At 67.4% G+C, this 115,343-nt stretch carries 93 protein-coding genes and 1 pseudogene (2 of these 94 running past the window's edge); 47 read left to right on the forward strand and 47 right to left on the reverse strand.

Going from position 1 to position 115,343, the window contains the following annotated elements; translation table 11 throughout:
* Positions 1–1,321, reverse strand: partial view of a M13 family metallopeptidase gene (locus tag EER27_RS02475; protein WP_123086669.1) — the 5' portion only. 722 nt of this gene lie to the left of the window's left edge; the window shows 1,321 of its 2,043 coding nt (coding positions 1–1,321); the start codon lies at positions 1,319–1,321; the stop codon falls past the left edge of the window.
* A gap of 276 nt (positions 1,322–1,597) precedes the next feature.
* Positions 1,598–3,685 carry a M13 family metallopeptidase gene (locus EER27_RS02480; protein WP_190285629.1) on the reverse strand — a complete coding sequence of 696 codons (2,088 nt, stop codon included), beginning with the start codon at positions 3,683–3,685 and terminating at the stop codon, positions 1,598–1,600.
* A gap of 396 nt (positions 3,686–4,081) precedes the next feature.
* Between EER27_RS02480 and EER27_RS16815 the strand changes: the two genes are divergently transcribed.
* Both EER27_RS16815 and EER27_RS02485 read left to right on the forward strand, forming a co-directional pair.
* Positions 4,082–4,324 carry a hypothetical protein gene (locus EER27_RS16815; protein WP_148040900.1) on the forward strand — a complete coding sequence of 81 codons (243 nt, stop codon included), beginning with the start codon at positions 4,082–4,084 and terminating at the stop codon, positions 4,322–4,324.
* 93 nt (positions 4,325–4,417) lie between these two features.
* Positions 4,418–4,774: a sel1 repeat family protein gene (locus EER27_RS02485; protein WP_123086425.1), complete on the forward strand. Its 357-nt coding sequence runs from the start codon at positions 4,418–4,420 to the stop codon at positions 4,772–4,774.
* Positions 4,775–5,796: 1,022 nt separating this feature from the next.
* Here EER27_RS02485 and EER27_RS02490 read toward each other — a convergent pair.
* Both EER27_RS02490 and EER27_RS02495 read right to left on the reverse strand, forming a co-directional pair.
* The gene (locus EER27_RS02490; RefSeq protein ID WP_223807128.1) at positions 5,797–7,281 is read right to left on the reverse strand and encodes a M16 family metallopeptidase; all 1,485 of its coding nucleotides are present in this window, start codon (positions 7,279–7,281) and stop codon (positions 5,797–5,799) included.
* Positions 7,278–8,705: a M16 family metallopeptidase gene (locus EER27_RS02495; protein WP_123086426.1), complete on the reverse strand. Its 1,428-nt coding sequence runs from the start codon at positions 8,703–8,705 to the stop codon at positions 7,278–7,280. The genes EER27_RS02490 and EER27_RS02495 overlap by 4 nt, the downstream gene beginning before the upstream one ends.
* A 940-nt stretch (positions 8,706–9,645) precedes the next feature.
* Here EER27_RS02495 and EER27_RS02500 point away from each other — a divergent pair.
* Positions 9,646–10,995: a DEAD/DEAH box helicase gene (locus EER27_RS02500; RefSeq protein WP_123086427.1), complete on the forward strand. Its 1,350-nt coding sequence runs from the start codon at positions 9,646–9,648 to the stop codon at positions 10,993–10,995.
* Between the two features lie 584 nt (positions 10,996–11,579).
* Here the strand turns inward: EER27_RS02500 and EER27_RS02505 are convergent.
* From EER27_RS02505 to EER27_RS02520, 5 genes are all read right to left on the reverse strand, one after another.
* Positions 11,580–13,112 (reverse strand): serine hydrolase domain-containing protein, encoded by a 1,533-nt coding sequence (locus EER27_RS02505; protein WP_190285607.1) that lies wholly within the window; start codon positions 13,110–13,112, stop codon positions 11,580–11,582.
* A 328-nt stretch (positions 13,113–13,440) separates the two neighbouring features.
* A complete protein-coding gene (locus EER27_RS02510; protein WP_123086429.1) occupies positions 13,441–14,214 on the reverse strand; it encodes a LytR/AlgR family response regulator transcription factor in 774 nt (257 codons plus the stop codon).
* Entirely contained in the window at positions 14,211–15,329 is a 1,119-nt protein-coding gene (locus tag EER27_RS02515; RefSeq protein ID WP_190285608.1) for a sensor histidine kinase, read from the reverse strand. Before EER27_RS02515 ends, EER27_RS02510 begins: the two co-directional genes overlap by 4 nt.
* Before the next feature lie 67 nt (positions 15,330–15,396).
* Entirely contained in the window at positions 15,397–15,918 is a 522-nt protein-coding gene (locus EER27_RS17035; RefSeq protein ID WP_190285609.1) for a Cif family virulence factor, read from the reverse strand.
* 372 nt (positions 15,919–16,290) lie between these two features.
* Complete coding sequence (locus EER27_RS02520) at positions 16,291–16,821, reverse strand: GFA family protein (RefSeq protein WP_223807129.1); 531 nt, start codon at positions 16,819–16,821, stop codon at positions 16,291–16,293.
* A gap of 253 nt (positions 16,822–17,074) precedes the next feature.
* Here EER27_RS02520 and EER27_RS02525 point away from each other — a divergent pair, with 253 nt between their 5' ends.
* Positions 17,075–18,049 carry an endo alpha-1,4 polygalactosaminidase gene (locus EER27_RS02525; RefSeq protein WP_123086432.1) on the forward strand — a complete coding sequence of 325 codons (975 nt, stop codon included), beginning with the start codon at positions 17,075–17,077 and terminating at the stop codon, positions 18,047–18,049.
* Between the two features lie 200 nt (positions 18,050–18,249).
* Here the strand turns inward: EER27_RS02525 and EER27_RS02530 are convergent, their stop codons facing one another.
* From EER27_RS02530 to EER27_RS02575, 10 genes are all read right to left on the reverse strand, one after another.
* On the reverse strand, positions 18,250–21,810 hold the full coding sequence (locus EER27_RS02530) for a bifunctional diguanylate cyclase/phosphodiesterase (RefSeq protein ID WP_123086433.1): 3,561 nt from the start codon (positions 21,808–21,810) through the stop codon (positions 18,250–18,252).
* A gap of 34 nt (positions 21,811–21,844) precedes the next feature.
* Positions 21,845–22,198: a hypothetical protein gene (locus EER27_RS02535; protein ID WP_148040901.1), complete on the reverse strand. Its 354-nt coding sequence runs from the start codon at positions 22,196–22,198 to the stop codon at positions 21,845–21,847.
* A gap of 216 nt (positions 22,199–22,414) precedes the next feature.
* Positions 22,415–22,888, reverse strand: coding sequence for a GNAT family N-acetyltransferase (locus tag EER27_RS02540; RefSeq protein ID WP_190285610.1), 474 nt, complete (start codon positions 22,886–22,888; stop codon positions 22,415–22,417).
* A gap of 20 nt (positions 22,889–22,908) precedes the next feature.
* Positions 22,909–23,343, reverse strand: a complete 435-nt coding sequence (locus tag EER27_RS02545) for a hypothetical protein (RefSeq protein WP_123086435.1) — start codon at positions 23,341–23,343, stop codon at positions 22,909–22,911.
* 94 nt (positions 23,344–23,437) lie between these two features.
* The gene (locus EER27_RS02550) at positions 23,438–23,884 is read right to left on the reverse strand and encodes a helix-turn-helix domain-containing protein (protein ID WP_123086436.1); all 447 of its coding nucleotides are present in this window, start codon (positions 23,882–23,884) and stop codon (positions 23,438–23,440) included.
* Positions 23,885–24,089: 205 nt separating this feature from the next.
* Positions 24,090–26,126: an elongation factor G gene (gene fusA / locus EER27_RS02555; RefSeq protein ID WP_123086437.1), complete on the reverse strand. Its 2,037-nt coding sequence runs from the start codon at positions 26,124–26,126 to the stop codon at positions 24,090–24,092.
* A gap of 541 nt (positions 26,127–26,667) precedes the next feature.
* Positions 26,668–27,711, reverse strand: a complete 1,044-nt coding sequence (locus tag EER27_RS02560) for a copper resistance protein B (protein ID WP_123086672.1) — start codon at positions 27,709–27,711, stop codon at positions 26,668–26,670.
* A gap of 5 nt (positions 27,712–27,716) precedes the next feature.
* Positions 27,717–29,573 carry a copper resistance system multicopper oxidase gene (locus EER27_RS02565; RefSeq protein WP_123086438.1) on the reverse strand — a complete coding sequence of 619 codons (1,857 nt, stop codon included), beginning with the start codon at positions 29,571–29,573 and terminating at the stop codon, positions 27,717–27,719.
* Between the two features lie 121 nt (positions 29,574–29,694).
* On the reverse strand, positions 29,695–30,225 hold the full coding sequence (locus EER27_RS02570; protein ID WP_148040902.1) for a CopL family metal-binding regulatory protein: 531 nt from the start codon (positions 30,223–30,225) through the stop codon (positions 29,695–29,697).
* 97 nt (positions 30,226–30,322) lie between these two features.
* Positions 30,323–31,228, reverse strand: coding sequence for a sigma-70 family RNA polymerase sigma factor (locus tag EER27_RS02575; RefSeq protein WP_123086440.1), 906 nt, complete (start codon positions 31,226–31,228; stop codon positions 30,323–30,325).
* Positions 31,229–31,343: 115 nt separating this feature from the next.
* Here EER27_RS02575 and EER27_RS02580 point away from each other — a divergent pair, with 115 nt between their 5' ends.
* Positions 31,344–31,916 (forward strand): carboxymuconolactone decarboxylase family protein, encoded by a 573-nt coding sequence (locus tag EER27_RS02580; RefSeq protein ID WP_223807130.1) that lies wholly within the window; start codon positions 31,344–31,346, stop codon positions 31,914–31,916.
* 54 nt (positions 31,917–31,970) lie between these two features.
* On the opposite strand, the gene EER27_RS02585 is transcribed toward EER27_RS02580, so the two are convergent.
* Positions 31,971–33,479, reverse strand: coding sequence for an FAD-dependent oxidoreductase (locus EER27_RS02585; RefSeq protein WP_123086442.1), 1,509 nt, complete (start codon positions 33,477–33,479; stop codon positions 31,971–31,973).
* Between the two features lie 407 nt (positions 33,480–33,886).
* On the opposite strand from EER27_RS02585, the gene EER27_RS02590 reads away from it, so the two are divergent.
* Positions 33,887–34,234: a hypothetical protein gene (locus EER27_RS02590; RefSeq protein ID WP_190285611.1), complete on the forward strand. Its 348-nt coding sequence runs from the start codon at positions 33,887–33,889 to the stop codon at positions 34,232–34,234.
* Positions 34,231–34,656, forward strand: a complete 426-nt coding sequence (locus EER27_RS02595; protein ID WP_123086444.1) for a DUF2231 domain-containing protein — start codon at positions 34,231–34,233, stop codon at positions 34,654–34,656. The genes EER27_RS02590 and EER27_RS02595 overlap by 4 nt, the downstream gene beginning before the upstream one ends.
* A gap of 27 nt (positions 34,657–34,683) precedes the next feature.
* Here EER27_RS02595 and EER27_RS02600 read toward each other — a convergent pair whose 3' ends face one another.
* From EER27_RS02600 to EER27_RS02640, 9 genes and pseudogenes are all read right to left on the reverse strand, one after another.
* Positions 34,684–36,774, reverse strand: a complete 2,091-nt coding sequence (locus tag EER27_RS02600) for a S9 family peptidase (RefSeq protein ID WP_148040903.1) — start codon at positions 36,772–36,774, stop codon at positions 34,684–34,686.
* 83 nt (positions 36,775–36,857) lie between these two features.
* Positions 36,858–38,732, reverse strand: a complete 1,875-nt coding sequence (locus EER27_RS02605; RefSeq protein ID WP_123086446.1) for a hypothetical protein — start codon at positions 38,730–38,732, stop codon at positions 36,858–36,860.
* A gap of 27 nt (positions 38,733–38,759) precedes the next feature.
* Positions 38,760–39,680 carry an ABC transporter ATP-binding protein gene (locus EER27_RS02610; protein ID WP_123086447.1) on the reverse strand — a complete coding sequence of 307 codons (921 nt, stop codon included), beginning with the start codon at positions 39,678–39,680 and terminating at the stop codon, positions 38,760–38,762.
* A gap of 45 nt (positions 39,681–39,725) precedes the next feature.
* A complete protein-coding gene (locus tag EER27_RS02615; protein ID WP_123086448.1) occupies positions 39,726–40,136 on the reverse strand; it encodes a GntR family transcriptional regulator in 411 nt (136 codons plus the stop codon).
* A gap of 264 nt (positions 40,137–40,400) precedes the next feature.
* Positions 40,401–42,167, reverse strand: a pseudogene (locus EER27_RS02620) (DUF885 domain-containing protein); the annotation flags it as partial.
* A gap of 168 nt (positions 42,168–42,335) precedes the next feature.
* On the reverse strand, positions 42,336–43,130 hold the full coding sequence (locus EER27_RS02625) for a queuosine precursor transporter (protein WP_123086450.1): 795 nt from the start codon (positions 43,128–43,130) through the stop codon (positions 42,336–42,338).
* Positions 43,127–44,494 (reverse strand): PQQ-dependent sugar dehydrogenase, encoded by a 1,368-nt coding sequence (locus EER27_RS02630; protein ID WP_223807131.1) that lies wholly within the window; start codon positions 44,492–44,494, stop codon positions 43,127–43,129. The genes EER27_RS02625 and EER27_RS02630 overlap by 4 nt, the downstream gene beginning before the upstream one ends.
* 10 nt (positions 44,495–44,504) lie before the next feature.
* Positions 44,505–45,203, reverse strand: coding sequence for a DUF502 domain-containing protein (locus EER27_RS02635; protein ID WP_123086452.1), 699 nt, complete (start codon positions 45,201–45,203; stop codon positions 44,505–44,507).
* Positions 45,204–45,315: 112 nt separating this feature from the next.
* On the reverse strand, positions 45,316–47,313 hold the full coding sequence (locus EER27_RS02640; RefSeq protein WP_123086453.1) for a bifunctional serine/threonine-protein kinase/formylglycine-generating enzyme family protein: 1,998 nt from the start codon (positions 47,311–47,313) through the stop codon (positions 45,316–45,318).
* 117 nt (positions 47,314–47,430) lie between these two features.
* On the opposite strand from EER27_RS02640, the gene EER27_RS17245 reads away from it, so the two are divergent.
* Positions 47,431–48,804, forward strand: coding sequence for a hypothetical protein (locus EER27_RS17245; RefSeq protein WP_123086454.1), 1,374 nt, complete (start codon positions 47,431–47,433; stop codon positions 48,802–48,804).
* Between the two features lie 96 nt (positions 48,805–48,900).
* Here the strand turns inward: EER27_RS17245 and EER27_RS02650 are convergent, their stop codons facing one another.
* Together EER27_RS02650 and trxA are read right to left on the reverse strand one after the other, a co-directional pair.
* The gene (locus EER27_RS02650; RefSeq protein WP_123086455.1) at positions 48,901–49,398 is read right to left on the reverse strand and encodes a DUF4442 domain-containing protein; all 498 of its coding nucleotides are present in this window, start codon (positions 49,396–49,398) and stop codon (positions 48,901–48,903) included.
* A gap of 163 nt (positions 49,399–49,561) precedes the next feature.
* Positions 49,562–50,428 (reverse strand): thioredoxin, encoded by an 867-nt coding sequence (trxA, locus tag EER27_RS02655; RefSeq protein ID WP_123086456.1) that lies wholly within the window; start codon positions 50,426–50,428, stop codon positions 49,562–49,564.
* A gap of 134 nt (positions 50,429–50,562) precedes the next feature.
* Here trxA and EER27_RS02660 point away from each other — a divergent pair, with 134 nt between their 5' ends.
* From EER27_RS02660 to EER27_RS02670, 3 genes are read left to right on the forward strand one after another with little or no spacing between them, the layout of a single operon-like run.
* The gene (locus tag EER27_RS02660; RefSeq protein ID WP_148040904.1) at positions 50,563–51,198 is read left to right on the forward strand and encodes a hypothetical protein; all 636 of its coding nucleotides are present in this window, start codon (positions 50,563–50,565) and stop codon (positions 51,196–51,198) included.
* Positions 51,195–51,410, forward strand: a complete 216-nt coding sequence (locus EER27_RS02665; protein WP_123086458.1) for a helix-turn-helix transcriptional regulator — start codon at positions 51,195–51,197, stop codon at positions 51,408–51,410. Before EER27_RS02660 ends, EER27_RS02665 begins: the two co-directional genes overlap by 4 nt.
* Positions 51,411–51,418: 8 nt before the next feature.
* Positions 51,419–52,021 carry a DUF998 domain-containing protein gene (locus tag EER27_RS02670; RefSeq protein ID WP_123086459.1) on the forward strand — a complete coding sequence of 201 codons (603 nt, stop codon included), beginning with the start codon at positions 51,419–51,421 and terminating at the stop codon, positions 52,019–52,021.
* Between the two features lie 37 nt (positions 52,022–52,058).
* On the opposite strand, the gene EER27_RS02675 is transcribed toward EER27_RS02670, so the two are convergent.
* Both EER27_RS02675 and EER27_RS02680 read right to left on the reverse strand, forming a co-directional pair.
* Complete coding sequence (locus EER27_RS02675; RefSeq protein ID WP_223807132.1) at positions 52,059–52,313, reverse strand: SemiSWEET transporter; 255 nt, start codon at positions 52,311–52,313, stop codon at positions 52,059–52,061.
* Positions 52,310–53,635 (reverse strand): metal-dependent hydrolase family protein, encoded by a 1,326-nt coding sequence (locus EER27_RS02680; RefSeq protein WP_223807133.1) that lies wholly within the window; start codon positions 53,633–53,635, stop codon positions 52,310–52,312. Before EER27_RS02680 ends, EER27_RS02675 begins: the two co-directional genes overlap by 4 nt.
* A 205-nt stretch (positions 53,636–53,840) precedes the next feature.
* Here EER27_RS02680 and leuS point away from each other — a divergent pair, with 205 nt between their 5' ends.
* From leuS to EER27_RS02730, 11 genes are all read left to right on the forward strand, one after another.
* Entirely contained in the window at positions 53,841–56,609 is a 2,769-nt protein-coding gene (leuS, locus tag EER27_RS02685; protein WP_123086460.1) for a leucine--tRNA ligase, read from the forward strand.
* 63 nt (positions 56,610–56,672) lie between these two features.
* Entirely contained in the window at positions 56,673–57,353 is a 681-nt protein-coding gene (locus EER27_RS02690; protein WP_123086461.1) for an LPS-assembly lipoprotein LptE, read from the forward strand.
* Between the two features lie 28 nt (positions 57,354–57,381).
* A complete protein-coding gene (gene holA / locus EER27_RS02695) occupies positions 57,382–58,416 on the forward strand; it encodes a DNA polymerase III subunit delta (RefSeq protein ID WP_123086462.1) in 1,035 nt (344 codons plus the stop codon).
* Positions 58,417–58,426: 10 nt separating this feature from the next.
* Entirely contained in the window at positions 58,427–59,107 is a 681-nt protein-coding gene (gene nadD / locus EER27_RS02700; RefSeq protein ID WP_123086675.1) for a nicotinate-nucleotide adenylyltransferase, read from the forward strand.
* 169 nt (positions 59,108–59,276) lie between these two features.
* Positions 59,277–59,735, forward strand: a complete 459-nt coding sequence (gene rsfS, locus EER27_RS02705; protein WP_123086463.1) for a ribosome silencing factor — start codon at positions 59,277–59,279, stop codon at positions 59,733–59,735.
* Between the two features lie 340 nt (positions 59,736–60,075).
* The gene (gene rlmH, locus EER27_RS02710) at positions 60,076–60,546 is read left to right on the forward strand and encodes a 23S rRNA (pseudouridine(1915)-N(3))-methyltransferase RlmH (RefSeq protein WP_123086464.1); all 471 of its coding nucleotides are present in this window, start codon (positions 60,076–60,078) and stop codon (positions 60,544–60,546) included.
* Positions 60,547–60,841: 295 nt separating this feature from the next.
* Positions 60,842–65,833: an RHS repeat domain-containing protein gene (locus EER27_RS02715; RefSeq protein WP_223807134.1), complete on the forward strand. Its 4,992-nt coding sequence runs from the start codon at positions 60,842–60,844 to the stop codon at positions 65,831–65,833.
* A 15-nt stretch (positions 65,834–65,848) separates the two neighbouring features.
* Positions 65,849–66,406 (forward strand): hypothetical protein, encoded by a 558-nt coding sequence (locus EER27_RS16820; protein WP_148040905.1) that lies wholly within the window; start codon positions 65,849–65,851, stop codon positions 66,404–66,406.
* A gap of 383 nt (positions 66,407–66,789) precedes the next feature.
* Positions 66,790–67,224, forward strand: coding sequence for a hypothetical protein (locus EER27_RS16825; protein WP_148040906.1), 435 nt, complete (start codon positions 66,790–66,792; stop codon positions 67,222–67,224).
* A gap of 883 nt (positions 67,225–68,107) precedes the next feature.
* On the forward strand, positions 68,108–68,581 hold the full coding sequence (locus EER27_RS16830; RefSeq protein ID WP_148040907.1) for a hypothetical protein: 474 nt from the start codon (positions 68,108–68,110) through the stop codon (positions 68,579–68,581).
* Between the two features lie 443 nt (positions 68,582–69,024).
* Positions 69,025–69,540: a hypothetical protein gene (locus EER27_RS02730; RefSeq protein ID WP_148040908.1), complete on the forward strand. Its 516-nt coding sequence runs from the start codon at positions 69,025–69,027 to the stop codon at positions 69,538–69,540.
* 1,033 nt (positions 69,541–70,573) lie between these two features.
* On the opposite strand, the gene EER27_RS02735 is transcribed toward EER27_RS02730, so the two are convergent.
* Positions 70,574–71,305, reverse strand: a complete 732-nt coding sequence (locus tag EER27_RS02735) for an energy transducer TonB (RefSeq protein ID WP_123086469.1) — start codon at positions 71,303–71,305, stop codon at positions 70,574–70,576.
* Between the two features lie 533 nt (positions 71,306–71,838).
* A complete protein-coding gene (locus tag EER27_RS02740) occupies positions 71,839–72,597 on the reverse strand; it encodes an SIMPL domain-containing protein (protein ID WP_123086676.1) in 759 nt (252 codons plus the stop codon).
* Positions 72,598–72,875: 278 nt separating this feature from the next.
* On the opposite strand from EER27_RS02740, the gene EER27_RS02745 reads away from it, so the two are divergent.
* The 4 genes from EER27_RS02745 (at position 72,876) to tldD (ending at position 80,489) form a co-directional block, all read left to right on the forward strand.
* The gene (locus EER27_RS02745) at positions 72,876–73,445 is read left to right on the forward strand and encodes a Maf family protein (protein ID WP_123086470.1); all 570 of its coding nucleotides are present in this window, start codon (positions 72,876–72,878) and stop codon (positions 73,443–73,445) included.
* Positions 73,446–73,506: 61 nt separating this feature from the next.
* A complete protein-coding gene (rng, locus tag EER27_RS02750) occupies positions 73,507–74,994 on the forward strand; it encodes a ribonuclease G (RefSeq protein ID WP_123086471.1) in 1,488 nt (495 codons plus the stop codon).
* 27 nt (positions 74,995–75,021) lie between these two features.
* Positions 75,022–78,891 carry a YhdP family protein gene (locus tag EER27_RS02755; RefSeq protein ID WP_123086472.1) on the forward strand — a complete coding sequence of 1,290 codons (3,870 nt, stop codon included), beginning with the start codon at positions 75,022–75,024 and terminating at the stop codon, positions 78,889–78,891.
* A 155-nt stretch (positions 78,892–79,046) separates the two neighbouring features.
* The gene (gene tldD, locus EER27_RS02760; protein WP_123086473.1) at positions 79,047–80,489 is read left to right on the forward strand and encodes a metalloprotease TldD; all 1,443 of its coding nucleotides are present in this window, start codon (positions 79,047–79,049) and stop codon (positions 80,487–80,489) included.
* A gap of 191 nt (positions 80,490–80,680) precedes the next feature.
* Here the strand turns inward: tldD and yjgA are convergent, their stop codons facing one another.
* Positions 80,681–81,259, reverse strand: a complete 579-nt coding sequence (yjgA, locus tag EER27_RS02765; protein WP_123086474.1) for a ribosome biogenesis factor YjgA — start codon at positions 81,257–81,259, stop codon at positions 80,681–80,683.
* A 127-nt stretch (positions 81,260–81,386) separates the two neighbouring features.
* On the opposite strand from yjgA, the gene pmbA reads away from it, so the two are divergent.
* Together pmbA and EER27_RS02775 are read left to right on the forward strand one after the other, a co-directional pair.
* Positions 81,387–82,790 (forward strand): metalloprotease PmbA, encoded by a 1,404-nt coding sequence (gene pmbA, locus EER27_RS02770; protein ID WP_123086475.1) that lies wholly within the window; start codon positions 81,387–81,389, stop codon positions 82,788–82,790.
* 225 nt (positions 82,791–83,015) lie between these two features.
* Positions 83,016–83,381 (forward strand): DUF4870 domain-containing protein, encoded by a 366-nt coding sequence (locus EER27_RS02775; protein WP_123086476.1) that lies wholly within the window; start codon positions 83,016–83,018, stop codon positions 83,379–83,381.
* A 197-nt stretch (positions 83,382–83,578) separates the two neighbouring features.
* On the opposite strand, the gene ispA is transcribed toward EER27_RS02775, so the two are convergent.
* From ispA to EER27_RS02805, 6 genes are all read right to left on the reverse strand, one after another.
* Complete coding sequence (ispA, locus tag EER27_RS02780) at positions 83,579–84,460, reverse strand: (2E,6E)-farnesyl diphosphate synthase (RefSeq protein ID WP_123086477.1); 882 nt, start codon at positions 84,458–84,460, stop codon at positions 83,579–83,581.
* The gene (locus EER27_RS02785) at positions 84,453–84,722 is read right to left on the reverse strand and encodes an exodeoxyribonuclease VII small subunit (RefSeq protein WP_123086478.1); all 270 of its coding nucleotides are present in this window, start codon (positions 84,720–84,722) and stop codon (positions 84,453–84,455) included. The genes ispA and EER27_RS02785 overlap by 8 nt, the downstream gene beginning before the upstream one ends.
* 107 nt (positions 84,723–84,829) lie before the next feature.
* A complete protein-coding gene (tilS, locus tag EER27_RS02790) occupies positions 84,830–86,194 on the reverse strand; it encodes a tRNA lysidine(34) synthetase TilS (protein ID WP_123086479.1) in 1,365 nt (454 codons plus the stop codon).
* A gap of 231 nt (positions 86,195–86,425) precedes the next feature.
* The gene (locus tag EER27_RS02795; protein ID WP_123086677.1) at positions 86,426–87,385 is read right to left on the reverse strand and encodes an acetyl-CoA carboxylase carboxyltransferase subunit alpha; all 960 of its coding nucleotides are present in this window, start codon (positions 87,383–87,385) and stop codon (positions 86,426–86,428) included.
* Between the two features lie 136 nt (positions 87,386–87,521).
* Positions 87,522–91,040, reverse strand: coding sequence for a DNA polymerase III subunit alpha (gene dnaE, locus EER27_RS02800; protein WP_123086480.1), 3,519 nt, complete (start codon positions 91,038–91,040; stop codon positions 87,522–87,524).
* A 145-nt stretch (positions 91,041–91,185) separates the two neighbouring features.
* Positions 91,186–91,812 (reverse strand): hypothetical protein, encoded by a 627-nt coding sequence (locus EER27_RS02805; RefSeq protein ID WP_123086481.1) that lies wholly within the window; start codon positions 91,810–91,812, stop codon positions 91,186–91,188.
* 479 nt (positions 91,813–92,291) lie between these two features.
* Between EER27_RS02805 and EER27_RS02810 the strand changes: the two genes are divergently transcribed.
* The 6 genes from EER27_RS02810 to EER27_RS02835 all read left to right on the forward strand — a co-directional run bounded on the left by EER27_RS02810 (position 92,292) and on the right by EER27_RS02835 (position 95,584).
* A complete protein-coding gene (locus tag EER27_RS02810) occupies positions 92,292–92,765 on the forward strand; it encodes a group II truncated hemoglobin (RefSeq protein WP_123086482.1) in 474 nt (157 codons plus the stop codon).
* An 83-nt stretch (positions 92,766–92,848) separates the two neighbouring features.
* Positions 92,849–93,247 carry a GFA family protein gene (locus EER27_RS02815; protein WP_123086483.1) on the forward strand — a complete coding sequence of 133 codons (399 nt, stop codon included), beginning with the start codon at positions 92,849–92,851 and terminating at the stop codon, positions 93,245–93,247.
* Positions 93,244–93,600, forward strand: a complete 357-nt coding sequence (locus EER27_RS02820; protein ID WP_123086484.1) for a hypothetical protein — start codon at positions 93,244–93,246, stop codon at positions 93,598–93,600. The genes EER27_RS02815 and EER27_RS02820 overlap by 4 nt, the downstream gene beginning before the upstream one ends.
* A gap of 222 nt (positions 93,601–93,822) precedes the next feature.
* Positions 93,823–94,419: a hypothetical protein gene (locus tag EER27_RS02825; protein WP_123086485.1), complete on the forward strand. Its 597-nt coding sequence runs from the start codon at positions 93,823–93,825 to the stop codon at positions 94,417–94,419.
* A gap of 270 nt (positions 94,420–94,689) precedes the next feature.
* On the forward strand, positions 94,690–95,136 hold the full coding sequence (locus EER27_RS02830) for a GFA family protein (RefSeq protein ID WP_123086486.1): 447 nt from the start codon (positions 94,690–94,692) through the stop codon (positions 95,134–95,136).
* Between the two features lie 31 nt (positions 95,137–95,167).
* Positions 95,168–95,584: a nucleotide triphosphate diphosphatase NUDT15 gene (locus EER27_RS02835; protein WP_123086487.1), complete on the forward strand. Its 417-nt coding sequence runs from the start codon at positions 95,168–95,170 to the stop codon at positions 95,582–95,584.
* Positions 95,585–95,646: 62 nt separating this feature from the next.
* Here EER27_RS02835 and mfd read toward each other — a convergent pair whose 3' ends face one another.
* On the reverse strand, positions 95,647–99,123 hold the full coding sequence (mfd, locus tag EER27_RS02840; protein ID WP_123086488.1) for a transcription-repair coupling factor: 3,477 nt from the start codon (positions 99,121–99,123) through the stop codon (positions 95,647–95,649).
* 351 nt (positions 99,124–99,474) lie between these two features.
* Here mfd and EER27_RS02845 point away from each other — a divergent pair, with 351 nt between their 5' ends.
* Entirely contained in the window at positions 99,475–100,002 is a 528-nt protein-coding gene (locus EER27_RS02845; protein ID WP_123086489.1) for a MarR family winged helix-turn-helix transcriptional regulator, read from the forward strand.
* 103 nt (positions 100,003–100,105) lie between these two features.
* Positions 100,106–100,531, forward strand: coding sequence for an organic hydroperoxide resistance protein (locus tag EER27_RS02850; protein WP_123086490.1), 426 nt, complete (start codon positions 100,106–100,108; stop codon positions 100,529–100,531).
* A gap of 123 nt (positions 100,532–100,654) precedes the next feature.
* Here the strand turns inward: EER27_RS02850 and EER27_RS02855 are convergent, their stop codons facing one another.
* Positions 100,655–101,233 (reverse strand): GNAT family N-acetyltransferase, encoded by a 579-nt coding sequence (locus EER27_RS02855; RefSeq protein ID WP_123086491.1) that lies wholly within the window; start codon positions 101,231–101,233, stop codon positions 100,655–100,657.
* A gap of 51 nt (positions 101,234–101,284) precedes the next feature.
* On the opposite strand from EER27_RS02855, the gene EER27_RS02860 reads away from it, so the two are divergent.
* From EER27_RS02860 to EER27_RS02870, 3 genes are all read left to right on the forward strand, one after another.
* Entirely contained in the window at positions 101,285–101,647 is a 363-nt protein-coding gene (locus tag EER27_RS02860) for an MmcQ/YjbR family DNA-binding protein (protein ID WP_123086492.1), read from the forward strand.
* Between the two features lie 82 nt (positions 101,648–101,729).
* Entirely contained in the window at positions 101,730–103,070 is a 1,341-nt protein-coding gene (chrA, locus tag EER27_RS02865; RefSeq protein WP_223807135.1) for a chromate efflux transporter, read from the forward strand.
* A 105-nt stretch (positions 103,071–103,175) separates the two neighbouring features.
* Positions 103,176–104,096, forward strand: coding sequence for a cation diffusion facilitator family transporter (locus EER27_RS02870; protein WP_123086493.1), 921 nt, complete (start codon positions 103,176–103,178; stop codon positions 104,094–104,096).
* Between the two features lie 114 nt (positions 104,097–104,210).
* Here EER27_RS02870 and EER27_RS02875 read toward each other — a convergent pair whose 3' ends face one another.
* On the reverse strand, positions 104,211–105,071 hold the full coding sequence (locus tag EER27_RS02875; protein WP_123086494.1) for a 23S rRNA (adenine(2030)-N(6))-methyltransferase RlmJ: 861 nt from the start codon (positions 105,069–105,071) through the stop codon (positions 104,211–104,213).
* A gap of 142 nt (positions 105,072–105,213) precedes the next feature.
* On the opposite strand from EER27_RS02875, the gene creB reads away from it, so the two are divergent.
* The 7 genes from creB to EER27_RS17040 all read left to right on the forward strand — a co-directional run bounded on the left by creB (position 105,214) and on the right by EER27_RS17040 (position 111,642).
* Entirely contained in the window at positions 105,214–105,894 is a 681-nt protein-coding gene (gene creB / locus EER27_RS02880; protein WP_123086495.1) for a two-component system response regulator CreB, read from the forward strand.
* Positions 105,895–105,957: 63 nt separating this feature from the next.
* Positions 105,958–107,514, forward strand: a complete 1,557-nt coding sequence (gene creC, locus EER27_RS02885) for a two-component system sensor histidine kinase CreC (RefSeq protein WP_123086496.1) — start codon at positions 105,958–105,960, stop codon at positions 107,512–107,514.
* Between the two features lie 147 nt (positions 107,515–107,661).
* Positions 107,662–109,056 (forward strand): cell envelope integrity protein CreD, encoded by a 1,395-nt coding sequence (creD, locus tag EER27_RS02890; RefSeq protein ID WP_123086497.1) that lies wholly within the window; start codon positions 107,662–107,664, stop codon positions 109,054–109,056.
* A 132-nt stretch (positions 109,057–109,188) separates the two neighbouring features.
* On the forward strand, positions 109,189–109,548 hold the full coding sequence (locus EER27_RS02895) for a hypothetical protein (RefSeq protein WP_123086498.1): 360 nt from the start codon (positions 109,189–109,191) through the stop codon (positions 109,546–109,548).
* Positions 109,539–110,141, forward strand: a complete 603-nt coding sequence (locus EER27_RS02900; protein ID WP_123086499.1) for a GNAT family N-acetyltransferase — start codon at positions 109,539–109,541, stop codon at positions 110,139–110,141. Before EER27_RS02895 ends, EER27_RS02900 begins: the two co-directional genes overlap by 10 nt.
* Positions 110,138–111,055 (forward strand): carbon-nitrogen hydrolase family protein, encoded by a 918-nt coding sequence (locus EER27_RS02905; RefSeq protein WP_123086500.1) that lies wholly within the window; start codon positions 110,138–110,140, stop codon positions 111,053–111,055. Before EER27_RS02900 ends, EER27_RS02905 begins: the two co-directional genes overlap by 4 nt.
* A complete protein-coding gene (locus EER27_RS17040; protein WP_190285614.1) occupies positions 111,052–111,642 on the forward strand; it encodes a hypothetical protein in 591 nt (196 codons plus the stop codon). The genes EER27_RS02905 and EER27_RS17040 overlap by 4 nt, the downstream gene beginning before the upstream one ends.
* Positions 111,643–111,683: 41 nt before the next feature.
* Here EER27_RS17040 and EER27_RS02910 read toward each other — a convergent pair whose 3' ends face one another.
* Complete coding sequence (locus EER27_RS02910) at positions 111,684–112,235, reverse strand: phosphatase PAP2 family protein (protein ID WP_123086501.1); 552 nt, start codon at positions 112,233–112,235, stop codon at positions 111,684–111,686.
* Positions 112,232–113,413 (reverse strand): glycosyltransferase family 4 protein, encoded by a 1,182-nt coding sequence (locus EER27_RS02915; RefSeq protein ID WP_123086502.1) that lies wholly within the window; start codon positions 113,411–113,413, stop codon positions 112,232–112,234. Before EER27_RS02915 ends, EER27_RS02910 begins: the two co-directional genes overlap by 4 nt.
* 168 nt (positions 113,414–113,581) lie before the next feature.
* On the opposite strand from EER27_RS02915, the gene EER27_RS02920 reads away from it, so the two are divergent.
* Positions 113,582–115,343 carry the start of an RHS repeat domain-containing protein gene (locus EER27_RS02920; protein WP_148040909.1) on the forward strand. Its footprint extends 3,194 nt past the window's final position, so 1,762 of the gene's 4,956 nt are visible here — the first part of the coding sequence; it begins with the start codon at positions 113,582–113,584; its stop codon lies off the right edge, out of view.

The following is a 115,343-nucleotide window of genomic DNA, read 5'->3' on the forward strand; positions in this document are numbered from 1 at the left end:
AGGCGATCAGCATGTTGCCGCCGAAGCTGCCCCGGCCCATCGGTTGCACGGTGTAGTCGAGGTCGCGACGCGGCGTGCCGATCTCGATCTTGAGCGCGGCGAGCTTGGCCCGCGCCTCGTCGCGCGCGGCCGGGCCGAGGCGGGTGTCGCGCTCGAGCGCGGCGGCGAGCGCATCGCGCACCTTGCCGGCGATCTCCTCGGCCTGCGACCGGGAGGTTGCCGGCAGGTAGCGGGCCGCGTACTCGCGGCCAATCATGGGGCCGGCGGCCAGCGTGATGGCGTCAAGCACCTGCTGGTTGCGTGGCGCCGCGGTGGCCTTGCCGGCCAGCACGCGACCACGGAAATCCTGGCTGGCATCGCGCCAGGCGCGCGCCAGGTATGGCGACATCGCGTCGCCGATGCGCCAGCGCAGGTAGACCTTCCACTGCGCGGGCTTGAGCTCGCCGATCATCGTGTCCAGTTGCGCGAACAGCGCCGGGTTTGCCAGCGACACGCTGTCGTCGGTAACGCCCTGCGCCGTGAGGAATTCGGCCAGCTGCAGCTTGCGGTACTGCTTGGCGAGGTCGGCGGTGGGGACCAGCGCGTAGTTGCTGCGTGGGTCGCGCAGCTCCGCGAGCGGACGCGACGCCTGGGCGAGGCGGGTTTCCAGGTCGATCACCTGCTGCGCTTCGGCGGCGAGCTTGTCCTGCGGCGTGCCGGTCAGTGCGAGGATCTTCTCGACGTAGGTCTTGTAGAGGCCGAGCAGCGCGCGCGTGTCGGCGTCGGTGCGCGTGTAGTAGGCCGGGTCGGGCAGGCCGAGCCCGCCCTGGGCGAAGTAGCCGACGTGGCGGTTGAGGTCGGCCAGGTCGATGTCGGCGCTGAAGTTGAATGCCACCGGGATGCCGACCTGGTGCAGGGCGGCGATCGACGCGGGCACGTCCTTGCTGCGGCGGATCGCATTGACCCGCTGCAGGAGCGGCGCGATCGGGTTGGCGCCGTCGCGCTCGACTGCCGCCTCGTCCAGGCCGCTGGCCCAGAAGTCGCCGAGCAACTGCTGCACGTTGCCCTGCGGCGCGCTCATCGCGGTGTTGAGCAGTTCGACCTGCTGGCTGCGTGCGCGGTCGCCGAGTTGCTCCATCGCCGATAGCGAGGGCACGCCCGGAAGCAGGATGTTGGCCTTCAGCCAGTCGGCATTGGCCACCGCGTGGAAATCGGTGCATGCGGTGGGTGCGGGCGGACCGCTGGGCTTGGCCGGGGCACGGCGCCTGGCGGCATCGGCGGGAGCGGCGATGCCGGCAACGAGGCAAAGGGCAAGGGCGCAGGCAAGCGGTCGAAGGGTCATCGCGCATTCCATCCAGGGGATGCCCGGAGTTTACCAACCGACCGCGGCCAGGGAGCGTCGGACGTTCAGGACTGGGAAATCGGTGATCCAAGCATCCGCGTGTCAGGAATCTGCAACGGGCCGTAGGGCACACCGGCTCACCGGCAGACCCGCAAGACGAAGCCCACACAAGACGAAGGCCCGGACATGCCGGGCCTTCGCAACTGGCCGACGAGGAAGCCAGGTCGCTGCGCGTGGGCGGCCGGTCAACGCAACCGGCCGCACGCGTTCATGCACTTACCAGATGACCACCTGCGAATCGCTCGCGCGGACCATCGGCTGGCCGGCCTTGCACGAGAACGCCGCGGCGAACGCCGGCAGGTTGGACGGCGCGCCGATCGCACGGAAGTTGGCCGGCGCGTGCGGGTCGGTCTTCAGGCGAAGGTCGAGCTCCTGTTCGGTGAAGTTGCGGCGCCACACGGTGCCCCAGTTCAGGAAGAAGCGCTGGTCGCGCGACAGACCGTCGGTCATCGGATCGGGCGTGGTGCCGGCGGCCTTCTTCATCGCGTCGTAGGCCGTCGCCAGGCCGCCGAGATCGGCGATGTTCTCGCCCAGCGTCAGCTTGCCGTTGACGTGCTTGCCCGCTGCCGCCTCGTAACCGTTGAACTGGTTGATGAGCTTGTCGGTGCGGCCCGTGAAACCCTTCGTGTCAGCTGGCGTCCACCAGTTCTCGAAGTTTCCGCTGGCTCCGAAGCGGCTGCCCTGGTCGTCGTAGCCGTGGGTCATCTCGTGGCCAATCACCGCGCCGATGCCGCCGTAATTCATCTCGTCGGTGGCGTTGGGATCGAAGAATGGCGGCTGCAGGATTGCGGCCGGGAACACGATCTCGTTCTGCAGCGGGTTGTAGTACGCGTTCACCATCTGCGGCGGCATGCCCCATTCGGTGCGGTCGACCGGCTTGCCGATCTTGCCCAGGTTCCACTTGTAGTTGAACTCCTGGGCGGCCATCACGTTGCCAATGAAGCTGCCGCGGTCGGTGGACAGGCCGGTCCACTCGCGCCACTTGTCCGGGTAGCCGATCTTGGGCGTGAACGCGGCCCACTTCTCGAGCGCCTTCTTCTTGGTCTCGTCGCTCATCCAGTCGAGGTTCTCGATGCGCGCCTTGAGGGCCTCGCTGAGGTTGGCCACCAGCGTCTGCATGCGGGCTTTCGATTCGGGCGAGAACGCCACCTTGACGTACATCTGGCCCAGCGCCTCGCCGACCTGGCCCTCGATGGTGTCGAGCACGCGCTTGCCGCGCTCCTTGAGCTTCTTCTGGCCACGCAGGGTCTCGCTGTAGAACGCGAAGTCCTCCTGCACGAACGCGTCGGACAGGTACGGCGCGGCGGCGTCGACGGTGTGGAAGCGCAGGTAGGCCTGCCACTGGTCGACCGGCACGTCGCCGAGCATCTTGCTCACTTCTGCATGGAACGCCGGGATGGCCAGCGAGAACTTCGCCGGTACGGCGACGCCCTGCGATTCGAAGAACTTGGTCCAGGGGAAGTTCGGCGCCAGCTTGTCGGCGTCGGCCGGGCTGACCGGGTTGTAGAACAGCTCCGCGTCACGCGACAGGTCTTCGCTGGACTTGGACACCTTGGCCAGACGGGTCTCGAACGCGATCACGTTCTGCGCCTGGGTGGCGGCGTCGGCAGCGGGCACGCCGGACAGCTCCAGCACCTTGGCGACGTGCTTCTGGTACGCGGCCAGCTTGTCCTTGTGTTCGGCCTTCTCGTAGTACTCCTTGTCGGGCAGGCCCAGGCCGCCCTGCATCGCGTAGGCGATGTTGTTGCGCGAATCCTTGAAGTCCGCTTCCGGACCGAAGCCGAACAGCGTGTTCTCGCCCTTGGCCGCGCTGGTGCGCAGGTATTCGGCGACGGCTTCCTTGCTGTCGAGCTTGGCGATTGCGTCCAGGTGGCCCTTCAGCGGGGTGATGCCCTGCTCATTGATCTTGGCCGCGTCCATGCCGGTGGCCCAGAAGTCGCCGACGATCTTGTCGACGCCGGCCGCGCCGGTCTTGGCGGCGGCCTGCTCGGCGAGCTGGCGCTGGATGGTCTGCGAGCGCTCGTCGAGCATCTCGAACGCGCCCCACGACGTGCGATCGCCAGGAATGGTGTTGGCGGCCAGCCACTTGCCGTTGACGTAACCGCCGAAGTCGGTGCACGCGTCCTTGCTCGGGTCCAGGTCGTCCTTGCTGAAACGATTGACGCCGGACAGCTTGCTTTCGTCGAGCTTGTAGCCCGAGTCGGCGGCCGCGGCTTCCTTGGTCTTGGCATCGTTGGCGGGGGCGGCGGCGTCCTTGCCGGTGCAGCCGACGAGGGCGGCGGCGATGGAAAGCGACAACAGCAGGACTTGCGGTTTCTTGAAGGTCACGACGGACTCCGGCCTGGTGGCAATACGGTGGGATCTGGACGGTCCGGACGCCCGGGCAGGCGTCGCGGAAGGGATTGAACCAAGAGGCACCATAGCCGCGCAGGTGGCGCGGGGCGGGTGTCAGAGGTCATGGGCGGGTACGCGGTCGGGACGCCCGATACACTGCGCGACCTGGTTCGTCGGGGGCACGGGGTCTGTCGCAGGGCGCAGCAAGAGTCCTGTTCCAGGGAGGGACTGCACCATGTTTACCTGCGGTTTGTCGACTTGGCCTGGTGCTGGCCGGGTATGCGAAACGCCAGCCGCGTGACACCGCTTCAACCAAGCTCGCGGCGATCTACAGCAGGTAAGCGAGTTTCCAGTTGTGGAGGAATCATGCAATACGTTGATGGAGAATCTGTTCTGCTCGGTGACAAGGTGTATCTCGACAGCGGGATGACAGGTGTCGTCGTGGCCGTAATTGATGCAGGAGAGTATTCCGCCGGGTATCGGGAGGAGGAATGGAGTTACCTGTCAGTAGGCGCTCTCGTCGAGTCGACGGAGGCCGGACTGATCCATTACCCCGATTCAAGTTCCGGCTTCACCCTGCTCAAGCGAGCGGCAGATCGGGTTTCGTAGCTCGGTGACTGTCTTCAATCCCGCTTGGTCCAGGTGCCTAAGCCCGTGCGCGCCGCTCAGTGAGGCATCGATGTGACTTGCCCAAAATTCGTGATGCACGAGCCGCAGAACTCATCCCCGGGCGACGTGGACGCAGCGATCGCGGTGGTCAGGCGCATGCTCGATGACGGCGGCGATCTTGCGTCAGCGCGTCGAATCCTCACGCCGCTGATCGAGGCCGGGAACGCCGAGGCCGTGTACCTGGGGGCCAGCTTCTCCTGGGCGGGCGAGAGTGTCCAGGAATTTGAACGCAGGCATCTGGAGATGATTCGCGAATCAGCACGGAGCGGGTATCCACCGGCGCTCTACACGCTAGGCGCGTATCTCGACATGGGTGACTTTCTCGAGACCGACAAGGCAGCCGCCGCTGAACTCTTCAAGCAGGCAGCGGAAGCGGGGCACGCTCATTAAAAATGGATTTATGGGATTGATCTGCTTTACGGTCTTGGTGTCTTCCAGAGGGATGAAGCAGTGGGAATCAAGCTCATCGTCGAAGCGGCAGAGGCTGGCTCCCAGGGAGCTCTGGAAACCCTGTCGAGGTTCCATGAGAAGGGTGAGTTCGGGTTCGCCATGGACCTTGAAGCGGCAGCATGCTTGCGAAAGCGTGCGGAGGTAGGGCGATGAAGTATCGGGTCTATCTGAAAGTCGAATCAGATGGAGTGGATATTCGAGAGTTGAACGAGCTGACTCGGGCGAAGTGCGAGGGAGCTGTTCGCTCGCGTCGTCACGATGGAAGCCCGTTGACGAAAGTGCCCCTCGAGTACTGGGCCAGCAAAGAGCGCGTTACCGACAGGAATCCGGAGGATCTGCTCTCCGAACAACTCGTGGACTTCCTCGCGGCAACCCGAGAGGCGCGGCTCGGAGTGCTCGACCTGACGGCTGTCATCGTCACGGAGTACGAAACCTCAGAAAGGGAAAAGGTTCGAGGTTCATTTTCTTTGCCGATGAGACGTGGCAGGAGTAAAGATCGGACCCCGCCTACCTCGCCATGCGGAGTGCGCTGACGGTTTTCGGCGCGAAAATGAACCTGGAACCATTTCTAGAAACGCTTACGGCTGGAGATGCCTTGCCCCGTGGGCGCGCAGGCCTCGTAGGGCGTCAGTAAGCGAAGCGCATTGCGCCGGATTGTTCGCGCCGAGGTTTCATCTTCATCGCGCGACTAATCCGGCGCATTACGCCTTCGGCTAATGCGCCCTACTGAAACCATCCGGTGGAATGGGCCGGGTAGTTGCTCACGGCGCGGCGCGGCGCCAAGCGTAGACCTCGTAGGGCGTCAATAAGCGAAGCGCATTGCGCCGAATTGTTCGCGCCGAGGTTTCATCTTCATCGCGCGCCGAGTTCGGCGCATTACGCCTGCGGCTAATGCGCCCTACGAGATGCCACAAGGTATCGGACGCAGGCGGCCGTTGCGGCCACCTGCATCCCGCCGATGACTACTCCGCGGGTGCGTAGTGCGGGTCGGTCAGCTTCATTTCGGTTACCGGGCCATATTCGGCGATGACGGTGCGGATCTTCGCTGCGTCGCCGATGGCCACGATCACCTGGTCGTCGCCGCTGGCATACACCGCGCGTGCCGTGCCGACGTCTTCGGCGCTGGCCGCGGCGATGCGGCCGAGGTAGCCGTCGACGTCGTCGCGACCCAGGCCGTAGGTGGTCAGGTCCACCAGGGTGTCGGCCAGTTGCGGGGCGGTTTCGAGGTCCGGGGCGAACTGCCCGGCGACGTAGTTCTTCGCCGATGTCAGGGTGGCCGCATCCAGGCCGTCCTTGTGCAGGCGGGCCAGCGTGGCCAGTGCCAGGTCGATGGCAGCACCGGTGGATTCGGTCTTGGTGAAGGTGGAGATGCCCGACATTCCGGCCACGCGCGCACGGCTGATTGGCGCGCCCGCGCCATAGGTCAGGCCGCTCTTGACCCGCAACTCGGTGTTGAGCATCGAGGTGAAGCGGCCGCCGAACGCGGTCTGCACCAGGTCCTGGGCGGCGCGGGCCGGATCGGTGCGGCTGGCACCGACATTGCCGAGCCAGAAGTAAGTCTGGGTGGCACCGGGCTTGTCGACCAGCAGCACGCGGCGTCCGCTCTCGCGCGGCTTGGCCACCACTTCGGGCAGCGTGCCGGTGGCCTTGGCCCAGCCGCCGAACGTCGCGGTGACCTGCTCGCGCACCGTGGCCGAGTCGAAGTCGCCGACCAGCGCGATGATCAGCCGGTCGCCGCCCATCTGGGCCTGGCGAAACGCCTGGAGATCGGTCAGGCCGATCGCTGCCAGGCTGGTTTCGTCGCCGTCGCCGTCGCCCGGGCGACCGTACGCGTGGCCGCGGAACAGCCACGCCGATGCGTAATCGCTCACCAGCGCGCGGGGGTCGGAGTCCTTGGCCGCCGCAATTGCCTCGATCGATCGCTTGCGCAGTTTGTCGAACTCGGTCGCGTCCAGGCGCGGGTTCAACAGCGCGTCGCCGAGCAACGACAGCATCAGGCCGGTGTCGCGTGAGAGGAACTGCGCCGCGGCGGTGATCCCTTCCTGGTCGCTGCCAAAACCGATCGAGCCGCCGACGCCATCGACGGTCTGCGCAAACGCCAGGGCGTCGCGCGTGCCGGCGCCCTTGCCCAGCAGCTCGGCAAGCAGCGCGGCAGTGCCTTCCTTGCCGACCGGATCGGCGAGCGAACCACCGCGCACGCTGATCGACGCAGCCACCAGCGGCACGTCGTGCTTTTCCATCAGCAGCACGGTGGCGCCGTTGGCGAGGGTGAGGGTCTCGAACTCGGGCAGGCGAACGGCGACGCTCGCGTTCGTGCTGGCTGCCGGTCTCGGGGCGCCAGCGTCGACGCCGGTTGCGGCGGCCATCGCGGGCAGCAGCGCGCAGGCGAGCAGGGCGGCACGCAGGGCGGCGCGCAGTCGGGGTTGGGTGCCGTGCGGGATGCTCATGGCTGGTTCTCCTTCGCGGCGACCGGCTTGAGCGTGCCGACGGTACGGTTCTGGTTGCGGAAGATGCGCTTGGCCAGCGCCTGGATGCGCTCGCCGGTAACGGCCTCGACCGCTGCGGGGGCGTCGAACAACTTGCCGTAGTCGCCGTGGAAAACCTCGTACGTTCCCAGCGCTTGCGCCTTGCCGGAGATCGTCGCCAGGCCACGCCAGAACGCGGACGAATCCAGGTTGCGGGCCTTGGCCAGTTCGTCGGCGGTCACGCCATCGCGGGCAATGCGCGCCAGTTCTTCGTCCAGCAGGCGTTCGACCTTGCCCAGGTCGCCGTCCGGCGCCAGCACGGCGTAGACGTACAACAGGCCGGGATCGAAATCGCCCACGTCGTAGGTGCCGACGTCGATTGCTGCCTGCTCGCGTTCGACCAGTCGCTGGTGCAGGCGCGAGGACTCGCCCTGGGCGAGGATGCGCGCCAGCAGGTCGAGGGCCGGCCGGTCTGCATCATTGGCACGCAGCCCGGTGTGGAACGCGTAGGCGAGCAGCGGCGATTGCGCGTCGGCTTTTTCCAGCACCAGGCGACGCTCGCCCTGCTGCTCGGGTTCGACGGTGGTGATCGGCGTGGGCGCGGGCTGGCGGGCAATGCCGGCCAGGTACTTCTCGGCCAGCGCGAACACCTGCTCGGGTTCCACCGCGCCCACCACGAACACCGTCGCGTTGTTGGGTGCGTAGTAGGTCCGGTAGAAGCGCTTGAGGTCGTCGGCCTTCCAGTTTTCGATGTCCGACGGCCAGCCGATCACCGGGAACTGGTACGGGTGCGCGGTGTAGGCGGTGGCCTGCATCTGCTCGGCGAGCGAGCCGAAGTTGTCGTTGTCGATGCTCGAACGGCGCTCGCTGAACACCACGCCGCGTTCGCTCTCCACCACCTTCGGATCGAACGCGAGGTTGGCCATGCGGTCGCCCTCCAGATCGAAGATCAACTCCAGCGCGCTCACCGGGAACCAGTCCTGGTACACCGTGAGGTCGTTGCTGGTGTAGGCGTTGTTGGAACCGCCAGCGGCTTCCATGGTGCGGTCGAACTCGCCTGGCGCGCGGCGGCTGGTGCCGTTGAACATCATGTGTTCGAAGTAGTGCGCCAGGCCCGTGATGCCCGGGTACTCGTTGCGGCCACCGACCCGATAGAACGTGTAGTAGGCGACGCTGGGGATGTCGTGGTCGGGCCACACCACCACCTTCAGGCCGTTGCCGAGCGTGCGGCTGACGATCGTGTCGCGACCAGGCACGCGGGTGGCGGTGCCGGCTGCCGCTGCGCTAATGGCCTGGGACGCGCCGACCGCGGGGGCAGGTGAGGAGGAGACGGAAGCGGTGGCGTGCGCGCAGGCGCCGGCCAGGATCAGGGCCGCCGCGAGTGCGACGGGTAGCAGGCGTTGCATGGACAGTCTCCGCTGTAGTCAGCGGACAAGCTTAAAGCCGTAGGGCGCACTCGTAGGGCGTCAATAAGCGAAGCGCATTGCGCCGGATGCATTCGCGTAGAGGTTAGACCTTCATCGCGCGCCCCATCCGGCGCATGACGCCTTCGGCTAATGCGCCCTACGGAAGGCCTTTGCAGGGGGCGGCGAACGCCGACCGCGGTGGCTCGAGAGGCGGGCAGGTCCCGTAGGGCGTCAATAAGCGAAGCGCATTGCGCCGTATGCGTTCACGTAGAGGTTGGATCTTCATCGCGCGCCCCATCCGGCGCATGACGCCTTCGGCGAATGCGCCCTACGGAAAGGCCTTTGCAGGGGGTGGAGAACGCCGACCGCGGTGGCCCGAGAGGCGGGCAGGTCCCGTAGGGCGTCAATAAGCGAAGCGCATTGCGCCGGATGCATTCGCGTAGAGGTTGGACCTTCATCGCGCGCCCCATCCGGCGCATGACGCCTTCGGCTAATGCGCCCTACGGAGAGCGCTTTTGGCCCTCCGGCGGGCGCGGACCTGAACGGAACACCCCTGTCAAACGCCCGCAAAGCGCGCAGCCACGGCGAAAGCCCCGATTCAGCACGGTTCGCGGCTGGCGCGGGCAAGGGCTTTCGCGTACAGTCCGCCCCGTTCAGCGCACGGCTGCCTCCCCGCAAGGGGTACGTTTCCCAGGTTGCCCGCCGCATCGCACTGAGTCCGCGATATCCATCCGCGACTCGCCGATCCGGCTCTTTCCCGCACGTCTTTCGTCGCGCCGACACGGTCCGGAGCATCCGGCATCGTCTAAAACCAGATACTCGCAGCGCGGTTCAAGGGAACGCTGGGGTTATCACACGACCGTCCTGCAGGGGATGCGGTTGCCCGTCAACGGGCATCGCCCCGCGGCCGGCGCGCGTCGTGAACCAGCGGAGTTCCACCATGACGTTTGAATCCCTCGGGCTTGCGCCCGCGTTGCTGCGCGCGCTCGTCGAGCAGAACTACAACACCCCCACGCCGATCCAGTCCGAAGCCATTCCGCTCGCGCTGGCCGGTCACGACCTGCTCGGCGGCGCCCAGACCGGTACCGGCAAGACCGCCGCGTTCGGCCTGCCGCTGCTCAACCGCCTCGCCAAGCTCACCCCGGTCAACGGCCCGCGCAAGCCGCGCGCGCTGGTGCTGGTGCCGACCCGTGAACTGGCGGTGCAGGTCAACGACAGCCTGCGTGGCTACGCCAAGCACCTTCGCCTGAGCATCTCCTCGATCTTCGGTGGCGCCGGCATGGGCCCGCAGGTCGACATGCTGCGTCGTGGCGTCGATGTGCTGGTCGCCACCCCGGGCCGCCTGATCGATCACATGGAGCGTGGCACGGCCAAGCTCGACGGTATCGAGGTGCTGGTGCTGGACGAAGCCGACCGCATGCTCGACATGGGCTTCCTGCCGGCCATGAAGCGCATCCTGGCCAAGCTGCCGCGCGATCGCCAGACCATGTTGTTCTCGGCCACCTTCGAGGCGCAGATCAAGCAGCTCGCGCTCGAGTTCATGGTCAACCCGCAGCAGGTGCAGGTCGCCGCCAACAACACCATCGCCGACACCATCGCCCACAAGGCGCACCCGGTGGATGGCGGTCGCAAGCGCGACCTGCTGATCCAGATCCTCAGCGAGCGCCACACCGACCAGGTGCTGGTGTTCGGTCGCACCAAGCACGGTTGCAACCGCCTCGCCGAACAGCTCGAAGACGCCGGTCTCAAGGCCGTGGCCATCCACGGCAACAAGAGCCAGGCGCAGCGCCAGAAAGCCCTGCGCGACTTCAAGACCAACAAGGCCCGCGTGCTGGTCGCCACCGACGTCGCCGCGCGCGGCCTCGACATCCCCAACCTGCCGCTGGTGATCAATTTCGATCTGCCGATGGTGGCCGAGGATTACGTGCACCGCATCGGCCGCACCGGCCGCAACGGCGCCACCGGTGAAGCCCTGTCGCTGGTCTCGCCGGACGAAGGCGGCCTGCTGCGCCAGATCCAGCGCATCCTCAAGGACGACATCCAGATGGTGACGGTCGACGGCTTCGTGCCGACCCGCCCGATCCGCATGGGTTCGGACGCGCCGGGCGCGCGCAATCCGGGCGGTCGTCCGGGTGGCAACAACGGTCCGCGCAAGCCGGGCAACCGTCCGCACGGCCAGCCGGCGCCGCGTCACGCGCACGCCGGTCCGCAGCGTCGCGGCGGCCCGGGCGGCCGCAGTGGCACCGGCACCGGCACCGGTGGCCAGCGCCGCGGTGGTGCGGGTGCGTGATCGGTTCCCTGTCGCCTGAGGCGGCAACGGAATAGACGAAAGGGCCGGCATTGCCGGCCCTTTCTGTTTCGTAGGGTGCATTGGCCGAAGGCGTAACGCGCCGGATGGAACGCGCGATGCGAGTCCAACCTCGACGTGAATCCGGCGCAATGCGCTTCGCTTATTGACGCCCTACGGGATCCGGACACCCCGGCCGTGTGCGCTTCCGTAGGGCGCATTGGCCGAAGGCGTAATGCGCCGGATGGAACGCGCGATGCGGGTCCACCCTCGACGTGAATCCGGCGCAATGCGCTTCGCTTATTGACGCCCTACGGGATCCGGACACCCCGGCCATGTGCGCTTCCGTAGGGTGCATTGGCCGAAGGCGTAATGCGCCGGATGGAACGCGCGATGCGGGTCCACCCTCGACGTGAATCCGGCGCAATGCGCTTCGCTTATTGACGCCCTACGGGATCGGGACAGCCCGGCCATGAGCGCTTCCGTAGGGCGCATTAGCCGAAGGCGTAATGCGCCATATCGAACGCGCGATGAAGATCCACCTCGACGTAAGCGAATCCGGCGCAATGCGCTTCGGTTGTTGCGCCCTACACGCCTTCGCGTCGGTAGTACGCACGCGAACCGCCCAGCTCGACACTCACCGCGATCACCCGGCCATGCGCGTCGCGGTGGAACTGGTATTGCGTGTTGAACACGCTCGGCGCGACGAAACGCGACGGTGTCAGCGCCAGCAGCGGCCCTTTCTCGTCCTCGGTGCTGATCGACAGCGCGTCGCCATTGACGTCGATGTCGAGCGTGTCGAAATCGAAGTCGTCGGCCAGCGCGCGACGTTGCGCCAGCGGGAAGTTCGCATCCAATCGGTACCGGCCCGCGTAGTCGGCCACTGCCACGACGTTGGGATCGAGCGCGATGGTATGAACCGGCGGGTTGACGCCCAGGCCGATCGCGTCCGACAGCGCATTGCGGATCTCACCGCGCAGTGCCCAGCCGTTTTCGCCGTTGGTCAGCACGACAAAACCGTCGCCGGTCTCCAGATAGCCTTCGAACAACGCGTGGTAGTAATCGTTGGACCCGCCGTGGTGGAAGATCCGGGTCGCGCCTGCGCCGTCCAGCCGTGGCCCCAGTCCGTGCCAGCTGGGCGACACCTCGGTCATCATCTGCACGGCGATCGCGCGCGGCAGAAAGGCGTCGCGTCCCTGGTAGCTACGGATCAACGTGCCCACGAAGGCGCCCAGATCGCCGGCCGTGGTCCACAGTCCTGCCGCGGCCTGCTGCGGGAACACCTGCCAGCCGCGGGGCAGGCCGGTCACCGCGCCCTTGCCGTCGTGGGCCTTGGCGATGTTGGTGACGCGGCCCGGCGACGGGTCGGCAAAGGTGCTGCGCGGCATGCCCACGAGAGAGAACACTTCGCTGCGCGCCACGTCGTCGAACGACGCACCGGTGACCTCTTCCACCAGCAACTGCTCGACCGTGACGCCGCCGCCGGAGTAGTCGCCCAGCAGGCCGGGTGCGTGCTTGAAGCGCAGCGCCTCGTTGGCGGCGGGCGAGGTTCCTTCCAGTGTCTCCACCAGACTCGGGACCGCCGCGCCGGCCGGAAGGTCCGGGAAGCCGTGCACGTTGAAGCCGGCGGTGTGCGACATCAGCATGCGCAGCGTCACCGCGTTCGCGGCATCGCCGGGCGCGGGCGGCACCTGCCAGGAGCGAAGGTAGTGGTTGACGTCGCGGTCGAGTTCGAGCTGGCCGCTCGCGACCAGCCGCAGCGACGTCGCCGCTGCGATGACCTTGCTGACCGATCCGACATTGAACAGCGTCTCGCCGTCCACGGCATCCTGCGTGCCCGCTTCGCGCACGCCGTAGCCCCTGGCCGCCACCACCTTGCCGTCGCGCAGCACCGCGATGGCGACGCCGGGTACGTGGTAGTGCGCCATGCGCTCCTGCAGCGACCAGCCGGGCAGGGATTGGCCGGGTTGGATGACGGTGGGACGCAGGCCGTGGTCGAGCGCGGCCAGCAGCTTGTCGCTGGTCGCGGTGCTGCCACCGCCACCGGATGCGTCGGCGAGCGGTGCGCCCTCGGCCGAGACGCCCGTGCATGCGGTGGCGGCCGCCAACAGGACAAACATCAGTGCCGCCGTCGCCACGCGCGAGCGCAGCGGGGCGTCGCGTCGCGTGCGTGGTTGGAGCGTGCTTGGTTGGATCGGGCGTGATTGGACCATCGTCGTCGCATCCTCTACCGGGGGGGAAGTCCCCGTTGCGGCGGACTGTATCGGCGCTTCGCCACGCCGCGATGCTTGCATCGCCCAGCCGTGCATCGCCTGCGCCGAATCGATTGCTTTTGCCGCGAGGCGGTCCGCCGCCAGCGCCAGAGCGGGTTCACGGGCAGGCGAGCGCGAGCAGGCGAGCAGGCAAACACGAGCAGGCGAACGCGAGTGGGAGATCACCCACGCGCGATCACTCGACCATCGATCGCCCGTGATCGCGCAGGCGGTCCAGCAGCGTGCCGATGTGCGTGCGACTGGCTCGCAATGGCGTGCCGTCGTGCAGGCGCAACATCGCATCGCGATTGGACAGCGGTTGCAGCTCCGACACGCAGTCGATGCGCACGATCGTCGAGCGGTGCACGCGCACGAAACGCGCGGGGTCCAGCCGCTCCGACAGGCGGTTCAGCGATTCCCGAAGCAGGTAGGTGCGATCGCCAACGTGCAGCGTCGCGTAGTCGCCGTCCGCCTCGATCCATTGCACGTCGCCGGCGTTGACGAAGGCGCGCCGCCGGCCGAGACGGATCGCGAAACGGGTAGCGTACTCCGCCACCGTCGGTGCATTGGGTTCCGCGGCGGCTGCGCCCATCGAATCGCGACCGCGGTACGGCCAGGCACGCCGTGCACGGTCCAGCGCTTCGGCGAAGCGTTCGTCGTCGATGGGCTTGAGCAGGTAGTCGATCGCCTGCAGCTCGAACGCCCGCACCGCGAACCCGTCGAAGGCGGTCAGCAGGATGGCCATCGGGCGCTGGTGCGCGGGCAACGCGGCCAGCACGTCCAACCCGCTGAGGCCGGGCATTTGCACGTCGATGAACACCAGGTCGGGCGCATCGGCAGTAATGCCCGCCAGCGCCGACGGGCCGTCGCCGTACTCGCCCGCCAACGCGATGTCGGCATGCGCTGCCAGCCGGCTGGTCACGCCGCTGCGCGCCAACGGCTCGTCGTCGATCACCGCCACCCGCATCATGCGTCGAGCGCCTGCGTGGCGGCCGCATCGCGCGTCGTGCGGAACGCAATGCTCATGCGCACCTCGAACCCTCCGTCGTCCAGCGCCCGCGCGTCGAGACTGTGGTCGCCGGGATACAGCCGCTCCAGCCGTTCGGACACATTGCGCAGGCCCACCGACGCGGCCGATGCCCGCGTCGCCGCCCCGTCATTGCCAGGCGACCCCACGCCGTCGTTGCGCACCCGCAATTGCAGTCGATCGCCCTGCCGTTGAAGGGCGATTTCGAGGCGTCCCGGTTCGCTGCGTCGCGCGATGCCGTGACGGATCGCGTTCTCCACCAGGGGTTGCAGCAGCAGGTAGGGCACGCGTGCGGTCATCACGTCGGGGCCGATGTTCCACTTCAGGCGAAGGCGGTCGCCCAGGCGCGCCTTCTCGATCTCGAGGTAGGTTTCGGTGAGCGCGATCTCGTCGGCCAGTCCGACCTCGTGGCCCTGTGTGCCATCGAGCGTCGCGCGCAGGAAGTCGGCCAGCCTGGCGATCATGTGGCGCGCTTCGCCACCGCGTCCGTCGGCCACCAGCGCCGAGATGGCATTGAGCGTGTTGAACAGGAAGTGCGGTTGCAACTGGTACCGCAGTGCACGCAGTTCGGCCTCGCGTGCCAGTGCAGTGGCCGCCACGCGGCGCGTCTGCTCGTGCTTGAGCTCGGCGTAATGTGCGATCACGGCATGGATGGCGCAGAACGCGATCAAGGCCAGCCAGCAACCTTCCAGGCCTTCGAACATTTCCGCCCAGCGGAAATCCGACCACTCGTCACGGCCGTCCAGCAGCGAGCGCGTAAAGCCCAGCACGTTGTTGATCAGCGACATCACGTAGCTGATCGCCAGCAAGGTCGGCGCCAGCACCCACCACGACGTGTGCCGCTCCCACAGCGCGCGCTGTATCGCCGTCAGCGGCGCGGTCCACGCCAGGAACGCCACCAGGTAGAACACGCGCGCCTCGAAGCCGTTGCCGTGGCCGATGGTCGGCAATGCCATCACCATCAGGCACAGGCCGATCGGCATGCCGGCCAGCAATGGCAACCAGAACGGCGGCGCGGCAGCGTGCCGCGCGGCGTCAACACGATGGGCCTGGGGCATGGCGGGGCGGTGGGCCTTGTGGATGGGGCGTCGCGATGATGCCACCGGCACCGGCACGCGCGTTGGGTCAGTGCTGCGCCAGCGTTGCCTGCTGGCTCGGCGGCGGATTGACCGACCAGACCACCGAGGCAATGCGCCAGCCATCGTCCCCGCGCAGCAGGTGCCAGGCTTCGGTTCCGCGGTTGGTCTCGCGGCCATCGGCGAGGAAGCGGTAGTCAAACACCACCGAGGCGATGTCGCCGTCGCTCTGGATGCGCAGGTTGTCGAACGTTTCCTCGCTGCGTGCCGTCTCGCCGACGATCTCGTCGATGAAGCTCAGATGGCTGCTGGCGGGGTTGATGCGTAGCCGCTGCGCACCCGGATCGCGCGCGCGTATCTCACGCATGCGACCGTCGCTGCGCACCGATTGCCAGGTCACCGTGCCCGGGATGAACAGTGCGACGAAGCGTTCGCGGTCCTTGTCGAGGATGGCGGTGCGGAACGACTCGACCACGGCAAGGATGGCGGCGTCCTGTCTGTCCGATGCGGGCTGGGCAAACGCGGGGCACGACAGCAGCAGGGCAAGCACGGCGGCAAGCATCGGTTTCATGGCGGAGGTTCCGGGTCCAGGCGCGGCAGCGCGATGAAGCGATTCAAGGCGACTGACGATGTGGACACCAGCCTCGCGGGGCGCGCGTGCGCCGGAACGGTGGATGGTTGCGCCGAACCGGGAGGGCCCGGGCCAGCGCAAGGGATTGCGGCGCCGCGCGGGCACCGATGCCGGCTCGGTCGCGTCGGCTAGTGTCGGTGTTGGGCGTTGCCTGGCGGTGCCGGCGTTTGCCCCCGACTGCCACGTCCGACAATCACTTCCTCACGGTGCCAGGGAAGGCGCGACGCGCAGTGCGTGACGCGGCGATTGCCTTGCGGACCCTCGCGGTCCGCATCCAGACGGCCACGCAGTCCGGATGCGGGGCCGCGGACCTCATTCCATCGGCGGAAACCCAGGGTGGCGGGGCAGGGTGTCGTCGAACTTCGCCCAGGTCAGGTGCTCGTCGTGCCAGTAGTGGAATTGCGGCGCGATCGCTTCGGGCTGATCCAGACTGCCGACGGTGATGTCGATCAGCCCCGGGATGAACCCGGCGGTGAACGAGATCTGCGTCCCGCACGTCCCACAGAAGCCGCGCTGCGCGTCTTCGGAAGACGCGTAGATCTTGGGCGTACCGTCAAACGCCACCTGCGACTGCTCGAACATGGCCCATGCCACGACAGGCGCGGCACTGGCGCGCCGGCACATCGTGCAGTGGCAGATTGCCGACATGAGGGGTTCTCCGCTGATCCGGTAGCGCACCGCGCCGCACTGACAGCCTCCATCGCGTCCTTGTTCCGACATTGTTGCATCGCTCCTTCGAAAGTGGGTGATCGGGTATTGCCCCACAGGGCAGTGCTGCAGGGCAGGCGTGGATTGTTGTGTGCCATCGATACCGGCGGCAAGTACGCGTGGGGTAATGGCCATCGCCGGCGTGCGATGGCAGGCGCGTGCATTCGATCCAAACAGGGCCCGCGTGAGCCGAGCGACGCGATGCGGAATTCGTGAAACGCCGTCGCATTCCTGAAGATTCGGCCATTCCATACTGCGCCGGCTCGCGCAAGCCCCGTCGTCCGTTTGGCGTCACGCACGCGACGACGGCGTACCGCATCGAGGCCTCGCCTCGTTGCGCTCAAGCGCGGCAACGGCCCATGAAACACCCCCACCCAAGGAGCACGACATGCGTAAGGAAACCGCAATTGGCAATGCCGTTCTAACCGCGCTGCTGGCCGTCGGACTCGGCCCATTGGATGCTTCGGCGGCTCCGCCGCAACCCGCGGCGGCCACGTGGTGGCAGCCAACCTCGGATCGACCGTTGGCCTTCCACTGGATGATCAACGGTGCACTGGATGTCAACAATCCGGTGCACATGGGCGTACGCGACCTCAGCGGTCGCACCCTGCCCGAACCCGATGTGTACGACATCGATGGCGAGAACAACCCCAAGTCCACCGTCGACTACCTGCATGCCCGGGGCAAGAAGGTGGTCTGCTACATCGACGCCGGTGTCTACGAGACCTACCGCAGCGATGCGTACAAGTTCCAGCAGCTGACCCCGCGGATCTGGGGCAAGGTAGACGCGGGCTGGGACAACTCGTACTGGCTCGACATCCGGCGCGTGGCCGAACTCGAGCCGATCATGAAAGCGCGCATGCAGATGTGCAAAGACAAGGGCTTCGACGCGATCGAGCCCGATGAGATCGATGGCTGGGAGAACAGCCTGGATCCGGTCACCAACCAGCCCAGCGCCACCAGGGGCGCCACCGGCTTCGCGCTCACCTACCAGGACCAGCTCATCTACAACCGTGCGCTGGCGCAGTGGGCCCACGAAATGGGCATGTCGATCGGCCAGAAGGGCGACATCATCCAGACCATCGATCTGGTCAACCACTTCGACTGGACGTTGAACGAAGAGTGCAACGCGTACAACGAATGCCTTGCCCCGTACGACCCGACCTCGGACATGGAAGTCCCCGGTTTGCAGCTGTACGCGCAGGCCAACAAGGCGGTGTTCATCGCCGAGTACAAGGCCTACACCGCCACGAAGTGGTCATCGATCTGCCAGAAGTCCAAGACGAGCCATTTCAACACCAGCCGTTTCAAGCTCGACTTGAGCGGCGGGCGCCAGCCGTGCACCACGGGCACGACCTGGTAACGGGTTGACGCGGTTGGGCCGATCGAAAGAACGGCCCAACCGTTCCCACGTATGCGCAGCGGCTCATGGGGCAGGGGCCATAGCGGAATGCGCATGGGCCGCGAGGGGCGGTCGGGTGAGGCGGTGCCAGCAGGCATCGATGCACGGCGCGAGATGCACGGCACGAGATGCGCCACGCGATTCGTCAGCCGTTCACGCGCCTACGTCCCCACTCCGACCCGCGTCAACTCCTGAACTGCCTGTGGCGCCAGGCCATTGGTCTGGCGCCAGAGCAGTTCGAGTTCGTGCACGGGCATGGCGTGGGCGACGTGGTGTCCCTGCACCTGGTCGCAACCGTGCGTGCGCAGGAATGCCAGCTGGTCGGCCGATTCGACGCACTCGGCCACCACCTGCAGGTTGAGGCGGTGGGCCATGTCGATGATGGCCAGCGTGATCGACGCGTCTTCGGCGTTGTTGGTCAGGCCGCGGATGAACGCACCGTCGATCTTGACCGTGTCCACGGGGAAGCGCCGCAGGTAGGCCAGGCTGGAGTAGCCGGTGCCGAAGTCGTCGACGGAGATCCGCACGCCCAGTGCCTTGAGGCGCTGCAGGATCTCCGCGCTGTGTTCGGCATCGCCCATGACCGCGCTTTCGGTCAACTCCATTTCGAGGTGTCCCGGCACCACGCCATGCCTTTCCAGGCAATCGGCAGTGGCCGACGCGAGCCCGAGCGGATCTGCTTCCCCAAGCAGACGCCCCAACGGATCGGGCGGCGGCGGCAGCAGGCTCTTGCGCGTGATCTGCTGTGCCGAGACATTGACTGCAATCGGTATTGGTCCGATGCCGACGCGCTGCCAATCGCGCAGCTGCCGGCAGGCTTGTGAAATCACCCAGGCACCGACGGTGACGATCAGGCCGGTGTCTTCGAGCACGGAAATGAAATGCAGCGGCGCGACCAGCCCATGGCCGGGCCGATGCCACCGCAGCAAGGCTTCCACGCCCGTCCACCGGCCGGTGCGCAGGCAGACCTTGGGCTGGTAGTACAACTCGAACTCCTCGCGCTCCACGGCCGCGCGCAGCGCCAGCTCCAGTTCCAGCTTCTTGCGCACGCGCAGGTTCATCGTCTCGGTGTAGAAGCGGTAGGAGTTTCGGCCGCCCTGCTTGGCCTCGTACATCGCAAGGTCGGCGTACCGCACCAGGCTGTGCATGTCGGTGGTGTCGACGGGATACACGGTGATGCCGATGCTGGCAGTGGTGCTGACAATGTGGCTTTCCACTTGGAACGGCATGTTCAAGGTGTTCTGGATCTTGTTGGCGACCTTGGCCGCGAACTGCGGGTCGCTGGGCGTCAGCAGCACCATGCCGAACTCGTCGCCACCCAACCGGGCAACCGTGTCGCGCAATCGCAGGCACGCCTGCAGGCGCTGTCCGACCTGTCGCAGCAGCTCGTCGCCGACCGCATGCCCGAGGCTGTCGTTGATGTCCTTGAAACAGTCCAGGTCGAGGAACAGCAGGAAGACCTGCCAACCGTGGTTGTCGGCCATCGTCATCGCACTTTGCAACGACTCGTGGAACAGGCGGCGGTTGGGCAGGCCAGTCAGCACGTCGTAATGGGCCAGTTGCTGGAGGCGCTGCTGCGCTTCCTTGCGTTCGGTGATGTCCTGCCCGGTGCCCACCATGCCGACGGTCCGATCGAGGGCGTCCAGCAGCATCCGCCCACGCGTCTGGATCACGCGGACTTCGCCGTCGGACCGGACCACGCGGTGTTCGAAGTCGAATGTCTGCTGCTCGCGGAACGCCTTGTCGATGGTGCGCAGCACCAGGATCTTGTCCGCCGGGTAAACCAGCTTGAGGTAGCCCTTGGGCGTGTGATCGAACTCGCCCGAGCTCGAGCGGAGGATGCGGTAGAGCTCGTCGCTCCAGGTGATCTGGTTGCTGGCCTGGTTCCACTCCCAACTGCCCACGTGCGCGATCCGCTGCGCTTCGGCCAGATGCTGTTCGTTGTCGGCCAGGGCGTTCTCGGCCTGCTTGCGCGCCATGAACTGGCCCAGCAGGCTGCCCAGGGTGTTCATCATTCCCAGCAGCTCCGGGTCGGGCTCCTGGATCGTGGGGGCGTAGAACTCGGCCACGCCGAACACCTGGGTACCGCTGACGATGGGGAAGCCGATTCCCGCGAGCAGCCCGTATTCCGCGGCAGCCAGGGCGCGCGGTGAATCGGCGTCCTGGGTGATGTCGGTGAGCCACAACGGCTTGCCGCTGACCCAGATGCGGCCAGGCAGTCCGTCGTCCGGGCCCAGCGTCGTCTCCGACGTCATCGCCATGAAGGCGGGTGCCGCGGCGCCATCGTCGGGCTGCCAGACTTCGATGCAGCGCATCGTCTGCGTGCCCGCATCGACGGCCCACAACGCACCCACCGCCCAGCCCATGGCGGTACCCACGGCTTCCAGCACCTTGGGCGCCGCGTCGGCCAGGGTCGCCGATTCGATCAGCGTGGCGGCCGCGGCGGTCTGTGCGACCAGCCTGCGGATCGCGCGCTGACGCTGGATGTCGTGCAGGAAGATACTGAACTTGTAGGTCGCGCCCACCTTGGTCGGCCAGATGCTCAACTCGGCCGGGAACTCGTTGCCGTCGCGGTGCCGTGCGGTGATCTCGATGGCCTTGTTCAACGCCGGATCGCCGGCGGTGGCCAGGGCGCGTTGTATCTCCTGGCGATGCGCCTGCCGGTACGGCTCGGGGATGACGATCTCCGCCAGGCTGCGCCCCACGGCTTCCTCGCGCGACCATCCCAGCATGGCTTCGGCCTGCTTGTTCCAGTCCAGGATCACGCTGTCCGGGTCGATGGCGATGTAGGCGTCGTACGCGGTGTCGATGATGGCCCGTGCTTCGTCCTTGCTGTCGCGCAGTTCCTGTTCGGTGATCTCGTGTTCGTCGATCTCCTCCTGCAATGCAGCATTGGCCTGGGCCAGCTCGACGGTGCGCTCATTGACGCGTTGCTCCAGCTCGTCGTGCATCTCGCGCAATGCCTTGGCGCGCGCCTGGTGGAAAGCGACTTCGTGCGCGTGACGTGCGTCCTCCATCGACACCATCAGCGTGGTGGCCAGCAGCATGAAGGTGAAGGCGGCGATGGTGACCGCCATCCAGAACGTCGGGATGGTCGGGGCGCCCACGGTCGTCGTGCAGAACGGCGAGAAGATCGCCGCGGCCATGCCCGTGTAGTGCATGCCGCATATCGCCGCGCCCATCAGCAACGCGCTGCCGCCCTTGCGCCAGAAGCCGGATCTCAGCGTCTCCCCACGCAACCGGAACGCGATCCACAGCGCGGCCCACGAAGCCACCATGGCGATGACGATCGACAGCACGAACAACAAGGGGTCGTAGGTGACCGGAGGCTTCATCTCCATCGCGGCCATGCCCGTGTAGTGCATGGCCGCGATGCCGATCCCCATCAGCACGCCACCGACCAGCAGGCGCCCGATGCCCAGGCTCTCGCGGCTGACGGTGTAGAGGGCGAACCCGGAAACGACCATCGCGATCAGCAGCGACAGCGCCGTGATCGGGCCGTTGTAGGACATGGGAATGGGCAGGCGGAACGCCAGCATGCCGATGAAGTGCATCGACCAGATGCCGATGCCCATCGACACCGCACCGCCAATCAACCAGAAGCGTGCAGCGCGCCCCGCGCTGGCGGTCACCCGTGACGCAAGGTCCAGCGCGACATAGGAGGCCATGATCGCGGCGACCATCGACAGCAGGACCAGCCAGGAGTCGTAGGTGCCATCCATGTCCCCCCCTTCCTAGGGAGTGTCCGCGTGGCTGTTACGGAGTACGCCTGTCCATCACCGAGCGGGGCTTGCCGGATTTACCGTACACCCTGGCACGGCCCCCCACAACCGGGGCCCCCAAGCGCCAGAGGCCGCGGACGAGCATCGCCAGGCCCAGGCCGACGCCGGCGAGGGACGACCAGAACGGCCAGAGCGCAAAGGGGGCGTATGGATGTTGTGCGTTGAAGTCACAGCGCAGCCGCGAAAAATCAAAGCTGCCGCCCGAGCCCAGGCACGCGTCCGACGCGAGGAACAGGGAGAGCTGCGGCCAGATAAGAAAGGCCGACACGGCGACCAGCGCGATCCCGACAACGATTCCGATCACGGCGTGGGGCACAGCGGATTTCATGATGGCGCACCTGGGTTTCGCCATCGTGATGTGGCGGGTTTCGCCAGCCTGAAGCGCGGTCAGACCACAGGGCAACCGTGGTGCGACGAAACCGCGAGGTGGTCGGCCGACTGCCGGCATGGCGCGATGAGCGACTCCCCTGCGACGCAGTGGAATGCCGGAGATCGGGCTTCCCATCGAGCGTCAATCGGGCGCGCCCATGCGTTGGAGCGCGGGTCATGACCGATAGTCCAGCGCCAGCCGAAGCATGTCCTTGTGCTGGATCCCGTCTTCGAACAGGGGCTCCGGGTAGTGGTCCAGGAAGAAGTCCCGGTCGATGGCGACGACCCGGAACCCCTGGCGCTGGTAGAACGACAGCTGGTAGCCGAAGGTTCCGGTACCCACCTCCAGGCGTCGCGCGCCGCTCTGCCGGACCCAGGCAACGGCATGCTCCAGCAGCAGCGTTCCGATGCCTTGGTGCTGGTGCGAAGGCGCAACCGCAATGCTCATCAGTTCGTACGTGCCGTGCGCGCGGTCCTGGACCACATAGGCGCCAACGGCAGTCCCCTCGTGGCTGGCGACGAAGCATCGCGACAAGCCGAGGTAGCCCTGCACCTTTTCCAGGGACGGATCAGCCAGCAGCAGCAATTCCAGCGGTGCTTCCGATGCAGATGCTTCTTCGATCCGCAAGGATTCGTCCTGCGGTTGCATGACGTCGGGATCAGGCCGGCTCACGAGGCGACGTCCGCTCGATCGAACTGGGCGAGGTGGCTGTCAAGGTTGGACAGGCGATGCTTTGCGATCCGATGGGTGGCGATGGCGACGCACGCGCCAAAAAACATCACGAACCAGGTCCACCCTGCCGCAAAGACCAACGCGAGCAATCCGGGCACCACGCCGATGGCCGCGGACGAGAGGTAGTTGGCCAGCCCCCTTCGGGACAGCAGCGCGTCAATCGACGCGCCGTACACGAGGGCGGGCAGGATGCCGATGATGGCTGCCACCATCGAAACCATGAGTCCAAGCAAGATGGCTTCCAGAACGGCCCAAGGCCGGATGACGATGGCGTACAGGCTGACAAGCAGGCCGCCTGCCAGGGAGCCTACCGGCACCCCCGCGACGGTGGCGAGAACCGAATACGTCATGTAGTGGCGCAGCTTTGCCATGGGGATGCGGTGATTCAGTCGGGTGCGGTGTGGATTGGATGACGTGCCGGCGCTCATCGGGCAGGCGCTGGACAGGCCGTGCGTGACGCGACGGTCAATCTCCGGGCGGCGGCGCGCGTCGCGGCGTTCTCTGCTTTCGTGCCCGCATCGTCCCGGACGCGGCGGCCCCAAGAATCCGGCGGAAGGTCGGGCATTCCATGTGACTGGGTTCGGGGCAGGCAGCGGCATGCCGCAGGCCGTCGCGCAGAACGGTCAGTTTGCGAATCGTCCTGTCCAGCTCTTCCGCTTTGGCAGCAAGCTTCTGGCGGTCGATGCGCGGCTGGCCGGCGGGCACGAACGTGAGCGCAATCTCGTCCAGCGAAAAACCGGCGGTCCGCCCCAGCGCGATCAGCGCCAGCCGTTCCAGCACGCTGTCGTCGAACACGCGGCGCAAGCCTCGCCTGCCGATCGAAGCGATCAGCCCCTTCTCTTCGTAGAAGCGCAACGCCGAGGCAGGCACGCCCGCGCGTTGCGCCACCTCGCCGATGTCCAATTCGCTCACCTGGCTGACCTCACGTCGACGCGAGCCCGCACAGTGCGATTTCCGCCACGCGATGGCAAGACAAGGCAATCGTCCCGGCAATCGCCTACCAGTTCGGCGACGAGCAACCCACACCTTGGCGTAGCGGCCAGGCAAGTTGCCGCGGGCAAAAAAGGAGCCGGCACAAGCCGGCTCCCGGTTCACATGACAACGGATGTCGCTGGGTTCAAGGCGGTGTGGCCGCCTCATAGCCATTGAACGTCACGCTGGCCGATGCGCGCCCCTGGGTCAGCGAGCGCAGCGTCGTGGTGTAGCCCTGCAGGCGGGACAGGGGGGCGAGGGCGATGACGTCCGCCCGTCCTCCCTTGTCGTCGATCCGCACCACCCGGCCGGCGCGTCGCTGCAGGTCGCCCACGACGTCGCCGACGTGGGCGGCCGGCGTGTCGACGGCGACGTCCATGACCGGCTCGAGTACCACCGTGCCCACTCGCTCCAGGGCCGATGTCACCGCTTCGCTGGCCGCGCGCTGGAACGCCATGTCCGACGAATCCACCGCGTGGGTTTCACCATCGACCAGTGCCACCGTGATGCCGACCACCGGATAGCCGTGCGGGCCATCGGTGAGCGCGGATCGAACGCCTTTCTCCGTCGCGGCGATGAACTGCCCTGGCACCACGCCGCCGGTGGTCCGGTTGACGAACTCGACGACACCATCGTCGCGCGGCGTGATGTCGATCACCACGCGTGCGAACTGGCCGTGGCCGCCGGTCTGCTTGGACACCTTGCCTTCCACCTTGTGTACTTCCCGACGCGGCGTTTCCTGGTAGGCCACGCGTGGCGAACCCGTGCGCACGTCGACGTTCCATTCGGTGCGCAGGCGCTCCACCATCACGTCCAGGTGCAGTTCGCCCATGCCCCAGACCAGGGTTTCCCCGGTCTCGGAATCGGTGTCGACCCGGAACGAGGGATCTTCCTGTACCAGGCTGGCCAAGCCCTGGCCGAGCCGGATCAGGTCGCTGGCCTTGTGCGCCGTCAAGCGCCACGACAGCACCGCCGGCTGGGCCTGGATCGACTCCAGCACCAGCGGGTGCGCGGCATCGCTCAGCGTTTCGCCACTGACGGCATCCTTCCAGCCCAGGATCGCCACGATCTCACCGGCATACGCCTGTTCGACATCGTGCGTGCGATTGGCCTGGACGACCGCCAGACGACTCACGCGTCGGGTTCGCTGACCCAGCGAGCACCACACCGCGTCGCCCGCCTTCAGCGTGCCGGAGTACAGGCGCACGAACGCCAGCGGCCCGTGATCGTGATGGGCGATCTTGAACACCAGGCCGGCCAGTGGCCCCGAGGGGTCCGGTGCCAGCTCCACGTCGCCACGGTCGCTTTCGGCAATCACCGGCGGACGGTCCAGCGGTGAGGGCAGGTAGTGGACGATGGCATCCAGCAAGGGCTCGATGCCCTTGGTCTTGAACGCCGCCCCCGCAAGCACGGGCACGCCCTTGCCAGCCAACGTCGCACGGCGCACGGCGGATCGCAGCAGCGCGTCGTCGATCTCGCGCTCTTCGATGTAGGCACTGGCCAGTGCGTCGTCGTGCTCGGCGACCGCGGCGATGAGCTGCTGGCGCTGTGCCGCGTACGCGGCATCGTCGTCGGCGTTCCACGGCCGCCGTACGGCTGCGCCGCCGTCTTCCCAGTGCTCCACCGTCCGGCCGATCAGGTCGACCCATCCGTCGAACGACGACTCGGAACCGATCGGCACGCCGATCGCCCACGGATTGGCGCCGAGCTTGTCGCGCATCTGCTCCAGCACGGTGTCGAACGTCGCGCCGATGCGATCCATCTTGTTGGCGAACGCGATCAGCGGAACGCCGTGGCGCCGTGCCTGGCGCCACACGGTTTCCGATTGCGGCTGCACGCCGTCGACCGCGGAGAACACGACGACCGCCCCATCGAGCACGCGCAGCGAGCGCTCGACCTCGATCGCGAAATCGATGTGGCCGGGCGTGTCGATGAGCGTCAGTCGGTGGTCGGGCTCGCCGTTGGGCGTCCAGTGGGTCTGGACGGCCGCGGCGCCGATGGTGATGCCGCGTGCGCGCTCGATGGCCTGGAAGTCGGTGGTCGTCGCGCCGTCATGGACTTCGCCCATGCGGTGGATCGCGCCGGTTTTCCACAACAGGCGTTCGGTGAGCGTGGTTTTGCCAGCGTCGACGTGGGCGATGACGCCAAGGTTGCGCCAGCGGAGGAGGGAACGAGTGTCCATGTGTGTTTTCACGTTTGTTGCCAACAATACGGGCCGCACGCCCCTGTTGGCATCAGGACGTGCGGCTAGATTTCGGGGTCGGCTGCGTAATTCATGGCACTTTCTCCTTCGGGAAGGTCGGTTGGTCAAACGACGGACAATAAAAAAGCACCCCTGCGGGTGCTTGCTCGGCTGCGGCTTCGATTCGGTCGAACTATCTCGACCCCTCGGAGACCACAAACGGCAGGCGCACCCGGCCCACGCTCGCGCGCTGGCGGTTGTGCAGTATCAGGAGCGGCGACGGCGACATGGGCGGGATCGGGATCGGGATCGGGGTGTGGGCGGATCGAGGCGCGGGATTGTGGGTAAAGCATCTGGCCCCGTCAACGATGGGGACGCTACCGGTCGAATGCAACGGCGTACTTCCGGCCGACAACGCCACACGCGGACGGCGTCGATCCGCCACGTGCGGATGAGGCTCTGCCAGCGGCAGAAGGGGATCCGTGGCCTGCACCGCTTCGCGCCGACACGGCGCGAAGCGTCGGCGCGAAGCCGGTGGCGGTCAGAACCAGATGCGGACGCCTGCGACCACGCGTGTATCGTCCGCGCCGTCGCCCGCGCCGCGACGCAGGTCCGCGGTGCGTCCGAAGGCGCGCTCGTGCACCACGCCGACGTAGGGCGCGAACCGGCGAGTGAACTCGTAGCGCAGCCGTAGTCCGACTTCGGCCGTACCCAGTCCCGAACCGATGCCGCGCTGGACATCGTCCTCGCCGAAGACGCTGGCCTCGACCGACGACTGCAGGATCAGCCGGTTGGTGATCAACGTGTCGTACTCGGCCTCAAGGCGCGCCTCGGTCCGGCCGGACCCGTCGATGTAGGCGGTGGCCTCGATCTCGAACTTGTACGGCGACAAGCCCATCACGCCGATGGCAGCGGCGTCCCGCGACGGCCCCCCACCGAAGTCGTGGCGCAGGCCGGCGACAACATCCCACCACGGCCCGATGCTGCGTCCGTAGAGTGCTTCGATGCTGGCGTGTTCGGTGGCACCGTCAACGCGCTCGCCTTCGCCGCGTACCCACAGCCGGTGGAGGTCGGTGCCAAACCAGCCCTGGCCATCCCAGGCCAGGCCGGTGCCGTGCGGCGCGTTCCAGGTCTCGAAGCGATCGAGCAGCACGAAGCTGCGCGGGCGGTTGTCGTGCATGCCATGGCCGCCGGTCGGTGGCACGGCGGCGGCACGATCGGCATCGGTGATCACAGGGATCGGCGTGCGCGGCTCGCTGGGCGGCGGCGTGCCGTGGCCCATCGCCGCATGGTCGACGGATGCCGGCGTGCCGTGGCCCATCGCCGCATGGTCGACGGGTGCCGGCGTGCCGTGGCCCATGGCCGCGTGGTCGACTGGCGGCACCCGCACGGCATCTTTCGCGCTTTCCGGCGCAGTGGCCTCCGGCTCGCTGCTGGCAGGCGATGCCGGGGGCTGCTGCGCCGGCATCCCCGCGTGGTGGGTGTGCGGCGCGTGTTGTGCCTTGCCCGGGTGGGGCAGGAGGGCGGCCAACGGCATGGCGGCGCACAGCATGGCGACGCGGAGCTGGATTGTGGATGCAACCATCGCGCTCATTCCTCCACCCGCACCTGCCGCATCATTCCGGCTTCCATGTGGTAGAGCAGGTGGCAATGGTAGGCCCAGTTGCCGAGCGCGTCGGCGCGCACGCGGTAGCTGCGCTTGCTGCCGGGCGGCATGTCGATGGTGTGCTTGCGCACCAGGAAATTGCCGTGCTCGTCCTCCAGGTCGCTCCACATGCCGTGCAGGTGGATCGGGTGGGTCATCATCGTGTCGTTGACCAGCACGATGCGCAGGCGTTCGCCGTAGTTGAAGCGCAACGGCGTCACGTCGGAAAACTTCTTGCCGTCGAAACCCCAGGCGAACTTTTCCATGTGGCCGGTCAGGTGCAGTTCGACGTCGCGGCCAGGCGTGCGGCCGTCGGGGTCGTCGAACGTGCTTTTCAGCATGGCGTAGCTCAGCACCTTGCGTCCGTTGTCGCGCAGGCCGATGCCGGGGTCGTCGAGCATCGGTACCGGCGCCATCGTCTGCATGTCGACCAGCGGATTGCCGGTCTCGCTGGCCGGATGCGCCTGCATGCCGCCGGTGCCGGGGGGCGTCATCGAGCCCATGTCGTGACCGGCGTGAACGCTTGCGGTGCGAGCGGGCATCGCGTGGCCCATGCTCGCGCCACAGCCGCCCTCCATGCCCTTCATCGGCATGCCGGACGTGCCCACGGTCTCGTGGTTCATGCTGCCGTGGTCCATGCCGCCGTGGCCCATGTCGGCCATGGTGAGGATCGGGCGGGGATCGACGTCCGGCACCGGCGCCCGAAGGCCCTCGCGCACGGCGAGCGTGCCGCTGACATAGCCGGTGCGACCGATGTCCTGGGCGAAGACGGTGAACGCGTCCTGCCCGCTGGGTGACACGATGACGTCGTAGGTTTCGGCCGGCGCGATGCGGAACTCGTCGATCGTCACCGGATGCACGTACTGCCCGTCGGCGGCCACCACGGTCAGCTTCAAACCCGGTATGCGCACATCGAAATGCGTCATCGAGGCGCCGTTGATGAAGCGCAGGCGCACCTTCTCGCCGGAACGGAACAGCCCGGTCCAGTTGCCCAGGGCGGTCGTGCCATTCATCAGGTAGGTGTAGGTGTTCGCGTTGACGTCCGACAGGTCGGTCGGCGTCATGCGCATCCGCCCCCACATGCCCCGGTCGCGCAACGTGGCGGCCAGGCCATCACGACGCGCGTCGTCGACGAAATCGCCGACCGTGCGCTTGGCGTGGTTGTCGTAGCCGGGCATCTTCTTCAGACGCGAGAACAACGCGGCCGGATCCAGGTCGGTCCAGTCGCTGAGCAGCACCACGTAGTCGCGCTCGAACGAGAACGGTTCGGGTTCGATCGGATCGATCACCAACGGACCGTACAGGCCGGCCTGTTCCTGGAACCCCGAGTGGCTGTGGTACCAGTAGGTGCCGCCCTGGTTGACCGTGAACCGGTAGTGGTAGGTCTGGCCGCGATGGATGCCGTCGAAGCTGAGGCCCGGCACGCCGTCCATGTTGGCCGGCAGCAGGATGCCGTGCCAATGGATGGAAGTGTCGTGGCCGTGGATCGAGCCTTCCGGCAAGGCGTTGGACACGCGCAGGTTGACCGTGGTGCCTTCACGCCAGCGCAGCAGCGGCGCGGGAATCGAGCCGTTGACCGTGATCGCGGTGCGCGCGCGGCCAGTGAAGTTCATTGGCGTTTCGCCAATGACGAGATCGAACTCCGTGCCCGAAAGCACGGTGCTGCCGGGCGATTTCAGCGCCCAGCCCGGTCGGGGGTACAGGCCGAAACCGGCGATGGCGCCGCCGGCAGCAAGGCCCTGGACGAAGCGGCGTCGCGAAGGCGCGCGCAGCCCGTCGGAACCGAAGGGGTCGGAAGACATGGAAACTCCGTGAAAACAGTGGCATCGGGTCGCGCCCGCGTCGAACACGGGGCGACGCCTGTCCGACCGGAAAGCGCAGGCAGGACAGGGAAAGCGGGCGCCGTGGGCGCCAGGATGGTGCTCAGCCGATCGGGGGTCGGATCAGGTGGGGCAGTGCCGGCGCGGCATGCGCCGTCGGCAACCAGTGGGCCGTCTGGCTATGGTCGATGACCGATGCGGCGACGGTGGTGATGGGGAGCGCGGCTTGCGCGGCGTGCATGCACGCGCAGGTACAGGTGTCCGATCCGCAGCAATCGGTGGTCGATGACGACGGTGTCGATCCGGTGGTCGTGGCGTCATCGGCTGCTGGGCCGTCCGAAGCGGCGCGGGCCGGCTCGTGCTGGTCCTGGTGGCAGGGCATGTCCTCGACCGACGCTTGCGCCGCGGCCACGATCGGCGCATCGACCGCATCGGCGGCGGTGGCTTGCGAACCGGAGTGCCCGATGTGGCCCAGTTGCATGTGCGTTGCTGCCACCGCCGATGTCGCCCCGTTCAGGGCGAGCACGAGGCAGAGCAGCACACGCAACAGGGTGGGCCAAATGGACATAGGCGTACTGTAACCGGCGATCCTGCGCGGTGGATATCCGGCAGGTGAACCCCGGATGAGGTCCACGGCATGAGCGTGCTGAATGCGCGTCCGTGGGGGCCCTGCAGCGCGCGCGGCGGCGGTTCACGTGCCCGCCGGCCGCACCCGCTGGGTTGCTCACGCCTCAGTCGCCGAGGATCTCCACGTCGATCTCGCTGATCTGCTCGGGGTCGGCGACGATCTCGATACCGACGATGCGTTCGTCGCGGATCGTGAAAGCGAACACGACGCGGGTCTGCCCACCCGGCGCCCAGACCGCGCCAACGGTGCCATCGACGAGGGCCGTCTGCGCCGCCTTGGCGCGACCCTTGAAGGTTTCGGCCACCGCCTCCGCGCCGCGGATCTCCGGCGCCAGTGGCAATGCACCGCGCGCCAGGTTGGCCGCGCTGGACAGCACCGCGGCGTGGTCGGCACGCAGCACGACATTCGGGTCGAGCAGGGTGATCAACGCGGTGAAGTCGCCGCTGCGTGAGGCGGTCAGGAAGGCGTCGACAACCGAGCGCCGACGGGGAAGATCGGCGCTGGCGGCAGCGGGAGCACCCTGCACGCGCCGGCGCGCGCGGCTGGCCAGCTGGCGCGTTGCCGTCGGCGTTCGGCCGACGATGGGGGCGATCTCGTCGAACGGCAGGTCGAACACGTCGTGCAGCACGAAGGCAACGCGCTCGGCCGGGGCCAGCGCTTCCAGCAGCACCAGCAACGCCGGTCCGACGGCGTCGGCCATCAGCACGTCGTGCTCGGGGCCGCTTGCGGGCGACGGGTCGGCAATCGCATCGACGGGATGCGACTCCATCGATTCCTCGCGTCGCGATTTGCGCGAGCGCAGCAGGTCAAGCGAGGCGCGTGCGACAACCGTGGTCAACCAGCCTCCAAGATTCTCCACCGTGCTGGTGTCGGCGCGCGCGAGTCGCAGCCAGGCGTCCTGGACCACGTCGTCGGCCTCGCTGTGCGAGCCGAGCATGCGGTAGGCCACCGCACGCAGGTGGGTGCGGTGGTCCTCGAATTGCTGCGTCAGCCAGTCGTGCGTTTGCATCGGTCACACATCCTTTTTCCGTTTCGTCAGTGCAATGACGGACGAAGCATCCACGATGTGACCGAGCCTGTCCCACTCCATCGGTCACACATCCCCGGGCTGGTTCGTCAATGCCATGAAGGACGAAGCGCAGACGTTGCAACGCGGCCGGGGTTCCATCGATCGGTCACGTTTTCCCGCCGCGCTTCGTCAATGCCGTAACACCCATCCATCGACGACACCAGGAGACAACACCATGCAAGCACGTATGAGCAATCCGGCCGTGATCCTTCCCGAGGCGATGAAGGCGCTGCACGCGCTGAAGTCCTCAACCACCAAGGCGGGCGTTCCCACCCGCACCCTCGATCTGATCGAGCTGCGCGCGAGCCAGATCAACGGCTGCGGCGCCTGCGTGGACATGCACTCGCGCCACGCGAAGAAGACCGGTGAAACCGACGAGCGCCTGTTCGCGGTGGCCGCCTGGCGGGAAACGCCCTACTTCAGCGATGCCGAGCGTGCTGCACTCGCGCTGGCAGAGGCCGTCACCCGCATCAGCGACCAGGCAGGTCCGGTTCCCGATGCCATCTGGGACGAAGCCGCGCAGCACTACGACGAGCCCGCGCTGGCGTCGCTGGTTATTGCCATCGCCAACATCAACGTCTGGAACCGGCTCAATGTCGCGGTGCGGCAACCGGCTGGCGTGTGGTGACAGCCCGCGCCGCCTGTTGACGTGGCCAAAGCCCATCGCACGATGGGCTTTGTGTCAGGGGCCCAATTCGGTTTCGATCGCGAGGTTCTGCAGGTCTCGCCCGAGCGATGCCGCAGCCACCAGTCGGCCCTCCCGATAGAACCGTGCGGTCGCATCGTTACCGGACGGTTGACCGTCGATGCGCACCTGGTCCCAGTGGGTGGCGTGGCCGACAACGCGCAGGTCGACACCGTAGTGGTGGGTCCAGAAAAACGGCACCTCGTCATAGGCCTGACCGATGCCGAGCATGCTGGCGGCCGCGGCCTGTCCCTGTCGCTGTGCGTGTACCCAGTGCTCGATGCGTGCCGTGCCCGCTCCGTGCGGGTATCGGGCCACGTCGCCGGCGGCAAAGATGCCGGGCAAGGACGTCTGCAGGTGGCTGTCGACCAGGATGCCATCGTCGACGGTCAACCCTGCCGCCGATGCCAGCGCCGTGCGCGGCGCAACGCCGGCGCCAACGATCACCATGTCCGCGGCGATGCGGGTGCCGTCGTCCAGCGTGAGGTGCTCGCCATCGAAGCCCGCCACGGTGGATCGCAGATGGAACACGACGCCGTTGCGCCTGTGCAGGTCGGTGAGCGCTTCGCCCAGCTCAGGGCCCAGGATGTGCGCCATCGGCAGTTCCTCGCGAGCAACCACGTGCACGTCGAGCCCGCGCGTCCGCAGCGCTCCGGCTGCTTCCAGGCCGATGAAGCCGGCACCCACCAGCACGACGGACGTGGCACCGGCGGTGGCGGCGATGATCGCGCGGGCATCGGCCAGCGAGCGCAGCGTGAACACGTTCGGTCCGTCCAGCCCCGGTACGGGCAGCCGCACGGGCTCGGCACCGGTGGCGATCAGCAGGGCGTCATAGTCGAAGCGTTCGCCCGATTGGGTTACCACCTGGCGCGATGCGGTGTCGATGGCAGCGACGTCGCAATCCAGGTGCAGGTCGATCCGCCGCTCGGTGTAGAACTCCTGCCCCTGCAACGGAATCCAATCTTCCGGCGCGGTGCCGGCCAGGTAGTCCTTGGAAAGGTTCGGTCGGTCGCAGGGCGGGGCGTCGTCAGCGCTCAGCATCGTCAGCGTGCCGGTGTAACCCAGGCTGCGCAGACGTTCGGCCGCCGCGAATGCGGCCGCGCCGCCGCCGATGATCACGATGCGTGCGGGATGGTCGAGCGAGGCGGTTGGCGTCGCGGTCGATGCGGACTCACCGCGCACGAACACGTTGTCCCCGACGACTTCCACGTCCCAACGCGACAGCGCGCCAAACGCCGGTGCCTTCAGCGCCGCTCCCGTGCGCAGGCTGAAACAGGCGTGGTGCCACGGGCAACGGATTTCGCCATCGACCACCAGGCCTTCGGCCAGCGGCGCGCCGTAGTGCGTGCAGGCGCCGCTCACGGCGAAGATGCCGTCGTCCAGACGCGCCAGCAGCACCGGTGCACCCGCAACGTGGCCGGCAAGCACGCCCGTGGCGGGAACGCTGGTCAGGGGGACACCCTGGGAGAGGTCCGGGCCGGGGGGCATCGCATCCGTGTGTGCCATGGCAAAGCTCCTGATCTCGTTTGGGGGCGTCGTCGGCGGGGCCGGCGGCGCGGATGGAAACGCAGTGGCGTGCAACGCATCTTCAGGATGCGAAGTGCGGGGCGTGGCCGGGTTGCCGGCACCTGCGTGCCCGTGCGGAAACCCTGGGCACTCGCTCTCCCCGCAGGCGAAACGTTGCCAGCGAGCGTACTCCGTACGCGACGCCCGTTTGCACCTCGGCAGCCGGCGGCACGCATCGCCTGGATCAGGCATCCCACTGGCGCACATGTTGAGGCGCGCCTGCATCGCGTTGTGCGACCGCACCATCGGGCGGTCCTGGCGCGCGTGGCACCGACGCGATCCCTGCCGACCTGATCGTCACGACCCCACGTCCACCATCCCCGCAGGCGCCCACGCAGGAGTCCGACATGCTGCTGACCTATGCCGTCATGATCTTTGCCATCGCCGCCCTGGGTGGACTGGTACTTGCCTCTTTCGTGCTGCGCGGACGCCTGGCGCCGTGGGTGATCTCGGTGGGGCACGCGCTGCTTGGCGCGAGTGGGCTGGCGTTGTTGATCGTCGCTGTCCTGCAGGGCGACACGCCCGCACGGGCCACCGCGGCACTGGCCTTGCTGGTGCTGGCGGCGCTGGGTGGGTTCTATCTCGCATCGATCCACCTGCGGGGCAAGGTGGCGCCCAAGGCGGTGGTGTTCGTCCACGCCGGGGTTGCAGTGGTGGGCTTCCTGACGCTACTCAGCGCCATGCTGGCGACATGACGCACCCGTTGCATCCGGCGCTGGTCCACTTCCCGATCGCGTGCTGGTCGCTGGCCACGGCCGCCGACATCGCCAGCCTGCGCTGGGCCGAACCGGCGTGGCGTTTCGCCGGAACGCTGATGGCGATCGGCGTGGTGATCGCGATCGCGGCGATGGCCGCGGGCCTGGTGGAACTGCGCAAGATCGGCGAGAACACCGCCGCAATGCGCGATGCGAATCGCCACCTGCTGCTGGCCATGGCCGCCTGGTTTCTTTACGCGACCAGCCTGTTCCTGCGCCTGAAAGGCATGTCGTTGACGCAGCCCGATGCGCTCTGCCTCGCCTTCAGCGTCGCCGGGTTCCTCGTCCTGTGCGCCACTGGCTGGCTGGGCGGAAAACTGGTGTACGTGCACGGTCTGGGTGGGCAACGCCGGCGGCAATGACGGCGCGCACCACCGCTTGCATCCACCTCAGCGCAGGTCGCGCCCGGCGATGCGCAGGTTGCGCTTCAGATGGTCGCGCAGTTCCCGGGTGGGTGGGCTCGGTGCGGCGCCGCCGAGGTGGCGATGCAGCATGTGCTCGAGCAGGTGGAGCCCGGCTTCGCGGGCGATTGGATCGTGGTTGGCGTGGCCGGCATCCGGGTCGACCAGCAGGCTGACATCCTTGCCCAGCAGCTTCAGCCGCGCGGCGTACTCGATCACGCCGCTGATGCCGACGCGACGGTCTTCGCCACTGGCGATCAGCACGACGGGGCGACGCAGCCGAGCGACGTTCGCCAGCGGCGACTGCGCATGCAGGCGCGCCATCACGTCGCGATCCTGGGTGTCCAGCGAGAGCAGGCGTGCCACATCGGCAAACGGGATGAAACCCGACAGGTTGAGGGCCTCGCGGCTGCGCGCGATCCAGCGAAGGTTCGAGGCGAAGTCCGGCGGCGGCACGAACGCGATGCCCACCTTGAACAGCTCCGGCTCGAACGTCACGCCCAGCAGCGTGGAGTAGCCGCCAAACGATCCTCCGACGATGCCGACACGCCGCGCGTCGCCGATGCCCATCGCGAGCACATGGCGCACGCCCTCGACGATGTCGCGCTGCACGCGTCCGTTACCGAAGTCGCCGCGCGCGCTGAACATGTACTGGCGCCCGTGTCCGGTGGAGCCACGGAAGTTCGGCTCGAACACCACATGGCCGCGATTCACGAGGAACTGCGCAATAGCGCCGTACTCGGGCCGCGAATGGTTCCACGGCCCACCGTGCGGATGCGCGACCAGAGGCGCTCGGGCCGGGTCGACACCCGGCGGTACCAGCACGAAGCCGTGCAGGCGCATGCCGTCGGAGGCGCGCCAGCGAATCGGGATCTTTCGCGCCAGTGCGGACTCGGGCAGCCACGGTGCCGGCATGCCGCTGCGTTGCTGCAACGCGGGTGCGTCGGCCAGCACGCGGCGGAATTGCCCGGAGCGCGGGTGGTAGAGGTGCAGGCGTTCGCTCTGCAACGTGCTGGCGCGTTCGCTTACCAGCCACTGCGCCGCTGCGCCGCGACCGATCTGCACGCGCAGGTTGCGCTGTGGGAATCGCCGCGCGATGGCATCGACGCCGCGCTTCGTGTCGGCGTCCAGCCCGTGGCTCGCCGCCACGGTGCTGCGGTAGCTGGCGATCAGCGGCTGCCCCGTCGTCGGGTCGAGCACCAACTGGTCGAGATCGGCCTCGCCACGCGGGTCGATGTGCACGGTCTGCAGCCGGCCTTGCCCATCCAGCCGTGCCACGCGGTGCAGATCGCTTCCCATGTCGCTGCGCAGCAGCGCCTCGCCAGCGGGATTGGTCGCCGGAAGCAGACTGCAACGGTGCATCCGCGGGCAGCGCAGGAGTTCGCGCAGACGGCCACCGGCCTGGACGCGATGGACCACCAGCGCCAGGTCCTCGACGCGTTCGAGAAATGCTAGACGGCCGTGCGCGTCGAAGGCAAAGCCCGCGATCTGCCGGGTGTCCTCGTGCAGCACGGTGCGTCGGCCTCGCATGTCCACGCGCAGCAGGCGCCAGCGTTGCGGTGCCACGCGATTGGCTCGCAGCCGTTCCAGCGCAATCACGGCTTCCGGATGTTGCGGGTCGACCGCTTCGATAGTGCGCGACTCGCGCCCACCCAGGGTCGTCACGATGCCGGAGCCCGATTGTCCGGCCACCGCAAGCGCGAACAGCTGCTTCGGTGATTCCAGCAACAGCCAGCGACCGTTCCGCGACCAGTACAACTGCCGCGCGTCGCTAGTCGACAGCAGGCGACGCGGCGGACCTCCGGCGGTGGCAAGCAGCCAGACTTCGTGATTGCGCCCGCGCGCCTGGAGGTACGCGACGCCGCGACCGTCCGGCGACAGCACCGGCGATCGGATCGACGCATCGACGAGGAAAGCGCTGCGCTCGATGCGCGGCGCCAGCGGACGGGCGCGTTCGACGACGAGCGCGGCGCGCAACGTGGCATCGTCAACGCGATCTGCCGACGCGGGGGGCGCGGCCAGCAAGCCGAACGCGAGGCAGCACAGCGCCGCCACAAACCGGTGTGGAAACGTGGACATGGTGGTCTCCGGCGGGGCCGTCGGTGGACGGGCCCGCGTGGTGGGGAGCGCCGGCGCGGTGGCGGGCGCTCTTGCGATTGCGTCTAGGCCGTTGCCGTCTGCGGGCCGGCGGTGTGTGCGTCCACGGGGTGTGTCGTACGAAGGTCGCCGACGCGTTCGCGTTCGGGGAACAGCAACCACAGGCTCAGCAGCGCCGGCACACCGATCAGTCCGCAGGCCGCTATCCAACCCACCCGGGCCGTCGGCGAAAGCGGCCGGTTGCGCGTGAGCCAGACCGCGGCCAGCAGCGACAGCAGCGACAACACCCCCGCAAGCCGCCACATGCCGCGTGGAATCGGCGGCGTGGCATGGGTCAGCAGCGGGTCCGGATCGGCGAACAGCGAGCCGGCGCCCATGCGCAGCGCGTACATCGCCGGTGACGGCCACCAACTCTCGTAGCGATAGAACGCGTTGTTGTCGTAAGCGATGGCACGCCGGGCGGCGGTCTCGATCCGGCCATCCTCGTGCACACGCAGCACGTGCTGGTACGGCGTTGCGCCCGTGGGGCGGTACGATTCGACGAAGAACGCGAACGAGATCAGGTAGCCGTCCAGCAGTTCGATCATCTCCACGCGTCCCAGGTCGCCGTACTGCCCGGGGATCGGCACGCGCAGGCGCGGTACCAGGAGGTGATCGTTCTCGATGACGTCGCGCCCGTCGAAGAAGTACACCGCGCGATCGCTCACCACGCCCAGACGATCTCCGACCTGACCGGCGCCCGCCACCACTTCGTTGGCGGGCAGTTCGATGCGCGGCAGCACCTGGCCCAGCTCACTGTCGTAGACGTACAGCGTGCGGCGGCCGATCAGCGCGCTGCTGCCCTTGGGAAGCGACGGGGCGTCGCCGACCGGCAGCACCGTCGTCGGGAACGCCGCCCCGGCGGCACCCACACCGAGTGAGCCGACGCCGCGGCCATTGACCAGGCTGTATCCCTCGAACCTCATGCTGTCGTGACTGAACACCCAGCGCACGCGCCGCTCGCTGTCGTCGAACTCCATCGGCGCAACGTTGGTCAACTCATCGTGCAGCGGCAGTCGGGGTACCTGGACGCCGATGCCGTACGTCTCGGACAGCGCGACCTGTTCGCGCAGCAATGCGGCGTCGGATCGCTTGCTGTTGGCCAGTCCGGCGAGCAGCAGCGCCTTGTCCTCGAAACGTTCGGTCTCGATGGCGCCGCCGATCGGCGGCGTCGGCCGGTTGCGCGGGTGCGAGCCCTGCATGATCCACAGCAACTCCACGCCAAAGCCGAGCAGCAGGATCAGCAGGTAGAGCGACATCTGCAGCGGCAGCGCGGCGACGATGGTCGCCGCTGGCGATCGCGGCGGGGCGCTGAGGTCGGGCTTGAACGCCGCCAGTACCATGCAGGCCAGCCACAGCATCACCAGCGCCTGCATCGCCAACGCAGCCGTGCCGGTGGCGGTGCTGACCAGCGGCAGCGCCAGCATCACCAGCGCGCAGGACGAGTAGCGCCGTCCGCCCAGCATGCAGTAGCCGCCTGCCAGATAGCCGCACGACGCCAACAGCATTGCCGCCAGGGGCAGCAGCCAGTGGCGGACATCGACCACGCGCGCTGTCATGGCTTCCTGGTAGCCGGCGATGGTCAGGATAGGCAGGGCCACGGCAAGCACCAGCAGCACCATGCCGGCGCCGAACAGCGCCGCCGCGATCTTCCCGCTCGACACGGGACGGTGCAGCAGATTCAACCAGGCATTCGGCCGCCGATAGCCGCCCATCTGGTACAGCCCCAGCAGCAGTCCGACCAGCACGTACACACCGCCGATGCTCCGGTGTACCAGCAAGGGCTGCTGGCCAAGGTCGACCACCCGGGTCATGAAGGCCAGCACCAGCAGGTGCACGCCGCCCAAGGCAATGGCCCAGCCACGAAAGCGCAGCAGCTCGGCCTTGAAGAGATTCCACATGGTGCTTCCCCTGATGGATTTCAGCGCTCAGGCGCGGGCCGGAGCGGCGTGGTTCTTGGTCAGGAAACCGTTGACGGCGCGGTCCAGACTCACCGGCATGCTCTGCATCGAGCGCGCACCGCTGGCACGCAGGAACTGCGCGAAGTCTTCGTCCTGGTCCAGCACCAGGTAGTGGTGCAGGCCGTCGATCCGTTGCAGCTGCAACAGGCCGGGAATGGTCGAAGGCTCCGGCCCCTTGAATGGCACGTCGGCGATCCAGTGGGTGACGCGCGCGCAGAAATCCTCCGGCGCCGACATGTTCTTCAGCTGACCGCGTTCGAGAATGATGAGGTTGTCGGCAACACGCTCGATCTCCTCCATCTGGTGCGAGCAATAGATCACCGTGCAGTCCTCGGCGGCGTTGGAGTACAGCAGCGATTCGAGGAAGGCGCGCTTTGCCACCACGTCCAGGCCCAGCGTCGGCTCGTCCAGCACCAGAAGCTCCGGGCCCTGTGCGAGAACCAGCGCGAGGTTGAGTCCGGCGCGTTCGCCGCGCGACAGCTGGCTGATCTTCTGCCGCGGCAGCACCTGGTAGTGCCCGATGACTTCGTCGAAGGCCTGCTGGTTCCAGCGCGGATACTGGTCACGTTGCATCGCGATCACCGCCGATACCGTCATCCAGCCGGGCAGGGTGTGCTCTTCGTTGACGAAACCGATGCGGCCGCGGTCGTCGGGTCGCAATTGCTGGCTGTCACGGCCCAGGATGCGCGCCTGTCCCGAGGTTGGCGGCAGGAAGCCCAGCAGTATCCGGAACAGTGTCGACTTGCCGGCGCCGTTGGCACCGACGATGGCGTGGATCCGGCCGCGCGGAATGCGCAGGTCGAGATGGTCGAGCGCGAGCTTGTCGCCGTAGCGCTTGGTCAGCGCGACGGTCTCGATGATGCAGTCGGAAGTGACGTTGTCAGTCATGGTCAACCCTGCGAGAAGGGGCGGGGGCGGCGTTGCTGTCGGCGATCAGGCGGTCTTTCTTGGCGCCAGCACGCGAAGCGCCTGTTCCACGCGGGCGAGTGCGCGGTCGGGCGGGTAGTCCAGCGCCGCGACTTCGTGCACGAAGCGCTGGGTGGCGTCGTCGAGACGACGTTCGCGTTCGCCGTCGCTGAGGCGCTGGCGAGGCGTGGCCACGTACAGCCCCAGACCCTGCCGCGCATCGAGCCAGCCTTCGGCGGTCAGTTCGGCGTAGGCCTTGGCGACGGTGTTGGGATTGATCGTGAGTTGTTGCGCAAGCCCGCGCACGCTGGGCAACTGCGCGCCGGGCACGAGTTCGCCGGTGGCGATCTTCATGCGCACGCCATCGACGATCTGCTTGCTGATCGGGCGGGGATCGCCGGTGGCGATCTGGATCATCAGGGCTTGGGTGCGGCTCATGGCGGCTTGGCGTCCACTGGGTTGCTGTACGGCGTGTAGTAGTACAGCGGGCCGAAGCGGGTCGTCAAGTGCCCGTCGACCAGGGATGCTGCGGCCGCGACGGAGGCGGGTGTCGCAAGCCGGCCGCACTGGTTGAGCGCACCCGCTCAGGCGCGCGATGGCGAGCCGGGTGGCGACGTGATGCGCGGATGGGCCTCACGCGGTGTGCCAAAAAAAAAACAGGCCGGCAATGCCGGCCTGCTTTCGTCAATCAACCGCGGTTGTTCAACCCTTCTTGGCGGCGATCCAGCGATCGACCTTGCCTTCCAGAACGTTCAGCGGCACCGCACCGTCCTTCAGCACTTCGGCATGGAACTCGCGTACGTCGAAGCGATTGCCAAGCGCCTGCTCGGCACGCTTGCGCAACTCCTGGATCTTCAGCTCGCCGATCTTGTAGGCCAAGGCCTGGCCCGGCCACGCGATGTAGCGCTCGGCCTCGGCGGTGGCCTGGGTCTCGCTTTCGGCGGAGTTGTCGAGCATGTACTTGATGACCTGCTCGCGGGTCCAGCCCTTGCTGTGCAGGCCGGTGTCGGTCACAAGTCGAATCGCGCGCCACAGCTCGTTCTGCAGGTAGCCGAAGTAGTCGTACGGGCTCTCGTAGATGCCCAGCGACTTGCCCAGCGACTCGGCGTACAGGCCCCAGCCTTCGATGAAGGCGGTTTCGCCGCCGAAGCGACGGAAGGCCGGCACGCCGTTGAGTTCCTGCTGCAGGGCCAGCTGGAAGTGGTGGCCCGGGATGGCCTCGTGCAGGTACAGGTCCTCGGCGTCCCAGGTCTTGCGGCTCGGCAGGTCGTAGGTGTTGACGTAGAAGATGCCGGGACGGCTGCCGTCCTCGCTCGGGGTCTGGTACTCGCCGCCGGCCGCGGACTTGGCACGAAACTCCTCGACCGGACGGATCTCGAACGGTGCGCGCGGGGTGAGCGAGAACTGCTCGGGCACCTTGAGGTTGACCTTGGCTTCGAGCGCGCGGTAGTGGGCGAGCAGGCCGGCCTCGTCCTTGAAGCCGAATTGCGGGTCGTTCTGCATGAACTTGAAGAAGTCCTGCAGCGAACCCTTGAACCCGGTTTCGGCCATCACCTTGCGGATCTCGCCGTGGATGCGCGCGACTTCGTCCAGGCCCAGCTGGTGGATCGCGGCCGGGCTCATGTCGGTGGTGGTGGTGCTGCGCGCGTTGAAGGCGTACCACTGCTGGCCGTCGGGCTGCTTGTCGAGGCCGACGCTCTCACGCGTGGCGGGCAGGTACTCGTCGTTGATGAAGGCGCGCAGCTCGCGGTACGCCGGCATCAGCTGGTCGGCGATCATGGTGCGGTAGGCGGCCGTGAGACGCTGCTTGTCGGCGGCGCTGAAGTCGGCAGGCAGGTTGGTGATCGGCCCCCAGAACAGGGTTTCTTCGGGCTTGTCCTTGATCAGCGCGTCGAGCTGCGGGATCACCTTGACCATCAAGGCGCGCGGCTGCACGACGCCGGCCTTCATGCCGGCGCGCATGTTGGCGATGTCGGTATCGAACAGCGTCGGCAGCTTGTTGCCGCGCGCCAGCCAGTTCTCGTAATCCTTGACGGTCTTGAACGGCTGCGCGCTGGTACCGGCGCCGAGCATGACCGCGTAGCTGGCGATGCTGCCCATCTGGTTGATCGGCATCATCCAGTCGGGGAAGCGCTCGCCCTCGAGGCGGTTCTTTGCGTCCCGCACGAAGATCTCGTAGCTCAGCAGGTCCTGGCCGGCCAGGCCGGCGCTGCCGATGCCTTCGACGGTCTTGAGCCAGCGGTCGGTGAACTCGCGTTCCTGCTGGCGGTACTGGGCCGAACCGAAGTCGGGCAGTTGGTCGTTGTAGCGGTTGTCGCCCTGGAAGGTCGCCTGGATCGGGTTGAGCTTGAGCATCTCCTCCCAGTACTGGCCGTACAGCGCGGTCAGCCGGGAGGCCTTGGCGGTGTCGGTGGTGACCGTGGGCGCTGGATCGGCGAAGGCGACGGGTGCGGCGAATGCGGCAACGGACAAGGCGAGGGCAAGAGCAAGCGGACGCAGGGTCATGGCAGGTTTACCGGGACGAAGAGGTCCGAGCATGGCCGAGCGGCGGACCGGCCGCCCCGGTCAAAGGTCACGGTTGCGCGTGACCGGGGTGGCGTGCTCGGGAGCGGGCGTGAACCCGGCCCGATCTGCCGCCTATCCCGCCGCGTGGTGGCGCAGCTGCCGCGCGCGCGCTTCGCCCAGGTAGCCGGTGATGCCGGCGCGAACCAGGTAGATCAGCGGGATGAGCGCGATCGCGGCGAGCATCTTGTAGCCGTAGTTGACGGTGCTGATCGCCAGGAACTTGGGGATTTCCCAATGTTGCGGGCCCAGCACGAACGCGATGTACAGCACCACGAAGCTGTCGACCAGCTGCGACACCGCGGTGGAGCCGGTGGCGCGCAGCCAGACGTGCTTCTCGCCGGTCATCGACCGGATCCGCTGGAACACCGCGATGTCGATCAGTTGCCCGAGCATGAACGCGACCAGCGAGCCGGCGATCGTCCACAGGCCCTGGCCGAACACCGCGGCGAAGGCCTTCTGGTAGTCGGGCACGCCCTGTGCCTGCGCCGCATCGACCCACCAGCCGGCCGGCGCGAGCGAGATCGCGGCGAACGCGAACGCGAAGCCGTACACGATCAGCACGGCCGCCAGCCACGAGATGAACCGCACGCCGCGCTTGCCGAAGAACTCGTTGACCACGTCGGTCATCAGGAACACCACCGGCCATAGCAACGTGCCGGCGGTGAAGCTCATCGAACCGCTCTGGCCGAACAGGTTCCATTGCAGTGGGTCGATGCCCAGCGTGTCCTCGAGCGCGAAGATCTTCACGCCAATGAACTCGGCCAGCACCGCGTTGACGCAGAAGAACGCGGCCAGGGCGATGAACAGCCGCACGGCGCGGTCGTGCAGTGGCGAGTTGGCGGAGTCGGGCAGGGGCGCGTCGGTCATGGCGTGGCTGTGTGACCGGTCGACGACGGCGTCGGCCGAGTGGATGGGGGCGACGTGGACGGGGGCGGCGTGGCTTGTGGCAGCGTGGGGCGGACGTAATAGACCACCCCGCGGTGGTCGTCGCTGAGCAGGAACGCGTCGCTGCCGAACGCGAGGATGCCGCACGGTCGTCCGACCACGCCGCTGGCCTGCTGGAAACCCAGGATGAAATCGCCGAGCGGGCGACCATCGCCGCCCACCCGGACCAGTCGATAGCCGTGGCCGATGCGTCGGTTGGTCGAGCCGTGCAGGGCGACGAGGTAGCTGCCGGCGAGGCGCTGATGACGGGGCGCGTCGATCTCGCTTCCCGGGGGCGCGGAGTTGACGTCCGAGTCGGAATCCGCCGGCGCCTCTGCGAAGTACGCCAGTCCCAGCGCGGAGGCATGCGCGGGAAACGTCGCGAATGGACGCGGTACGCCGGCGCAGCCGCGGCGACGTGGGAACTTCGGATCGGCCAGCACGCGCCGGCCGGACGGATAGCAGTACGGCCAGCCGTAGTCGGCGCCGTCTTCCACCCGATACAGCGCTTCGTCCGGGCGATCCCGGCCGAGGTGATCGGCGCCCTGGTTGGTCGCCAGCAGACGATCATCAACCACCGCCAGGCCAACCGCGTTGCGCATCCCCCGCGCAAACACGCGCTGCCCGCTGCCATCGGGGTTCATCTCGAGTATCGACGCGCGGACGGATTCCTTCTCGATGCAGGCGTTGCAGCTGCTGCCGACCGACACGTACAACTTGCCGTTGCCTGCGAACGCGATGCTGCGGGTGAGGTGCCAGCCGCCGTACTTGTACGACAGACCGTAATCGGGAAACGTTGCCAGCACTTCTGCTTCGGAGCGCGGCGCCGTGTCGCCGTCCCGGTAGCGATAGCGCACAAGCCGGTCGGTCAGCGCGAGATACAGCCACTGTCGGCCCTGCGTGTCGACGTGGAAGGCGATGCTGTTGGGATTGCGCAGGCCGTTCAGGTACTGGCTGATGCGCGTGAAGCGGTTGGCCTGCGCGTCCCAGCCGTCGAGGATGTGGACCGCGCCGCGACGGTTGTCGCTGAGGTCGTGCATGTCGGTCACGAACACGCGGCCGTCGGGGCTGCGCGCGAAGAAACGCACGCGCTTGAGTCCTTGCGCCGCCGGACTGATCGTGTAGCCCTCGGGCAGTTGCAGCGTGAACCGCCGACCGTCGTCGAGCCGGATCGCCTGCGGCACCAGTCGGGTCGGCGTCGCGTCCGTGACGGGCGGTGGTGCGCTGCCAGCAACGCCGGCAAGCGCGATGAGCGACAGCGCGAGGGCGAGCATCGCCAAGCGTGCCCGTCGACCAGGTGCCGTCATGGCGCGTTCGTCACGGCTTCGACGGCTCCACGGCGCCAGCCTGCGCCGGCACGGAGAACGGGATGCTGTCGGGCGACACCGCGCCGCCGGAAATGATGAAGCTCATCGCCTGGTCCACGGTCCAGTCGGTGGGCGTGATCTTCTCGACGGGCACGATTTCCAGATAGCCCGAGGTCGGGTTTGGTGTCGTCGGCACGTAGACCGCGGCCAGTTCCCGGCCAGTGCCCTGTTCGCGCATGACCTTGGTGACAAACCCCAGGGTCTTCATCTCGGTGTGCGGAAAGTCGATCAGCACCACGCGCTGGGTACCGTCGGGTTTGGTCTGCAGGATGTCGAGCAGTTGCCGCGCGCTGCCGTAGATCGTGCTTGCGAACGGAATGCGACGTACCAGCGACTCGAACCAGCCCAGGATGCGTTGCCCGAACACGCGGCGCGCCATCATCCCGGAAAGCAGGATCAGCGCGACGGTTGCAAGCAGGCCGAACGCGGTCTGCACCCAGGGCTGCACCAGCCAGCCGAGCGTGCGCGGGTCGGTGGCCGCTAGGTTCTGCAAGGCCGGCTGCATCAGCGGACGGCTGAGGTCGGACAGCAGCACGAACACGAACTTGACCACCACCCACGTCAGCCAGAGCGGCAGCAGGGTCAGCAATCCGGTCAGGAACAGTTTCTGCAGGCTGGGTTTGTGCGGATGCGAAGTGGGCTCGGACATGGCGCGATTGTAGGCGAGCGTTGCGCTGATCGCGGCGACGGCCGCAAACCATTGGGGGGCGCACAGTGCGGAGGCGGGGACGGCATCGCCGTCGCCGTCGTCCGCATCGGACTCAGAGCTCGCGAAGCAGGCGGAAGCCGACGTCGTCGTAACCGCGGCCGGCCACCAGCGGACGCTGGCCGGCGCGACTGCGCCACGATGCGCCCGCTACCTGGCGACGCGCGCAGTTGCCGGCGCAATCGCGCAGCCACAGCGACACCTGCTTTCCGGGCGTCTGCGCGGCCAGTTGCGCGGCTTCCTGCGCATTGGGCAGGCGATAGCGATGGCCACTCTGGTTGCTGTACCACTGCGCGTAGGCCTCGGCATCGGCCTGCGACACGCACACGACCGCGTCGCCACCGGCCTGCCGGAAGCCCGGCGTGCGCCAATCGCGCGGTGCCAGCACGCGGAGCAGCGAGGCACGCTCGCGGCAGAGCGTGGCGCCGCGACCGGTGGCGGTGGCAAAACGCTGGTACTCGTCGCGTGTCACCGCGCGTCGCGCGAGCGCGACTTCGTTGTTGCCGATCACCGCACCGGACGGATCGTCCGGCACCGTCTCGCCCTTGCCCGGGACCGCCTCCGCGCTGGCAAGCAACTCGCCGGCCAGCGGTGTGGCAACGCCAAATTCGGGCGCCAGCTTGGCCGCGGCCAGCGCACCGTTGCGGTCGTACCGCCGCGCGGCATCGCGCACGCGCTGCTGCAGCGCCTCGCCAGCCTGCCGGCGAAGCTGCTGTTGTGCCGGCGAGTCCAGGCTGCCAGTGTCGGAGGCCAGGCGTTTGGCGTGGCCGAGATATTCGCGCGCGCGCGCGTCGTTGCCTTCGCGCAGGTTTCGCGCAAGCTCGGTGGAGAAGGCGCCGGTGAGTTCGCCGATCACGTGCTGCACTTCGGTATTGCGGTTGTCGGACAACCACGCGGCCATCACGCTGGAGTAGGCGTTGGCGTCGGCCGGAGTAGTGAGGTTGCGTTGTGCGATGTGGCGACGGGCGTCGTCGAGCGCGACCTGCAGCGGTGCCTCGGGCAGCGGCGCCAGCATCGCTTCGGTGGCGTCTGCCGCGGTGGTGGTGCGGGTCTGCTCGGCATCGCCGTTGGCACGGAAGAATCCGTCGCCTTCGCGCCCGCTCCACAGCGATGCGCCGATCGCGACCACCGCGCCCAGGCCAAGCGCGGCCCATGCCGGCTTGGGCCAATTCAGCGGCGCGGTCAGCGCGCGACGCACGGGAGCCACCCACGGCCAGGCTCGGCGACGACGGACGCGCTCGAGCGCGGTACGCATCTGCGCGACGTCCTCGAAGCGTTCGATCGGCACCTTGGCCAACGCGTGGTTCATGAAGCGCTGCCAGTGGCGCAGATCCGGTGGCAGGCGGGGAATCGGGTCCTGGGCGTGCATCACCGCCATCGACAGCGCGTCGGCGGCGCGGTACGGCAACTGTCCGGTCAGCATCTCCCAGGCAAGCACGCCCAGGCTGTAGAGGTCTGCGCGGCCGTCGACATCCTCACCGCGCGCCTGCTCGGGCGCCATGTACGCCGTGCTGCCGACCGCAAGGCCGGTGGCGGTGACGCGCGGGCCGTAACCTCGGCGCAGGGCGATGCCGAAATCGGCAAGCATCGGCATGTCCTGGTCGTTGAACAGCACGTTCTCGGCCTTGACGTCGCGATGCACCACGCCACGACCGTGTGCGTACTCGAGCGCGGACAGCAGCGACTGCAGCGTTGCCACCACGCGTGCCTCGTCGCCCTTGAACTCGCGCTGGCCCAGGTGGCCGCGCGGCATGTACGGCATCGCGTAGTAGGGGAGTCCCTCGCTGGTACGACCAAGCTCGTGGATGCCGACCACGTGGGGGTGGTCGAGCCGGGCGACCGTCCGCACCTCGTTCTCGAAGCGCCGCCGGCTGACCTCATCCGACAGCGCCTGCGGCGACATCACCTTGATTGCAACCTCGCGCGAAAGCGCGGCCTGCTCGGCAAGGTACACGGTCGACATTCCGCCGTGGTTGAGCACCCGCAGCATGCGGAAGCCCTTGATCTGGGGCAATGGAGCATCTGCAGCGTGTTTCGGCAGGTCGAGTTGCATCGCGTTCCCCTGTCGCGGATCACGAGCATAGCGCCTGCCCAGATGGGACGGAACACGCAGGAACGAACCGCCCGAACGTGGACAATGCAGGGTGAACAGGGAAAGGACCGGTCAACGATGACGAAGATGCGCGCGTGGGTGGGATTTGTGGCGTGCCTGCTGCCGCTGGGGATGCTGGCCGTTTCCACCGCGCAAACGTCGCTGCAGCGCAACGAGCAGCTGCGGCGCGAAGGCGACGCCGCCGTGGCGATGCTGGCGATTCCGGCAGCGAAGCCCGGCAGCAACGCGTTCGCGTCCGTATGGCTGTTGCGGTATGAGGTTCCGGCCCTGGCGCACGAGGCCGTGATGTCCGAAGACGTGGCGGCGTTCGACCGTCGATTGCAACTACGGCACCAGCAGGTTCCCCACGGGTTTGAGGCGACCGATTCGGCGGCGTTCGTTTCGGCCGCGCGCGATCGCTATCCGTATACGCCATCGACGAAGGCCGACCTGGACGCGCTGTGCGGGCTGACCACGGACGACTGCCTGGACTACGTCCGCGCGCACCGGGAGCAGGCGATCACCGGCTTGTCGGCCTTTCGCCCCCTGCTGCCGCGAATCGCGGCGATCGGCCAGCATGGCCACATCGCCGATCGCTTCAGTGCGGACGCCCAGGCGCCGGCGCCCGAGTGGGGCCTGCTGCGCGCGCGCCTGAGCGAGCACGCGCTCGACTTCGTCGATGGCAGGGTCGATGCCGCGCTGTCGGCCACGTGCACCGACGCCGTCACGTGGCGGCGGCTGTCCACCAATTCCTATCAGCTCGTCGCCACGGTGGTGGGGCGCTCGTTTGCCACCGCATCGGTCACGCTGGCCTCGCAGATGCTGGCCGAACTGCCCCCCGACCATCCCCTGCCGGCGTCGTGCCGGCTGGCGTTCTCACCGCCGCTGCCGGAAGAGGCCCTGACCTGTCGGGCAATCAGCGGCGAGTTCCGCACGGTAGCCGCGGCCATCGTCGGGCCGGACCACGATCCGGATGACAGCGGAATCGCGAAGGCCGTTCTCCGACGCGACGACGCACGCCGGCGCCTGGCGACGCTGTACGCGCCGGCCTGCAATGCGCAAACCCGGCGCAGCGTGATGCTGGACCGGCCTGTGCCGCGCACCGATACATCGTCCTACTCGCTGGGCTGCCTGCTGAGCCTGACCGATTGCCAGCCCACGGCCGAAGCGGGTTTCGACCATTCGCGATCGACGCGCCGGGGCCAGGACACCATCGCCCGGCTGCGCATGGCGGCCGCCTTGCTGTGGCTGCGCGATCGGCCGCAGGACGCCCGGCCCTTGCCGACGCGGCTGGCGGAGATGCCGGCAAGCCTGCGAGGCCCCGGGCGCGCCATCGAGCCGGACGTCGATGGGCGCGGCTTGAAAGTTGCGTTGTTCGAGCCAGGCAAGGACGGGCCTACCCACGCCCGTCTGCCGTTGCCGGCCTCGCGGCACTCTGCTGCGGGGCGCTGATGGGTCGAGGCCGCCAGGCCGGATGAGGCTGATCGACGAGGCCGCCAGTGGCTGGCCTCGCTTCGGGACCGTGGGTCTCGTCGTGCGGGGGCAGGCTCAGGCCGTGGCAACCTCGCCTGGCACGTCACCGGTGCGGACCTTGCCGACGCGCTCCCGCTTGCGGCGGATATAGAGTTGCTTGCGCACCCGGGCGACGACATCGCCCGTGGCATCCATCACGTCCGTGTCGAACCAGCACAGGTACTTGTCACCGCCGTCGGTCGCAGCGCGGATCTCGTCCAGCACGTGCGGTGTCAGGTCGAAGCGCGCGCGCACGGTGCCACGGCCGGGCTTGATGAACTCGATCGAGCCGGAACGATCCCAGACGATGTAGTCCTGGCCCAGCGCCTTGAGTGCCAGCAGCATCCAGAACGGGTCCGTCATCGCGAAGAGGCTGCCGCCGAAATGGCTGCCGACGTAGTTGCGGTTCCACGGACGCATGCGCAGTTCGACCTCGGCGTGGCGCCAGTCGTCGCTGATGTGGCGCACGTGGACGCCGCTGAACAGGAACGGCGGCCAGAGGTTGAGACCGTGCCGCAGAGTATTGGCTTTCATCGGGTCGGGATGGGGAGGCGGAGCCGGAAGGGTGCCATACGCATGCGTACAGTCAAGCCTAAGCCGCCCCCCTCGATCTGACGGGTGCCATCTCGTGCACGACGCCCGGCACGGCCGGCGGTACTTGGGCAGGCAACGTCGGGGTGCGTTGGCGCCGCTCGCCTCAGAACAGCAGCGAGGACATCCGGCGGCGGTAGCGGCCCACCAGCTCGGCATCCTCGACCACCCGGAACGCGTCGATAAGCGCCTTGCGCGGCAGACCTTCGTCGTAGCCGCGGTCGATCCGCAGCATCTCCAGGAACTGCTCGAGGCCGGTTTGCGCGTCACCGCCAACGAGGTGGTGCGCGCCCAGCAGATAGCGGGCTCGCAGGTCGGCCGGATCGTTGGCGATTGCCGCCTCCAGTGCCGGGATGGTGGGCGCGTCGTGCAGCACGGCCGCAAACCCGAGGCGCGCGCGGCCGCGCAGAGCACGGTCGTCGGTGGCGAGGTTGGCAGGCAGGGCGTCGAGCAACGCCTCCGCTTCGCCGGTGGCGCCGATCAGCAGCAGCGCCAGGGCGAGGTCGAGCTTGAGGGAGTCCTGCTCGGGGGACGCCGCGATCTCCTCGCGCAAGCGGGCGACCTCGGCGTGCGGATCCAGCGGTGCGGCTTCGGTGGCGACCTCGGCGTCCGGCGCAGCGGCCACGCCCGGCTCGACGCCGTGGTGCTTGAGGAACTCGCGCAGCTGGCCCTCCGTCAGCGCACCGGGAACCATGTCGACCACCTGGCCACCCTTGACCAGGAACAGAGTGGGGATGGAGCGGACCTGGAAGGCGCCGGCGAGCTGCGGCTCGGCGTCGACGTCGATCTTGGCCAGCTCGAACGTGCCGTGGTACTCGCCGGCCAGCTTCTCTAGCACCGGGCCGAGCTGCTTGCACGGTCCGCACCATTCCGCCCAGAAGTCGACCAGCACCGGCACCTGCATCGACTTGTGGATGACCTCCGCCTCGAATGTGTCGGTGCGGGCGTCGAAAACGTGGGCGTGGTCAGACATGCGGGTTCCAGGGTGAATAGGCAACGGCGACATGGTGCCAGAGGCGGGCGATCGCAAGGCATGTAAAGGATACTTGACATGCCGTTCGGCGAATGTAATGTAAAGCGAACATTTGGTCCGCTTGAGGTTACGTCATGGCAGGGAGTCGCGTGGTTTGGCCGGGATTGCTGGCGTTTGCCGGCGCCGGCCTGTGGTTGTTGCTGGCCGGCCCGGCCGATGTGCTGGGCATCGACAGCGGCAATGCCGGCATGGTGTTGCTGATGACGGCCACCTGGACGGCGCTGTACCAGGTTGGGCGGCTGCCGCCCGAGGACGTCGTGCGGGTGGGGTCGCCAGCGGAATGGAAAGCCTGGATTGGCACGGCGTTCATGGCGGCGGCGATCGCCTATTTCCTGACCAGGGGGGAGGTTCTGGCCGGCGTGACGGTGTTCAACGACCCGCACGCGCAGCGCATCGGTCGCAACCTGGTGCTGCTGCTGGTGGCCTGGTCGGTGCTGTCGAGCGTGATGGCCTCGCGCTGGAAGGGGGTTGTCGAACAGGACGAGCGCGACCGCGAGATCGCCGCCCAGGCCTCGGGCTGGGGGCGTGGGGCGCTGGTGGCGGTGGTGATCGGGCTGGCGGTGCTGCTGGGGCTGTCGCCGGCATCGCGCCTGGCGTGGGCCAGCCATCTGATGATCGCCAACCTGCTGATCTTCGCGCTGATGTGGAGTTGCTTCGTGGAGTACGCGGCCACGGCGGCGTACTACTGGCGCGAGCGGCGTTGGCAATGACCGGCACGCCGATCCGCAATGGCATCCGCGCGCTGCGTTTCCAGAATGGCGAGATGACCCAGCAGGCGCTGGCCGATGCCTGCGCCGTGACCCGACAGACGATCATTGCGCTGGAGGCCGGACGGTATGCGCCGTCGCTGGAGCTGGCGTTCCGGATCGCGCGGACGTTCGGCGTCGGGGTCGAACAGGTTTTCCAGTGGGATCAACCATGACATTTGCCATGACACGTTTTGCCCGAATCGCCGCACTGCTGGCTGCCGGGGTGTGGCTGGTGGCCACACTGGCCTTCGGCGCAGCGCTGGATGGCTATTCCCAGCTGCAGCACCCGCTGGCCCTGCTCGGCGCACGCGGCATCGATCGCGCGGAGGGTTACAACCTGCTGGGGTTCGCGGCGCCGGGCGTGCTTGCCGCAATCGTCGCGTACGCGCTGCGTGCCGGTCTGCCGGCAGGCGCCGGCTGGAGCGCGAGGATCGGCGTGCAACTGCTGGTCCTGGCAGCGCTGGCTTTCGCCGCTCAAGGCTGGTGGTCGCTGGAACCGTCCGATATCGAAGGCGGCGCCAGCGCCTTGCACGTGAGCATGTGGACGTTGTGGTGGGTGGCGTTGCTGCCGGCCGGTCCGTTGCTGGCCATCGGTCTGCGGGGTGGGCCGGCGGCCCGGTTGGGCGCGGGCGCGCTGGTGATGGTGGCCTGCGTGATTGGCTTCGGCCTGTTTGCCGCGCCGCTGGGGTTGCCGGCCGGATTTGCCCAGCGCGCGGCCATTGCGGCGTGGCTGGCCTGGATGGCGTGGGCCGGCTGGAGCACGCGGCCGTCGACGGCGTCGTAAGGGCCCGCGCGCCAGCGCGGGCATGCGTGCAGTCCGCTCAGCCGTAGCGCAGCTTGAGTGCCAGGATGGTTGACGACAGGCCCAGGGTGACGATGTTGGCCGCGATCATCGGCCCCGATCCCAATGCGATGCCGTAGCCCAGCCAGCACGCGACCCCGACGGTGAACACCGCGTACATCCACAGCGAGATGCCGCGCGTGTCCTTGCTGCGGATGGTCTTGACCGCCTGCGGCACGAACGACAGCGTGGTCAGTGCCGCGGCGGCATAGCCCAGCCACTCGGCGTGGATCACGGGGCCACCGCGGCGGTGCCGTCGCCGGGCCGGCGGTACACCTTGCCGTCCTTCATCACGAAATCGACCTTCAGCACCACGCCGATGTCGTCCAACGGATTGCCCGGCACGGCGATGATGTCCGCGCGCTTGCCGGCCTCGATGACGCCCTGGTCGTCGACGCCGAGCACCTCGGCGGCGCGGATCGTCGCCGACTGCAGCGCATACGCGGCCGGCATGCCGGCCTCCACCATGTAGACGAACTCGCGCGCGTTGTCGCCGTGCGGGCCCACGCCCATGTCCGTGCCGAACGCGATCTTCACGCCGCTGCGGTACGCCGTGCCGGCCGTTTCCTGGATCTGTGCCCCGATCCGCGCGGCCTTGGCGCGCACCACCTCGGGGAAGTAGCCCTCGATCTTCGCCTTGTCGGCGACGAAGCGCCCGGCGCTGATGGTCGGCACGTACCACGTGCCCTTCTGTTTCATGAGGCCGCTGATCTCGTCGGTCATGTAGGTGCCGTGTTCGATGCTGGTGACGCCACCGAGCACCGCGCGCTTCATGCCTTCGGCGCCGTGCGCGTGGGCCGCCACGCGGTAGCCGTAGTCGCGTGCGGTATCGACGATCGCGCGCACTTCCTCGACGGTGAACTGCGGCGCGTCTCCGGACTTGGCGTACGACAGCACGCCGCCGGTCGCGGTGATCTTGATCACGTCGCTGCCTTCCTTGTAGCGCTGGCGAACGGACTGGCGGGCCTCGTCGATCGAGTTGACCACGCCCTCGGTGGGGCCGGGCGGGCCCAGCAGGTGCGACAGCTCGCTGTTGTAGCCGTTGGTCGGGTCGGCGTGGCCGCCGGTGGTGGCGATCGACTTGCCGGCCGCCCAGATGCGCGGTCCATCGACCAGCCCCTGGTTGATTGCGTCGCGCAGGTGCGGTGTCACCGTGCCGCCGAGGTCGCGCACGCTGGTGAACCCGGCCATCAGGGTCTTGCGGGCATAGCCGACCGAACGGAACGCGAAGTCGACGTCATCGAGGCGGAATCCTTCCGAGTAGCTGGCCGGGCTCGACTGGCCGCCCAGATGCACGTGCAGGTCGGTCCAGCCCGGCGTGCAGGTGTGCCCGGACAGGTCGACCGACTCGGCACCGGTTTGCTCGACACGCCCCGGCAGCACCTGCGCGACCTTGCCGTCGCGGACCACGACGGTGCTGGCACCGCGCAGCTCGCCACTGCGCGCGTCGAACAACTGCCCGCAGTGCAGGGCCAGCGGTGCGGCGGCATGGCTGGCCATGGGCGCCAGCAGCATCAACAGGGCGGCAGTACGGGCGGGGCGCACGGAGTGGGTCACGGCAGGGTCCGGTGGCGAAGGGTGCCTCGATTGAAGCACGCCTTGCCCGGGTGCACCCGTGCGCGCCGTCGACATGCGCGTTGCCCGCGACCACTGCGGGAACGCGGTCCGGGCAGGCGACGCGCGCCTTGAGAGACGGTGCAGCGTGGCGGCTGGTTGTGCACTGCGGTAGGCTTCGGGGTCCTCTTCACCATCGACGATTGCCGTGTCCAGCGAAGCTGCCCCCGACTCCCCGACCTCCGACCCGCGCGGCTTCGACCCGCAGACCGTCGAGGTTGCCGCCCAGCGCTTCTGGAACGACACCCGTGCGTTCGAGGTGGACGAGGCCTCGGACAAGCCCAAGTACTACTGCCTGTCGATGCTCCCGTACCCGTCCGGTGCGCTGCACATGGGCCATGTGCGCAACTACACGATCGGCGACGTGATCAGCCGCTACAAGCGCATGACCGGCCACAACGTGCTGCAGCCGATGGGCTGGGACGCGTTCGGCCTGCCGGCCGAGAACGCGGCGATCAAGAACAACACCGCGCCGGCCAAGTGGACCTACGCCAACATCGCGCACATGAAGGCGCAGCTGCAGCAGATGGGCTATGCGATCGACTGGAGCCGCGAGTTCGCCACCTGCACGCCGGACTACTACGTGCACGAGCAGCGCATGTTCGTGCGCCTGATGAAACAGGGCCTGGCCTACCGCAAGAACTCGGTGGTCAACTGGGACCCGGTCGACCAGACCGTGCTGGCCAACGAGCAGGTGGTCGACGGCCGCGGCTGGCGCACCGGTGCGCTGGTCGAGAAGCGCGAGATCCCCCAGTGGTTCCTGAAGATCACCGACTACGCGCAGGAGCTGCTCGACGGCCTGGACAACCTGCCGGGCTGGCCGGATGCGGTCAAGACCATGCAACGCAACTGGATCGGCCGCTCGGAAGGGCTGGAGATCCGCTTTGACGTGATGGATGCCGACGGCAACGCGCAGGCGCCGCTGACGGTGTTCACCACACGCCCGGACACGCTGATGGGCGTGACGTTCGTGTCGATCGCTGCCGAGCACCCGCTGGCCGTCGAAGCGGCCAGCAAGGACGTCGAACTCGCCGCGTTCATCGCCGACCTGCGCAAGGGCGGTGTCACCGAGGCCGAGCTGGAGACCCAGGAAAAGCGCGGCATGGACACCGGCCTGCGCGCCATCCACCCGGTCAGCGGCGAAGCCGTGCCGGTGTTCGTGGCCAACTTCGTGCTGATGAACTACGGCACCGGCGCGGTGATGGCCGTGCCGGCGCACGACCAGCGTGACTGGGAGTTCGCCAACAAGTACCTGCTGCCGATCCGCATGGTGATCGTCCCGACCGACGTGCGCGATGCGATCGACGAGATCGGCAAGCACCTGCAGGCACACGACGACCCGATGCGCAGCGCGCTGGGCGGCGGTGGCTCGATGGACGTGTACGGCACCGGTGCCGCGGTGGAAGTGGTGGAGGCGTTCCAGCAGCGCATCGCCGAAGAGGGCGCCTACCTGGATCGCGGCTGGCTGGTGAACTCCGGCGAGTTTGACGGCATGGACTTCCAGCAGGCGCTGGACGCCATGGCCACCCGCTTCGAGGCCGACGGTTCCGGCACGCGCCGGGTGAACTACCGCCTGCGCGACTGGGGTGTCAGCCGCCAGCGCTACTGGGGTTGCCCGATCCCGGTGATCCTGTGCGCCGCATGCGGCGACGTGCCCGTGCCCGAGGACCAACTGCCGGTGGTGCTGCCCGAGGACGTGGCGTTCAGCGGCGTGGCCTCGCCGATCAAGTCCGACCCGCTCTGGCGCCAGACCCGTTGCCCGCAATGCGGCGGGGCGGCCGAGCGCGAGACCGACACCTTCGATACCTTCATGGAGTCGAGCTGGTACTACGCCCGCTACACCTCGCCGGGCGCCGCGGCGCAGGTCGACGAGCGCGCGAAGTACTGGACGCCGGTCGACCAGTACATCGGTGGCATCGAGCACGCGATCCTGCACCTGCTGTACTTCCGCTTCTATCACAAGCTGCTGCGCGACCAGGGCCTGGTGGCCTCGGACGAGCCGGCCACCAACCTGCTGACCCAGGGCATGGTGATCGCCGAAACCTTCTACCGCGATGCCGCCAACGGCGCCAAGGACTGGATCAACCCCGCCGACGTCGAGATCGTGCGCGACGAGCGCGGCCGCATCGTCGGTGCCACGCTCAAGTCCGATGGCCAGCCGGTGGTGATCGGCGGCACCGAGAAGATGTCCAAGTCGAAGAACAATGGCGTCGACCCGCAATTGATGGTCGGCAAGTACGGCGCCGACACGGTGCGCCTGTTCTCGATGTTCGCCGCGCCGCCGGAACAGTCGCTGGAGTGGAACGAATCCGGCGTCGACGGCATGGCGCGTTTCCTGCGCCGCTTCTGGCGCGAGGTGACCCAGCACGCCGCGCAGCCCGACCATCCGCGCGTCGATGTCGCGCTGCTCAATGGCGCGCAGAAGACCATGCGTCGCCAGCTGCACGAGACCATCCAGAAGGTCGGTGACGACTACGGTCGCCGCCACAGCTTCAACACCGCGATCGCGGCACTGATGGAACTGCTCAACCACCTGGGCAAGTTCGGTGACATGAGCGACCAGGGCCGCGCCGTGCGCCACGAGGTGCTCGAATCGATGGTGCTGCTGCTCAATCCGGTGACCCCGCACGTCTGCCACGCGCTGTGGCAGGTGCTCGGCCACGCCGAGGCGCTGCTCGAGGACGTGCCGTTCCCGCGCGTCGACGAATCCGCGCTGGTGCGCGATGTCGTCACCCTGGCGGTGCAGGTCAACGGCAAGCTGCGCTCCACCATCGAGGTGCCGGCCAACGTCGCCAGGGAAGAGGCTGAGCGCCTTGCCCTGGCCGAACCGCTGGTGGCGAAGTTCCTTGAAGGACAGACGGTCCGGAAGGTGATCGTGGTGCCGGGCAAGATCGTCAACATCGTCGCAGGTGGCTGAGTGCGTGAACGGTGTCGGGTCCCGCGGGTTGCCGCGGGTGGCTGCCTCGTCCAGACTTCGCGAATGATCCGTCGCCCATTCCGTCTCCTGGCCCCGGTGGCCCTCGTGCTGGCCCTGTCGGCCTGCGGTTTCCATCTGCGCGACGCGCTCAAGCTGCCGGTCGGGCTTGGCCCGCTCAAGGTGGTCTCGGTCGACAGTCGCAGTCCGCTGGCCGACACGCTGGCGCAGGCGCTGACCCGCGCCGGCGCGGTGCCCGCCGAGCCGCGCGACAGCAAGGCCACCGTGCTGCAGGTGCTGGCCGAGCGCTGGGGCGACACGCCGATCGCGGTCGACTCGTTCGGCCGCTCGCAGGAGTACAGCCTGCGCTACGCGGTGATCTTCGAGCTTCGCAAGGGCGATGGCACCGTGGTCGTGCCCAAGCAGACCGTCGAGCTGTCGCGCGACTACATCTCCATCCCCGACAACTCGGCCGGTACCGAAGGCGAACGCGAGATCCTGATGCGCGAGCTGCGCCGCGAGATGGCGGCCTCGGTGCTTCGTCGGATCGAGGCGGTGGCGCGTCGTTCCGGTGGTGTCGAAGGCGACAGCGGCGAACCGTCGGCGATCCCGGATGGCCCGGTCGCGGCAGACGCCGCCAAGGCCGCGCTCAAGGCCCTCGAGGCGATGGAAGCAGAAGGCAACGACGTCGCTCCGCCGGCCGATCCGGAACCGACACCTCCGCCGGAACCGAAGACGCCGCGCTGAGATGGCGCGCTGACATGGCCGTGCCGACATGGAGCTGAAGCCCGAACAGATGGCGGCGCAGCTCGACAGCGAGCCGCTTCGTCCCGCCTACCTGATTGCCGGACCCGAGCCGCTGCGCGTGCTCGAGGCCGCCGACGCGGTTCGCGCCGCAGCGCGCGCGCAGGGCATCGCCGAACGGGAAATCTTCGAGGCCGAGGGCAACCAGCGCGAGCCCGACTGGAATGCGCTCGAAGCCAGCTTTCGCGCGCCCAGCCTGTTCGCCAGCCGGCGCCTGGTCGAACTGCGCCTGCCCACCGGCAAGCCCGGCAAGGACGGCGCCGAGGTCATCAGCGGCTTCTGCGCCGACCCGCCGCCGGACGTGACCCTGCTGGTCAGCGCCGGGGAGTGGAGCAAACAGCACGGTGGCAAGTGGAGCGAGGCAATCGGCCGCATCGGCGTGATCGCCATCGCCTGGCAGGTCAAGCCGCACGAGCTGGTCGACTGGATCGATCGGCGCCTTCGCTCGCGTGGGCTCAAGGCCGGTCGCGACGCGGTGCAGCAGCTGGCTGAGCGTGTCGACGGCAATCTGCTGGCGGCCGCACAGGAGGTCGACAAGCTGGCCCTGCTGTCCGACGGCAGCCCGCTGGATGCGCAGAAGATGCAATCGCTGGTTGCCGACGCGGCGCGCTTCGATGTGTTCCGGGTGATGGACGCCGCGCTCAACGGCAACGCCGCGCAGGTGTCGCGCATGCTCGCCGGCCTGCGGGCCGAGGGCGAGGCGGTGCCCGCGCTGCTGGGCATGGTGGTGAAGGAGCTGCAGACCACCGCCGCACTGTCGCGCGCCAGCAACCTGGCCAACGAGTTCCGCACGCTGCGCGTGTGGGACACCAAGCAGCCGATGTACCGGCGTGCTCTGCAGCGCCACGACGCACCGCGCTGGGAAGCCTTCGTCGCCCATGCCGGTCGCGTCGACCGCATGGCCAAGGGACGCGAGGCAGGCGATGCCTGGCTCGCGCTGGAGCGCCTGCTGGTCGCGGTCGCCGAGCCGCGCGCGCTGCGGCTGCTGGCCCGCACCGCGGTCTGAGGTGCGCGACATGACCGGCCTGCAAGTCTGGTACGGCGGCACGTTCGATCCGGTTCACGACGCCCACATGGCCATCGCACGCGCGGCGCGCGACACCCTGGGTGCGACCGTGCACCTGCTCCCCGCGGCCGATCCGCCGCACAAGGACGCCACCCACGCCGACGCCTCGCAGCGCGCGCGCATGCTCGACATCGCCATTGCCGGCGAACCCGGGCTGCGCGTCGACCGCCGTGAGCTGCGTCGTGGCGGGCCCTCGTACAGCGTCGATACGCTGGCCGAACTGCGCACCGAACTCGGCACCGACGCCCCGATCGCGTGGCTGGTGGGTGGCGACTCGCTGCTCTCGCTGCACACCTGGCACCGCTGGCGCGAGCTGTTCGCGCATGCGCACGTGCTGGCGGTGCAGCGACCGGGCGCGGTGCTCGATGCCGCCACGATGGGCGTGCGTTCGCCCGACGTGATGGCCGAAGTCGGCCCGCGCTGGCGCGAGGCAAGTGCGCTGCGCGACAGCCCGTCCGGCGGATTCGCGGTGCTGGAGCTGGAAAACCTGCGCCCGGAGTCCTCGACCGAACTGCGCCGACGGATCGCCGCAGGCGAGGGCTGGCGGGACTGGGTACCGGCGCCGGTGGCCGGCTACATCCTTCACCGTGGGCTCTATCGGGTGGCGGAAGCGGGCGGCGCGACGGCCTGACGGTCGTCGATGGAGCACTGCAGGCGGCGGCCGCGCTGCCGCAATGGTGGGTCCCTGTTCATAAGCCGTCGCCCCCGCGGGCACCCCGGCCGGCCCAGTGGCCTATAATCGCCGCGCCGCAGCGCCGAACCGGGCGCCGGAAACTCCCACGAACCAAGAGCCACGACCTTTGACCAGCCAAGCCCACGTCATCAAGACCCGCCTTCCCAGCCCGCCGCCGTCGACCGAAGCCCTGCTTTCGACCGTGCGCGCCGCGGTCGAGGAACTCAAGGGCAAGGATGTCGTCGAGATCGACGTGCGCGGCAAGAGCAGCGTCACCGACTACATGGTGATCGTGTCGGGCACCTCGACCCGTCACGTCAAGTCCATCGCCAACGAAGTGGTGGTGTTCGCCAAGAAGCTCGACATCATGCCGCTGGGCGTCGAGGGTGAGCGCGAAGCCGAATGGGTGCTGGTCGACCTGGGCGACGTGGTGGTCCACGTGATGCTGCCGCGCGTGCGCGAGTTCTATGCGCTCGAGCGCCTGTGGACGGTCGGCGACCAGCCGCCGGAAGGCATCGACGAATACGGCGACGATCACCGCGGCGATGATCTCGACGTCGAAATGGACGACGAAGATCGCCTGTAACAACGCCGTTCCGCCGGCGGCAGAACGCGCCGCCGGCCTGTTACGCATCGCACGACGGCGCCCAGGTGGCGCCGTTTTGTTTTGGGGTGCGGCGCGATGCAGTGCGACGCAGCGCGATGCAATGCGAGCGTGGCGTGGCCGGCGTCGACGCCAAGAGCGCCACTCTGCGCCCCAGGGGGCAACTCAACTCGCGTGCCCCCGTGATCGTCGGCGCGCGCCGTGCAAACTCCGGTGGTGGGGCGGGATCCAATCAACGACCGTCGCGTCCGAAGGCGTCGATGCGTCGGCGAGCCGGACGGAAATGCGACGGCCGGACGGCCTCTGCCGTTACCATGCACCGATGAAAGCGAAGTTGATTGCCGTCGGCGAACGCGCACCGAGCTGGGTTGCCGAAGGTTTCGGCGAGTACCGAAAACGCCTCTCGCACTGGCTGCCGCTGGAACTGGTCGAGATCGAGCCGGGCCTGCGCGGCAAGGGCCGTGACGCCGCGCGCGCGACCCAGGACGAAGGCACCCGCGTGCTCGCCGCACTGCCGCGCAACGCCTGCGTGGTGGCACTAGACGGGCGTGGGCGCAGCTGGAGTTCAGAGCAGCTCGCGCAGCGGCTGGAGCATTGGCGAGGCCAGGGCCGCGACCTGGCTTTCCTGATCGGCGGCCCGGAAGGGCACGCCCCCGACGTGTTCGCACGCGCCGACGAACACTGGTCGCTGGGCCCATTGACCCTGCCGCACATGCTGGTCCGACTCGTGCTGGCCGAACAGCTGTACCGAGCCGCGGCCCTGCTGGCCAACCACCCCTACCACCGCGCGTAGCCTGACCGTCGGTTGCCGAATTCGATTGCCGCAAACCAGGCAATGGGATTTCGAATCGATCGTGTCCTGACGTGACTTCGCGCGGATTGCCAGATCAATGCTGCCGCATCTGCGGCAGTTCGTTTGCCTGCGATGGAATACGTGGGCACTTCGAATCGCCGTTGGCATCGTCGCCCACACGCTGGCCGTGGCGCTTTCGGTAGGAATGCTCTGACCTCTCAAAGAGTCGTTACCGGACTGCATTGAACACGGGCCGATGGGACGATGCTTCGTACTTGAGGCGACGGAGCGTGGGATGCGCAGGATGGCGCGACTGGATGTAGCGGGCGTGGTGCAACACGTGGTGCAGCGCGGCAACGATCGGCAATGGTGTCGCTTGCGTGAGGTCGTGCATTCGTCGAAGAACATGACGATGAAGTTGTTCGGCGGTCTTTCCGCGCTGTTCGCGCTGTCCTTGCCGGTGCCTGCATCGGCTCAGATTGAGAGTCGCCAGCCATGGGACGAGTACGGCAAGAAGATCGAAACCGCGCAGGCCGTTGGGGCTGTGGGCCCTGACCTGTTTGGCGATTCAGTCAACTTCTCCAACGGCGCGCTATCGTTCTCCGCTACCGACGTCAGCGTGCCCGGCAACAGCAAGTTGCCGGTCGCATTTACCCGCGTGCTGTCGGTCAGCAACTGGAAGGGCTACCAGCGCAACGATTCCCCGCTGGCCGATTGGGAACTTGATGTGCCGCGCATCAGCGGCGTTTTTGGCAGTCGCGATTCCTTCGGCAGTGCCTGTGAGGCAACCACGCCGTTGCAGGGAAGGCCGCCCACCAAGTACGTCAGCGGCGGCATATTCAACGCGCAGGACTACTGGAGTGGCAATCGGGCGGACATGCCTGGCGGCGGTGAGCTGCTGCTGGTCAACCCCAACTCGCCGAAGCCGAGCCGTGGCGGGCCGTATTACTGGATGACTTCGGAGTTCACCTATTTCTCCTGTCTACCTTCTGTCAAGAATGGCGACGGTCCGGGTTTTCTTGCAGTTGCCCGTGACGGAACCAAGTATTGGTTCGATGTGCTGGCGTCGTATCACGAGCCAGGAATGGACAAGGTCGTGTCGGACACTTCTCAGCACTCTGCTTCCAGCTGGACGGCTGTCGCCACGCTGGGGCGCACCCGGAATGTGCTGTACGTATCGCGCGTCGAGGATCGCTTCGGAAACTACGTCACATACGCCTACGCGAATGCGGCAAACCAGCCGGCCCGATTGATGACGATTGGCGCGAGCGACGGCCGCCAGATCGACATTGGCTACAACGCACGCGGCCATGTGGCCACGGTTTCCAGTAGCGGTCGTACCTGGACCTACGAGTACCGATACCCCACGAGCCAGTTGGGTTCGTTGACCGCGGTGGTCCAGCCCGATGGCAGTCGCTGGACATTCGACCTGTATGCGTTGACCCACGCGTTGATTCGCTACGCCAAAGCCCCGGGTGATCCTTCCCGTAGTTGCGGAGATCCCGGTGACGTCATCACTACCGGTGCCACCGGCACCATCACCCACCCCAGCGGGGCGGTCGGCGAGTTCCGGGTCGACCCCAGGCGCCACGGTCGCAGCAACGTTCCGATGGTGTGCTCCGGCTATACGGCGCCGTACAACAACGTCAGCGACGACATCGCCCATTACCCGCTCAACTACGACACGCTTTCGCTCACCTCAAAGCGCATCAGCGGTCCGGGTCTGGTGGCGGCGGAATGGAACTACGGCTACAGCGCCAGCATCTTCTTCGCCCCGGGCACGGGGCCGGTTTGCACCAGCGGCAGCTGCATGGAGCCCGTCTGCACGTCCGATGCCTGTGCGGGTACCGCCAGGACGTGGGTGTGGGGGCCGGACAACCAGCTGACGCGTTACACGTTCGGCAACAGCTACCGTTACAACGAGGGCAAGCTGCTCAAGGTCGAGAGTGGCACCACGACGCAACCCCGCGTGGTGACGGCGCCCTTCACCATCTTGCGGGCGGACACTTCGACCTATGAATTGGCGCAGAGCGCTCAGCCGTTCCAGACACCGATCGGTACCAGTCCGCAAGAGAAGGGCGCCGGCTTCACCTCGGAGTATCTGCGTCCCCGGAAACTGCAATCCATCGTGCAGGATGGTGCAACGTTCACCTCCCACGTGACACTGTTCGATGCTTACGCCAATCCGCTTAAGGCTACCGAGGACAGCTCACTGGGCAATCCTCGCAACGTCGTCAATACCTACCATCACAATCTGGGCAAGTGGGTTGTCGGCCAAGTGGCGTCGACGTCGATCAACGGCATCGTCACAAGCTCGACCGATTTCGACGCGGTCACCGCGATGCCGCTGCGTCAGTACGCGTTCGGCAAGCTGACGCATACGCTGGCGCACTACGGCGCGGGCCATCTCAAGTCCGTCACCGATGGGCGCGACTACACCACCACGCTGTCGAGCTGGAAGCGCGGCGTGCCGCAGTTGATCCAGCACCCCGACACCACCACCGAATCGGCCGTGGTCAACGACGACGGCACCATTGCCTCGACCACCGACGAGAACGGCTTCACCACCGCCTACGAATACGACCCGATGGGGCGCCTGGCCAAGCTGACCTATCCAGAGTCCGACACCGTGGCCTGGGCGCCCACCACCCAGGTGTTCGAGCCGGTGGCCGTCAGCGAGCACGGCATCCCGGCCGGCCACTGGCGTCAGGCCGTTGCCACGGGCAACTACCGCAAGGTCAGCTACTTCGACGGGCTCTGGCGTCCGGTGCTGATCCGCGAGTACGACACGGCCAACGTCACTGCCACCAGCCGCTTCACCGCGTTTGGCTACGACCATGACGGGCGGACGACCTTCGCGTCCTACCCGGTGGCCTCGACCTCCTCGGTGGCCGCCATCACCCAGGGCGTGCGCTCGACGTACGACGCGTTGGGTCGCCGCACCCGCACCGAGCAGGACAACGAACTGGGCAGTGCGCCGCTGGTCACCACCACCGACTACCTGGCCGGCTTCAAGACCCGCACCACCAACCCGCGCGGCAAGCAGGTCACCACCTCGTACCTGGCCTATGGCGCGCCGACCACCGACTGGCCGGTGTCGATCATCAAGCACGCGAACGCCAGCACCACCATCAACACCGACATCGCGCGCAATACGTTCGGCAAGCCGCTGGCGATGACCCAGCGCAACGACGCCGGCACCATCACGGCCACCCGGAGCTACAGCTACAACGCGTATCAGGAGTTGTGCCGCACGTCCGAGCCGGAAGGCGGCACCACGGTGTTCGCCTACGACGCCGCCGGCAACCTGGCCTGGTCCGCGCCGGGCGTGCCGGCCACCACCACGTGTGCGTCCAGCATCTCGGACACGGCCAAGATCAGCCGCGGCTACGACCAGCGCAACCGCATCACAGCGCAGACCTTCCCCGACAACCTGGGCAACACCAGCTACACCTACTACCCGGACGGTCAACCGCACACGCTGGTCACGGACAACGGCGCCTCCAACGTCGTCACCACCACTTACGTCTACAACAAGCGCCGCTTGCTGACGGGCGAAAACCTGCAGTGGCCCGGCGTCAACTGGAACCTGGGCTACGGCTACAGCGCCAACGGCCACCTGGCCTCGCAGACCTACCCGGACAACACCTCGGTTACCTACCTGCCCAATGCGCTTGGCCAGCCGACGCAGGCCAGCGCGTATGCCACCGGTGTCAGCTATTACCCCAACGGTTCGATCAAGCAGTTCACCTACGGCAACGGCATCGTCCACGACCTGACCCAGAACCTGCGCGGTCTGGCCGAGCGCAGCCGCGATGCCTACGGCGGCGTGGCGGTGCACGACGACAGCTACGACTACGATGCCAACGGCAACGTGGCCGCGATCAGTGACGGCCTGCCGGGTGCGCCCGGCAACCGCACGATGACCTACGACAACTTCGACCGCCTGACGGGTGTCACGGCGCCGATGTTCGGCGGAGACGGCGTGGCCAGCTTCGGCTACGACGTGCTCGACAACCTGTTGAGCGCCAAGGTCGGCAACAAGAGCCACGTGACGTACACGCACGACGCCACGCGCAACCTGCTGAGCACGGCCCACAACAGCGCCGGCACAGTGACCGACACGCTGAGGTACGACGCGCGCGGCAACGTCAGCACCCGCACCAATGCCACCTACACCTTCGACCGCGGCAACCGCCTACGCAGCGCGACGTCGACCGGTGGCGCAGTGTCGAGCTACGTGTACGACGGCCATGGCCGGCGCGTGCGCGACATCGCCAACGGCGATTCGAAGTACAGCCAGTACAACCAGGCCGGTCAGCTGATGTACGCCAGCGACCTGCGCCTGGACCTGCGCACCAACTACATCCACCTGGGCGGCAGTCTGGTGGCCACGCGCCGCCTCGACCCCGTCAGCGGCGCGGTGGCCACGCGTTACCAGCACACCGACGCGCTGGGCAGCCCGGTGGTCGTCACCGACCCGACCCGTACGGTAATCGAGCGCACCCGGTACGCCCCCTACGGCGCCCGGATCAGCGGCCCGGCCAGCGACGGCCCCGGCTACACCGGCCACGTGCAGGACACGGCGACCGGGCTAACCTACATGCAGCAACGCTATTACGATCCGAGCATCGGAAGGTTCCTGAGCGTCGATCCGGTGACGACCGACAGGAAAACCGGGGCGAACTTCAATCGGTACAAGTACGCCGGCAACAATCCTTATCGGTTCACTGATCCGGATGGTCGCAGAGACTGGGATTCGCTGAGTGCGCACTCTAGCAATTTCACCAGTGCCGGGTCAGGCCTTTCTATTTCGGCGGCAGTGAGGTCACCCGGGCCCGTGGGCTCCGCGCGTGCTGGCGAAGGACGTCTTCCTCCAACGGCCTCGGTGAGGACGGAGATGAAGAGCCAGAGAACGACGTTTACTGTGAATGGAACAATTGCGGGCGAATGGTCATCTAAGAATGATGTTTCGAAACGGGCATTGCCCGGAGCTGATAGCCCGTATGAATCAAGCGATTCGTATCCTGCCGGCGGACCTTACAAGAACAATGCGAACGCGTACGGGCCGAATGAAATACTAAGGACGAATGACGTCCGGGGACGATGGATCCATGGTGGAGGCACTGGACTGCCGGATCCCAGTTCACCAGCGCAAGGTTGGAAACCTACAATGGGATGTACCCGAATGCAGAATGGTGACATTCAAGAGCTAGTCGATCTAGTGCGAGATTTTAAGAGTACTTTTCCAGGGGTTAGCGTTCCATACTCGCGCGTTGATGATTAAATTGAGGGTCGGACAATGAAAAGAGTTCTGATAGCTCTGTCTGCCATGCTGTTTTTTTCGGCGCTCGCATGTGAAGGATCTCAACGAACTGCTGAGACGGGCCTGCTTGGATTGTTTTTAGTTGGCGATTTTGTGCCGCATGTTCCGACGGTTGCGGATGTCAAGAGTGAGCTTGCTTCAGTTCAAGAAGCGCGCATTGATTCCGACCGCATCTACACATATCGAGTCGCTTCGAATGGATGGATGACATTTCGCCCCAGCGAAGCATTGCAAGATAGGTATGCTTGGGTTGAGGAGGTCATCTATAGTCGCTTTCCCCCCACATCGGCGGGCTCTACCCAGATTGTCGGCAAGCATTTGACGAGCGATAAGCTCATGGGGATTGGTCTAGGCGATTCTGTCAGCAAGCTGGAGGAGCTTGGGACCGCATTTAGAGTAAGTGTCGTGAAATTGTTTGGGCGAGAGGTGACTCTATACGAGTGCACGCCTCAACCTGGGCAAGACGACCTGTTCTATCGGTACTTCATCGTCGATAATCAAGTAGAGGCGTTCTCGATGGGCGTTACTGAATAGTCTGAGAGAAGTGTAGGGTTCATTCATTTCTGGCGGCTATGCGGTGGGTAAAAGCCGATAACGTGTGGGGTGGGTCTTGACCCGCCGCAAATGACAAGGCTCGCATCACTGACCTTGTGCCTTTTGAATCGGGTGGTCGAGACTTGTCGTTGCAGCCTGAGGTGGCTAAAGATGATCCTGAATCAAAGGGAACGGAAGCAATGAGGCCGGCTCCAAATCGCAAAAAGCCCGTTCATTGGGCGGGATCTTGGTTGCTGATACGAAGGGGCGAGGTGGTATGGGTTGAGCCCGGCGATACCCATCGAGCGCGGCCGGAGTCGGTTGATCTGGTCCTGCCGCCCGGCTCAACCCCATTAGTTGAGGATTGGGCGACGGAGAGAAAATTGGCCCAGCTCTTGGCGTCTTCGGTGGCAATGTGCCTCTTGTTGTTCTCGGTTAGCGCATCTTGCAGTGATGTTTTGGCAGTAGGCCCGGTTCGTGTCGGGATGAAGGATGAGGAAGTTGTTCGCTCACTCGGCAGGCCTGCAGCAACAGAAGTCAGATCAGGCTTCATCCGAAAGACCTACTACTACAATGGGCTAGTAGTTTCATTCGATGAAGACATGAAGGTTGCGGGGATTAGGTCATCCCATTCTTCGTATTGTCTGGATGGGTGGCTTTGCCCGGGCTGTGGTTTTCGGGAAGTTGGCGAACGACTCAAGACGGCAAATGCGACCATCAGCGCAAACAAGATCACCATCTATGGAGATGGTTGTTGGGTGGTCGCAACCGGCACTTCTGGTTCAGTCAAGGAAATAGATCTCAAGTGTCAGCCTTGAGCTCGTACCCGCAGCGCAGATGGCGGAAGGGTCCGATCCCAAAACAACGGGTCTGCGGACGCGATGGGGTGAGCGCAGCGATGAGAACTGTACTTCTAGCGGCCGTGATCGCCGCCACTTCATGCCACCCAGCGGAAAAAAGCGATACTCGACCCGGCGCGGGAGTGCGGAGCCACGGGGCTGTTGCTTCCATTGGTGATGCCCCGAAGGATTCGTCTGTATTCGTAAGCTCGGACTGCAACAGTACTCGGCTTGCGGACTGTACGGCTCAGGACTCTCAAGGCAGGCAGTACGTATTCTTCGATGGTGCGCTGTCACGTATCTCGATAAGAAAACACGATGCCAAGTCCGGAGCGGCATTGCCTGCAAGAATGCTCTTCGGTGAGAATATTGAAGTATCCAAGCAGAAGGCGTCGAGTCTCTATCGCATTAGATTTGATCGCGGGGAGGTCGATGGCAGGATCGTCTATAGTTCCGACTTCAGTATTCGATCTCCAGCCGGGATCAAGTACGCACTTGAGTTGCTAGCAGACGAGCAGAATAAGCTGGAAGAGGTGGTTGAACGGACCGACTTTTAAATCAATGGAAAATCGGGTGCAGCCGCGGCGCAATAACCTAAGGGCATTGATCCGGCCGCCGCGCATGCTGCGCGCAATGATCAAGAACAGAGATCAGAGAACAATTCCCTGGCGGATGAAGCACAAGGCCCGCACTCGCGGGCCTTGTCGCTCGTGGCGATTCGCCTAGTCGGTGCGCCCCGTGTCCAGTGTTGGGTGTGGCGGCGCCGTGGTGGCTCGGTGACGTATCACCACTGCAGCGATCATCAAGATAGACAGCAGCTAGATGTGTTGAGGTCAAGATAATGAGATCCGTCATTTCAAGGATGCTGATCCCGCTGATTCTCTTGAGTTGCATCCCCCGCGCGGCAGCCTGTGATGGCTGGATACGACTCTCGGCGACGGAGGTTCAAGGGCAGACCTGGCGAGATGCGGCTCCGACAAAGTTTCTAAGCGCAACGCTGGATATGGATGGAGATGGCGAGCTAGATGTCGCAGCTATTGTTGTGAGTCGCGACTCAAAAAGGTCGGCTATTCGGATTTGCTTTGGCGGATCCGAAAGAAGGCAGCAATGTCAGATCATTGCAGTGAGTGAAAATATCGCCGATGTCATGGGGCTTGAAAAGAAGGGGCCGGGTTGCTACTCCTATGCCGAGGACGATGTTGGTCGCCCGTCGCGGGGGAGGCAGATTTGCGGGCGAAATGACATGCTTGAATACTTCAAGTTTGGTAGTGCCGGTTCGTTCTTTGTATACGAGACTAACCGCAATACACTTGGACGCTACTGGGGCTCAGACTAGCGGCCGTCGCGCTGGCTAACTATAGCGGCCGCTGAAGCCGAGTCTGAGGCCCTTCTGCTTGACGTGTAGAGAATTTGGCCGTGTAACTTTTGCGAGCCACAAGGCCGGCGTCGGGAGGGTAAACTTTCGTGGGAATGCCATGGCCGCCAGGCTGCAATGCCCTGTTCTAACTGTTCGCGGACACCCTTCATCTGGCTAGGATGTGCGAATGACGCCTGGCGAGCCGCCTTGAAGGGTGCCGCAAGTGGGCCGGCTGTCCTCGGGAAGTAGGCGGCACCGGTGAAGGAGGTGGAGGTTTGTCACCCCGGTGATTGTCGGGCGATGATGGTGTCGGTTGGCTGCAGGGAGGATTCGATAATAGAGGCCTCGTCGAGATGAATAGGTGCTTTCTTTCTCTTTTGTTATTGCTGTCCGCCTGCGAGTCGGGTGGTGGAGACTTGGCGTTGCATCCTGAAGTGGCTAAGGTTGATCCAGGTGTGGGCGCTTACGCCGAGGGGTACGTGATTGACTCTTCGGTGGGCAGTCTGAAGGGAATCTATGTAGGCATGAGCGAATCCGAGTTGTCGTCACTCCGATATTCGGAGTCTCGTGGCGTTGCCAACTTTGAGGGCGAGGAATTCGTCACCGTCAACGTCGCTCTTGATGGACGGGTGTCGCTCGACTGTGTCTTGAACGAGGATGGGAGCGTATACAGGTTTTCAACTGTCTCGCCGCTCGTTCGTGACGAGAAGGGGCTTGGCGTAGGAACTGCATTGTATGAGCTCAAGGCGGCATATCCAGAAGGCAAATTCCTGGTTGGTGATGAGGATGGCCGATTCGCCAGCTTTGTTAATGGTTCGAGAGTGATCTTCTCCTTAGGTAAGGAAAGAATTGACGAACTTTGCTTCGATGAGCCAACCGCGAAGTGTGAGGTTGACGAGAAGGGGGTCAAGGTGGAAAGGGTTGTTGTGAGTGAATAGCTGGATAGAGGAATGACCTTTGCGTCCGTCAGTGCGGGTCTTTCCCGCGTCAGCCTCATTGGCGCAATAGCGGAAGGGCGTCGCGCAGGGTTTGATCCAACTGCTGCAGCGCTCTCACAAGCCTGCTATCCGGCGGGGTTGTCATTTGTAGCAGCACGTCCTCTTTGAGCGACGGCCAATGTCGAGTGGGTTGCGAATGGTTAAGAGGTTTCAATGATCTACTACTTGATGCTCGCCATTCCCCCAGTCATCGCGTCTGCGAGTCTTTTTTATCTCACCATTCGAAGGACCCGGCCCGCGTTGCTTCTGGCCTTGATTTCCGCCACTCTCGCGGTGCTTCCTTGGGCGTATGTAAGTTGGTTTCTCCGAGATGGTCTTGGGCCGGATTCTGTGCCTACCAGCGGAAGCGATGCGTGGCGGCAGTTCTGGGACGGCTTCCTGATTCCGTGCGCCGCTTGGATGCTCTTTCTTGTCTCGGCGATCTATCTCTCGCGACAATCCGCGCGAGCAGGGAAAGAGTCATCACCGTCAAGAAGCTGAGCTGGATCTGGGCGGTGGCACGTCGGTTCTTGCATCGCCCTTGCCCCTATTAACCGCCTTGGTATCGGATGCCTGGTTCCTCGAGCAAGAAGCGGATTTCCATCCGAGAGTTCATCGGCTTCGCAAATCTTTGAGGAAGCATGGTGAAGCTGATTTCTGGCTATCGGCTCAGAAAGTGCACTGACATCGAGATGGTATATCCGTACTTCGAGGTGCTAGACCAGGAGGGAGTGGTATTCATGGATGTTTCCAGACCCGTAGGGCGGATTAGCGAAGCGTAATCCGCCACACGCAAAGAGCCCGCTCATTGAGCGGGCTCTTTGTTGAGTCGATGTGATGTTTACGACTGACCGGCAAGGCGGGCTTGAGCCCGCCCTACGGCATCGCGTAATCGATCGCCCGGGAGAAATTAGGGCGGGCGTTAGCCCGCCATCGATTGACCCAGATCCCGGTCCCGCATGCAGCCACCGGCTTGCCGCGGTGCCCCCCGGTCTCAACGGTCGAGTGTGAACTCCACTGGCACCATGCCGATGGCTTGCACCAGGCGGCCGTCGCGCATGGCTGGTTCGAAGCTCCAGCGGGTGAGCACTTGCTGGCGGGCGGCGCGGTCCAGTTGCCGGTTGCCGCTGCTTTGTGCGATGTCGACCTTGAGGGGCTTGCCGTCGGTGTCGACCAGCACCTCGAGCAGCACCGTGCCGGTGACGCCTTCGCGCAGGGCGTCGATCGGGTAGGTGGGCGGCGGCGCGGAGGCATAGCGCAGCGCCGCGCCTTCGAGTGGCGTGTCGATGCCGGTTCCAGACGAGGCGACAGGCTCGGTGGTGGGGTGCTCAACGGGGTCGACGGCGAAGTCCGTCGGATCGGCCGGCAAGTCGGCCACGGGCTGGGGTTGCGGCGTGACCTGCGGTTGCGCGATCGGCTGCGGCCTGGGGTTGGGCTTGTGCGTCACCTCGACGCGGATCGGCGGTTCGATCGGCTTGGGCTTCGGCGGCGGGGTCGGGAACTCGAAGATCGTCTCGTTGTTCGGTTCCGGTTCCATCAACTCCGGAATCGCCAGCGGCGCCATCAGCAGCATCGCGATCACGGCGTTGATCGCGATCGCGCCGGCGTTGGCGGCGATGCGGCTGCCGTCGAGCCGGTCCCGTTGCTTGCCGTGGTGGAGTTTTCCGTGGTGGTGTTGGCCGTCGTGCTGCGTGCCCTGGGTCGAAACAGCCTGTGCGTGTTGCATGGTCCACCTCCTCGGTCTGCCTGTGGAGGTGACAACGCATGGCCGCCATCGATGGGGTTGGGCGATGGAGATTTTTTCGCGTCCGGTCGATGCGGGCACAGCGCGGGACGTCGTGTGCGTTACCGCCTGGTTGCCTGCCAAGCAACGCGTCGCGTGCGCCGTGCGTCGGTTGCCACCCGGCCATGCGCGAACTGCGATGTGCGTGGTTCCCCTGGGTCAGAGAGCCAAGGTCGCAGTCGTGGGGCGAGCTCGGGATCGCTCAAGTGGAGGGCCTACTTTCGCGGGCCTTCGAGGGTGCATCGGGGTGCTGCGGGCGCGTGGATCAGCGACCCGGTTCGAACACCACGTCGACTTGCCACCCGGCCATGCGCGAACAACTCCGATGCGCGTGGTTCCCTTGGGTCAGAGAGCCAAGGTCGCAGTCGTGGGGCGAGCTCGGGATCGCTCAAGTAGAAGGCCTGCTTTCGCGGCCCAAGAAGAAGGCCCGCTTTCGCGGGCCTTCGGGGTGCAACCGTAGGTGCAAAGGGCGCGGATCAGCGGCCCAGTTCGAACACCACGTCGACGTTGACCGACAGCGCGTTCTCGCCCGGGGAGATCGAGGTGTCGGCGCCGGCGCGTTCCATCTTCGCCATCGCCATCATCGGCATCGGCGGCTGCGGACCGAAGCTGCCGCCCTCGCTGACGCTGACGATGCGACGCACGCGCATGCCCAGCGCGTTGGCATACATCTCGGCACGGGCACGTGCCTTGTCGAGGGCGCTGCGACGGGCCTGGTCCTGCAGCGAGTCCTTGTCTTCGATGTCGAAGGTGGGGCCATTGATCTGGTTGGCGCCGACGGCGACCAGCGCGTCGAGGATGCCGCCCACCTTGGTGATGTCGCGCACGATGATGTTGACGCTGTTGCTGGCCTGGTAGCCGGTGATCACCGGCGGCTTGTTCTCGGCGTACTGGTACTGCGGGTTGAGATTGATGCCGCTGGTCTGGATGTCGCGTTCGGCGATGCCGGCGGCCTTGATGGCGGCCACCACCTTGTTCATCTGTTCGGCATTGGTGCGCAGCGCGCTGTTGGCATCGGCGGCCTGGGTGACCACGCCGGTCGACAGCGTGGCGATGTCGGGCGCGCGGCGCGCCTCGGCGTGCGCCGAAACCGACAGCAGGGTGCCGTCGGTGGTGCTGACGGCGGGAGCGGTCTGGGCACTGGCGGTCATCGCGGCGGTGGCTCCGAGGGCAAGGGCGGCGGCCAGCACGAGTGGACGCAGCGAGAGGCGGGGCAGGGCGTTCGAAAGAAGCATCGTCAACTCCATGGCAATGACGGGGGAGGGTGTTGCTGGGCCAGTGAACGGCCCGTGAGCCAGATCGGGGTTATCGCGCGGTGGCGCGGTCGGCGTCCAGTCAGCGCGGGTTATCCTTCCAAGGCTTGCCGGCAGTGTGAAGCAACCGCGGGGGTAGCGGTTTGCCCGCATCTGTCGCGACACCAATGACCGAACGCGCACGGACCAGCGCCACGCCGGTCCTGCCGCCGGCATGACATTCCACGGGCGCAACCCGGCCCCTCAGCCCCAGGTCCCCGATGCTGCATCTCGCCTCTCAATCGCCACGTCGCCGCGAACTGCTGGGCCGTCTCGGCCTCCAATTCGGCGTACTCGACCTCGACATCCCCGAACAGCGCCAGCCCGGCGAGGCGGCGATGGACTACGTGCGGCGGGTCGCGCGCGAGAAGGCCGGTGCCGGCCTGCTCAAGGTGATGGGCAATCCGCAGGCGGTGGTGCTGGGCGCAGACACCGAGGTGGTGCTCGACGACGAGGTGTTCGGCAAACCCGTCGATGCCGACGATGCCGCGGCGATGCTTCGGCGCCTGTCGGGCCGCACGCACCAGGTGATCACCGCCGTGTCGGTGGTGTCGGCCGGTCGCGAGGCGCAGGCGGTATCGCTGTCGGAGGTCACTTTCGAATCGCTCGATGACGCGCGCATCGCTGCCTATGTCGCCAGCGGCGAACCCTTCGGCAAGGCCGGTGGCTACGGCATCCAGGGCGGCGCAGAGGTGTTCACCACGCGTCTGGCGGGAAGCTTCTCCGGCGTCATGGGCCTGCCGTTGTTCGAGACCGCGAGCCTGCTGCGCCAGTTCGGGGTGATCCAGTGACGCCCGCCGCACGACACCGCACGCCGGGCGCGAGCGCGTCGCCGCTGCGCGGAGTGGCGGCATGAGCGAGGAGATCCTGGTCAACGTCACCCCCCGCGAGACCCGCGTGGCCGTGGTCGAAAACGGCATGCTGCAGGAACTGCACATCGAGCGCGGCTGGTCGCGCGGCGTGGTGGGCAACATCTACAAGGGCAAGGTCCAGCGCGTGATGCCGGGCATGCAGGCGGCGTTCGTCGAGATCGGTCTGGAGCGCGCGGCGTTCCTGCACGCGGCCGACATCATCAAGCCGACGCAGCTCGGGGGCGGTGAGGCCGACGAGGCACCGCTGCCGCCCACACCGACCCGGCCGATCGCCGAACTGCTGCGCGACGGCCAGGAAATCATCGTGCAGGTGGTCAAGGACCCGATCGGCACCAAGGGCGCGCGCCTCACCACGCAGATCAGCATTCCCTCGCGCTACCTGGTGCTGCTGCCGCGCACGCGGGTGGTGGGCGTGTCGGCGCGCATCGAGGACGAAGCCGAGCGCGCGCGCCTGAAGTCGCAGGTCGCCGCGCTGGCGCCGGCCGGCGAGCAGCACGGCTACATCGTGCGCACCAATGCCGAGGGCCAGCCCGAGGAAGCGCTGGCCGAGGACATCGGCTACCTCAACCGGGCCTGGGCGCTGATCGCCGAGAAGTCGGTCAGCGTGCGCGTCGGCGAGCGCGTCTACGAGGACCTGAGTCTGCCACTGCGCGCGGTGCGCGACCTCATGCGGCGCGACGTCGAGAAGGTGAAGGTCGATTCGCGCGAGACCTGCGAGCGCCTGCGCACGTTTGCCGCGCAGTACATGCCCGGCCTGGACGAGAAGATCGAGCACTACACGGGTGCGCGTCCGATCTTCGATCTGTACGGGGTCGAGGACGAGATCCAGCGCGCGCTCGACAAGCAGGTGCCGTTGAAGTCGGGCGGCTACCTGATCATCGACCAGACCGAGGCGATGACCACGGTCGACGTCAACACCGGTTCGTTCCTCGGCCAGCGCAACCTGGAGGAAACGGTGTACCGCACCAACCTCGAGGCCGCGCAGTCGGTGGCGCGCCAGCTGCGACTGCGCAACCTGGGGGGCATCATCATCATCGACTTCATCGACATGGTGGACCCCGAGCACCGTCGGCAGGTGCTGCGCCAGTTGGAGAAGGCGCTGGTGCGCGACCACGCCAAGACCACGGTGTACGAGTTCTCACCGCTTGGCTTGGTGGAGATGACCCGCAAGCGCACCACCGAGAGCCTCGAACGCCAGCTCAGCGAGCCCTGCCACGAGTGCGGCGGCCGCGGCATGCTCAAGACGCCGGAAACGGTGACCTACGAGATCTTTCGCGAGATCGTCCGCCAGGTGCGCCAGTTCGACGCGGCGCGGCTGCTGGTGATCGCCTCGCCGAAGGTCGTGGCGCGCATCACCGACGAGGAATCGGCGGCGGTGGCCGAACTCGAGGAATTCCTCGGCAAGTCGATCCGCTTCCAGGCCGACGAGCAGTACGCGCAGGAGCAGTTCGATGTCGTGCTGCTCTGACGCGCCCGTTGCCCGCGTGAGCGCCTGATGCCTACTCCGGTACGCCGCCGGCTGCGACTGGCCCGACGTGGCCTCGGCTACGCCGTGGCGGTGATGCTGGTGCTGGTCGCCGTGCTGCTGGGCATCGCCAGCCGCCTGCTGCCGTTGGCGGAAAGCCATCCCGAACAGATTGCCGCCTGGCTGAGCGAGCGCGCTGGCCGCACGGTGGCGTTTGATCGCGTCGAGACGGAATGGACGCGTCGGGGGCCGTTACTGCGGCTGGATGGCCTGCGGGTGGGCGATGGCGAGAAGGCCTTCACCATCGGCGACACCGAGATGCTGGTATCGCTGTACGCCGGGTTGCTGCCGGGGCATTCGTTTTCCGAGCTGCGCCTGCGCGGCCTGGACTTGACGCTCGAACGCCTGGACGACGGCCGCTGGCAGGTACGCGGTCTGCCGGGGCAACAGCAGAAGGGTGGCGATCCGTTCGCCGCGCTCGAGGGTCTGGGCGAGCTGCAGGTGATCGGCGGCAAGCTGGCGGTGGTTGCGCCCGCGCTGGATATCGACACCCACATCCCGCGAATCGACGTGCGCCTGCGCGTGGACGGACATCGCGTGCGCGCCGGCGTGCGCGCCTGGCCGCGCGGCGATGCTAGGCCGGTCGACGCGATGCTGGATCTGGACCGCAAGCGCGGCGACGGCCGAGCCTATGCCGGAGCCCGCGATGCCGACCTGGCCACCTGGACCGCGTTGCCCCGGCTGGCCGGTGTGTCGGTGGTGTCCGGCACCGGTCGCGCCGAGGCTTGGGCGCAGCTGCGCGGTCACCGCGTGGCCACGCTGACGGTCGACGCGCAACTCGAAGACGTCGCACTGCGCGCCGCCACCCCGATCGCCGGCAAGCTGGGCGAAGTGCGCTTCCCGCGCGTGCAGGCGCGCAGCCGCTGGCAGACGGTGAGCGGCGGCTGGCGTGTCGACGCGCCCACCCTGCGCATCGGCGAGGGCGCGCAGCAGCAGGTGCTCGACGGACTCGCCCTTGCCGGCGGCCAGCGCTACGCGTTGCGTGCCGATCGTATCGATGCGGGTCCGCTGCTGGCGGTCGCCGCGCTCAGTGACCGCCTGCCCGATGGCCTGCGCGGTTGGCTGCAGGCAACCCGGCCGGACGTGCAGTTGCAACGGATCGAGCTGGCCGGCCACCGGAGCGGTGCGATGCATGCCAGTGCGCGCATCGATGCGTTGTCGTTCGCATCGGTCGGCGATGCGCCTGGCCTGAGCGGCCTTGCCGGCGACATCGATGGCGACGCCAACGGCTTCTCGCTCAAGCTCGACCCGCAAGCCGCGTTCCGCTTCGACTGGCCCAGTGGCTTCGGCGTGCCGCATCCGGCCCGGCTCGATGGCACGGTGACGGGTTGGCGCGAAGGCGCCGGCTGGCGCATCGCCACGCCCTCGCTGCGTATCGACGGCGGCAGCTTCGGCGCGCGAGCACGTGGCGGACTGTGGTGGCAGGGCGATGGCAGCCGGCCCTGGATCGACATTGCCGCCGAAATAGACAAGACGCACCTGCCGGTGGCCAAGGGGTTCTGGATCCGCCACCGTATGCCGCCCAAGGTGGTTGAGTGGCTGGACCGCGCATTGGTGGATGGCTACGTGCAGAACGGTCGCGCGCTGGTGTCGGGCGATCTCGACGACTGGCCGTTCCGCGATCGCAACGGCCGCTTCGAAGCCACCGCGCACATCGGCGCGGCAACCTTGAAATTCCAGCCCGATTGGCCGGCCGTCGAAGGCGTCGAGGCCGACGCCAGCTTCATCGCCGACGGGTTCACCGTGGTGGGCAAGGCGACCGGCAGCGTCGGTCGTCTGGGTGAGGTCGCGATCAGTGAGCTGACCGCCGGCATCGACCACTACAACGACGGAACGCTGACCGTGCAGGCGAAGGGTGCCGGCGATGCGGCGCAGTTGCTGACCGTGTTGCGGCAGAGTCCGTTGCAGGCCGATCACGCGCAAACGCTCGACAACCTCACCGCAAGCGGTGCGGCCAATGTCGGATTCGCGATGGCGTTGCCGCTCAAACGTGGCGGCCAGTTGGCGATCGACGGCAGCGTCGACCTGCACGACGCCAAGCTGGCCGATGCGCGGTGGAAGCTCGCGTTCGACCAGGTCACCGGTCATGCCGCGTATTCGCGCGGCGGCTTCGGGGCCGAGCACTTGCAGGTGCGCCACGAGGGCCAGCCCGGTCGGTTGTCGCTGCGCGCCGGCGATGCCTACGTGCGCGAGTCGGGGCACGTGTTCGAGGCCGGCCTGGAGGCGTCGATCGATGCCGATGGCCTGATCGACCGCGCCCCCGACCTGGCCTGGCTGAAGCCGCACCTCGACGGCCGTTCGCCGTGGACGGTCGGGGTGGCGATCGCCAAGGCGCCGCCGGGGCAGACGGCCCCGGCCACGCTGCAACTGCGCTCGAACCTGGTGGGCACGGCCCTGGATCTGCCTGCGCCCTTGCGCAAGCCGGCCGGGGCGTCGTTGCTGGCCACGGTGGAAACCCCGTTGCCGGTGGGCAGCGGCGACGTGCGCGTGGCGCTGGGCAAGCTGATGGCGGTCCGTGCGCGCAGCAATGCCGGCAAGACCGGTGTGCGGGTGCAATTGGGTGCCGATCGCGTGGATGACGCACCGCCCCTGTCCGGCCTCATCGCCACCGGCCGCACCGAATCGCTGGACGCACTCGAATGGATCACCCTCACCCGCGGCGGTGGCAACGGCGGTGGCCTGCCGTTGCAACGCATCGACGTGAGGGCCGACCGCCTGAACCTGCTCGGCGGCGTGTTCGCCGACAGCCGCGTGGTGGTGGTACCCGCCAATGGCGGCACCGCGGTGCGTGCCGAGGGCGCGTCCCTGGCCGGTGCGCTGATGGTTCCCGACGACACCCGCAACGCGCCCATCGCCGGTCGCTTCCAGCGCTTGCACTGGCGTTCCGCGACGGCGGCCACGACGAGTAACGCCGCGACTGGTGCTTCCGTCCCGCTTTCGGCAGCGCCATCGGTGCCCGTCACGGCGGGCGATGACGGCTTCGATCCGGCGGCGATCCCGGCGCTGGCGTTCGACATCGACGAGCTGCGCATCGGCGCGGCCACGCTCGGCAGCGCGCGCCTGCGCACGCGTCCGGACGGCAACGGCATGCGGATCGAGCAATTGCAGACGCGCGCGCCCGGGCAGCGCATCGACGGCACGGGCCTGTGGACCGGCCGCGGCGCCGGTGCGCGCACGCGCCTGGACCTCGCGTTGGCCAGTGAGGATTTCGGCGCGTTGCTGGACGGTTTCGGCGTGGGTGGCCGGCTGGCCGGCGGCAACGGCACGGTGCGGTTCGACGCGTCATGGCCGGGCAGCCCCGCCGGCTTCAGCCTGGCCGCGCTCGACGGGCGGATGGTGGTGGATGCGCGCGACGGCCGATTGCTTGAAGTCGAGCCCGGTGCCGGCCGCGTGCTGGGCCTGCTGAGCCTGGCCGAACTCCCGCGCCGCCTGACGCTGGATTTCCGCGATTTCTTCAACAAGGGCTTTGCGTTCAACCGGATCGGCGGCAACGTTCGCTTCGCCGGTGGCAGCGCCAGCAGCAGCGACCTGCGCATCGACGGCCCCGCTGCGGCGATCGACATCCGCGGCAGCGCCAATCTGCGCGCGCAAAGTTTCGACCAGACCATCGAAGTGCGGCCCAAAGCCGGCAACCTGCTGACCGCGGTGGGTGCGATTGCCGGTGGGCCGGTCGGTGCGGCCATCGGTGCGGCGGCCAACGCGGTCCTCAACAAGCCGATGGGCCGCCTGGCCGCCAAGACCTACCGCGTCACCGGGCCCTGGAAAGAACCCAAGGTGGAGGTGGTCGGACGTGAACAGGGCCGGGCGGCAGCGCGGCCGGCCGGCCCGCCTTCCGGCTGATCGCGCGGTGCCGATGGCCCCGGCTGGCCGGCCGGTTGCCACCTGGTTGATTCGGTGACTGCGCGCCACCACGTAACCTGTGGTGGGACCGCGCCATGATGGCCCGTCGTCGCGCCCGTCGCCGCCCGCAATTCCCCTTCCCAAGCGAACCGCTCATGACCCAGCCGATCCAGCTCGCCGAATCCCGCCTCCTGCTGCCCGCCGGGCTCGATGCCTCCGGGCTCGAGCGCAGCTTCGGCACCCTGCTCGGGCCGGGCATCGACTTCGGCGACCTGTATTTCCAGCACGCCCGGCGCGAAAGCTGGACGGTCGAGGACGGCATCGTCAAGGACGGTGCGCACTCCATCGAACAAGGCGTCGGCGTGCGCGCCATCAGTGGCGAGAAGACCGGCTTCGCCTACTCCGACGAGATCAACAGCGAAGCGTTGATCGCGGCGTCGAAGTCGGCACGCGCGATCGCCCGCGATGGCGCCGCGCACACCCCGCGCTTGCTGGTGCGTGGCGGTGGACGCAGCCTGTACCCCAGCGAGGATCCGATCGACGGGCTGGCCAACGAAGACAAGGTCGAGGCGCTGCGTCGCATCGACAAGCTGCTGCGTGCCGCGGACCCACGCGTGCAGCAGGTGGTGGTGACCCTCTCCGGCGGCGTGGACACGGTGCTGGTGGCGCGCAGCGACGGCGTGCTGGCCGCCGACGTGCGCCCGCTGGTGCGCTTCAACGTGCAGGTCATCGTCGAACAGAACGGCCGTCGCGAGAGCGGCTACGTTGGCGGCGGCGGTCGCTACGGCTACGTCGAACTGCTGGCCGGCGGTAAGCCCGAGCGCTGGGCGCGCGAGGCGCTGCGCCAGGCGCTGGTCAACCTCGAAGCGGTCGACGCGCCGGCCGGCGTGATGCCGGTGGTGCTTGGCAGCGGCTGGCCGGGCGTGCTGCTGCACGAGGCGGTGGGCCACGGCCTGGAAGGCGATTTCAACCGCAAGGGCACCAGCACGTACGCCGGACGCATTGGGCAGCGCGTCGCGGCCCCGGGCGTGACCATCGTCGACGACGGCACGCTCGAAGGCCGTCGCGGATCGCTCAACATCGACGACGAAGGCACGCCGACCCAGTGCACGACGCTGATCGAAGACGGCGTGCTGGTCGGCTACATGCAGGACACCCTCAACGCACGCCTGATGGGCGTGGCGCCGACCGGCAACGGCCGCCGCGAGTCGTTCGCGCACCTGACCATGCCGCGGATGACCAACACCTACATGCTGGCGGGCGAGCACGATCCCGAAGAGATGATCCGCTCGGTCAAGAAGGGCCTGTACGCGGTCAATTTCGGCGGCGGCCAGGTCGACATCACCAGCGGCAAGTACGTGTTCTCGGCGACCGAGGCCTACCTCATCGAGGACGGCCGGATCACCGCCCCGGTGAAGGGCGCAACCCTGATCGGCAACGGCCCGGAGACGATGCAGAAGGTCCGCATGATCGGCTACGACCTGGCACTGGACGAGGGCGTTGGCGTGTGCGGCAAGGACGGCCAGAGCGTGCCGGTCGGCGTCGGCCAGTCGTCGCTGCTGATCGACGGTCTGACCGTGGGTGGCACGCAGGCGTGATTCGCGCTGGCGCGATCCGGTCCGGCGTGCCGCGCGCGACAGCGCGGCGTGCGACGGGGCGACATGCCCCTACGGTCACCGCGGCGTCAGGCCAGGCGGCCACGTCGCGCGCGCGCAGGCACCGTCGCGGAGCTGCGCGAGACGGCGCGATTGCTGGATCCCGCATCGGCCGGTGGGCCGGGGCGGCGGACTCAGTCCTCGTCGAGACCTTCCGTTTCCGCCCCGTCGTCGTCGACGCCGCCGGGCTCACCGCCACCCAGCATCAGCACCCGCAGTTCGCGGAACAGCTCGCGGAAGGCGCGCGGCGGCTTGTTGCGCTTGCGCTCCTCGAGCGTGTTGCGCACCAGCTGGCGCAGGCGCTGGCGGTCGGCGCCCGGGTACTCGACGATCAGGTCGGCCAGCGCCGTGTCGCCATCGGCAAGCAGGCGGTCGCGCCAGGCCTCGACGCGGTGCATCGCGGCCACTTCGCGTCGCCCGGCCTCGCCGTTGACATCCAGCGCGTCGCGGATCGCCTCCAGCACCTCGTCGTCCTCACGCCGCATCTGCTTGGCCAGGAAGGCCAGCTGGCGCTTGTGGGCGATGTGCGAGGTGATGCGCCGGCACTCGCGGATGTGCGGCAGCAGGTGCTCGGGCACCGGCAGTTTCATCAGCTGCGGCTCGCTCAGCGCGACCAGCTGCTGGCCCAGCGCCAACACCTCCAGCGCCTCGCGCCGGTTCTGGCTGCGGCTGTCGCCCAGGTACTCGCCGGTTTCCTCGTCAATACCACGCATCGCATTTCTTCCCGAACTTTCAGTCCGGATGGAGCGGTGGCAACAGCGCCATCGCCCCCGTCCGGATCAGCCAAAAACAGATCCTGCGGCCGTCGGCCCCAGGATGACAGAGTGAAAGGATAAGACATTGGACAAGACCCTCCCGTCTCCGGCCCGTCAGGCCGGTGCCAGCGACGACAGCCAGGCACGCCTGGACCGCCTCGCCGACCTCTCCCGGCGCCTGCTCGCCAGCGCACGCGCGCAGGGCGCCAGCCAGGCCGAGGTGTCGTGCTCAGAGGAGTCCGGCCTCAACGTGAATGTGCGCATGGGCGCGGTCGAGACGGTGGAGGCGACCCGCGACCGCGGCATTGCGGTCACCGTGTACTTCGGCAAACGCAAGGGCACGGCCAGTACCGCCGATCTGCGCGAGGACAGCCTCGAGTCGACCGTGGCCCAGGCCTGCGCGATCGCCCGCCACACCGAGGACGACGCCGCCGCCGGCCTGGCCGAACCCGAGCTCATGGCCGTCCCGCCGGCTGACGGGCGCTGGCCCGAGTTCGACGGCTGGCACCCCTGGGCCATCGAGGCCGATGAGGCCGTCGATCTCGCCCTGGCGTGTGAGCAGGCCGGCCGCGAGCGTGATCCGCGCATCGCCAACTCCGACGGCGCATCGTTCGGCAGTGGCAGCAGCCTGGGTGTGTACGCCAATTCACACGGCTTCATCGGCCGCGAGCGCAGCACCCAGCACAGCATCGGCTGCGCGTTGATCGCCGGCAGCGGCGACGAGATGCAACGCGAGGGCTGGTACAGCATCGCGCTGGCGGCCGGGGACCTCGAAGACCCCGCCGCGATCGGCCGCAAGGCCGCCGAGCGCACCGTGTCTCGCCTCGCGCCGCGCCAGCTGGCCACCGGTGAGTACCCGGTACTGTTCGCGTCCGAAGTCGCCCGCTCGCTGGTGGGCCACCTGCTGGGCGCAGTGTCCGGTGGCGCGCTGTACCGCCGTGCCAGCTTCCTGCTCGACAGCGTCGGCACGCAGTTGCTCCCGGACTGGTTCGGCATCGACGAGCGGCCCTTCCTGACGCGCGGCTTCCGCTCCAGCGCCTACGACGGCGACGGCGTGGCCACGCGCGATTCGGCCCTGGTGGCCGGCGGCGTGCTGCAGCATTACGTGCTGGGCACCTACTCGGCGCGTCGCCTGGGGCTGCAGACCACCGGCAACGCCGGCGGCGTGCACAACCTGCAGGTGGCTGCCAATACCGGCGACCTGAACGAGATGCTGCGCGGCATGGGCCGTGGCCTGCTGGTCACCGAGCTGATGGGGCAGGGCGTCAACGCGATCACTGGCGACTACTCGCGAGGCGCGGCCGGCTTCTGGGTTGAAGGCGGCGAGCTGCAGTACCCGGTCGACGGCGTCACCGTGGCCGGCAACCTCAAGGCGATGTTCAAGGCGATCGAAGCGGTGGGCACCGATGTCGATCCGCGTTCGCACATCGCCACCGGTTCGATCCTGGTGGGCCGGATGACCGTGGCCGGCGAGACGCCGGAAGACTGAGTCAGGGCGCTTGCGCGCACCCGTGTCGTGCTGCCTGCACCGCGCAGCGCGATGGCGAACGTCGGACGCCGGGGCGTCCGACGATTGCGCGAACTGGCGGCTTGTGCGGCGGAATCGAAACCGTTCTTGACACAGGCGGCTCCCGCCACCGACAGTGACGCCGCTGTGGTGGCTGTGGCCGCCGCGAAAGCAACCACCGAAACGAAATGGAAGGGGAACCAGGGAATGAACGATATCAACCAAGCGCCAGCAGGCGAGGCGGGTTCGGAAGACCGGACCATCGCGATGCTGACGCATCTGTCCGGCATCCTGTTCGGCTTCATCGTGCCGCTGATCATCTGGCTGATCAACAAGGACAAGCCGGAGAAGGCCTATCTGATCGACCAGTCCAAGGAAGCGCTGAACTTCAACATCACCTTGTTGCTGGTCTACGTGGCGCTGTTCGTGCTGACGGTCGTCACGCTCGGCCTTGCCAGCCCGCTGACCCTGCTGGTCTGGCTGGGCTCGATCGTGCTCTTCATCATCGCCGGCCTGAAGGCCAACGGCGGCGCGACCTACCGTTACCCGGTTGCCCTGCGTCTGATCAAGTAGTCGCGATCGGGCTTGCCTGAAAGGGCGAGCGCGCAGCTGCAACACCAGGAAGGCCCGGCATTGTCCGGGCCTTTTCTGTTGTGGGCCCAGCGAGGGCCGCAGCCCGCAGGCGTGCGTGCGGTGCTGGGGAAGCGCCGGCTAGACGGGTGGCCGCGCGTCGACGACCCGGCCCGTTGAGCGGGTCGCGCCCCGGACGGTCAGTGATTGCGCCGCGCTGCGAATTCGGCCAGGGATGCGAGCGCGGCCGCTCGTTCGCCGAAAGGTGCCAGCGCCGCGTGCATGACCACGGCGAGCTCGTCCAGGCGCGCGCGCGAGGCGTCCAGGCCGATCAGTGCCGGGAACGTGGCCTTGTCCTGCGCCTCGTCCTTGCCGGCGGTCTTGCCCAGCGTGGCACTGTCGCCTTCCACGTCGAGAATGTCGTCGCGTACCTGGAACGCCAGCCCGAGCGCGTCCGCGTAGCGATCGAGCTGGGCGAGTTCGGTCGTGCTGGCGCCGCCGCACAGCGCCCCCATGCGCACCGCGGCGCGGATCAGCGCACCGGTCTTGAGCGCATGCAGGCGTTCGAGCGCGGCCAGGTCGATCGATGCTGCGGCGCCCGTGGCATCCAGGTCGAGCGCCTGTCCGCCGCACATGCCGGCCGCGCCGGCGGCACCGGCGAGCGTGCCCAGCAGCGCGACGCGCGTGGTCGCATCGGCGGGGGCTTGCGCCAGCACCGTGAAGGCCAGCGCCTGCAGCGCGTCGCCGGCGAGGATCGCGGTGGCCTCGTCGAACGCCACGTGCACGGTGGGCTGGCCGCGGCGCAGGGCGTCGTCGTCCATGGCGGGCAGGTCGTCGTGGACCAGCGAGTAGGCATGCACGAGTTCGACGGCGGCCGCTGGCGCGTCCAGAACGTCCGTGTCGGCATCGAACAATGCGCCACTGGCATACACCAGCAGCGGGCGCATGCGCTTGCCGCCCAGCAGCACGGCGTGGTGCATCGCCGCGTGCAGCCGCTGTGGCGAGGTGTGGGGATCGGGCAGGGCGCGCACCAGCGCTGCGTCGGCGCGTTCGCGCCAGACCGCCAGACGCCGGTCAAGCATCGTTGCCGGGCGCCGTCGGGCTTGCGAAGGGCTCGCCGCTGGCCGGGTCCTGCGGGTCGCTGAGCAGGCGCACTCGCAGCTCCGCCTGTTCCAGCGCGGTCTGGCATCGACGGTAGAGGCCGACACCGCGTTCGTACGCGGCCAGCGAGTCCTCGAGGCTCATCTCGCCGTGTTCCATCTTGTCGACGAGCTGCTCGAGGGCATCGAGCGACTGTTCGAAGTCGGCGACCGGGGAGGCTTCGGTGGGTGGTTTGCGTGGCATGGCGGAAGTGTGCGCGGCGCGGCTGCGGATGGTCAACGTGCGTGGCTGCGTGATGGCGGCGGCTGCACCAGGATGCAGTGGCCGCGCGCCCGGCGATTGCGTCCGGCTCAGCTCCGCGTCCAGCTCAACCCGGCCGCATGCTCGCGCAGCCAAGCGTCGAAGCGCGCGGAATAGGCCAGGTCGCCCGCGGCCAGCAATTCCTCGCCGTCGAACAACAGCGGCAGCCGCTCGCGCTGCCACGGCGGCACGCCCAGCGTCTGCAACACGTGCTTGAGGGCGTGCGAATGCCCGCGCCCGGGCAGGGTGATGCGTTCGCCGCCATGGCGTGTGCGCACCTCGAACATGGAATCGAAACGCGCGGCACCGGAGAGTCTCAGGCTGGCGCCGTCGGGCAGGACCAACGCGGCGGAGCCGTCCCAGCCTTGCCGCCATCCGGGCGGCAGCGGCGACTGGTACCAACCGGCGTGCAGTAGGTCGCGCCAGCGGCGCACCTCGGCCGTGCGTGGGCCCGGGGTTTCGTCGCCAGCGGGCTTGCCGGGTTCCGGGGCGCCGAGGCCGCCCCAGCGCGAGCCCCAACGAAAGCGCGCCTGGCTGTCAGGGGCACACGCCAAAAGCTCGCGCTCGATCCGTTCCACGCCGTTTCCCGGCAGCGGTGGCAGTTGCAGCGTGGCGATCCAGCGACGCAACACGCGTGCGCGCCTGGCCTCGGGCAGGGCCAGCAACGGCGGCAGTTGCAGGCAGTGCGGGTCGAGGGTGCTGGCCTGGGCCAACGCCTCGGCATCGCCGTGGTCGAGCAGCTCGCCCGCCTGCGCTGCCAGCTCCGCGCTGCGAGCCAGCGCCGCGTCGGCCGTAGGCCAGCGCTCGCGCAGCAGCGGCAGCACGCGATGGCGCAGGAAATTGCGGTCGAAGGCATGGTCGGCGTTGCTGGGGTCGTCGATCCAGCGCAGGTCGTGCCGGGCGGCATAGTCTTGCAGTACCGCGCGCGGGACCTCCAGCAGCGGCCGCCACAGGTGGCCGCGCGCGAAGTCGCGCCACGCGCGCATCGCGCCAAGGCCGTCCACGCCCGAGGCACGCAGCGCGCGCAGCAGGAACGTCTCGGCCTGGTCGTCGCGATGGTGGGCGAGCGCAAGCACCTCCCCGTCGCCAAGTTCCGCCGCGAACGCCGCATGCCGCGCGTGTCGCGCCGCGGCCTCCACGCCCTCGCCACCATCGAGCGGGACCTCCACGCGAACGATGCGCAGCGGCACGCCCAGTTCATCGCATGCGCGCTGGCAGTGCGCGGCCCAGGCATCCGCATCGGGATGCAGGCCATGGTGGACGTGCAGCGCGCGCAGTTGGCGATGGCCGGTTTGCGCTGAGGTTGCCAGCGCATGCAGCAGCACCATTGAATCGAGTCCGCCGCTGTGGCCCACGCACAGTGGCGTGGCCGGCACTGGTGGCAGGGTCAGGCTGCTGGCAGGGGATTCAGGCATCGCACGATGGTGCCACGTCGTTGGAATGACGCGGCGGCGCGCGCCGGTCCGACCGTGCATGCGAGCGCCTTCGGCATCGTTGGCTGGTGCAGTGAAGGCAGCTGACCTGCTTGGAGTCCGCGCGCGAAATACGCGTCGCACCGCCCCAAGCACCGCGCCGCAACCCGCAGCACCCACGTCAGCGTCGTGGAAACGGCTACTTCGCGCCGCCGATCACGGGCCCGCCCGCGCTTACGCCGCTTCGTACGCGCCGTAGCCGCGCAGGCGCTCGTAGCGGCGTTGCACCAGTTGATCGACCGGCACGTTGACCAACGAGTCGAGTTCGTTGAGCAGCACGGCCTTGAGGCGCGTGGCCATCTGCCGGGGATTGCGGTGCGCGCCGCCGGTGGGCTCGCGCACCACCTTGTCCACCAGGCCCAGGCCGTGCAGGCGCTTGGCGGTGAGGCCAAGCTGTTCGGCGGCGTCCTTGGCCTTGTCGGCCGACTTCCACAGGATCGAGGCGCAGCCTTCGGGCGAGATCACCGAGTAGGTGCTGTACTCCAGCATCATCGTGCGATCGCCCACGCCGATCGCGAGCGCGCCGCCGGAACCGCCTTCGCCGATGACGGTGCAGACCACGGGCACGCGCAGTTCGGCCATTTCCATGAGATTGCGCGCGATCGCCTCGGACTGGCCGCGCTCTTCAGCGTCGATGCCGGGCCAGGCGCCGGGGGTGTCGATGAAGGTCAGCACGGGCAGGCCGAAGCGCTCGGCCATCTTCATCAGGCGCAGCGCCTTGCGGTAGCCCTCGGGCTTGGGCATGCCGAAGTTGCGGCGGATCTTGGACTTGGTGTCGCGGCCCTTCTCGTGGCCGATCACGACCACGCTGCGTCCGTCGATGCGGGCCAGGCCACCGACGATCGCGTTGTCGTTGGCGAACGCGCGATCACCGGCCAGTTCCTGGAACTCGTCGCAGATCACCCGCAGGTAATCCATCGTGTACGGCCGCGCCGGATGGCGGGCCAGTTGCGAGACCTGCCACGGGGACAGGTCACGGAAGATCTGTGCCGTGCGCAGGCGCAGCTTGTCCTGCAATGCGTGGACTTCGGTATCGACGTCGACGGCCGAGCCATGGCTGGCGTGGCGGAGTTCCTGGATCTTGGATTCCAGGTCGGCGATCGGTTGCTCGAAATCGAGGTAGTTCGGATTCATGCGCATGCCCGCGGCCGCGGTCTGGCCGGAAAGGCGACAGTCTAGCCCAGCCCCCCGGACCATACCGAGGCGTCTGTGGCCTGGCGCGCCGTTTGCCCGGCAAACCTGCCGGGCACGGGGCTCAGTTCAGCGGCACTCAGTTCACCCAGGGCTTGGCCAGGGCCAGCTTCACCGCCCGCACGCCGGGCAGGGCACGCAGGTTGCCGGGCAGGTCCGGGTCGATGCGCACGCTGGACGTGCCGTTGAGATCGAGCATGCCGGCCGCGCCTTCGCGCAGCAGGTCCAGGCGCAGCGGCGTCGAACCGGGCCGTTGCCGGGCCAGCATTGCATCGACGCGCTGCAAGGTGCCCGGCACGCGCAGGTCCAGCCGCAGCGACAGGCGCTGCGCGTGCCTGGCGCACACCTGCGCGTAATCCCAGCAGCGCACGGCCTTCAACGAGAAGCCGCCGCTGAACGCGTCCTCGCGCAGCCCGCCCTGGATCACCAGCAGGCGGTCGCGCACCAGGATCTGTGCGAACTCGGCGTACGACTCGGCGAAGAACCCGCACTCGATGCGGCCGCGGCCGTCCTCGAGCTGCACGAACATCTGGCTGTCGCCCTTCTTCCGAAGGCCGACCACCAGCCCGGCGATCGCCATCTCCATTTCCGGGCGCCAACCGCTGCGCGCGCTTTCCGGTCGCGATTCCCAGATGCGCTCGATCTCGCCCAGGTCGTAGCCGAGCAGGCCCCGCAGCTCATCGCGGTACGGATCGAAGGGGTGCCCGCTGAGGTAGTGGCCGAGCGTATCGCGCTCGCCGGACAGCAACTGCGCCAGCGGCCACTCGTCGGCTTCGGGCAGGTCCAGGCGCAGCGCCGGGGCACTTTCGCCACCGCCGAACAGCGACACCTGACCGGCCGCACGCTCGCGTGCCAGCTGGTCGGTGGCCTTCAGCACCTCGGGCAACTGCAGCATCAGGCTGGCGCGATTGCGGCCCAGCCTGTCCAGCGCGCCGGCCTGGGTCAGGGCCTCCAGCGCACGGCGGTTGAGCTTGCCGCTGTCGACGCGCTTGCAGAAATCCAGCAGGTCGACGAACGGCCCGGCGCGGCGCGCCTCGACGATCGCCTCGCAGGCACCGCGGCCGACGCCCTTCACCGCGCCGATACCGTAGCGGATCGTGTCTGGCGTGGTCGCCTCGAACATGTACGGCGATGCGTCCACGTCCGGCGGCAGCACGGTCAGGCCCATCACGCGCGCCTCATCGAGGAAGCCGGTGACCTTGTCGGTGTTGTCCATGTCCGAGGACATCACCGCGGCCATGAACTCGGCCGGGTAGTGCACCTTGAGCCAAGCCGTCTGGTAGGCCACCAGCGCATACGCGGCCGAGTGCGACTTGTTGAAGCCGTACTCGGCGAACTTCTCCATCAGGTCGAAGATCGGGCTGGCGACCTTCGCCTCGATCTGGCGTTCGGCGCAGCCGGTTTCGAACTTGGCGCGCTCCTTGGCCATCTCCTCGGGCTTCTTCTTGCCCATCGCGCGACGCAGCATGTCGGCGCCGCCGAGCGAATAGCCCGCCAGCACCTGGGCGATCTGCATCACCTGTTCCTGGTACACGATCACGCCGTACGTCGGGCCCAGCACCGGCTCCAGCGACGGGTGCGGGTAGGTGACCTCGGCGTTGCCGTGCTTGCGGTCCACCCAGTCCTTGTCCATCCCCGAGCCCAGCGGGCCGGGACGGAACAGCGCGGCCAGCGCGATGATGTCCTCGAAGGTGTCGGGTTTGGCGCGCTTGAGCAGCTCGCGCATGCCGCGCGATTCGAACTGGAACACGGCCACGGTGTCGCCGCGCGAGAACAGGTCGTAGCTGGGTTTGTCGTCCAGCGGCAGCGCAGTGATGTCGAGCGGTTCCTCGCCGGTCGCGGCGCGGCGCACGTTGATCGCCTTCACCGCCCAGTCGATGATCGTCAGCGTGCGCAGGCCGAGGAAGTCGAACTTGACCAGGCCAACGGCCTCGACGTCGTCCTTGTCGAACTGCGTGACCGGGCTCTTGCCGCGGCCCTCGCCATCGTGTTCGGCGAACAGCGGGCAGAAGTCGCTGAGCGGGCTGGGCGCGATCACCACGCCGCCGGCGTGCTTGCCGGCGTTGCGCGTGAGGTCCTCCAGGCTGAGCGCGAGGTCGAGCAGGTCGCGCACTTCATCTTCGCTGCGGTAGCGCTGGATGAGGTCGGCCGAGGCGAGGTTGCTGTCCTTCTTGGCCGCGTCGGAATTGCCCAGCGCGTCGTCGAGGCTGATGCCGAGCGTGTTCGGGATCAGCTTGGCGATGCTGTCGACGAAGCCGTACGGATGGCCAAGCACGCGGCCGGTATCGCGCACCACGGCCTTGGCGGCCATCGTGCCGTAGGTGATGATCTGGCTGACGCGGTCGCGGCCGTACTTGCGCGCGACGTAGTCGATGACCTCGTCGCGGCGGTCCATGCAGAAGTCGATGTCGAAGTCGGGCATCGACACGCGTTCGGGATTCAGGAATCGCTCGAACAGCAGGTCGTACGGCAGCGGGTCCAGGTCGGTGATGCCGAGCGCCCAGGCGACCAGCGAACCCGCACCGGAACCACGTCCCGGGCCCACCGGGATGCCTTGTTCCTTGCCCCAGTTGATGAAGTCCGCAACGATCAGGAAGTAGCCCGGGAACCCCATCTTGATGATGACGTCGAGCTCGATTTCCAGGCGCTCGTCGTACACCTGACGGCTCTTGCCAGGCGCCAGCGGCGCCTTTTCGAGGCGCTTGGCCAGACCTTCGCGCGCGCAGTTGCGCAGCCACGATTCGATCGTGTGCTCGCTGGGCACCGGAAAGGCCGGCAGGTAGTACGTGCCCAGGTGCATCTCGACGTTGCAGCGGGTCGCCAGGGCGATGCCGTTGTCGATCGCATCGGGCAGATCGGCAAACAGCTCGACCATCTGCTCCGACGACTTGAGGTATTGCTCGGGGCTGTACTCGCGCGGACGCTTGGGGTCGTCCAGCACGCGGCCGGTGGAGATGCACACGCGCGCCTCGTGGGCGTCGAAGCCGTCCGGGTCGAGGAAGCGCGCATCGTTGGTGGCGATCAGCGGCAGCGAGCGCGTCGACGCGGCGGCAACGGCGAACGCGTTGAACGCCTCCTCGCCCTCGCGCCCGCTGCGGGTCAGCTCCAGGTGCAGGCGATCGCCGAAGGTGCCGCGCCAATCGGCCAGCCAGGCCTCGGCCAGTTCGTGGCGGTTGCTGGCAATCAGGCGTCCGGCAAGGCTGCCGCGGCCGGCCAGCGCAAACAGCCCGGCGTTGTCCTCGCGCAGCCATTCCGGGCGCACGGCCACCCCCTCGACGCGGTGGCCTTCCATCCACGCCCGGCTCAGCAGGCGCGACAGCGTCAGATAGCCGGTACGGTCGCGACAGAGCAGCGTCATGCGCGAGGTCGCCTCATTGCCGTCGGCCAGGCCGATGTCGGCACCGATGATCGGCTTGAGGCCCGCGCCCTCGGCGGCCTTGTAGAACTTGACCGCCGCGAACATGTTGTCGATGTCGGTCAGCGCGACGGCCGGCTGGCCGAGCGCGGCGCAGCGTTTGACCAGATCGCCGATGCGGATCGTCGAGTCGGCGAGCGAGTACTCGCTGTGCAGGTGGAGATGAACGAAACGTGCTGACATGCGTGCCCTGGGCAGCGGTCGAAAACTGTGCTGGACCGGTCGGGGAACACGGCTGCCAGTGGACCAGACAGCAGGGTATCAGCCTAGCCCGGGCGAACAAGGCTTGACATGCGTCAGCGCCGGCCCGGGCCGGCGCTGCGCCGCATCACCAGACGACGCGGAACGTCGTGTCCGGCACGTGCACGTCGGCGTAATGACTGTCGTGAACCCGGGCGTGGTGGCGCAACAGCGCCAGTTCGGCCAGGCGGTCGTTCAGCCACGCGGCACGCTGGGCGGGCGCATCGCCGCCGGGGTGCTCGCTCGCGCGGTAGTCGCAGAAGTCGCCGTACTCGACCGCCTCGGCCTCGAACACCGGCCAGGCCAGCTCGAACATCAGCACGTCGTCGAGCAGGCCGAGCGCCGGGGTCGAATCGGCGATCAGATCCTCGGCGCGATCGAAATACGACAGCAACTTGCCCAGGCGCGCGCGCATCGCCGCGTCGGCATCCCAGTCGGGGTCGACCAGCAGGGCCCGCAGCTGCTCGATGCGGGTCAGGCGCAGTTCGAGCACGTCATGGGCCTCCTGTGGCGACAGGCGCATCAGCCAGCCTGCCAACGCCTGCAGGCGGGCCTGGTCGACACGTGGCGCGTCCGGGTTGAGCTCGTGCAGCACCGCGTCGAACTGGGCGATGGCGTCGGAGGGGATCGAAATACGGGCGCCCGGGTCGGTGCTGTCCGGAACTCGGCCAAACGGCAGCGGGGCGTAGTCGGGAGTCAGGGCAGAAGCACGCATGACAGTCCTCGCAGTGCCGGCGGAAGCGGGCAGGTCGGGGCGACGCGGGCCGGCGAGGTCGGCGCCCCATCAATCAGGATGCGACTCGATGCTGATGGGTTTAGTTTACGCCCGCATGAGGCGGAAGGTCAGGTGACGGATGGGACAGGGCGGCAATCCTTGATGCCCCTTGCCACATGCGCCACACCGTGCCCGTGGGCCGTGAGGGCATCCCGTGGATCGGAGGCTGCCATCCCCCGAGGTCGGCCATGGCGTTGCGCGAAAAATCGATGTCCGGCACGCTGGGCCCGCATTCAGCGTGTTCCGCACCTGCCACTGTCACGACCTGGTTGGCTGTTCGGCGACGGGGCGTTCGGGCTGGGCCACCGCGCCGATTCAGTGCCAAGGGTCGTGCCTGCGACAGCGCCCAGCTTCCCGTGGGGGCGATTGGCCGCCTCGTCCAATCCGCCCCGTCCAATCCACCCCAACCGGTGTCTTGCATGTCAGCTCAGAACGTTCCAACCCTTTACGAATGGGTAGGCGGTATCGAAGCGCTTACCCGTCTGACCACGCGGTTCTACCAGCACGTCAAGGCCGACGCGCTGCTGGGGCCTGTCTTCGCGCACATGGACGACGCCCATCCGGCCCACGTGGCGGCATTTCTCGCCGAGGTGCTGGGCGGCCCGGGTGACTACTCGAGCCAGCACGGCGGCCACCCGCGCATGATCCAGCAGCACCTCAATCGGCACCTCGTCCAGGAGCAGCGGCGGCGGTGGGTCGGCCTGCTGCTGGAAACGGCCGACGAGCTGGGCATGCCCGACGATCCCGAATTCCGTTCCGCCCTGGTTGGCTATCTGGAATGGGGCTCGCGCCTGGCGGTCATCAACTCCCAGCCCGGCGCCACGGTCGACGCGCACGCGCCGATGCCCAAGTGGGGCTGGGGTGAAGTGAAGGGGCCCTACACGGGCGACTGAGCCGCGCAGCGGCATCGGCCAATCCCGCCGGAGCGGTTCCGTGCTTCGGCGTCCTCCAGACCACCACGCCAGAAGGAAGGTCCATGCACACCGGAAGTTGCCTTTGCGGCACAGTGAAATTCGAGATCCGCGGCGAACTGGGCCCGGCGTTCTTCTGCCATTGTTCGCGGTGCCGCAAGGCCAGCGGGTCGGCCTTCGCGTCCAACGTCGTCGTTGCCGAGCGCGACTTCGTCATCGTCGAGGGCGAGCCGTCGCTGCGCAGCTTTCAGTCCAGTCCGGAAATGCGTCGCACGTTCTGTTCGAACTGCGGGTCGCCGATCATGAGCCAGCGCGGCAACCTTCCGCAGGTGCGCGTGCGGATGGGGACGCTGGACACCCCGTTGCGCCGGGGGCCGGGCGATCACATCTTCGTGGCGTCCAAGGCCGACTGGTTCGAGATCCACGACAACCTGCCCCAGCACGCGGATCGGCCGCAGGGGTGACCGCCGTCCATCCCTCATCCGATCCGGCCGATCCGATTCCCGAACCTCGTGATGTCGCGCGCGGCAACCTGGGCGCGCGCTTCCTCAGGGGCTATCTGCCGTTCACCGGCCTGGCGCTCGCTGTTGCGTTCGCGCTGGTTTCCCTGTCGGGTAGCTGGGCCGCGGTGCTGGTCGGGGGTGTGATCTTCCTCGCCTGGGCGTCCTGGATCGTCACCACGCAGCTGGCGGTGCTCGTGGTTCCCCTCGGGGCCCGCTATTACCGGCGGTGCGCCGTGGTTACGGCGTGCTGCCAGGTAGTGGCGCCGATGTTGCTGCTGTCGTGGTCGCAGGTGATGCACGACCTTTCGGCTTGATCGGCCGTTTCGGCTCGGGTCCGGCGTACGCAGGAATCCTGCGGCACTGTGATGGAGTGGTCGTCGATCGGACGCGGCTGAAGCCTGCTCCCGGGGCTGGCCCGGATGCGATGCGCGAGGGAACCCCGCCACCTTTGCAGGCCCCGCGCCGTGTGGATAATCCGTCCACGGGGCGGCCTCGGGCCGCTGCGCCCATCCTGTTCCGTCGAAAGGGATTCCGACATGAGCCTATCGCTGCGTACCACTGTTGTTGCCGCTGCGCTGCTTGCTTGCGCGGCCGTCCGGGCAGAGCCCGCTGCCGAGTCGGCCCAGGACCCGGGGCGGATCATTGGCTACCTGCTGTCGATGTACAACGCCGACAGGATGATGATGCGACGGGTGGACATCGACACCGCAGGAGAGCCCGAACTGCGCGCGATCGCCCGTGCGGCGTTGGACAAGTTCAGTGTCGACGAGGTCGCCCGGCAGGCTTCCGCTCCGCTGGCGAAGACGTTGACGCCGCAGGAAGTCGCGCAATGCCTGGCGTTCATCGATTCGGAAGACGGGCACGTCCTCCTCGCACTGGGCAAGGCCGCGATCGACTCGCGCGCGTTGGCCGAATCGGTGGACGCACTGCCGGCGGAGCAGAAGAGCCGGGTCAACCAGGCCTTCCAATCGAGTTGCATGACCAAGACTCTGGCGTTCATGAGCTCGGAACCGGCCAAGAAGGCGATGTACGACTACGGCGGCAACCTGGTGTGCGAGCACGCGCAAACGACTGATCCGGAAGCGCTCAAGACACTGCGTTCGCACGGGAAGTGCCTGCCTGCGGAGGGGTAGGCGCTTGCCTTGCCTCGCCGCTGACCGGACATCGCGGCGCGCCGCGTCGCGGTTCCACCGATGGCATCGCAGCGTTCCAGGAATTCTTCACCGATCCGGGCCGGGCAACCGTCATCCTGTGCCACAGCGATGACGGCCCCGCATTGATGTTGCGCGCGCCGTGTCGCGGGTGGTTTCCGCGCGACGGTTGCCGGCGCTGTGGTAACGGGTCGGACGCATCGCGCGCGGGCCATCGAATGGAAGTCCAACAGGTACCTTGGGAGTTGCCCCATGTCCGCGGAAACACACTTTGATGGTGGCTGCCTGTGCGGCGCCATCCGCTATCGCGCCACCAGCCAGCCATTGCGGGGCGTGATCTGCCACTGCGCCAACTGTCGCAGGCACTCGGGCGCTCCGGCGCTGGCGTTCGTGCACTTTGCCATCGAGTCCTTCTCGTGGCTGACGAAGGCGCCGGCCTGGTATCGCTCGTCGGCGTTTGCCGAACGTGGTTTCTGCCCGACCTGCGGCAGCACCATCGGCATGCGCGAGGAGGTGCTGCACGATCGCGTCCAGGTGTGCATCGGCAGCCTCGACGAACCCGCCAGGGTGCGCATCGACGACCACGTCTGGACTGACTCGCGTGTGCCCTGGTTTGACACCCGCGATGGCCTGCCGCGCTTCCCGGGCAGCAGCACGGCGGTGCCATCGGACGCGCCGGCGTCGGTCGGGGACGTGTGACCCACGGACACGTTGACTCAGGAGCGCCGTGATGAGCATTCCGGCAGAAGGCGACGTCCCGCGAGTGGGGGTCGGCGTCATCGTGATGCGCGAGGGCCGGGTGCTGCTGGGTCAACGGATCGGCTCGCACGGCGCGGGAACCTGGGCGCCGCCCGGCGGGTACCTGGAGTTCGGTGAGTCCGTCGAGGACTGCGCGCGGCGTGAAGTGCTGGAGGAGACCGGACTGCGGATCGGCACCGTGACGCCGGGGCCCTACGCCAACAACCGGTTCGTTGCCGAACACCGGCACACGGTCACGCTGTTTGTCGTGGCCGACGGTGGGGCGGGCGAGCCTGCGGCGCGAGAGCCGGATAGGTGCGCGCGATGGCAGTGGTTCGCATGGTCCTCGCTGCCGGAGCCGCTGTTCCTGCCGCTCGATAATCTGAGGCGCAGCGGGTTCGTCCCGTGAATCTCGGTGCGGATTTCGGCGCCGGTAATGTCCGGCGCCGGAATCCACATCGCCCCACTGGCTCAGCCGGGCTTGCGAAGCATCAACAGCAGGCCACGCGCGGCGGCCAGGCGTGCCGCGGCGTCGGGTAGTTCGAGCTTGATGCGCAACTTGTCGGGGCCTTCCATCTGGTAGAGCTTGGGCTGGCCCTGGATCATCCGGATGATCGCCATCGGGTCGACGTCGGGCTTCTCCACGAACTGCACCCGTCCGCCCTTGTCGCCGATGTCCAGCTTGCGGATGCCAAGCTCCGTGGCCTGCGATTTCAACTCGGCAATCGCGAACAGGTGCTTGGCTGGATCGGGCAACAGGCCGAAGCGATCGATCATCTCGACCTGCAGTTCGCGCAACTCCTCGCCGTCGCGCGCGCCGCTGATGCGCTTGTACAGCGTCAGGCGGGTGTGCACGTCGGGCAGGTAGTCGTCGGGGATCAAGGCCGGGACGTGCAGCTCGATGTCGGCGCCGCGCGCGTGGTTGCCGTCGACATCGGGCAGTTCGCCACGCTTGATCGATCGCACGGCGCGTTCGAGCAGCTCGGTGTAGAGACTGAAGCCGACCTCGGCCATCTGCCCGCTCTGGTCCTCGCCCAGCAGTTCGCCGGCACCGCGGATCTCGAGGTCGTGGGTGGCCAGGGTGAAGCCGGCGCCGAGTTCGTCCATTGCCTCGATCGCATCGAGCCGCTTCTTGGCATCGGCGGTGATCGACTTGCGATCGGGCACCACCAGGTAGGCGTAGGCACGATGGTGCGATCGGCCGACGCGACCGCGCAGCTGGTGCAGCTGGGCAAGGCCGAACTTGTCGGCGCGATTCATGATGATCGTGTTCGCGTTGGGAATGTCGATGCCCGATTCGATGATCGTGGTCGCCAGCAGCACGTTGAATCGCTGTTTGTGGAAGTCGAGCATCACGCGCTCGAGTTCGCGTTCCGGCATCTGGCCGTGCGCCACGCCGACACGAACATCGGGCACCAGCTCTTCGATCTGGCGCTGCATGCGGCCGATGCTCTCGACGTCGTTGTGCAGGAAGTACACCTGGCCGCCGCGCGACAGCTCGCGCTGGAAGGCTTCGCGCAGCTGCGCGTCGTTCCACGGCACGACGAAGGTCTGTACGGCCAGGCGGTGGGCGGGCGGGGTGGCGATGATGCTCAGGTCGCGCAACCCGGCCATCGCCATGTTGAGCGTGCGCGGGATCGGCGTTGCGGTCAGCGTGAGCAGGTGGACGTTGGCGCGCAGCGCCTTCAGCGCTTCCTTCTGGCGCACGCCGAAGCGCTGCTCCTCGTCGACGATGACCAGGCCCAGGTCGGCGAAATGGACGTCCGGTTGCAGCAGGCGATGGGTGCCGACGATCACGTCGATCTTGCCCTCGGCCACCTTCTCCAGTTCGGCCTTGATTTCCTTGCTGGTCTTGAACCGCGACAGCACCTCCACGCGAAGCGGCCAGTCGGCGAAGCGGTCGCGCATCGTGCGGTAGTGCTGCTCGGCCAGCAGGGTAGTGGGCACCAGCAGGGCGACCTGCTTGCCCGCGCTGGCCGCGGCGAACGCGGCGCGGACGGCGACCTCGGTCTTGCCGAAACCGACATCGCCACAGACCACGCGATCCATCGGCTGCGCCGAGGACAGATCGCGCAACACCGACTCGATCGACGCGTGCTGATCGGGGGTTTCCTCGAACGGGAACGCTGCCGCGAACGGCTCGTACATCGAACGGTCGACATCGATCGCCAACCCGGCGCGCGCCTGGCGCTTGGCCTGGATCTCCAGCAGCTCGGCGGCCACGTCGCGGACCTTTTCGGCGGCCTTCTTCTTGGCCTTGGTCCACTGCTCGCCGCCGAGCGAATGCAGCGGCGCGGTTTCGACCGACGCGCCGGAATAGCGGTTGATCAGGTGCAACTGCGCGACCGGCACGTACAGTCGGTCGCCCTTGGCGTACTCGATCTCGAGGTATTCGCCCTTCTCGCCACCGGCTTCCAGCGTGATCAGCCCGCGATAGCGGCCGACACCGTGGTCCTCGTGAACGATCGGCGCGCCTTCGGTGAGCTCGCCCAGGTCGCGGATGATCGCTTCGGGTTCGCGGCCGGCGCGCTTGCGGCGGCGCGGCTGCAGCGCACGTTCTGGGAAGAGCTGGCGCTCGGTGAGCACCGCGATGGCCGGCGCGGTGAGCGCGAATCCGTCGTCCAACGGTGCCACGGCGATGGCGAACGCTTCTGCGCCAGACGCGAACGCCTGCCAGTCGGCCAGCACCTGGGGACGCAACTGCGCGGCCGCCAGCACCTCCAGCAGTGCCTCGCGGCGTCCGGCCGAATCGGCGGCAATCAGCACGCGGCCCGGGTAGCTGGTCAGGAACGATGTGAGCGCGGCCGCGGCGGGCGCGTCCTTCGCGGCAACCGGCAACGCCGGAGCCGGCTGGTCGCCCAGGGCGTGCGCGCGTTCGCGCTGCGGGTGGCCTTCGCCGCACACTTCGACGCGCACGCCCCGATTGAGCTGCTCGCGCAGCGCATCGGCCGACAGGTAGAGCTCGCCCGGCGGCAGCACCGGCCGTTCGACATCGTGGCGACGCTGGTCGTAGCGCTCGCCGGTCTGCGTCCAGAATTGCTCGGCCGCCTCGAACGTCCCGACGCACACCACGGGCAGCACGCGCTCGCCAAGGTAGTCGAACAACGTGGCGGTCTGCTCGAAGAACAGCGGCAGGTAGTACTCGATGCCGGCCGGCGCCATGCCGGCCTTGAGATCCTGGTACAGCGCGCTGCGTCGGGTGTCCAGGTCGAAGCGATCGCGAAGCCCGTCGAGCGCGCGCTTGAGCGAGGCGTCGTCCATCGGCACCTCGCGGCCGGGCAGCAGGTGCACGGCGTCGATCTTGTCGAGCGAGCGCTGCGATTCCGGATCGAAGCCGCGGATGGTGTCGATCTCGTCGTCGAGCAGTTCGACACGGAATGGCGTTTCGGCGCCCATCGGATAGACATCGAGCAGACCGCCGCGCACGGCGAAGTCACCCGGGTCCAGAACCTGCGGCACGTGTCGGTAGCCGGCCGATTCGAGGCGGCGCTTCTCCGCGTCGAGGTCCAGGCGTTGGCCGACACGGACATCGAAGCTGCCGCCCACCACATGCCGCAGCGGTGCGACGCGTTGCAGCAGCGTCTGCACCGGCACCACCACGATCCCCTGCTTCAGCGTCGGCAGGCGATGCAGTGCTGCCAGGCGCTGGCTGACGATGTCCGGGTGCGGGCTGAACACGTCGTAGGGCAGGGTTTCCCAGTCCGGGAACGGCAGCACCGGCGTCGCGCCATCGCTGCGTCCGTCCGCGCCGAGCAAGGTGCGCAGGTCGGACTCGAGCTGGTGCGCTGCGTGGTTGTCGCGTGTCACCGCGAGCAGGACGCCATCGTGCGCGGTCGCGGCCACCGCGATGTGCAGCGCCAGCGCCGAAGGCGACGCCGGTGCGCGCCACCATGCGCGGTTCTGGCCAGTCCTGGGCAGGGGCGGGGTGGGGAATGCGGCGTTCGACATCGTGGCGTGTGCTCGCGACAAAACAGGTGCAGCGCCGGCGACCGTCATCGCCCGCGCAAACGGCCGTCAAGTTTACGCGAGCGCGGTGGCTCGACGGTTCAGGCGCGAGGCGGCCGCCAACACGGTGGTATCGGTTGCCGACGCGTTCGATGCGCATGGCGTCGGATCGTCGACCGCCCGTCGCGGTGTTGCGCCTTTTTTGATCTGGCCAACGCCTGGGGCGGCGAATTCACAACGCACTTGCGGCCGCGCGATGCCGGCAGCTGTCTTTCGTCGACCGTTCGTCGGCAGTTCGATTGCGCGATATTGGAGTGCTTGCAATCAAATAGCGCGCTATGTATTGTGCGCCCCATGAACAGCAAGCCCGCCAGCCAGCCATCGAGCAAGCAAGCCAGCAAGCCAACCGGCAAGTCGACCGGTCCGAAGGCACAGGCCCGCACGGCACTGCACCTGGACGACCAGCTCTGCTTTGCCCTGTACTCGACCAGTCTGGCCTTGAACAAGGTCTATCGCCGCCTGCTGTCGGGTCTTGGCCTGACCTATCCGCAGTACCTGGTGATGATGGTGCTGTGGGAGCGCGACGCGGTCGCGGTGTCCGAGATCGGTGCGCGACTGTTCCTCGACTCGGCGACGCTGACGCCGTTGCTCAAGCGCCTGGAGTCGGCCGGGCTGATCACCCGCACACGCTCGAGCAGTGACGAGCGGCAGGTCATCATCGCGTTGACGCCGGCCGGCCGGGAGTTGCGGACCCGCGCGGCCAAGGTGCCGGCCAACATCTTCTGCGCCGCGGATTGCTCCGTCGACGAGCTGGTCTCGATGAAGGCACAGCTCGAATCGCTACGGACCAACCTGCTGAAGTTCGAGCCGGACGCCGACTAGCAAGGCGCGACGCCGCGCCAGCCACATCACGACATCGCTGTCCCCGGTCGCGGCGACCCGGGACGGCTGCCCCCAGCCGCACCCCAAAATCAACGGAGCCACCATGTCCATCGAGAACGTCCTCTACACCGCCCACGCCACTGCGACCGGTGGTCGCGACGGCCGCGCCGTCTCCTCCGACAGCGCCATCGACCTCAAGCTGTCGACCCCGCGCGAGCTTGGCGGCGCCGGCGGCGACGGCACCAATCCCGAGCAACTGTTCGCCGCCGGCTACTCGGCGTGCTTCATCGGCGCGCTGAAGTTCGTCGCCGGTCGCGAGAAGATCGCGTTGCCCGCCGACACGCGCATCGAAGGCGCCGTTGGCATCGGCCAGATTCCCGCCGGTTTCGGTATCCAGGCCGAGTTGAAGATCTCCCTGCCGGGCATGGAGCGCGAGGTGGCCGAGAAGCTGGTCGCACAGGCACACCAGGTCTGCCCGTACTCCAACGCCACGCGCAACAACATCGACGTGAACCTCGTCATCGTCTGAGTGTCATCGATCGAGCGTTGATGGCGGCATGCCTGCCGTCCCGGCGCGCGTGGCATCGTCGATGCCGCGCGCGTCTTCGCATTTCCGCTCAGCGGATCGTTGTTCCCGCTGGACTGGGACCGGTCACGGCGCGGTGGGAGGCGCGGGCGGTGGCGCGGTCGGAGGATTGAGATCCAGCACGACGCGCGTCAGTCCGGGGACATCGCTCTGGAACTCGCGACGGAAACCCAGCGACTGCGCCAAGGCCAGCATGGCCTGGTTGTGTTCGAACACGTCGCCGTAGATGCGTTCGAGCTTCTTGCCGCGCGCCCACTTCACCAGTCGCGTCATCAGGTAGCGCCCCAGGCCCATGCCGGCGATGTAACGGCTGACCAGGATCGCGAACTCGGCCTCGCGGCGGTTGTCATCGATGGAAATTCGCGCCACCGCGCCGACCAGGGCCTCGCCCGGTGGCAGCGGTTCGGCCGCAACCAGTGCGAACTCGGTGCGCGGGTTTGGCCGGGTGAAGCGGTCGGCCATCTCCGGACTCATTTCCTTGAGCGAATAGAGGAAGCGTTGGCGCACTTCATCGGGCTGAAGCAGCTCGAAGCCGGCGCGCAGCGGGCCGGCGTCTTCGGGTCGAATCGGCCGGATCAACAATTCTCGCCCGTTCACGAGGCGTTGGCGCTCGTGCCAAGGCGGCAGACGTTCGCGTGTGGCCATAGCCGGATATTGGCACACTGTGTGTCGGCAAGGTCTTCATGCGGAAGTCACATGGGAAAGCAGGTCGACGCATCGGCAGTGCGCGCGCTCGTGGGCAGTTGGCCCGGCGTCGAGGCCGACGTGAAATGGCAGGACGATCTGGTCTTCAGCGTCGCCGGAAAGATGTTCTGTTGCTTCTGCCTGCGTGGCCCCCGGGCCGGCGGTATCGGGTTCAAGGTCGATGACGAGCGCTTCCTGGAGCTCACTGATCGCCCAGGCTTCGTCCCGGCGCCTTACCTGGCGAAGGCGAAATGGGTGCTGGTGGCGGCGCCGGAATCGCTACCAGCCGACGAGTTCAAGGCCTTGTTGCGGCGCAGCTACGAACTGGTGCGGTCAAAGCTCACCAAGAAACTGCAGCGCGAACTGGCCGAGTGACCCGATCGGGTGATGCGGGCACCACTTTCGGGCAGGGACCACGGCATGATCGAGCCCATCTTGCAGACGACTCTCCACTGTCATGCCCCATCGCACCGCCGCGATGAGCGCTGATGCCGACCCTCCGGCGCGCCCTGGTGTGGGCGAGGCGCTGCGGTTTTGGCTGCTGCTGGGTTGCATCAGCTTCGGCGGGCCGGCAGGGCAGGTGGCGATCATGCATGCCGAGTTGGTCGACAAGCGACGCTGGGTTGGCGAGGCCGACTTTCTACGCGCGTTGAACTTCTGCATGTTGCTGCCAGGACCGGAGGCGATGCAGCTGGCGACGTGGCTGGGCTGGCGTCTGCATGGCGTGCGTGGCGGCGTGGCGGCGGGCGCCCTGTTCGTGCTGCCGGCGGCCGTGCTGCTGGGTTTCCTGAGTTGGCTGTACCTGCGCGTGGGCCACGTGCCGGCGGTGTCGGGTGCGTTGTTTGCACTGCAGGCGGCGGTGCTGGGCATCATCGTGCACGCGCTCCAGCGCATCGCGGCGCGCGTGATCAAAGGCGTGTTTGCGATGGCGCTGGCACTGGCGGCGTTGCTGGTGCTTGCGCTGACGCAGACGCCGTTTCCGCTGTTGCTGGCAGGCGCAGCGTTGGCGGGCTTGTGGGCCGGACGCTTCCGCCCGACCTGGTTGCCAATGCCCGCCGAAGCCGCTGATGCCGTCGATGCCAGCGGCAACGGGCGGCCGATGCCGCGGTCCACCTCTCCGCGGCTGTCCAGCCTGCGCGTCGCGGCCAGTTGCCTGGTGCTGTGGTGGCTGCCGCTGCTGGCGGTGCGGGTTTGGCTGGGGCCGGACAGCACCGCGCACGCCATGGGTCTTTTCTTCAGCAAGGCCGCCTTGTTGACCGTGGGCGGTGCCTACGCGGTGTTGCCCTACGTCGCCGAGCAGGCCGTGGAGACCCACGGCTGGCTGGAGCCGGCACAGATGATGGCCGGTCTCGGGCTGGCCGAGACCACCCCGGGTCCGCTGATCCTGGTGCTGGAGTTCGTCGGCTTCGTCGGTGGCTGGCAGCATCCGGATCTCGCCACGCCGCTGGCTTCGGCGTTGCTGGGCGCGTCGGTGACATTGTGGGCGACGTTCCTGCCCAGTTTCCTGTTCGTGTTGACCGCCGCGCCATGGATCGATCGCATCGGCCGCTGGCGGCCGGCCCACGCGATGCTCTCGGGCGTGACGGCCGCGGTGGTCGGGGTGATCGCCAACCTCGCGCTCTGGTTCGGCGCGCGGTTGCTGTCGCCACTGCCATGGCCAGCGCTCGTGTTCGCGCTGGCGATCGCATCGCTGACCTGGCTGGGGCTGGCGCGCTGGCGTTGGCCGGTCTACCTGGTAGTGCCGGCGGCGGCGCTGACCGGTGCGTTTTTGCAACGGTGGTTGCCATTTTCTGCTTGAGCCATTGCGGCCGCCGGTCCCGGGCGGTAACCCCGCGATGCTAGACTCGCGGCCGTTTCGGGGCCGGCTTGGCCCCTTTCTGCATTGACTGTTGAAGGAGTCGGCATGGCTGGTGGTGGTGATTCGACCCGCGCGATCCTTTTCGCGCTTGGCGCCAACTTCGCGATCGCGGTGGCCAAGGGCGTGGCCGCGTTCTTTACCGGCTCCAGCGCGATGCTGGCCGAAACGGTGCATTCGCTGGCCGACTGCGGCAACCAGGGTCTGCTGCTGTTCGGCCTGAAGCAGGCCAAGCAGCCGCCGTCGCCGGACTACCCGCTGGGTTACGGCAAGGCGATCTACTTCTGGTCGTTCCTCGTCGCGCTGATGCTGTTCTCGGTGGGCGGCATGTTCTCGCTGTACGAGGGCATCCACAAACTGCATTCCGAAGAAGCGGTCGATGTGAACAAGCTGTGGTGGGCCGTCGGCGTGCTGGTGTTCGGCATCATCGCCGAGGCCGTGTCCATGCGCGCCTGCCTGCAGGAAGTGAACCGTTCGCGCAATGGCCGTTCGCTGTGGCGCTGGTTCCGCGAGAGCCGCCAGGCCGAGCTCGTGGTGATCTTCGGCGAAGACCTCGCCGCCTTGCTGGGCCTGGTGTTCGCGCTGGCGGCGGTGGTACTGACGATGGTCACCGGCAACCCGCTGTTCGACGCGATCGGCACGATCATGATCGGCGCGCTGCTGATCATCGTCGCGGTGTTCGTGGCGATCGAGGTCAAGGCCATGCTGATCGGCCAGAGCATCGATCCCGAGCGCCAGGTGCAGATGCAGGCCTTCCTGTCCGGCCGTCCCGAGATCGACAAGGTGATCAGCATGATCACGCTGCAACTGGGCAACGAGGCGATGGTCTCGGTGCAGGCGCAGATGCGCGAGAAGCAGGACGTGGCCCACCTGGTCGAGCAGATCAACGTGGTCGAGCGCGCGTTCAAGGTCGAGTTCCCGGAAGTGCGCTGGAGCTTCTTCGAGCCCGACAGCAAGCCAGGGCTGTAATCCTCGAAGGCCCCAAGAAAAAGCCCGGCGACTGCCGGGCTTTTTTTGTTGGGCGGGGAACGGGCTATGGGTCTGCCACCCCCGGTGGCGCGGCGCTATCCGCGCCCGGTCGCCTTACTGCGCGGTCTTGAGCCACTCCAGTCGGGCCGAGGCGCCAGGGCCTTCGCCCAGCACCTTCGCCAGCGCGTTGAGCGCGGGTTGCAGCTTCTGTTCGATCTGGAACGGCGGGTTCAGCAGTAGCATGCCGCTGCCGTTCATACGTAGCGGCGAGTCGTCGGCGCGCACCAGCAGCTCGGCCAGCAGCGAGGACTTCACCGGCAACGTGGCCGCGCGGCGGAAGAACGGCTGCAGTGAGCGGCGCAGCTTGATCGGGTACCACAGCGCATAACAGGCCTGCGGCCAGCGGCCGAGGGCCTCGCGCAGGCCGGCGATGACGGCGTCGAATTCCTCGAGCTGGGCCTCGTACGGCGGGTCGATCAGCACCAGTCCGCGGGCGAACTTCGTGTCACCGATCTTCGGCGGCAGCAGCGCCTTGATCCCGGCGTAGCCGTCGCGGGCGTGCACGGCCACGCGCTCGTCGCCGACAAAGTTGGCCTTGAGCTGAGTGGCTTCCTCGGGCTGCAGTTCACAGGCGGCGATGCGGTCCTGCTCGCGCAGGGCGTGCGCCAGCAGCCAGGGCGAGCCCGGGTAGCTGGCCTTGCCGTGCTCGGCGCGGCACGCACGCACCGCCTGCAGGTAGCGGCCGATCAGCGGGTCCGCCGGGGCTTCGGCGAGCAGTCGGCCGATGCCGCCCTCTGCCTCGCCCGTGCGTTGCGCGGAATTGCCGTCGAGCGCGTACAGCCCCCGGCCGGCATGGGTATCGAGCGCGAACACCGGCGCCGGTTTGGCGGTCAGGGCGTCGCAGATCGCAAGCACGGTGACGTGCTTGAGGACGTCGGCATGGTTGCCGGCATGGAAAGCGTGGCGATAGTTCATGGCGATAGGGTACGGGGAATGGACGGGCAGGGGTGAGCAGCGGTGGCCCGCCGGCCCGACCGATGGGGCTGCCACGGGACTGGCTCACCCTCGCAACGCCTTCCTCGCCTATGCTTTCGCCGCCCCCCACCACTGCAACGCCATGCCGCGCATCCTGCTGGTCGAAGACGAAACCGCGATTGCCGAAACCGTGCTGTACGCGCTGCGTGCCGAGGGTTTCGAGGCCAGCCATTGCCTGACCGGGGGCGAGGCGCTGCGGCTGGCGGCGTCGACGGCGTTCGACCTGGCGGTGCTCGACGTCGGCTTGCCCGACATCAACGGCTTTGCGCTGTGCCGCGAGCTGCGTCGGGGGCGCGACCTGCCGGTGATCTTCCTGACCGCGCAGAATGCCGAGGCGGACCGCCTGCTGGGTCTGGAGATCGGCGCCGACGATTACGTAGGCAAGCCGTTCTCGCCGCGCGAGTTGGCCGCGCGCGTGCGCGTGGTGTTGCGGCGCGTCGCCGCCGCGCCGCCGTCCGGGGATGCGCCCGCTGGCGGCGCTTTCGAGCACGACGTCCAGGGCCTGCGCATCCGCTATCGCGGCCATCCGCTCGACCTGACGCGCTACGAATACGGACTGCTCGCCGCATTGCTGCAACGCCCCGGCGCAGTGCTGTCGCGCGCGCAACTGATGGACCGTGTGTGGGGCGATGCGCTGGAGAGCGGCGACCGCACCGTCGACACCCACATCAAGACCCTGCGCGCGAAGCTGCGCGAGGTGGCGCCCGACATCGACCCCATCCGCACGCACCGCGGGTTGGGGTACTCGTTCGAGATGACGTGACGTGCGCACCCGGTCCCCAACGCAAACACCGCCACCCGCGCGAGTGCGCATGGGAGCCTGCGCATGAAGATCGGTCTGCGCATCTTCCTGGGCTACTTCCTCATCGTCGCGCTGGCCGGCTTGCTGCTGACCCGCGTGTTCATCGCCGAGGTGAAGCCGGGCGTGCGGCAGGCCATGGAGGACACGCTGGTCGACAGCGCGAACATGCTCGCCGAGCTTGCCAGCGACGATTTCCTGGCCGGGCGCATCAACGATGGCGACTTCGCGCGCCGGGTGCGCACCTTGCGCGGGCGCGATTTCGGCGCGGAGATCTGGGGGTTTCGCAAGCGCGCCAGCAACTACCGCCTGTACGTGACCGACGCGCGCGGCATCGTGGTGTTCGACAGCAATGCCGTGGACGGCAAGGGCGGTGATCTCGGCCGCGACTACTCCCGATGGAACGACGTCTACCTGACGTTGCGCGGTCGCTACGGTGCGCGCTCAACCCCGCTCGACCCGAACGACGACAGCTCCACCGTCATGCACGTCGCCGCGCCGATCCGCGACGAGCGGGGGCGCATCGTCGGCGTGCTGACCGTGGCCAAGCCCAACCGCACGCTCGAACCTTTCATCGTGCGCAGCGAGCGGATCGTGCGGCGCTGGGGGCTGGTGCTGCTGGGGTCCTCGCTGCTGATCGGGTTGCTGGCGGCATGGTGGCTGTCGCGCCAACTCGATGGGTTGCGCCGTTACGCGCAGGCCGTGACGGCCGGCGAGCGCGCCACGCTGCCGCGCAGTGCCGGCGAGTTCGCCGAACTGGGGCGCGCGCTCGAAACCATGCGCGCCCGCCTCGAAGGCAAGCAGTACGTCGAGCAGTACGTGCACACGCTCACGCACGAGATGAAGAGTCCGCTGGCGGCGATTCGCGGCAGCGCCGAACTGCTCGAGGGCGGCATCGGCGCGGCGACGATGGACGATGCCGATCGCGCGCGTTTCGCCGGCAGCATCCGCGCGCAGAGCGAACGTCTGGCGCAGATGATCGACAAGTTGCTGGCATTGGCGGCGGTCGAGCACCGTCAGCGCCTGGAGCAACCCGAGCCGGTCGACCTGGCGGCCATCGTGGCCGAGGCGGCCGAACAGTGCGCGCCAAGGCTTGCCGCGGCGGGTGTGCGCCTGCGGCTGCAGTCCGAGCCGGGGTTGCCGGCGGTGGCTGGCGACGCGTTCCTGTTGCGACAGGCGCTGGTCAATCTGATCGACAACGCAATGGACTTCTCGTCTGCGCACGACGAAGTGGAGTTGCGCGTTGTTCGCGCCACCGCGCGCCACGTGGCCGACGGCAATGCCGGGCCGTCGGGGCGGACGCGCGTGATCGCCGATCCGCTCGACACCGACGGCACCACAAGCGTCGTGCGCATCGAAGTGCGCGACAGTGGCCCCGGCGTTCCCGACTATGCGTTGGGGCGCGTGTTCGAACGGTTCTACTCGCTGTCGCGGCCGCGTGGCGGCAGCCGCAGCAGCGGCCTGGGCCTGTGCTTCGTCGCCGAAGTGTCGGCCCTGCACGGCGGCCGCGCTGCACTGTCCAATCGCGATGACGGCCCCGGCGCGGTGGCGAGCATGGAGCTGCCGCTTCCGGCGGAGAAGTGATCGGCCGGGAGTGAGGTTCGAGCAAGCGAGCGGCCCCGATCTGCTGCCGCGTGCTCGCCTTCCACTTCACCGTCGCTTCACCAGGCCGCCATCTTGCCCGCACTCCCGGGGCCGAACCTGTCGCCGTTGCCACGACAGGAGTTGGACATGCGTCTTTGGTTGAAAGTGTTGCTCGTGCTGGGGATGACCCTGGCCATCCTCATCCCGCTGTCGATGATCCGCGGGGTCATCGCCGAGCGGCAGGTCCATCGCGCCGCTGCGGTTGCCCGCGTCGCCCAGAGCTACGCCGGTGCGCAGTCGTTCGCCGGGCCGGTACTGGTGGTGCCGTACACGCAGAAGGTCGAAGTCGAAGAGAAGGATGCTGCGGGCCAATTGCGAAAGGTGGTGCGGGACGAATCGGGGCAGTGGACGTTCTTCCCGACCACGCTCAATGTCACCGGCAAGCTCGATCCGGACACCCGCAGGGTGGGTCTGCACCAGGTTCGCGTCTACAAGCTGCACGGCGCCGCCAGCGCCGACTTTGACGTGCAGGTTCCCGACGATGCCACGCCCGTGCAGCAGCGTCGCATCGGCAAGCCATGGTTGAGCTACGCCATCGCCGACGTTCGCGGGCTCGGCAACCCGCGCCTGACCGTCAGCGGCATCGAGCGTCAGGTCGAACAGGGCCGCGGCTTCCGTGATGGCAGCGGTCTGCATGTGGCGCTGGATGCGCCGCAGCCGGGCCAGCGCTTGCGCGTCGATACCCAGTTGCAGTTCGCGCTGGGTGGTACCGAATCGCTTGCGCTGGTGCCGCTGGGTCGCAGCAACCGCTTCGCGATCGACTCGGCCTGGCCTCACCCGAGCTTCGCGGGCAAGTTCCTGCCCGCCAATCCGGAAGTCGGTAGCAAGGGTTTCAAGGCGCGCTGGGAGGTGCCATCGCTGGCGACCGGCGCGCAGGAGCAGTTCCTGCGCGGCAAGGCCCTGCCGAGTGTCGACGACGTCGGCAGGCAGGACGCTCGCGGCGAATACGGCGTCACGTCCTCGGACAGCATCGACACCGTGTCTGTGGCACTGGTGGATCCGGTCAATGTCTACGTGCAGGCCGATCGCGCCAGCAAGTACGGGCTGCTGTTCGTGCTGCTGACCTTCGTCGGGTTCTTCATGTTCGAACTGATCAAGCAGCTGCGAATCCACCCGATCCAGTACGGCCTGGTGGGGCTGGCCCTGTCGATCTTCTTCCTGCTGCTGGTTGGCCTGAGCGAACACATCGCGTTCGGTTGGTCTTACCTGATCGCGAGCATCGCCTGCATCGGCTTGTTGGCCTTCTACCTCAGCGCGGTGCTGCATAGCGTCACCCGCGGCATCGGCTTCGCGGCGATGCTCGCTACGTTGTACGGGGCGCTGTTCGGGCTGCTGATCTCGGAAGACAACGCGCTGGTGCTCGGCTCCGGGCTGTTGTTCCTGATCCTGGCCGCACTGATGGTGGTGACCCGCAAGGTCGACTGGTACCAGCTTGCCGGTCAGAAGCACGAACTGCCGCCTGCCATGCCGGCGCAGGCCTGAACCACGCGGCGCAACGGGCGGGATGTCGCCTGTTGCGCCGCCGATGTACGAGCGATGCACCATCGATCGGTGCGTGCATCCATCGCGCAATCCGACCCGCGCAGCACGGTGCCAACGAAGACGAGATCGGCAATGAACGGATTCCACCTGATGTTGTTCGGCATGCCCTGCGTGTTGGCGGCGCTGCCGTTGATCCTTCGCCCCGGGCGCTGGCTGTCGGGCTACGCCTTATGCGTCGGTCCATTGCTGATGTGGGTGACCTTGCACGTGAATGCTTCGATGCGTTCGCCCGACTACGACGGCGGCGCCGGAGATTTCATCGTCGTTGGCATGCTGGCGCTTCTGGACATCGGATTTCTCGGCGGTCTGTTGCTGCGCCTGATCTGCGACCTGGCCTGGATCGTGTCGCGTGACGTGTCCCGTGGACTGGCCGCCGCCGGCAATCCCCTCCAAGCTGGTGCGCAACAACCGGACTCCCGCCGATGCCCCTGACCCTGCGCACCTACCGCGGCGAAGCCATCGCGCCGCACCTGCACGACCTGGCGCGCCTGCGCATCGGCGTGTTTCGCCAGTGGCCCAATCTGTACGCGGGCGATGTGGGCTACGAGGCCGACTACCTCAAGACCTACCTGCGTACGCCGCGAAGCGTGGTGGTGCTGGCGTTCGACGGCGATGCCGTGGTGGGCGCCTCGACCGGACTGCCGTTGGTCGACGAGTCCGCGGTCTTCCTGGCCTCGTTCAAGGGCAGCGACGTGGACCCGGCGCAGGTGTTCTATTGCGGGGAATCGGTGCTGCTGCCCGAGTACCGCGGCAATGGGATCGGCCACCGATTCTTCGATGCGCGCCAAGCGCATGCGCAATCGCTCGGCGGGTTCTCGTGGACCGCGTTCTGCGCGGTCGATCGACGCGACGACGACCCGCGTCGCCCGCGGCATCATCGTGGCAACGAGGCGTTCTGGGAGAAGCGCGGATACGTCCGTCATCCCGGCATGCAGGTGACGCTGCCGTGGCGCGAGGTCGGCGCCGCTGCGGAAACCGACCACACTCTCACGTTCTGGCTGCGCCCCCTGGAGTCCAATGTATGAAAATCGCCGTCGCCAAGTACACCATCGACGCCCCGGAGAGCTTCGCCGCATTTGCCGACAAGCAGGCGCGCTGGCTCGGTGAGGCCCGTGCCGCCGGTGCCGAGCTGGCGGTGCTGCCCGAGTACCTGTCGCTGGAACTGGGCGCCACCTTCGGTGCGGACGTGAGCGGCAATCTGCATGCCTCGCTCGGCGCCACCCAGGCCTACCACGGCGCGTGGCTCGAACTGTTCGCGCTGCTGGCGCGCGAGATGCGCATGCACGTGGTCGCCGGCACCTTCCTGCTGGACACAGGCGTCGGGCGTTACCGCAATCGCAGCTACGTGTTCGCACCCGATGGCAGCCACGCCTGGCAGGACAAGCTGCGCCTGACGGCATTCGAGAAGCAGGCGGGCGTGATCGAGCCCGGCGACGCGCTCAAGGTGCTGGAGACCGGCGGCGTGCGCAGCGCGGTTGCGGTCTGCTACGACAGCGAGTTCCCGCTGCCGGTGCGCGCGCAGTGCGAGGCCGGTGCCCGACTGTTGCTGGTGCCTACCTGCACCGACAGCGAGGCCGGCGCGACACGCGTGCGCGTGGGTTGCATGGCGCGCGCGCTGGAGAACCGCTGCTTCGTCGCCCAGGCCGTCACCGCCGGCGCGGCGCCCTGGAGCCCGGCGCTCGACACCAACACCGGCGAGGCGGCTCTGATCGCACCGATGGACGTGGGACTGCCGTCGGACGGCCTGCTGGTACAGACGCGCGGTGCGCAGCGCTGGGCGACGGCCAACCTGGACTTCGAGGCGCTCGAAGCCAGCAGGGCGCAGGCGCAGGTGGCCAACGACCGCGACTGGTACAGCCAGTACTTTCCGAGCGTGTCGCGCGCGCGCGTCGAGGCGTTTGGCGCAGGGGCGCCGTCGGTGGGTCGCAAACACGCATGAGCAGCGCATGGTGGTGGTTCGACGCACCGCCATGGGCGCTGCTTGCGTGCATCGTTCTTGCGCCGAGGCGCCCACCTTACCCGCGGCTGTTGCTGGTACCCGTGGGTGCACTGCTGCTGGGCTGGCTGACGTGGCTGGTGCTGCTGTTGCGTGGGCCAACCGGCGGCAGCTATTCGCTGCTGCTGATGTTTCTGGTGATGGTGACCTACAGCCTCGCGGTCTGCGGTGGCTGGGCGCTGCGCTGGCTGTGGGATGCGGCGATGCGATGGCGACGGCGCCGAGCGGAGTCCGGCAACAACTCCCAGAGTGGGCGCACGCCGATTTTGCTGGCGATTCTCGTGATGGGCTGGCTGGGCGCTTACCTCGCGTACCGGGCGGGCCATCGCGAGCTCTGGGAGCACGAGGATCGCAACTACCTGATCTTCGAGTCGCGCCTGCAGTACTACCTGTTCAGGCCGTTGAGCCTGGTCGACGCCGCCGCGACTGGCATCGGTGTCCACATCGGCCCGCATCGCGCCATGCCGCCCGGCAAGGTGGAGGACGACGCGGCTCGCGGTGTGCACAACGCCGCGCCAGCACGCCGGTGACCGGCTGGCGAATCGCGAGTGCGGGCAACGCCGCTCACCCATCACGCAAACAGCGAAACCCCCGGCACCAGCCACAACGACAGCGAGGCCAGCGCAACGCCGATCGCGGTCGCGGCGAGCACGTCGCTAGGGTAGTGCAGGCCCAGCACCACGCGCGACAGCGCGACGCTGGCGGTGAACGGGATCAGCAACCACGACAGCATCGGGTAGTGCGCCAGCGCAACCACGGTGAACGCCACCGCGTGCAGCGTGTGTCCAGATGGAAAGCTGAACTCGTCAAGCGGCGCAACCCACGCGCGGATGCGCGCGTCCGCGGCAAACGGGCGCGGGCGTCGCGTCCAGCGCTTGAGCAGCTTGTACAGGGCCAACGCGATCACGCCGGTGGCTGCCAGGTGCGCCGAAGCCACCAATCCGTCGATGCCATCGGCCACCACCAGTGCGGCCATCAGCACATACCACGCCACGCCATCGCCCAGCCGGCTGATGGCGGAGAAGTAGCGGCGTGAGGCGGCGCGCGCGCACACACGGTTGGCGCGCAGGCACCAGCCGGACTCGCCGGCGTCGAGGCGTTTGTGCAGCGGCAGGCGGTTCATGGCATCTCCTCTCCGGCGTCGCGGGTGGCATGCGGTGCGTCGGCGCGCGATCGCGCGCCGTCGGCGAGACCTTCCAGCAGGGTGTCGAAGTCGGCCGCAACCTGCTCCGGACGCAGCCCGTTGACGGCCTCGCGACCGGCCACCGACATGCGCCGGCGCAGCGCGTCGTCGGTGCCGATGCGCGTGACGGCATCGACGAAGCCCGCGTCGTCACCATCGGCAATTGCCGCGCCGTGCTCGCCATCGCGCAGGTGTTCGTGCGCGGCGCCGTAGTCGAACGCGACTGTTGGCACGCCGCTGGCCATCGCTTCCAGCGTGACGTTGCCGAACGTTTCGCTGTGGCTGGAGAACACGAACAGGTCGCCGCTGGCGAAATGGCGGGCGAGGGTGTCGCCGCGCTGCACGCCGCAGAAGACGAAATCGGGGTTGTCGCGTTGCAGCTGGTCGCGCGCCGGGCCATCGCCCACCCACACGAAGCGCGCGTCCGGTCGCAGCGCCTGCAGTTTGCGAAACGCGTTGACGGCCAGCGTGAGGTTCTTCTCCGCTGCGATGCGGCCGACGTAGATCGCGACGAGGCCATCGTCGCCGACGCCCCATTGCGCGCGAAGCGCCGGGTCGCGGCGCGCGGGATCGAACAGTTGCGTATCGACCGCGCGCGGCAGCCGCACCACGTGCTCGAAACCGACACCACGCAGGAACCCGGCCAGCTCGCGCGTCGGCACCAGCGTGGCGTTGCCGCGGTTGTGGAAGCGCCGCATCCAGCGCAGTGCGACCGGTGCGAGCATCGGCGCGCCGTAGTCGCGCATGTAGGCATCGAAGCGCGTGTGGAAGCCGGTTGCGGCCGGGATGCCCAGGCGCCGCGCGGCACTCAGCGCCGACCAGCCCAGAGGGCCTTCGGTGGCGATGTACACCGCCGCCGGCCGCTGATCACGCCACAGCGCAGTGAGCCGGCGCGTCGCCGGAAACCCGACCCGCAACCCCGGGTAGCGCGGCAGCGGCGCGCTGCGCGCGAGCGTCTCGTGCGCGAGGCCCTCGCCATCGCCATCGGCAACCTGCCGCGGCCGCACCACGGTGACCTCGTGCCCCCGCAGGCGCAGCCCCTGTTCCAGAGCCTGCACGGTCAGCGCAACGCCATTGACCTCCGGCGGATAGGTCTCGCTGACGATCGCGTAGCGCATGCACGGTGTCCCGGACCTCGGCCTGTTGCGGCGAGCGTGGACGGCGCCGATGAAGGCGAAGCGTCAGGGGTGTGTCGGGGGTGTGACAGGGCGTGCGGCGTGCTTTAAGCGCGCGAAATTCGAGTTCGTGTGGGAGAATCACGTTGGGGTATCGGCAGGCGATCTGGCTTGCCGGAAACAGGCTCAACTGCCTGGAATCGTTCGTCTCATGACTGTCGTCGCTCGTCTTCCCTCAATCCGTGGGAATGGGAGGGCGCGGCATTTTCCAAGTGTGAAGGGAGTTGCATGTTTTCAAGCGGGGAGTGTGGGGTTCTGTCGCGTGCCGGTTCAGTGAGCACGCCTGCCAGGCGCCTGGGGGCGCGAATCGCAGCGGGATTGTCGCTGGCCTTCGCGCTCGTTTCCGGAGTGGCGTCGGCCCAGGGCGCGCCCGGTTACGGCATGCACGAGCGGCACCTGGACGCGTTCAACCGCGCGACCAAAGTCACCGCGTTGAAGGTCGATGCGTTCGGCGACCGCACGAACATGTTCGATGGCAGCGTCGAGTTCAACGTCGCCGACATCTCGCTGGCGGGCAACAACGCGCTGCCGGTGGAGTTGCGTCGCAGCTTCCGTGTCGAGAATCGCGGTTCCTCGTCGAACGGCCCCATCGGATGGGGCTACCTTGGCGGCGTGGGTGAGTGGGACCTCGACGTTCCCTATGTGAGAGGGACGTTTGCTGAGTCGCTGGGCTGGGTTGTCGGCAACGCCAAATCCACCGCGCGGTGCAGCAATACCGCCGCGCCGCCGGATGTCGGCCAGTTTCCCGCCATTGAATACTTCAACGGGTATTCGATGCACATCCCGGGTGGTGGCGACCAGTCGCTGCTGAATACCCCCAGCAGCGCGTTGCCAGCGCCCAGCGATGGCCAGACGTACCCGTGGATCACCAAGTCGTTCTGGCGGCTGTCCTGCAAGCCGGCCACCAAGAATGGGCTGGCGGGTGAGGGTTTCTTTGCCGTGTCGCCGGAGGGCATCCGCTACCACTTCGACTGGGCGGTAAGCCGGGAGGCGCCGAAGTTCATCTACGGTGCTTACAAAAGTTCGTTCAACAGCGGTCTCGGTGGGACGATGCCGCGCGTCAATGTGTTCCTGCTGGCCACTCGCGTCGAAGACCGCTTCGGCAACTGGGTCAACTACACCTATGCCGGCGACAAGTTGCAGAACGTTGTCGCCAGCGATGGACGTCGCATCGATCTCGTCTATTCCGGTGGCAACCTGGCAAGCGCCAGCGCCAATGGCCAGCAATGGCAGTACGCGTACACTTGGGGCAGCCTGTCCAAGGTCACCCTGCCGGACAATTCCACATGGACATACAGCGCCAGCGGGCAACTGGATGCCACGCCGCCCGTTTGGGTGCCGCCGACTGAAGACGGCATCGAGGACTGCCCACCCCGGCTTGAATCCGCCACGGGTCATTACGATTACGTCGTCAAGCATCCCGCCGGTGCGTCGGCTCGGTTCGAATTCGAACTGCTTCCCCACGCACGGACAGACGTGCCGCACTGGTGCATCAAGCCCAGTTTCACGTACGAGTACCTGAGGATCCCGAACGTCATCGATTCGTTCACGCTGCAGCGCAAGCTGGTAAGCGGCGTCCAGCTCGAACCAATGGAATGGCGCTATCAGTGGAACAGTTCAATGCTTATGGGCAACCGTAGGGTCGATATCGTCGGCCCGGGCGGACGATTCGAACGCCAGCATTTCGGTAACGCTTACGGCATCAACGAGGGGCAGTTGCTGAAGACCGAGGTGGGCCCGAGCGCAGCGAGCATCCTTTCGGTCACGGAGAACACCTATCTGTCCAATGCGCAGGTGGCGTTGCAGCCGTTTCCCGCCGTGGTTGGCAATAATCCCAACACACTGGCCGATCGGTATAGTTCGGAGTTGCACC

Origin of the sequence: Montanilutibacter psychrotolerans (genome assembly GCF_003719825.1) — a bacterium.
Classification (GTDB): domain Bacteria; phylum Pseudomonadota; class Gammaproteobacteria; order Xanthomonadales; family Xanthomonadaceae; genus Montanilutibacter; species Montanilutibacter psychrotolerans.

Coding starts and splice junctions, on each gene's coding strand:
- dnaE (WP_123086480.1), bottom strand. CDS start 91,040: ATGTCAGCACGTTTCGTTCATCTCCACCTGCACAGCGAGTACTCGCTC.
- EER27_RS02500 (WP_123086427.1), top strand. CDS start 9,646: ATGACGTTTGAATCCCTCGGGCTTGCGCCCGCGTTGCTGCGCGCGCTC.
- EER27_RS02605 (WP_123086446.1), bottom strand. CDS start 38,732: ATGTGGAATCTCTTCAAGGCCGAGCTGCTGCGCTTTCGTGGCTGGGCC.
- EER27_RS02785 (WP_123086478.1), bottom strand. CDS start 84,722: ATGCCACGCAAACCACCCACCGAAGCCTCCCCGGTCGCCGACTTCGAA.
- EER27_RS02515 (WP_190285608.1), bottom strand. CDS start 15,329: ATGCCCCAGGCCCATCGTGTTGACGCCGCGCGGCACGCTGCCGCGCCG.
- chrA (WP_223807135.1), top strand. CDS start 101,730: ATGCCCCATCGCACCGCCGCGATGAGCGCTGATGCCGACCCTCCGGCG.
- EER27_RS02560 (WP_123086672.1), bottom strand. CDS start 27,711: ATGGTTGCATCCACAATCCAGCTCCGCGTCGCCATGCTGTGCGCCGCC.
- EER27_RS02740 (WP_123086676.1), bottom strand. CDS start 72,597: ATGCTTCTTTCGAACGCCCTGCCCCGCCTCTCGCTGCGTCCACTCGTG.
- EER27_RS02755 (WP_123086472.1), top strand. CDS start 75,022: ATGCCTACTCCGGTACGCCGCCGGCTGCGACTGGCCCGACGTGGCCTC.
- EER27_RS02520 (WP_223807129.1), bottom strand. CDS start 16,821: ATGGCCATTACCCCACGCGTACTTGCCGCCGGTATCGATGGCACACAA.
- EER27_RS02825 (WP_123086485.1), top strand. CDS start 93,823: ATGAGCCTATCGCTGCGTACCACTGTTGTTGCCGCTGCGCTGCTTGCT.
- EER27_RS02540 (WP_190285610.1), bottom strand. CDS start 22,888: ATGCAACCGCAGGACGAATCCTTGCGGATCGAAGAAGCATCTGCATCG.
- EER27_RS02875 (WP_123086494.1), bottom strand. CDS start 105,071: ATGAACTATCGCCACGCTTTCCATGCCGGCAACCATGCCGACGTCCTC.
- EER27_RS02895 (WP_123086498.1), top strand. CDS start 109,189: ATGAACGGATTCCACCTGATGTTGTTCGGCATGCCCTGCGTGTTGGCG.
- tilS (WP_123086479.1), bottom strand. CDS start 86,194: ATGCCTGAATCCCCTGCCAGCAGCCTGACCCTGCCACCAGTGCCGGCC.
- holA (WP_123086462.1), top strand. CDS start 57,382: ATGGAGCTGAAGCCCGAACAGATGGCGGCGCAGCTCGACAGCGAGCCG.
- EER27_RS17245 (WP_123086454.1), top strand. CDS start 47,431: ATGACGAAGATGCGCGCGTGGGTGGGATTTGTGGCGTGCCTGCTGCCG.
- EER27_RS02815 (WP_123086483.1), top strand. CDS start 92,849: ATGCACACCGGAAGTTGCCTTTGCGGCACAGTGAAATTCGAGATCCGC.
- EER27_RS02625 (WP_123086450.1), bottom strand. CDS start 43,130: ATGACCGACGCGCCCCTGCCCGACTCCGCCAACTCGCCACTGCACGAC.
- EER27_RS02870 (WP_123086493.1), top strand. CDS start 103,176: ATGGCTGGTGGTGGTGATTCGACCCGCGCGATCCTTTTCGCGCTTGGC.
- EER27_RS02485 (WP_123086425.1), top strand. CDS start 4,418: ATGCACGAGCCGCAGAACTCATCCCCGGGCGACGTGGACGCAGCGATC.
- EER27_RS02640 (WP_123086453.1), bottom strand. CDS start 47,313: ATGCAACTCGACCTGCCGAAACACGCTGCAGATGCTCCATTGCCCCAG.
- rlmH (WP_123086464.1), top strand. CDS start 60,076: ATGAAAGCGAAGTTGATTGCCGTCGGCGAACGCGCACCGAGCTGGGTT.
- EER27_RS02775 (WP_123086476.1), top strand. CDS start 83,016: ATGAACGATATCAACCAAGCGCCAGCAGGCGAGGCGGGTTCGGAAGAC.
- EER27_RS16815 (WP_148040900.1), top strand. CDS start 4,082: ATGCAATACGTTGATGGAGAATCTGTTCTGCTCGGTGACAAGGTGTAT.
- EER27_RS02600 (WP_148040903.1), bottom strand. CDS start 36,774: ATGTCCACGTTTCCACACCGGTTTGTGGCGGCGCTGTGCTGCCTCGCG.
- EER27_RS17035 (WP_190285609.1), bottom strand. CDS start 15,918: ATGAAACCGATGCTTGCCGCCGTGCTTGCCCTGCTGCTGTCGTGCCCC.
- tldD (WP_123086473.1), top strand. CDS start 79,047: ATGACCCAGCCGATCCAGCTCGCCGAATCCCGCCTCCTGCTGCCCGCC.
- EER27_RS02495 (WP_123086426.1), bottom strand. CDS start 8,705: ATGCAACGCCTGCTACCCGTCGCACTCGCGGCGGCCCTGATCCTGGCC.
- EER27_RS02900 (WP_123086499.1), top strand. CDS start 109,539: ATGCCCCTGACCCTGCGCACCTACCGCGGCGAAGCCATCGCGCCGCAC.
- mfd (WP_123086488.1), bottom strand. CDS start 99,123: ATGTCGAACGCCGCATTCCCCACCCCGCCCCTGCCCAGGACTGGCCAG.
- nadD (WP_123086675.1), top strand. CDS start 58,427: ATGACCGGCCTGCAAGTCTGGTACGGCGGCACGTTCGATCCGGTTCAC.
- EER27_RS16830 (WP_148040907.1), top strand. CDS start 68,108: ATGCTGATCCCGCTGATTCTCTTGAGTTGCATCCCCCGCGCGGCAGCC.
- creC (WP_123086496.1), top strand. CDS start 105,958: ATGAAGATCGGTCTGCGCATCTTCCTGGGCTACTTCCTCATCGTCGCG.
- EER27_RS02665 (WP_123086458.1), top strand. CDS start 51,195: ATGACCGGCACGCCGATCCGCAATGGCATCCGCGCGCTGCGTTTCCAG.
- creB (WP_123086495.1), top strand. CDS start 105,214: ATGCCGCGCATCCTGCTGGTCGAAGACGAAACCGCGATTGCCGAAACC.
- EER27_RS16820 (WP_148040905.1), top strand. CDS start 65,849: ATGAAAAGAGTTCTGATAGCTCTGTCTGCCATGCTGTTTTTTTCGGCG.
- EER27_RS02860 (WP_123086492.1), top strand. CDS start 101,285: ATGGGAAAGCAGGTCGACGCATCGGCAGTGCGCGCGCTCGTGGGCAGT.
- EER27_RS02805 (WP_123086481.1), bottom strand. CDS start 91,812: ATGCGTGCTTCTGCCCTGACTCCCGACTACGCCCCGCTGCCGTTTGGC.
- EER27_RS02715 (WP_223807134.1), top strand. CDS start 60,842: ATGCGCAGGATGGCGCGACTGGATGTAGCGGGCGTGGTGCAACACGTG.
- EER27_RS02810 (WP_123086482.1), top strand. CDS start 92,292: ATGTCAGCTCAGAACGTTCCAACCCTTTACGAATGGGTAGGCGGTATC.
- EER27_RS02505 (WP_190285607.1), bottom strand. CDS start 13,112: ATGTTTGTCCTGTTGGCGGCCGCCACCGCATGCACGGGCGTCTCGGCC.
- EER27_RS02845 (WP_123086489.1), top strand. CDS start 99,475: ATGAACAGCAAGCCCGCCAGCCAGCCATCGAGCAAGCAAGCCAGCAAG.
- EER27_RS02910 (WP_123086501.1), bottom strand. CDS start 112,235: ATGAACCGCCTGCCGCTGCACAAACGCCTCGACGCCGGCGAGTCCGGC.
- EER27_RS02610 (WP_123086447.1), bottom strand. CDS start 39,680: ATGACTGACAACGTCACTTCCGACTGCATCATCGAGACCGTCGCGCTG.
- yjgA (WP_123086474.1), bottom strand. CDS start 81,259: ATGCGTGGTATTGACGAGGAAACCGGCGAGTACCTGGGCGACAGCCGC.
- EER27_RS02580 (WP_223807130.1), top strand. CDS start 31,344: ATGAAGGACGAAGCGCAGACGTTGCAACGCGGCCGGGGTTCCATCGAT.
- creD (WP_123086497.1), top strand. CDS start 107,662: ATGCGTCTTTGGTTGAAAGTGTTGCTCGTGCTGGGGATGACCCTGGCC.
- EER27_RS02670 (WP_123086459.1), top strand. CDS start 51,419: ATGACACGTTTTGCCCGAATCGCCGCACTGCTGGCTGCCGGGGTGTGG.
- EER27_RS02525 (WP_123086432.1), top strand. CDS start 17,075: ATGCGTAAGGAAACCGCAATTGGCAATGCCGTTCTAACCGCGCTGCTG.
- EER27_RS02745 (WP_123086470.1), top strand. CDS start 72,876: ATGCTGCATCTCGCCTCTCAATCGCCACGTCGCCGCGAACTGCTGGGC.
- EER27_RS17040 (WP_190285614.1), top strand. CDS start 111,052: ATGAGCAGCGCATGGTGGTGGTTCGACGCACCGCCATGGGCGCTGCTT.
- EER27_RS02850 (WP_123086490.1), top strand. CDS start 100,106: ATGTCCATCGAGAACGTCCTCTACACCGCCCACGCCACTGCGACCGGT.
- EER27_RS02545 (WP_123086435.1), bottom strand. CDS start 23,343: ATGGCAAAGCTGCGCCACTACATGACGTATTCGGTTCTCGCCACCGTC.
- EER27_RS02835 (WP_123086487.1), top strand. CDS start 95,168: ATGAGCATTCCGGCAGAAGGCGACGTCCCGCGAGTGGGGGTCGGCGTC.
- EER27_RS02630 (WP_223807131.1), bottom strand. CDS start 44,494: ATGACGGCACCTGGTCGACGGGCACGCTTGGCGATGCTCGCCCTCGCG.
- EER27_RS02490 (WP_223807128.1), bottom strand. CDS start 7,281: ATGAGCATCCCGCACGGCACCCAACCCCGACTGCGCGCCGCCCTGCGT.
- EER27_RS02915 (WP_123086502.1), bottom strand. CDS start 113,413: ATGCGCTACGCGATCGTCAGCGAGACCTATCCGCCGGAGGTCAATGGC.
- EER27_RS02830 (WP_123086486.1), top strand. CDS start 94,690: ATGTCCGCGGAAACACACTTTGATGGTGGCTGCCTGTGCGGCGCCATC.
- EER27_RS02795 (WP_123086677.1), bottom strand. CDS start 87,385: ATGAATCCGAACTACCTCGATTTCGAGCAACCGATCGCCGACCTGGAA.
- EER27_RS02650 (WP_123086455.1), bottom strand. CDS start 49,398: ATGAAAGCCAATACTCTGCGGCACGGTCTCAACCTCTGGCCGCCGTTC.
- EER27_RS02565 (WP_123086438.1), bottom strand. CDS start 29,573: ATGTCTTCCGACCCCTTCGGTTCCGACGGGCTGCGCGCGCCTTCGCGA.
- rng (WP_123086471.1), top strand. CDS start 73,507: ATGAGCGAGGAGATCCTGGTCAACGTCACCCCCCGCGAGACCCGCGTG.
- EER27_RS02635 (WP_123086452.1), bottom strand. CDS start 45,203: ATGTCCGAGCCCACTTCGCATCCGCACAAACCCAGCCTGCAGAAACTG.
- EER27_RS02660 (WP_148040904.1), top strand. CDS start 50,563: ATGGCAGGGAGTCGCGTGGTTTGGCCGGGATTGCTGGCGTTTGCCGGC.
- EER27_RS02510 (WP_123086429.1), bottom strand. CDS start 14,214: ATGATGCGGGTGGCGGTGATCGACGACGAGCCGTTGGCGCGCAGCGGC.
- trxA (WP_123086456.1), bottom strand. CDS start 50,428: ATGTCTGACCACGCCCACGTTTTCGACGCCCGCACCGACACATTCGAG.
- fusA (WP_123086437.1), bottom strand. CDS start 26,126: ATGGACACTCGTTCCCTCCTCCGCTGGCGCAACCTTGGCGTCATCGCC.
- EER27_RS02905 (WP_123086500.1), top strand. CDS start 110,138: ATGAAAATCGCCGTCGCCAAGTACACCATCGACGCCCCGGAGAGCTTC.
- EER27_RS02615 (WP_123086448.1), bottom strand. CDS start 40,136: ATGAGCCGCACCCAAGCCCTGATGATCCAGATCGCCACCGGCGATCCC.
- ispA (WP_123086477.1), bottom strand. CDS start 84,460: ATGCTTGACCGGCGTCTGGCGGTCTGGCGCGAACGCGCCGACGCAGCG.
- EER27_RS02855 (WP_123086491.1), bottom strand. CDS start 101,233: ATGGCCACACGCGAACGTCTGCCGCCTTGGCACGAGCGCCAACGCCTC.
- EER27_RS02575 (WP_123086440.1), bottom strand. CDS start 31,228: ATGCAAACGCACGACTGGCTGACGCAGCAATTCGAGGACCACCGCACC.
- EER27_RS02595 (WP_123086444.1), top strand. CDS start 34,231: ATGACGCACCCGTTGCATCCGGCGCTGGTCCACTTCCCGATCGCGTGC.
- EER27_RS02535 (WP_148040901.1), bottom strand. CDS start 22,198: ATGAAATCCGCTGTGCCCCACGCCGTGATCGGAATCGTTGTCGGGATC.
- EER27_RS02585 (WP_123086442.1), bottom strand. CDS start 33,479: ATGGCACACACGGATGCGATGCCCCCCGGCCCGGACCTCTCCCAGGGT.
- EER27_RS02590 (WP_190285611.1), top strand. CDS start 33,887: ATGCTGCTGACCTATGCCGTCATGATCTTTGCCATCGCCGCCCTGGGT.
- EER27_RS02530 (WP_123086433.1), bottom strand. CDS start 21,810: ATGGATGGCACCTACGACTCCTGGCTGGTCCTGCTGTCGATGGTCGCC.
- EER27_RS02690 (WP_123086461.1), top strand. CDS start 56,673: ATGATCCGTCGCCCATTCCGTCTCCTGGCCCCGGTGGCCCTCGTGCTG.
- EER27_RS02735 (WP_123086469.1), bottom strand. CDS start 71,305: ATGCAACACGCACAGGCTGTTTCGACCCAGGGCACGCAGCACGACGGC.